Raw genomic sequence first — 113,141 nt, 5'->3', positions numbered from 1 at the left:
CCGCAGGCCAGCGCGGGCGGGAGCTCACGGTCACCTTCGCCACGTACCGCGGCCGCTTGTCCGCCTCCGGCAGGAACCCGCCGCCCTGCGCAGGCCCGACAGACCCGATGACCGGGCCAGGCGGCGGCGGATCAGCGCGAGGCAGTTCCGTCAGCGCGCCGAGCGCCAGATACAGCAGCCGCCGCAGCGCCGCCTTGCTGCCGTCCATCTCGCCGAGCGCCTCGATCTGGATGCGCACCTTGACACGGGCGGTGTCGTAGTTCTCGACCCCGCCAGGCACATCCGTCACCCTGAGCCGCGGATACGGCGGGATCGAGTACCCGCCCACCCTGTCCGGGCCCAGCTCCGCCAGCAGGGCCGGATGCGCCGCCAGCCAGTCGAGCACCACCGGCAGCGGATCAGCGTCGGCCAGGTCCTCGACGGCCACCGCTACGACGCCGGCGTGCTCGGCGTGCTCGACTTCGCGGGCTTGGCCTTGACGGGCCGCATGGCCGCCTGCACGGACGCGAAATTGGCAGGGTCGGCGTCCTTGACGTATCCCGCCGAGACCAGGCGGTGCGCCTGCTCGCGGTGCATCTCCAGCTCTGCGCCGACCGGGTGCTCCGCCTCGTCGAGACCGAGCTGCCGGCACGTGTGGACACCGATCGGATGGGCAAGCGTGATCTTCACCATGTCACTCATGGCGGGGAGGATGACGGCCGAACACGCCTAGCGTCTCCGCCCGATCGCCTCGCGGAGGAAAACGCAAAGAGCCCCCGCTCCGGCGGGGGCTCTCGTCGTTGCCGGTGCGGGTCAGCGCATCCGCAGGCGCAGCCTGTACCGGTCCGCTGGGTACAGCGCTTCACGCACCGCCTGCACTCCGCCCTCCGCATCCAGGAGCACCACCAGGACCTCCATCACCGGCGTCCCCGGCGGCAGTCCGAGCAGGCGGGCCTCGCGCGGCACCGGCATCCGGGACACCACCTCGGCCTCGCGGTCGGCGATAACGATCCCGGCCTGGGCGAGCAGCTCCTCATCAGGCTCACCCAAGGGCACCGGCTCGCCGAGCGCTGGGATGCGCTTGATCAAGGGGCGCGGGTAGTAGGTGGAGAGTCCGGGATGGTTGCTGCTGCGGCGCCGGACGAACGAGGTGATGCCGGGCAGGAGTTCGGCCAAGGCCGATGTCGGCTGGACGACGGACACGTCCACGGTCTGGGCACCGGCCTCGGCAACGCCGCCGGCCCGGTCCACCTCGACCGCGGCCCGCTCGTAGGCGCGGACGAAAACGCCACGGCCGCTCTCCCCTCGGGTGAGCCCGGCGACCTCCAGCTCACGAAGCGCGCGCCGAACCGTGGTCGGTGTAACGCCCCATTGCGCGCGGAGCGCGGCCTCGGACGGGAGCGGATCACCAGGGCGCAGGCGGCCCTGCTCTATCTCCTGGAAGAGAGCAGCCGCGATGGCTTCGTACGTGCTCTGTTCCGCCATGCCGCCCACTCTCCGTCTGATGTGCCTCGCGTCGGTGCACAGATCATCCCAGGTCGCTAATGATGCACCGACCGCAACGCTCATCGTCAACAACTCCTTATTGCGTAACCTCTACGTAGAGGTTAACCTCAACGTAGAAGTTAGCCAAGAGGAGAGAAGATGATCCGGCTCAGGCGGCAGCGCAGCGACGAAACCAGTGCTCCCCCGCAGCGCAAGACCTGGTGCTACAACGGGCAGCCCGCCACGGAGATCGACCGCACGGACGACTTCGTGACCGTCCAACTCGGTGACGGCACCACCCCGAGCGTCCTCCCCGACCGGATCACCGCATGTACCTGCGACGGGAGGGGATGTCAGTGATCTCGCTGATCATGGACCTGATCTGGTGGACCGGCCTGGTCTGCGTCCCGGCCAGCATCATTCGCCGCGCCACCCAGGACACCCAGCGCCAGCACCCCACCCCCGCCGAACGCTGGAACGACCGCAGCCATGCGCCGTGGCCGGCCACCTGGACCCGCCGCACTACCCGCGTCGCTCTCCATCTCGGCCTCGCCCTCTGGTGGGCCTTCCTCCTGCTCGTCTGGATCGTCGTCGGGCTCACGCTCGCCGCGTTCGAGCTCGGCGGCGAGACCTGCAAGGCCCTCGCCTACGCCGTCGCCTTCATCGCCACCATGCTCACGAACCTCGCCGAGCACGCCAAGGGGCTGATGGCCGACCCCGCACCCACCAACGCCCCGCCCCTCACCACCTGAAAGGACCACCCCGATGGACCCCGATCTCGGTCTCGGCTACCTCGACGTCACCTTCTTCACCTTCATCCAGTGGGACATCGGTCTCTGCGCCCCCTGGTGGGCAGTCGGCCTCGCCGCCCTCGCCCTCATCTTCTTCCTGACCAAGCTCATCCAGACCCTCAGCGGCTGACCGCACCATCCCGGAAGGACACCCCCCATGGGCATCTGGTTCGGCCCGAAGACGTACACCAGCCACTCCTACGGCCAAGAGCTCGCCGTGAAGATCACCAGGCAAGGCGGCCGCAGTTCCTCCGGCGCCGCAGCCCTGCTCAACCTCATGGACGGCAGCCTCGCCGACCCTGAGCAGCTTCGCGGCGAGGAAGCCGAGCAGGCCGCCCGCTCCCTCCGCGAGGTTGCCCGCAAGCTGCGCGGCGAAGACCGAGACGCCGCCCTGGCCATCGCCGCCCAGGCGCAGGAAGCGGCCGACTCCGGCCGTAGATGGATCATCCGCCCGTCCTAACCCCCCACCCCGCACAAGCAGGAAGGACCCCACCCGTGTTCGGCAAGCCGCTCCAGGCCACACTCCCGCCAGCCCCCGCTGACGCTGGCCAGGCTCCCACGCCCAAGCGCGGGCTGCTGGAGCGCGCCGTCCGAGCCGCCGCCCGCTGGGCTGCCTACAACCTGGTATGGCGGCCCATCCGCTGGGAGCTCCGCCGCATGCGGAACCACCGCGAGTTCCACGCCTCTTGGGCAGGCTCCATCCCCCTGTACGCGTACGCCGCCATTCACCACCTCACGGGCACTCCCTGGTGGATCACCCCCGCCGCGACCGCCGCGGCTGGCGCCGCCACCTACTGGTTCCTGAAGCGGAACGACGTCCTCCCCCTCACACCCACGACCGCGACCACCACCGTGGCGGCCGCCGGCGCCTGGACGACAGCCGCCACGTTCGCCCCGTTCGACCCCATCACCGCCACCTCCTGGGCGGTGCTCACCGTGAGCGGCACCATCGCCTGGGGCTTCTCCAAGCAGGCCCGCCGCTGGCGCTCGGCCCAGCTCCGCGTCCGCTACAGCACCCGCCGCCTCCCCGGCGTGATGGCCGCCCTCACCTTCGCCGGCGTCGTCGTCGCCGCCCGCCCCACCGTTTCCGGCACCGGCCGCACCGCCTACCCGCTGCGGCTGACCCAGCCGGGCGTCACCCGCCGCAAGCTGGAGAAGGCCATCCGCGACATCGAGCAGGGCATGGACTGGTCCGAAGGGTCAGTCCGCGAGATCATCCAGGACCCGAAGCATTCGGCCGCCTCCCGCGTCCTCCTCATCCACCACGAAGGCGGCATCAAGGCCGTCACCGTCACATTCGACCCGCCCGAGATGCCGCGCAGCGTGTATGACCGGCGCTGGGTCGGTGTCACCGACGAGGGCGAGCCGTACTACATCACCCCGATCATCCGCGGATATGGCGCGACCCACTCCATGGTGGGCGGCGCCACCGGCTCCACCAAGTCGAACCTGCTGCGCCTGCGCGCCCTGCACGCCGCCCACACGCCCACGCTCCTATGGGTGATCGACCTCAAGAGCGGTGGCAAGGCGTACGCCCACCTGCTCCCCCGGATCGACCGAATCGCCGTCACCGAGGAGCAGGCCGCCGAGCTGATGGCCGACGCCGCGGCGATGGTCCCGCTCCGCGCCGAACTGCTCCTGCCCGAGCACAACCAGGTCCTGCCCGCCATGGAGGTGGAGGGCGACGGAGGCTACTGCGCCGTCGAGATCCTCGGCGACGAGATCCGCACCATCTGGGCCAAGACCCGCCGCAGCGTGGCCCCGATCGTCGAGGACAGCAACAAGGTCACTAGCGAGGCGCGAGCCTTCCTCATCGGCGTGCACGCCGCCACCCAGTACTGGAACCAGGACTCCGCCCACCCGAAGCTGCTGGCGAACTTCACCGACGCGTTCGCCGGCCGCACCCGCTACGACAGCGACTCCCAGTTCCTGCTTCGCCGCTGGAACCGCTACAAGACCAGCGAACTCCCCCAGGGCGCCTACTACGTGCAGTCCAGCGGCAGCGAGGACCCCACCCTCATCTACACGCCGGAGGTGACCGACACGATGCTCATGCAGACCGCCGCTGAGACCGAGGCGCTCGCCCCCACGCTGGAGCAGTCCACCGCCGACCGGCTCCCCCACTACCGGAACCGGTGGGCGCACCTGCCCGACCACCTGCTCCAATACGCCAGCGAGGCGCAGAAGCGCGAGGTGCGCGAAGCGCGGGAGCGGCTCGGCATGGAGTCCGCCCCCGTTGGGCGCGGCCGCGCGGCCGCAGCCGACGACAAGCCCGTGCGGCTGGTCGTGTCGGAGCGGATCGACGACACCGCCGCCCTGGTGTCGGAGATCGCCGACCCGCACTTGCGGGCGCTCGCCACGGTGCACCTCTCCCCCGGCCTGGTCTCCACCGCCGAGTCCAACGCGGCCGCAGCGCCGCGCAGCCGCCAGTGGGCGACCGACCGCCGCGCAGTCTGGCGCGACGAGCTCCAGCTCGTCGAGCACAAGCGAGGCGAGTGGCGGCGAATCGTGGGGGAGCGGGAGTTCATCGTCGGCGTCCTGGCCGCAGAGGAGACGCTCCGAGCCCGGCGCGGCAACGGCGCCGGAGGCGGGGGAGAGGACACCACGGCGGACCCCGCCGACACCCCTGATGACCTGCACATACACCCCCTACACGGGGTGGCCGACCTGGGCGTACACCCCGATCCCCCCAGCCCCGCAGGGGCGGCCGCGGGGGGCGGCCCCGCCGGGAGAGTGGCCGACCCCGGGGGAGGGGCCCACATCTACTCCCCGTGACCCAGGCGGCCGCCCGGCCAGCCTCCCCCGCCCCCCGCCCGTACACGCACGCGTGCGCACGCGCGTAGGGGGGTGGATGTCCAAGCCGCCGGTTTTGGACATCGCCGTGGACATCCCGTGGACATTCCGTTGGACATGACGAAGGTGACTGAAAGTGACGACCGAAAGCGTTGACCCGCCCCGCAATCAGGACAGACGGCTGACCGGTTTGCAGGTGATCGGTGTCCTGATCATCGCTGTCCTGGGCCTTGCCCTGACCGGCAACGGCCTCGTCGCGTCCTATCAGGCCCTGCACAAGTTCGCTGTCCTGATGGGCGTCGCCGCACCCGAACAGGTCGCGCTCGGCTTCGAGGCTGCCCTGATCGTCATCGTGTCCTGGGACATTGTGCTGACCTGGACGCGCCGCGCTGTCCCGCTCCTGCGGTGGGTGGCCCGGATCATGACTGTCCTGTCCGTGGTCGCCAACGCCTCCGCCGGCTGGCCCGACGTCCGCTCCATGATGCTGTACGTCCCGGCGCCGCTCGGCGTGCTGGCGATCGTCGAGTCGATCCGGCACGTCCTCCTGGCCAAGCACCGCACCCGCGAGCCGATCCCCGTCGCCCGCTGGTTCGCCCACTTCGGCTCCTCCTACCGCCTGCGGAAACTCATGATCAAGTGGGAGATCACCAGCTACCGCACCGCGCTGGAGATGGAGCAGCGCATCGAGCACGCGAAGAAGCTGCTCGAAGTCATCCACGGCGCGATGTGGTGGCGGCAGAACGCGCCCGCGGACCTGGTGTGGATGCTCGACGAAGGCGTCATGCTCGACCAGGCCCTGCCCCGCGTCTACCGCATGGCCCACGAGCACGGCCTGGAGACAGGACAGCAGGACACCCCGCCTGTCCTGCCCCGCCGCCCCAAGACGCGCCCCGTCCCGCCGAAGGAGCCCGTCCAGGACAGCCAGGACAGGACACTGCCGCCCCCGCCCTCAGGACAGGACAGCAAGCAGCAGGACACCCCGGCCCCATCAGGACAGGACAACCCCGCGCCGACAGGACAGGACAAGGGCAAGCCCGATCAGGACAACGACCGCCAGGGTGACGGCGATCAGGACAAGAAGACCAACGCCCGCAGGCGGAAGGACGCTGACCTGATCGCCGAGATGAGGTCACGTTGGGCCACCAACCCCGGCCGCCCCACCGTGTGCGACGAGCTCGGCGTCGGCACCGACCGCGCCGTCCGCCTCATGCGGATGGCGTGGCCGGACGAGATCGCCATCGCCATCGCCAAGGAGATCACCCCCTCCGGAGAAGTCCGAGCGGCCGCGCTCGCCAACCGCCTCGGCATCACGCTGGTCGAGCTGAGCACCCGCCTGGAGCAGTACCGGAAGGATCACGGCTTCCCCATGAGCCCGGAGGAGTGGAACCGCCGGCCCGAGTCCATCCTCCACTGGAGCTCCAAAACGGACGCCCCCGCCGAGACGCACACCACGATCGCCGTCACCAACGGCAGCAGCCCCAACTAGCCCCAAGGAGCACAACCATGGCCACCGCAACCACCGAGAAGCCCATCAAGCCGATCACCGTCAACGGCATCACCGGCAACGAACCTGCCCCGGACGACCACGCGAAATACCTCGTGTGGAAGGTCGTCCACCGCCACAACACGGCCGTGCCGCTCGCCCTGGAGGAGGAGCAGGCGTGGAACGGCTACATCAGCGCCGAAGCCGCCACCGAACAGGCATGGCAGGCGCTGGACACCACGCACACCACCGACTGGGCCGCCGCCCACCACCGGTGGGTCAAAGCTGAGCAGGCGCTCGACACCGCCGTCCGCCGGTGGGAGTCCGCCGCCGCGGCGCTGGAGCAGGCGTTCGATGACGCCCACTGGGGCGACCGCACCTACGAGTTCTACGAGGAGGTAACGCGCCAGGCCGGCATCCGTGAACTGCTGTGCGCAAACCGCCCTACGTCCCCCTGGCAAACTCTGGACGTGGAGCGGCGGCGCCGGGAGCGCGAGCAGCTCGCCGGGAAGACGCTTCAGCACCTGCCAGCCTGACCAACGATCGCCACCAGCAGAAGGGGCGGCAGCCATGCGGCTGCCGCCCCTTCCATGTCGTCACACTGCTGGCTTACTCGGTTCGGCCCGCCCGGAGCAGAGCGCCCAGCTCGGTGCCGTCCGCGAGAGCCTGCCCGATGGCCTTGGTCAGCAGCGCCGTCAACTCTGGCGGCAGGTCGGACGCTGCATCGTTCGAGGACTCCGCGGCGGCCGGCGCCGCGGATCCGGTGTCGAGAGTCTTACCTCCGGTGATGGTCGAGTCGATGGCGGTTGCCATCCTGGAGTCCGCGTCAGGGGTGAGGTGGGAGTAGACCGCGCTGGTGACGGTCACGTTGGCATGCCCGATTCGCTTGGAGACCGGTTCGATCCCCACGACGGGGATGAGCTCGCTGGCGTGGCTGTGGCGCAGCCCGTGCGGAGTGGGCTCCTTGATCAGGCCGCGCTGCGCCGCGAGTTCCTTGACCTTCTGCCAGCGGTGTTCGTTGAAGTTGGCGTTGCGCCACAGGGTGCCACCGCGGGTGCCGGGCGCCGGGAAGAGGAGCGCCAGCTTGCCCTTGCCCTGGGCGCGTCTACGAAGCACCTGGAGCGCCTTCGGCGGCAAGGTGATGGTACGGAACGCGTTGGCGCTCTTGCCCTCTGTGGATTCGATGTAGGGTCGCCGGTTCTCGTCCTCGCGGACGACCTGGGCCACGGTGAGTGTGCTGACGTCGAAATCCACATCGCAGACCCGCAACGCGGTCAGTTCACCCCAGCGCAGGCCTGTAGCGAGCAGCACCAGCGTGATATCGCCCGTGTCTTCATCAACCTCATAGGCGCATTCGATCCACTCTGGGATCTCCACGCCTGTGATGACCTTGTTGGCCTTGACCGCCTTACCCTTCCGTTCCGGCAGTTTGACGTTCCTGCACGGCTGGCGGGAGCAGTACTCCTTGTCGATGGCGTAGTCGAAGACCGGCGAGATGACCGTCCCGTGGATGTTCAGGATCGTCTTGGCCGAGTAGGGCTTCAGGACCTTCTTACCATGCTGCTTCTCCCGCATCTGGTTGATCCACGCCTGGATGATGTCGCCCGTGAATTCGTCGATGGGTAACCTGCCCAGCGGCCCAACCCGAGTGCCGTCCGGCAGGGTGACGACGGCCTGGACGATGTGGTCGTCGAGGGTCTTGCGGTACTGGCCGATGGTTCGCCGCTCGGCGTCCACGAGGGTGGCCAGGTACTCGTTGGCGACCTGGGCGAAGGTCCGGACTTCGGTCGGCTGGGAGGCCAGGCCGAGCATCTCGGCGAAGGCTGGGTTCTTGTAGGGGTCGCGGTAGCCGTTGGCCACGAGCGCCCCACGGAAGATCTTCGCTGAGTCGAAGTCGTCGAAGGTGTAGCTGTTGCGAGGGCCCGTGCGGCGGCCCCCTTCGCGCCAGGGGACGCGATAGGAGTACGACCCATCCCTCTTCTGGCGTGGCTCGACGCCTTCCGCGCGCCGAGGTCGTGCTGACACGGAACCACCGTTCCCTTCGTCCGGGGGAGGTTCCGCAACGTAAGGGCTGGCCTGGGCTTACGTCCTGCTCCAGCAGGGCCGTGCCCCCATGGTGCCCCCACAGACACGAAACCGCCCCTTGCCTGCGATGTTTCCGCAGGTAAGAGGCGGTCTGAAGTGGTGGAGGTGGCGGGAATCGAACCCGCGTCCTTCAACCCCAAGTCAGGGCTTCTCCGGGCGCAGCCTGCTGTGCTTTTCTCAGCCCCGGCGATCACGCAGGCGAGTCGCCGACGGGCTCAGCCACTGTTTGGTTTCCCGATCGCCCCCGTGGCCGGGTTGATCGGTTGAGCCTTCTGACGATGCCAGACACCGGGCCGAAGGCACTCCCGGGCTGACAGTGGTTTCGCTACTTAGGCAGCGAGCGCCAGGTCAGACCTGGCAGCCACAGTGCTCTTGGAATTGGCACTTGTTGTTCGCGGTCACAGGATTAACGAGGTTATGTCCGCAGTCCTCGGCCCGCTTCACCTGGCTTGCAAGGTCAAAGTCGAAGCCAGTCACCCCCTGTGCAGTTTTCAACACGCGCCCCGTCAGGACGAGGCCCGCGCATTGATGAATCTACAGGGGACAACACCCTCAACGCCAACTTAATTCCTGGTGCAGCCGCACATGCCGAAACCCCCGGGAGCGCGGCACAGCGGCACGCGCTCCCGGGGGCCGACCGGCAGGGTCGAGCCGGTCCGGACGGCAGGACTTCCCCCGAGATGAAGTCCTGATCTCATCACGGCGACTGGAACCGCAACCCCCCGAGCGGGCCCAGTCATTCAGTAAGACGCAACCAGGTGCCCGGATGGTTGCTCCGCGTCACGACAATTTCACGATGGGTTGCGCAGGCCCGCGAAGAAGCTGCCCGCCACGGCCGCGGCGTCGTAGTTCTTCGTCAGCACCGCGATGGCCACATCGCCCTGCCAGCCGACGAACCAGCCCTGCTGGTTGCCCGCCGACGCCCGGACGCCGTAGACGGGGCCCTTGCCCGCCTGGGCGGGCGTGCCGGCCGCGCCGGCCCGCATCATGGTCATCAGCGCGGTGCGGACCTTGGGGTCCATCGGCACCGAGGCCGGCTGGGTGACCGGCGTCGCCTCTGCCGACGGGTCGGGCGACTTCGGGTCGGTGACCAGCACCGGCGGCCGCCACGTGCCCGAGCCCACCGCCGCGGCCACCAGGGCCATGCCGAGCGGGCTCATCTCGACGTTCTGGCCCGCGATGGCCTTGGCCTTGTCGGCGTCGCTGGACAGCTCCGGCAGCGTCCCGCTGAACGACTTGAGCGGCAGCCGCCACGGCTGCCCCACGCCGAACGCCTTCGCGCTCCGCTCCAGGTCGTCGGCCGTGACGCGGCGGGCCAGCGAGGCCAGCGCGGTCACGCAGCCCTTGGCGAAGTTCTCCTGGAAGGTGGCCGACGTCGTGACGCCCGTGGACTGCCCGGCGTGCACGAATTTGGCCCCGCCCACCGTGCGCTCCTGCGGGCAGGCCAGCTTCTGCTTGGTGCTCACGTCCTTCTTCAGCAGCGCGTCGGCGGCCACGATCGAGAACGCCGTGCCGGCGGGGAACTTGCCGGCCAGCGCGTCGCGCTCCTGGTGCAGGCCCTTGGTGCTGACGGCGAGGATCTCGCCGGTCTCGCGCTGCACCGCCACCAGCGCGCTCGTCCCGGTGTCGGCCACCGCCTGCTCGGCCGCGGCCTGCGTGGCCCGGTCGATCGTGGTCTTGACCGAGACGTTCTGCCGGCCGGGCCACCCCTCGAGCTCGGCGACCTTCCGGCCGGTCTTGAGATCGAGGGTGATCACCTTGGTCTCGGTGGAGCCGGTCAGGTAGTTCTGGTAGGCCTGCTGCAGGCCGTTCCTGCCCACCGAGTCGCCGGCCCGCTGCGGGCCGCCGAGCTTCTGCTCGGTCTCGGGCGTGAGCGCGCTGACGTCGCCCACGATCTGGCGCGGCGCGTCGGGATCGACGGGCTGGGGCTGCTCGTCGATCTTGACCCCGTCGATGGCCTCCAGCTTCGCCTGCATCGACTGGTAACGCGAGCGCCCGAACGTCACGAGCTGGACGAACTTCTCCGGAGGCGAGGACCTGACCCGGCTCAGCAGCCGGTCCTGGGCGTAGCCGGTGACCTCCGACAGCTGGGTGACCACCTCTTCCGCCCGGTCGCCGAGCTGGTTGGGGTGGACACCCGCGACGTAGAGCACCCTGTCGCTCTGCAACGGGTCGCCCGCCCTGTCGACGATCGGCTGGCGCGGCCTGGGCCGGGTGTCGACCGCGAACCGCTGCCCCTCCTTGAGCTGCGGATGCAGCACCGAGGGCGACCAGCGCACCTTCCACGAGCCGTCGACCAGGTGCAGCGGCAGCACGCCTGCGTACCCCCACAGGGGGTTGTTCTCCCCCAGGTCGACCTCGGCGCGGAAGTCGGCCTTGGACTCGTCGCCGGTCACGCTGATACTCGTGATCTTGAAGCGGAACGAGGCCGCGTCGAGCTCCAGCTTGGCGTCGGCCAGTGCCTTGCGCACCGTCGCCACGTCGCCGTCGGTGCGGCCGGCGGCCAGCTCGTAGTCCTCCGTCTGCCAGCCCACGAGGAAATCACGCACCGCGTCGTGCGGTGACGGCTCCTCGAAGCATCCGGTCAGCGTGGTGCACGCGACCGCCAGGGTGACGGTCGCGGCCAGGGTGCGGCGGGCGCGTCTCATCGGTTGCGGTGTCACACTCTCATCGGTTGCGGTGCCGCATTGCCCGGGCCATCTCCCGCTTGGCCTGCTGCTCCGCCAGCGCCTGCCGCTTGTCCCAGTCTTTCTTGCCTCGGGCCACGGCGATCTCGACCTTGGCCCTGCCGTCCTTGAAGTAGAGCGTCAGCGGCACGATCGTGAGCCCGCCCTCCTTCGTCTTGGCGGCGAGCTTCTCGATCTCCTTGCGGTGCAGCAGCAGCTTGCGCTTGCGGCGCGCCGCGTGGTTGGTCCACGTGCCCTGCGAATATTCGGGAATGTGGACGTTGAGCAGCCACGCTTCGTTGCCGTCGATGCTGGCGTAGCCGTCGACGAGCGAGGCGCGGCCCTCGCGTAGCGACTTCACCTCGGTGCCCTGCAGCACGAGACCCGCCTCGAAAGTGTCCTCGACGTGGTAGTCGTGCCGAGCACGTTTGTTCTGGGCGATGACCTTCCGCCCGGTCTCACGTGGCATGCTTCGACTTTACCGGCGACCGGGGCGGTCACGACCCAAGCGCACCCCTGCTACACCCTGAGGTAGCGGCGCAGCGTCACGAACGAGGCCAGGATACAGATCACAACACCGATGATCATAGTGAGCGTGATCGTCTGGGCCAGGTCGTTCCAGCCGAGCCCGGTGCCGAAGAAGTTGACGACCTCGTCGAACAGGAACACCTTCGCCAGGATCAGGATGACCGCGGCGAACACCCCGCCCACCAGGCCGGCGATGACGCCTTCCATGACGAACGGGAGCTGGATGTAGAGGTTGGAGGCGCCGACCAGCCGCATGATGCCCGTCTCCCTGCGCCGGTTGAACGCCGACAGCCGCACCGTGTTGCCGATCAGCAGGGCAGCCGCCAGCACCAGGACGACCGCCACCGAGAGCGCGGCGAACGCCAGCGTGTTGAGCAGGTTGAAGAACGGGGCGATGAGCTGCTTCTGGTCCATCACCTGCGCCACGCCGGGCTGGCCCTTCATGGCGTCGATGACGGGCTGGTAGTTGTCGGGATTCTCCAGGCTTATCCTGAACGACTGGGGCAGGTCCTCGACCTTGGTCGCGTCGACGAGGGCCTTGTTGGACGAGAACGACTGCTTGAAGTTCTCGTACGCGGCGGCTTCGTTCTCGAACACCACTCCCTTGACGCCGGGGGTGTTCTCGATGTGCTCCTGGAGCGCCTTGGTCTGCGCGGGCGAGATCGCCTTGCCGTTGCAGGCCGGCATGGCCGTCCCCTTCTTGCAGAGGAAGACCGAGATTTCGACCTTGTCGTCCCAGTAGCCCTTCATCAGCCCGACCTGACTGTTGATCATCAGGCCGACGCCGAGCAGCGCCATGCTGACCGCCACGGTGATGACCACCGCGATCGTCATGGTCAGGTTGCGACGGAGGCCGATCCAGACCTCGGAGAAGATGAAATTCGCCCGCATGTCTTGTCTGCAGCTCCCTGTCAGTACGCCTGGCCGTACACGCCACGCGACTGGTCACGGACGATCTTGCCGTCCTCCAGCTCCACGACACGCTTACGCATGGAGTCGACGATGGCCGCGTCGTGCGTGGCCATGACGACCGTGGTGCCAGTCCTGTTGATGCGGTCGAGCACCTTCATGATGCCGATGCTCGTCGCGGGGTCGATGTTGCCCGTGGGCTCGTCGGCCAGCAGGATCATCGGCCTGTTGACGAACGCGCGGGCCATGGCGACGCGCTGCTGCTCGCCGCCGGACAGCTCGTCGGGCATGCGGTGGGCCTTGCCCTCCAGGCCGACCAGCTCGACGACCTCGGGCACCACCTTGCGGATGAACCGGCGGGGCTTGCCGATGACCTCGAGGGCGAACGCCACGTTCTCGTAGACGTTCTTGTTGGGGAGCAGCCTGAAGTCCTGGAAGACGCAGCCGATGCGGCGGCGCAGGTGCGGCACCTTGAAGTTGGAGAGGCGGGCCAGGTCCTTGCCGGCGACGTGGATCGCGCCGGAGTTGGGCCGCTCCTCCTTCAGGATCAGACGCAGGAACGTCGACTTGCCTGATCCCGAGGGACCGACGAGGAACACGAACTCGCCCTTGTCCACGTCAACGGATACGTGGTCGAGGGCGGGCCGGTTCTGGTTCGCGTAGACCTTGGTGACATTATCGAAATGGATCACGAGAGCATCACGGCATGCCAGTCTAGGGGTCAGGACGGAAGCGAGGGTGGCACATGCCCACTTCCCGCCACCGGCCGATCGGGGGCGTTGACTTTACTGATGATCGACGTTCCGATTGGCCAGACGACAGTCTAGGGGGAAGACTGGCATGGAACGTCCATAACGGAAACAAAACGATTGTGCGGCTAGACTTGGGGCTGTCATGAGTTGTGAACACCTCGTATGCGCCCAGTGCGCTCACCCCGTGGTCGAGGGGCGCTGCCCCGTCTGCCGCGCCAACAGAGAGCGGATGCACAACCACGGCTTCGCCGGGCTGTCACCCGCCCTCATCGCCCTGCTCCTCGTCGCCCTGCTCCTGCTGAGCCTCGCGGCCCAGCACCTGCTCGGCACCTGACCCGCCCGGCTCCCGGCCTACTCGGCGCCTGACTCCTGGCGCCGCATCCAGCGGATCTCCGACTCGATGAACTCGTCGAGGTCGCCGTCGAGCACCGCTGACGGGTTGCCCGCCTCCGTGCCCGTGCGCAGGTCCTTCACGATCTGGTACGGGTGCAGCACGTAGTTGCGGATCTGCGTGCCCCACGACGTGGTCGTGGCGCCGCGCAGCTCCGACATCTTCTCCGCCTCCTCCTGCCGCTTGCGCTCCAGCAGCTTGGCCTGCAGGACGTTCATGGCCGTCGCGCGGTTCTGCAGCTGGGAGCGCTCGTTCTGGCAGGAGACCACGATGCCGCTCGGCAGGTGCGTGATGCGCACGGCCGAGTCGGTGGTGTTGACGCCCTGGCCGCCGGGGCCGCTGGAGCGGTAGACGTCGACGCGGATCTCGTCCTCGTTGATGTCGATGTGGTCGGTCTGCTCGACGACCGGCACGATGTCGACGCCGGCGAACGAGGTCTGCCGCCGCCCCTGGTTGTCGAACGGGCTGATGCGGACCAGCCGGTGGGTGCCGTGCTCGCCGCGCAGCGTGCCGTAGGCGTAGGGGGCCTTGATCGTGAACGTGGCCGACTTGATGCCGGCCTCCTCCGCGTAGGAGGTGTCGTAGACCTCGGTGGCGTAACCCTTGCGCTCGGCGTAACGCAGGTACATGCGCAGCAACATCTCGGCCCAGTCGGCCGCGTCGACGCCGCCGGCCTGAGAGTTGATGGTGACGAGCGCCTCGCGCGCGTCGTACTCGCCCGAGAGCAGCGTGCGGACCTCCAGGGCGCCGATGTCGGACTTCAGCCCCTCGAGCTCCTTGTCGGCCTCGGCGCGCGTGTCGTCGTCGGCTTCCTCGGCCGCCAGCTCGTACAGGACCGTGAGGTCCTCCAGACGGCGCGCGACGCCCTCCACGCGGTTGAGCTCGCCCTGGAGGTGGGAGAGCTTGCTGGTGACCTTCTGGGCCTGCTCGGGGTCGTCCCAGAGGTCGGGCGCGGCAACCTGCTGCTCCAGCTCCGCGATCTGCTTGCGCATCGCGTCGAGGTCGAGCACGTCCTGGATGCTGCGGAGCGTGCCCCGGAGCTCGTTGATCTCTTCTGCCGGATCGATGCCTGCCACGTCTCCCAAGGGTACGCGACCCTCGCGGGCCCGAATAACATGGCGAGGTGCGTGCATACGGTCGGCGTGGGATGCTGGCGCTCGCCGCCGGCCTGCTCGCCGCGGTGACCGCCTGCACGGGCGATGCCCGGCCTCCGGCCACCACGCCCGCGGCCGCCGTCACCACGCCCCCGTCACCCTCTGCCGACGAGCCCCTGGTGACGCTGGCGGAGGCGGCCGAGGAGTTCACCGCCTTCACCCTCACCGACAACTCGCTGCGCGGCACGACCTGGGAGAGCGTCTACGAGGGCAGGCTGACGCAGGCGATGGACATCACCACGGGCGGGCAGTGGCCGATCACCCAGGCCGCCTACGTGTCCACCGGCTCCAAGCCGCCGCGCCGCCAGTGGGGCTCGCCGACGCTGTACGTGCCCAGGTTCGCCCGGGACGAGCGGGCGCCCTGGTTCAGCGCGCTGGTGACGCGCGACGGGCGGCAGACGCTGCTGACCTTCGCCAAGTCCGACCACTGGCGTCTCAGCTCCGCGGCCGAGCTCCTGCCGGGTCAGGAGCTGCCGGAGATCAAGCTCGACGCCGACGGCTACGCGGCCGTGGTGGCCGCCGATGACAAGTCGGTCACGATCAGCCCGCAGTTCATCGGTCCCGTGCACGCCAGCGTGGCCGAGACGGGCACGGCCGGGGTCACGGCGGGCCTGCTCGGGGCCGGCCCGCTCACGACGGACGTGGCCGAGCAGATCGCCGCCAACCGGGAGCGGGCCAAGAACGAGGGCTTCAGCTACGACTCGATCTTCAGCGCCGACAACTTCCCCGTCTACGCCCTGCGCACCGAGGACGGCGGGGCGCTGATCCAGTACTCCCTGTCCCGCACCACGTCCACGACGACGAAGACGGCGGAGGACGACTACATCCCGGTGCCGGAGCAGGCCCGGTGGGCGATCAGCACGCCGGTGCTGCGGCGCACGCTCAAGCTGATCGAGACCCACCAGTACGCCACCGCCGTCCCGCCCCTCACCACCCCGTCCGCCGCGCCCGTGATCGCCCACGACGGCGTGCTGACGCGCGCCTCCGGGCAGTAGCCAGCCCGCCTCGACCGGCGGTGCGTGCCGTGACGGCCGGCCGGGGACGGCGGTCGGCCGGCCCCGGCGACACGTGAACGTGGGTCAGGCCTCCGTGTAGGGGAGGTTGCTGGCGGCGACGAGCGTGCGGATCGCGCGCAGCGCGACGGAGAGCGTGGCCAGGTCGAAGTTGTCGCTCTCCCAGATCTCCGACAGCGTCTGGCGCGCCCGGGAGACCGCCGCGGAGTTCGCCTCCGACCACCGCGCCAGCCGCTCCTCCGGAGGCAGCCCCGGCTTGCTGTGGGCCAGCACGTCGCGGGTGAGCGAGGCGTGCGCCGCGTACAGGTCGTCGCGCAGCGCGGACCGGGCGATCGAGTTCCACCGGTTGTCCCGGGGCAGCGCGATGATCCGCTCCCGCAGCCGGGCGAGCTGCAGCCGGTCGGCCAGGTCGAAGTAGACCTCGGCGACCTCGTTGACCGGCCGTCCCGTCAGCGACGAGATCTCCACCAGGTCCAGCGTCGAGTACGCCGGCACCATCCCGGCCACCCGCTCGGCCAGCTCCAGCGGCACGCCGCGGGCCACGAACGAGTCACGCCGCTCCTCGTAGGCCGCCAGGTCGGGCCCGGTCAGCAGCTTCGGGATGTGCGCGAGCAGCCCGTTGACCCCCTTGACGAAGAAGCTCACGGACCCGGCCAGGTCCAGCGGCGGCCGGCGGTTGACCAGCAGCCACCTGGCGCCGCGCTCGACCAGCTTGCGGGCCTCCAGCAGCATGGCGATCTGCGTGCCCGTGTCGGCCTTGTTGTCCAGCCCCTCCACGGCCCGGTAGAAGCTGGGCAGGTCGAAGACCTCCCGCGCGACCAGGTACGCCCGCACGATGTCGGGCGTCGAGGCCCCGGTCTCCTCGCCGAAGCGGAACATGAAGGTGGTGCCCGCCGAGTTGACCAGCTCGTTCACCACGCAGGTGGTGATGATCTCGCGCCGCAGCGGGTGCTCGTCCATGTACGTGCGGAACCGCTCCCGCAGCGCCGACGGGAAGTAGGAGACCAGCCACGAGGCGAGGTACGGGTCGTCGGGCAGGTCGGACCCGAGCAGCTCGGCGTCGGCCACCAGCTTGGTGTAGGCGAGCAGCACGGAGAACTCGGGCGCGGTCAGCCCCAGCCTGGCCTGGCGCCGCTCGGCCAGCGTCTTGTCCGAGGGCAGGAACTCCAGCTCCCGGTTGACGAGCCCGTCCCGCTCCAGCTTGCGCAGGTAGCGGGCGTGGATGTGGAGCATCTCGACGGCCTGCGTACGGGCGGCGTCGAGGACCACGTTCTGCGCGTAGTTGTCGCGCAGCACGAGGTCGGCCACCTCGTCGGTCATCGAGGTGAAGACCTGGTTGCGCTGCTTGTCGGTCAGCTCGCCGTCGCGGACGACCTGGTCGAGCAGGATCTTGATGTTCACCTCGTGGTCGGAGGTGTCCACGCCGGCCGAGTTGTCGATGAAGTCGGTGTTGACCAGCCCGCCGTTGAGCGCGAACTCGATCCTGGCGAGCTGCGTGAGGCCCAGGTTGCCGCCCTCGCCGATGACCTTGCAGCGCAGGTCGGCGGCGTTCACCCGGAGCCCGTCGTTGGCCTTGTCGCCCACGTCGGCGTGGGACTCGGAGCTCGCCTTGACGTAGGTGCCGATGCCGCCGTTCCAGAGCAGGTCCACCGGGGCCCGCAGGATGGCGCTGATGAGGTCGTTCGGCGCCATGGAGGCCACGCCGGACGGGATGCCCAGTGCCTCCCGCATCTGGGGCGTGATCTGGATGGACTTGGCCGTGCGCGGGAAGACGCCGCCGCCCGCGGAGATCAGCTTGGCGTCGTAGTCCTCCCAGGAGCTGCGCGGCAGCTCGAACAGCCGCCGCCGCTCGGCGAAGGAGCGGGCCGCGTCGGGTGAGGGATCGACGAAGACGTGCCGGTGGTCGAACGCGGCGACCAGCCGGATGTGCTGCGACAGCAGCATGCCGTTGCCGAACACGTCACCCGACATGTCGCCGATGCCGGCCACGGTGAAGTCGGTGGTCTGGACGTCCACGCCCATGGTCCGGAAGTGGTACTCGACCGACTCCCAGGCGCCGCGGGCGGTGATGCCCATGGCCTTGTGGTCGTAGCCGATGGAGCCGCCGGAGGCGAAGGCGTCGCCGAGCCAGAAGCCGTACTCCTTGGCCACACTGTTGGCGATGTCGGAGAAGGTGGCGGTGCCCTTGTCGGCGGCGACGACGAGGTAGGTGTCGTCGCCGTCGTGCCTGACCACGTCCGGCGGGGGCACGACCTTGCCGTCCACGAGGTTGTCGGTGACGTCGAGCAGGCCGGAGATGAACATCCGGTAGCAGGCCACGCCCTCGGCGAGCAGATCCTCCCGCGAACCAGACTTTGGCGGACGCTTAACGACAAATCCACCCTTAGACCCAGTCGGCACAATAACGGTATTTTTCACCATCTGCGCCTTGACCAGGCCGAGAATCTCCGTACGGAAGTCCTCCATCCGGTCCGACCACCGCAATCCGCCGCGCGCCACCTTCCCGAAGCGCAGATGCACGCCCTCGACCCGAGGCGAATACACGAATATCTCGTACTTCGGCCGCGGCAACGGCAACACGCTGACGGCCTGCGGATCGATTTTGAGAGATATGTACGGTTTGCGCTCTCCATCCACCGTCTGGAAGTAGTTGGTACGCAATGTCGCCTGAATCATCTCCAGGTACGCCCGGAGAATGCGGTCCTCGTCCAGCGAGGCCACCTCGTCCAGCGACCGCAGGATCTCCTCGTTGAGCGCCTCCACGAGGTCCACCCGCACGTCCTCGCCCCGCCGCGGATCGAGCTTGGCCTCGAACAGCCGGACGAGCAGCCGCGCCACCCGCACGTTGTCGCACAGCACCCGCTCCATGTAGGGCTGCGAGAACGTGCTCCCCGCCTGCCGCAGGTACTTGGCGTAGACCCGCAGGATCTCGACCTGCTCCCAGGTCAGCCCGGCCCGCAGGATCAGCGCGTTGAAGTCGTCGTCCTGCACCCGCCCCGTCCACAGGGCGGCCAGGCCGTCCTGGAAGAACCGCTTGAAGTCGTTCCTGTCGACCTCCTCCGACGGGGTGTACCGCAGGCCGAAGTCGTAGATCCAGGCGTTCTTGGTGCCGGGGTCGTTGTCGCGGTCGATCTCGTACGGGCGCTCGTCCACGACCTCCACGCCGAGCCGCTGGATCAACGGCAGCGCCTGGGACAGCGAGATGGGCGAGCCGACCTTGTAGATCTTCAGCCGCCGCTCCCCCTCCGCGGCGTCGTACGGCTCGTACAGGTTGATCCCGACCTGCTCGCCGTCGCCCGCCTCGACGATCTGCTCCAGCCGCCGCAGGTCGACCACGGCCACCTTGGGCGGGAAGTCGGCCTTGTACCCCTCGGGGAAGGCGGAGGCGTAGCGCCTGATGAGCGTGGGGGCCTCCTCCTCGGAGGTCATCTCGGTCAGCGCGGTGGCCAGGTCGTCCTCCCAGGAGCGGGTGAGGGCGGCCAGCCGCGCCTCCAGCTCCTCCACGTCCACGCTGGGCGGCGGGAGCTGCCTGCCCCGCTCGCCCCTGACGACCACGTGCAGGCGGGCCAGCACCGACTCGCCGATCATCGCGCTGTAGTCGAGCGACCTGCCGCCGAGCGCCTTGAGCAGCACCTCCTGCATCTTCAGCCGCACCTTGGTGGTGTAGCGGTCGCGCGGGAGGTAGATCAGGCAGGAGATGTAGCGCCCGTAGTCGTCGCGCCGCAGGAACAGCTTGACCTGCTTGCGCTCGCGCAGCCGCAGCACGCCCATCGCGATCGGCAGGAGCTGGTCGACCGAGGTCTGGAACAGCTCGTCGCGGGGGAACGTCTCCAGGATCTCGATCAGGTCCTTGCCGTCGTGGCTGTCGGGCGCCAGCCCGGCCTCGTTCAGCACGCCGGCCAGCTTGCGCCGCAGCACCGGGATGCGGGAGATCGACTCGTTGTAGGCCACGTGGGTGAACAGGCCGAGGAAGCGCCGCTCCCCGATCACCTCGCCCTCCGGCGAGAACAGCTTGACCCCGATGTAGTCGAGGTAGGTGGCCCGGTGCACGGTGGCCCTGGAGTTGGCCTTGGTGATGATCATGAGCTGCTTCTCGCGGGCCTTGGCCCGCACCTCGGCGGGCAGCGCCGCGAAGCTCCCCGAGCCCACCTTGTCGTCGCGCAGGATGCCCAGCGCGGCCCCGGGCAGCGCGCGCAGCGTCTCGCCCTCGTCGGTGTCCTCCAGGCGGTACTCGCGGTAGCCGAGGAAGGTGAAGTGCCCGTCGGCGAGCCAGCGCAACAGGTCGATGCTGTCCTCGACCTCGGCCGGCTCCAGCGGCGGCGGGTTCATGCTCAGGTCCTCGGCGGTCTGCACGGCCAGCGCGCGCATCTTCCTGAAGTCCTCGACCGAGTGGCGCACGTCGGTGAGCACGCGCTGCAGGTCGGCCTCGATCGCCTTGAGCGCCGCGTCGTCGGACTGGCGGTCGATCTCGATGTGGATCCACGACTCGACCAGCATCTGGCCGGTCACGTCCTCCTGGCCGCGGCCGAGCATCCGGCCCGTCATGTCGCGGCGCACCCGCATCTGGGGGTGGACCACCAGGTGCACGCCGAGGTCGTGCCGGTCGAGCTCCATCGTGACCGAGTCGACCAGGAACGGCATGTCGTCGGTGACCACCTCGACCACCGAGTGGCCGGGGTCCCAGCCGTTCTCGTCCAGCGTCGGGGTGTAGGCCCTGACCACGGCCCTGCCCTGGGGGCGGAGCTCGGCGAGCTGTCTCTGGGACATCGCGGGACCGTACACGTCAACGGGGTTGCGGTCGAGCAGGTCCTCCGGCGCGACATGCCGATAGTAGAACCGCAGGAAGGACAGCGCCTCCTCGGGGCTCACATGGTCACTGCCCACCGCGCAACTCTCGGCGGCTCGCTGGAGCAGCTCATCCTTGGCCTCGTCGAGCGGCATTTCGCTCTCACTCCTTTGTGAGGGTTTGCCAACGTGTTCATAGCCAGGCCCTAAGTTCCCACAGCAGTGGGAAGTAGTGCAGGCGTGTCCTACCGCGCAGGTAGGGGGCACCCGTCGAGCCGCCTGTGCCCGACTTGGTGCCGATCTGGCGTTCGACCATCTGGACATGGCGCATCCGCCACAACGCGGCGGTCTCGTCGTGCGTCAGCAGGTCTTCGGCCAGTTGCCACAGGTCGTCGTAGGACCCGCGGTTTCTCGCCACGGCCAGCAGCGAAGTCATGATCTCGTCGTCCGAGACCGGCAGGCCACGCTGGGAGAGGGCTGTCAGATAAGCATCCCACAGCGTGGGCTCGGCGAGCCTGCGGCGCAGCCTGGCCAGCTCCTCGTCGGAGGCGTGACGGAACGAGCCGAGATAGCGCTCGTCCCGCAGCCCGGACAGGAACTCCAGCTCGCGGAACTGCACCGACTGGAACCCGCTGGCGGGCGCCAGGTTGGCGCGGAACTCCATGAAGTCCTGAGGCGTCATCGTCTCCAGGACCTCGACCTGCTCGATCAGCACCCGCTCGACCGCGTGCACCCGCTTGAACAGGTGCCTGGCCTTCCACAGCTCTCCTGCGAACATGGCCTCGCGAGCGCCCTCCAGCTCGTGGAGCAGCAGCTTGAACCACAGCTCGTAGACCTGGTGGATGGTGATGAAGAGCAGCTCGTCGGGGGCCCGCGACTGCGGCTGCTGCTGGGCGAGGAGCTCGGGCAGACGAAGGTAGCCGCCGTACGACAGCCGGCCGCCTTCCTCACCGAACTGCCGGCGCGGAGGACCGGAAGCATCACCGTCGATGCCCACCGAACACCTCCCCCTGACCGCCCGGCCACGCGGGGCCGGGCGCAACGCCTTACCTACCCGATACCACCCGAAAAGGGGACAGACGTCAACGTGACATCGACATGGGTGGATCGTCACCGGAAGTCGAGGAGGGGTCGTTCTTGAGCTCATCGAGCTGCTCCGGCAGCTCGGCGAGCTCAATCAGCTCCGCCTGGCACTGCTCACACGTGTCGAGGTGGCGTTCGAAGGCCTCGTACTCCTCCTCATCGAGGACGCCGAGGACGTAGGCGGCCACCCCGTCGTGCATCAGCCGGCTACCCCCTTGTCCCGCAGCAGCTCGCGGAGAGCCCGGATCCCGTAGTAGAGCCGGGACTTCACCGTGCCCGGCGGGATCCCCAGAATCTCCGCCGCTTCACTTATCGTACGGTCTCGGAGGTAGGTCTGCTCAATGACTTCGCGGTGTTCTTCGGACAGGGACCGCAGCGCGTCCGCGACGACCATCGCCGATAAGGCGCGCTCCGATCCATCGGGCACCGACATCATGTCGACTTCAGGCGGCTCGACCTCCTGCGGCCGGACGCTCTTCCGCCGACGACCATCAATGACTATGCGACGGGCCACTGTCAGCAGCCACGCCCATATGAGGCTTGGTTCCCATTGCAGTCTTGCCGAGTTCCGCCAGGCCCTGACAATCGTCTCCTGCACGACGTCTTCAGCCCACTGAAGGTCGTTACCTGTTGATTTGCGTACGTGGCGCAGCAGAGGGCCGCCGAACTCCTGGTAAAGCACCGCGATGCGGTGCTCCGCCTCGGCATCCGCACTCTCGAACCTGCCGTCGAGGTGACCTAGCACGGGGCACATCTTTACACCTTCGTTATCCAAGCGGTAGCCACTCCGATAACTCCAGTCATTTCTAACTATTCCCGGCCATGCGTGAACCTGGACCGAGACGCCCGCGTACCTCCGACCATGCACAGGCTTTTGCGCGGCGAGATGTTCATGCTCGGCGGCTTCGTCGTAGCCGCTGCCGCGACGATCGCGCTGGTCATGCCGCCGGCGATCGATCCCGCGGCCGCCCAGTGGACGCAGACCTCATCGGGGCCGCTCACGGCCGCCGACCGCGATCTGCTGGTCAAGGTACGCCAGGCGGGCCTCTGGGAGATGCCCGTCGGCGAGTACGCCCAGACCCGCGCCGAGTCCCAGCGCGTGAAGGAAGTCGGCAAATTGATCATGGAAGAGCACATGGAGCTCGACCTGATCACGCGCCAGACCGCGAAGAAGCTCGGCGTGGCCCTGCCCGACGAGCCCAACGCCGACCAGCAGAGCTGGATGGCCCAGCTCGCGGCCGAAAGCGGACCGGCCTTCGACAAGGACTTCGCGAACCTGTTGCGTGCCGCGCACGGCAAGGTCTTCACCGTCGTGGCGGGCGTACGGTCCGGGACGCGCAACTCCGAGATCAGGAAGTTCGCCCAGGAAGGCATCAACTACGTGATGCGCCACATGGGCTACCTGGAGTCCACCGGCCTGGTCGACCACAGCCAGTTGCCCGAACCCCCGACGCCCTCACCCGCTCCACCCGTCGCACTGGCGGTTGAAAAGAGGAGACACACATCATGAGATCCAGACGCATGGCCGCGGCCGTGACCACCCTGGCGGTGGTGGCGAGCGGCCTGGTGTCCGCGGCCGTCATCGGTGTCGGCCCGGTTCTGGCCGACCACTGCGATCCGGCGGAGGCCACCCAGTCACCTCAGGCGAGCCAGACCCAGCAGCCGGATCAGGACCAGAACCAGGATCAGGGCCAGCAGCAGGACCAGGGCCAGAACCAGGACCAAGGCCAGCAGCAGGACCAAGGCCGGCAACAGGACCAGGACCAGGGCCAGCAACAGGATCAGAACCAGCAGGGACAGCAACAAGACCAGCAGGGCGACCAGCAGGGCACCGGACAGGCTGAGGACGAGCAGCAGGCCCCCCAGGGCGGCGGCATCGCGCTGCTCGACCCGGCGCAGCCGCCGGAGACCGACGCTCCGGAGGATCCGGAGGCCGGCAACCCCGAGGCCGAGCCGGAGCAGACCGCCGAGACCTTCGGGCGCCGCCGCGGCGGCGGCAACCAGCCCACCCGCACGCCCACCCCGAGCCCCAGCCAGACCCAGAACCCCGACGACGGCGGGTCCACCGCCGAGCCGTCGCCCACCGGCTCGGCCTCGCCCTCGCCCACCGGGACGGGCGGCGCCGAGGAGGAGTGCGCCGACCTGGGCCCGTTCCCCGAGGACTTCGTGGACATCCGCCAGGTCGCGCCGGTGAACAACAACGCCCGCGCCGGCAGGAACGGCTCGCGCGGCACGTTCGTCTCGCAGTGCGGCACCAACCGCAACGGCCACAACAACCCCGACAACTTCATCGTGGCCCCGGGCGTGAGCAACGGCGCGCACCACCTGCACGACTACGTGGGCAACCTGTCGACGGACGCCTTCTCCACCGACGAGAGCCTGGCGGCGGCCGGAACGACCTGCCGGCTGGGCGACAAGTCCACCTACTTCTGGCCGGTACTCAGGGACCGCAGGTCGGACGCGAACGCCACCGACCCTGACGGCAACGTCGGCCAGGTGCTGCGGCCGCGCGCCGTGACGCTCCAGTTCCGCGGGAACGCCGCCTCCCGGGTGGTCGCGATGCCGAGGTTCATCCGGATCATCACCGGTGACGCCAAGGCGGCCACGAACGGCGGGGCCAACGCCAAGGCCGGTTGGAGCTGCTCGGGATTCCAAAATCGCATAAGTCCCGACAAATACACGCTTTGCCCGCGCGGCAGCCAGGTCCTCCGTATTCTGGACTTCCCCAGCTGCTGGGACGGTCAGAACACCGACAGCGCCAATCACCGCACGCACGTGGTCTTCCCTGACCAGGGTGGTGCCTGCCCGCAGGGCACCAGGGCGATTCCGCAGCTACGCATGACGCTGGCGTACAACGTGCCGCAAGGTCCCTCGTACGCCGTGGACGCCTTCCCTGAGCAGAAGCACAACCCCGTCACCGACCACGGTGACTTCGCCAACGTGATGCCCGACCGGCTGATGCAGTTCGTCGTCTCATGCATCAACCGTGGCCGCCGTTGCTGATCTGAACGTCGCCCTCACAGGCAACGCAGCTCTCCGAGTCGCACCCTCACCCGACCTTGGAGGGAAATAGATGCTCCACAGACGACACCCCAGGCACGCCCCCACTCTGCTGGACACCAGGAACGTCCGGCTGGGGGCGAGCGCCTCCATCGCGGCCCTCGTGCTGACAGTGTTCGCACTGACCAGGACGGAACGCGGGATCGCGCTGCTCGGCCGAGGGGTCGGCTTCCTCGAGTTCTACGCGGGCGTGTTCGCCCTGGTGCTGCTGACCGCGACCGTCGCGCTCGGCCTGCTCACCACGGAACGCGTCTTCCTGTCACCGGCCAACCGGGTCAGGGCCCAGCTCGCTCACCGGGCCACCGCGCTCATCGGGCTGGCGTACCTGGTCACGCACATCACGCTCATGATCAGCCTCGGGCACGTGCCGCCGGGGGCGGCGGTCGTGCCGGTCGCAGGGATCTACGTGGGGCTGGGCACCCTGGCCTTCGACCTGATGGTCGTGGCCGTGGTGACGGGAATGCTCAGGGGTCGGTTCGCGACGCGGACCAGGCCGTGGATGTGGCGGATCATGCATTCCGCGGCGTACCTGGCCTGGCCCGTCGGGATCATGCACGGACTGACGGCCGGCCGCCCGCCGGCCGGCTGGGTGGCCTGGTCGTACGTGGCCAGCATGGCGGCGGTCGGCGGCGCGCTGATCGTCCGCGTGCTGGCGACGGTGCGCCGGCCGCCGGTCGTACCCGAGAAGGTCATCATGCCCGCGGTGACCGCTCCCGCCGCCCTGGGCGTGCCGTCGGAGCGGCCACAGCAGGCCAAGCAGAAGGCTCCGGTCGCGGCCGGAGCGGCGGCGACAGCCGTCAAGGCGCCCGTCAGCCTCGCCGAGGCCCGCCGCAGATACCGGGAGGCAGGATGACCAGGCTGATCCCGTCCGCACCCGTCAAGGAGCGACCGTGATTCCGGCCAGAGTGCCACGGGTGTTACGCATGGGTCCGGCCCGGCTGACCGCCGGGCTGGACCACTGCCGTCGCCTCGATCTGCCCGCCCACCGCACCCTCCACGGCGTCATGGAGCCCAGGGAGCTGGGCGAGCTCATCTCGTACGCCAACGAGGTGGACATGCGCGGCCGGGGCGGCGCGGCGTTCCCGTTCGCCCGCAAGCTGCGCGCCGTGGCCGACGCGGCCCGCTCGGGCGGCGAGTGCGTCGTGCTGGTCAACGGCGCCGAGGGCGAGCCGGCCAGCTCCAAGGACGCCATGCTGCTCACCCGCAACCCGCATCTCGTGCTGGACGGCGCGGTGCTGGCGGCCGAGGCGCTGGGCGCCCGCGAGGTGGTCGTCGCCACGGCCGGTGGCGAGGTCGCCGAGGCGTCCGTCACCGCCGCCGTGAACGAGCGCCGCGCGGCCAACGTGTCCGGCGGAGCCGAGAGCCGGGTCCCGATCAGGGTGGTCGGGATCAAGGAGCGGTTCATCTCCGGCGAGGGTGGCGCGCTGGTCAAGGCCGTGAACGGAGAGGAGGGCATCCCGCCGGGCAGGAAGAAGCGGGCCGCGACGAGCGGCGTGGACGGGCTGCCGACGCTGCTGTCCAACACGGAGACGTACGCGCAGTTCGCGCTGCTCGCCGAGTACGGGCCGGAGAAGTACGCCGAGGTCGGCACCGCCAAGGAGCCCGGCACGATCCTGCTCACGGTCAGCGGCGGCGCGGCCCACGGCGCCGTCATCGAGGCGCCCACGGGGACGTACCTGTCGGACGTGCTCGGCTTGTGCGAGGCGGACATCGGCGACGGCGTGCTCATCGGCGGCTACCACGGCGCGTGGCTGTCGGCGGACGTCGTCGAGACGGCCGTGATCTCGCGCGAGGGCATGAAGCAGGCCGGCGCCACGCTCGGGGCCGGGATCATCGTCCCGCTCGGCGAGTCAACCTGCGCCCTGGGCGAGGCCGCCAGGGTCGCCGCCTACCTGGCGGCGGAGTCCGCTGGCCAGTGCGGGCCGTGCCGGCTCGGCCTGCCCGACATCGCCAAGGCCATGTACGCGCTGGTCGAGGGCACCGGCTCGGTCGACGCGGTACGGCGCGGCGTGCGCGGCGTCGAGCGGCGCGGGGCGTGCTTCCACCCGGACGGCACGGCCAAGTTCGTGCTGTCGGCCCTGGACGCGTTCGAGGTCGAGATCGCCCAGCATCTGGAGCAGGGCTCCTGCGGCCGCCCCGTACTCGGGGTGCTGCCGATGCCGGAGCGCGAGGCCGAGCCCGAGTACCGGCTGGAGGTCGACTGGTCCCGCTGCCAGGGGCACGGGCTGTGCGCGCACCTGCTGCCGGAGTTCGTGGACCTGGACGACTACGGTTTCCCGTCGTTCCGCCAGATCCCGGGGTTCATGGCCAAGGAGGCGCGGCGGGCGGTCGACATGTGCCCGGCGCTGGCCCTGCGGCTGGCCCAGACCAACGGCGGGGACCTCGGCGGCGAGCCCAAGCCCGCGGGCAGGCCGCTGCGGCTCGTCAAGGACGGAGTGATGAAGAAGGCAGGAGAGAGCGTGCCGCGGCTCACCCGCGTCGGCATCGCGCGCGCCTGATCGTGAGGGGGTGTGACGAACCCGGCGGAACGCCCGCGCGTCTTCGCGAGAGGTCACCAGGATCTCCGGGGAGACGCCACGGACCGCCGGGCTTTTCCGCGCGCCGCCGCACTTCCGCCACCGGGACGCTTTCCCGCGTGCAATATGCCGCGAAGGCGACAATTGCCGATATTTCAGAAACGGTGCTGATATATGAATAATCGACGTCACATGATCTTGCCTCGCACGTAAACGGGCTCACCGATCTTCACCATCTCGAACAGCCGCTTGGACGTCGTCAGCGGCACGCGTACGCAGCCGTGGGAGGCCGGGCGCAGCGGCACCTTCGTCGAGCCGTGCATGGCGATGCCGCCCACGAAGTACAGCGAGTTGAACATCGACCCGAGCCGCCCCGTCGTCCAGCCCGGCGCCCGCCGGGAGACGCGGAAGTCGCCGACCGGCGTGATGGCGTTGCCGCAGTGGCCGTCCTCGCAGTAACGCACCTCGGCGCCGGACGAGATGTGCGTGATCAGCGCCGGTTTGCGATCGCGGTAGACGGTCAGGAGCTGGTCGCGCAGGCTGATCTCCACCCGGTCGGCGCCGCCGCCCGGCACCAGCGGGCGGTGGCGCGCCGGCCGCTCCAGCGCCGCCCACACCCGCGACCCGACCTCGCCCTGCGGCATCAACCTGCGGTGCTTCTGCAGCGCCCAGACGGCCATCTTGGTCTGGTCGTCGTAGACGCCGTTGATCTTCCCGAAGTAGTAGCGGCCGCGGTGCAGCTTCGCCTGCAGCAGCTTGACGGCCTCTCCCCGGTCTCCCGGCCGCAGCACGACCCCCGCCACCTGGCCGGCCTGGTCCGTGTGGTCGGCGGAAGCGGGGGCCGGGATCACGCAGACGGCGGCGGCGACACCAAGGGCGGCCATTCTTTGAAGCTTTATCCTCATAAATCAACGCCTACCCGCACCGCCGAGAATTCATGGCTTTTATCAAGCAAAGCCCCGGCTAATATCCGGATCCCGCCAAAACCGGTTATTTCGTATTTAGGCGTCACGTGCGCGCAGCAGCAGCCCGCCGCACGCCAGCGCCGCCACGGCCCAGGCCGCGGCCACGCCGAGCCCCGCCCACGCGCCGATGGGCATGGCGGGCAGGCTCGTGGTGGCCTGGACGGCCAGCCCGGCGTTCATCGGCGACAGCCGCCAGAGCAGGCGCTGCACGTCCTCGTTCCTGATCATCAGGACGACCATCGGGAAGAGGTAGATCAGCCCGAGCACGGCCCCCGCCGCCACCGCCGAGTCCCGTACGGCCGTCGCCACGCCCGCGCTCAGCACGGCGATCAGCACCAGGTAGAGCACGGACCCGGCCGCCGCCCGCAGCGTGGGCCCGTCGGCGAGCGACAGCGGCGGGTAGCCGTGCTCGGGCGTGAAGCCGTTGCCGGGCAGCAGCAGCCGCGCCACCAGCAGGGAGCCGAGCACGCCGAGCGCCCCCGCCACCGACGTCAGCCCGGCGAGCAGGGCGGTCCTGGCGGCCAGCGCGGTCATCCGGCGCGGCATCGCCGTCAGGCTGGTGCGGATCATCCCCGTGCTGTACTCCCCGCACACCGCCAGCACGGCCAGCAGCGCCACCAGCCCCTGGCCGAGCTGCACCCCGAACAGGCCGATCCGGGTGGCGTCCTGGCCGCAGCCCGCCGACGGGCACTCCATCGCACCGGCCGCGGCGGCGCTGCCCGCCACGGTCAGCACCACGATCCCGAGCAGCAGCCGGCCCGGCCCGGCCACCGTGCGCAGCTTGGTCCACTCGGCGTGCAGTTCCCGCCTCACGCGTCCCTCCCGTTCAGGCGGCGGACGGCCAGGCCGAGCGCGAGCGCCGCGTACCCGCACAGCACCGCGAACCCGCCCCACGGCGGCAGCGGGAAGTACCCCATCGCGGGCACGTAGTGCGAGATCACGTGCTCGTACTCCGGCACGCTCTGCTGGATCGCGAACCCGGCGGCCGGGGTGAGCCGCAGCAGCCAGCGCGACACCTCGTCGGGCAGGATGGACGCGGTGCCCAGCACGTACGGGACCACGAGCACCACGATCGCCGCGATGACCGCCGGCGCGCTGCGCCGGAACAGGGCGCCCAGCGCCAGGGCGAGCACGGCGGACACGGCGAGCACGCCCGCGGCGCCCGCGATCACCCGCACCTCCGTGAGCGTGCTCACCGGCAGCGTGAAGATCCTGTTCCCGCGCAGGACGCGCACCGCGAGCGGCACCGTGACGGCGGCCCCCACCAGCCCGGCCGCGAACGTGGCCGCGCCCACCACCACGGCCTTGGCCACCAGCGTCCGGCCGCGCCGCGGGCCTGCCAGCAGCGTCGTGCGGATCAGGCCGCGCCGGTACTCCGCGGTGACGAACAGCACCGCCACCACGATGACCACGACGAGCGCGATCAGCGCGCCGGTCAGCGTCCGCTCGATGGTGCCCTCGGTCGTGTTGGGGGCGATGTCGCCCGTCCCGGTGATGGCGAACGTGTCGCCGTTCCTGACGAGGCCGCCGGGATGGTGCGGCGTGCCGTCGATGTTGAGGTCGACCCCGATGTCGTCCCTGCTCCACGCGCCGCCGGCGGTCGCGCCGGCCACGCCGACCTGGTCCACGAGCGCGGTGACCTCGGTGAAGCGCCCGGCCGAGGCCGTGCCGCCGAGCGGGTTGCTCTCCACCCGCACGTCCGGGGGCGAGGCGGCGAACAGGCCGATGCGCACCTTGGCGGGCAGCCCGTCCAGCCGGGCCGTGCCGACCCTGGTCCACCGCTTCCCGTCCGGTGACTCCTCGCCGGTGATCGTGTCGTTGTCGCGGCTCAGGCGCAGCCAGCGCGGCGATCCGGGCGACACGCCCTGCGCGCCGCCCGCCACGTCCTCGGTGAAGTCGTGCTGCATGCGCACGCCGTGGGCGCCGGTGACCATGACCGCGGCGTACGCGGCCCCCTGCTCGGTGCTCTCCTTGACCATGAGGCCGGCCTTCGCCCACGGCACGACGCCGGCGACGACGTTCCGGACGCCGGGGGTCGCGTCGGGCAGGCGGATCTGGCCGGTCATGGAGTTCACCCGGGCGGTGATGCTGCCGTTGCCGTCCAGCGGCATGCTGACGAAGTAGAAGCGGTCGACGACCGCCGTGCCGCCGGGGCCCAGCACCGGCTCCGGGCAGGGCACCTCGACCGGGCCATTGCTGCACGAGGAGTGGCTGCCGGTGGCGAAGAGCATGCCCAGCCCGACCACGGTGAGGCAGACGGCCACCAGCCCGGCCACCCAGCCGCGTACCGTCCTGAGCTTGGTCCACTCCGCGAGCAGCACGTGGCGGAAGCTCATCGCGCCGCCCCCTTGAACTCCACGGCGTCCCTCGTCAGCTCCAGGTACGCCTCCTCCAGCGTCGCCCGGTGCGCGCTCACCTCCGAGAACGGCACCTGGCAGGCGCCGAGCAGCCGCACCACCTCCTCGGCGGGCATGCCGGAGACGACCACCGTGTCCCGCTCGCTGACGGCCACCGTCGCCCCGGCCCCGGCCAGCGCCGCCATGGCTGCCGACCGGGACGTGGTGCGGAGCGTCACCCGGTCCTGGGACGCCGAGGCGATCAGCTCGGACACCGCGACGTCCGCGACCACCCGGCCGCGCCCCGCCACCACGAGATGGCCGGCGGTGTCCTCCAGCTCGCTCATCAGATGGCTGGAGACCAGCACCGCGCGCCCCTCGGCGGCCAGCGACCGCAGGAACCCGCGGATCCACACGATGCCCTCCGGGTCCAGCCCGTTGAACGGCTCGTCCAGCATGAGCACCGGCGGGTCGCCGAGCAGGGCGGCGGCGATCCCCAGCCGCTGCCGCATGCCCAGCGAGAACCCCCCGGCCCTGCGCCGCGCCGCCGCCGCGAGCCCCACCTGCGCCAGCACCTCGTCCACGCGCCGCGCCCCCAGCCCCTGCGAGTGGGCCAGCCACAGCAGGTGGTTGCGGGCCGTGCGGCTCGGCTGCAGCGCGCCCGCGTCGAGCAGCGCGCCGACGTGGCTCAGCGGGCGGCGCAGGCTCCGGTACGGCCTGCCGCCCACCAGCGCGCGCCCCTCGTCGGGCGCGTCCAGGCCGAGCACCACGCGCATCGTCGTGGACTTGCCCGCGCCGTTCGGCCCGACGAACCCGGTCACCCGGCCCGGCAGCACCGTGAACGTCATCCCGTCCAGCGCCGTCGTCCGGCCGAACCGCTTGCGCAGCCCGGCGACTTCGATGGTTGCTTCCATGTCCAGGCACACTAGGTAGCGGCGCCCGGGGTGGTCGTCACGCCGGGGAGCGATCCTCGGGATCACTCGTGCCCGGGAGGGGCCGTCCCTCCTGGGAGGGATGTCATGCGGGGGGTGGCGGGGAAACAATGGGGTCCGTGGAGCGAGCGTACGACCGGCGGGCGGCGGGGCCGGGGCCGTACAGGCGGCTCGGGACGGGCGCGTCCCGGCCGCCAGGGGCGTGGGCGAGTGCCGCTCGGCGGATCGCCACGGCCCGGTACGCGCCGGTCGTGCTCATCGCGCTGCTGGCGCTGGCCGGCGTGGCCCAGGCCATCGCGCAGGCGGAGCACGGCCCGGGCCTGGTCTTCTCGAACACCGAAGCCGTCCCGGCCGACATGGCGCGCGGCCCGGCCGGCATCGAGCCCGGGACGCGGCTCCCGCCGGACGGGCGCCCGGAACCGGTCCCGCCGACCATTCTCTTCCCGCTGCTCGCGCTGGCCACCACGCTCCCGCCGGCTCTCCTGTGGAACCAGCCCGGCACCGCCGGGCTCCTGGTCACGGGCGCGAGCCTGCTGTCGATCACGGCCTTCCACACCTTCACCCCCGCCGGGCTGGCGGTCCAGCTCGTCGCGGCCTACCGGTTCGGCGGGCCGCCGTGGCGCGCCGTGGCGCTCACCGCGCCGTTCCCCCTGCTGGCGGTGGTGGCGGAGGCGGCCGCCCGGTCCGGGGGTTCGGTACGCCTGCTCACGCTGCTGCTCGGCTGCCTGGCCCCGGCCGCGGCGCTGGCCGGGATCGCCCGCCGCGCCCGCCACCAGGCCAGGGCCGACACGGCCGCCCGGCAGGTCATCGCCGACAGCCTGCTGGAGCACACGGCCCGCGGCGAGCGCGCCCGCATCGCCAGGGAGCTGCACGACGTGGTCGCCCACCACATCTCCATGGTCGCCGTGCAGGCCGAGACCGCCCGGCTGGCCGTCCCCGGCATGCCCGCGGCGGGCGCGGAGCGGCTGCTGGCGATCGGCGACACCGCCAGGGCGGCGCTGACGGAGATGCGCCGGCTGCTCGGTGTCCTGCGCGAGGACGCGGAGGCGGCGACGACCTGGCGCCCGCAGCCCGGCCTGCGCCTGGACGAGCTGAACGAGCTGCTCGACGAGTCCCGCGAGGCGTCGGGCACCAGCACCCGGCTGATCCTGCGCGGCGCGCCGGTGGAGCTCGATCCCGGCGTGGAGCTGGCCGCGTACCGGATCGTCCAGGAGGCACTCACCAACGCCCGCCGCCACGCGCCGGGGGCGGCGGTGGACGTGGAGCTCGACTACACCGGCGACACCCTGCGCCTCCTCGTCCGCGACAACGGCCCTGGCCCCGCGGAGGGGGCCGGCGGGCACGGGCTGTCCGGCATGCGGGAGCGGGCGGCGGCGGCCGGTGGCGAGCTGCGCACGGGGCCCGCGCCCGGCGGCGGTTTCCTGGTCGAGGCGCGGCTTCCCGGCAGGGACGCCTCGTGATCCGGGTCGTCATCGCCGACGATCACCTGGTCGTCCGTACGGGGTTCGCCGAGCTGCTCGACACCCAGCCGGACTTCGAGGTCGTCGGCACCGCCCCCGACGGGGCCGAGGCGGTGCGGATGTGCCGCGAGCTGTCCCCCGACGTCGTGCTCATGGACGTGCGCATGCCGGGCATGAGCGGCATCGAGGCCACCAGGCTGGTGGCGGGCCCCGAGGGGCCGCGGGTGCTCATCCTGACGACGTTCGACCTCGACGAGTACGTCTACGACGCCCTGCGCGCGGGCGCCAGCGGCTTCCTGCTCAAGGACGTCACGGCCGAGCGCCTCTTCGACGCGGTCCGCGTGATCGCCGCCGGTGACGCGCTGCTGGCCCCGGCCGTCACCCGCCGCCTGATCGGCGAGTTCGCCCGCCTGACCCCCGCGCGGGGCCGGTCCGGCGCGGCCCTGTCGGCGCTCACCCCGCGCGAGACGCAGGTCCTGCGGCTGGTGGCCGAGGGCCTGTCGAATCTCGAGATCGCCGACCGGCTGGTGGTCACGGAGGAGACGGTCAAGACCCACGTGAGCCGCGTGCTGAACAAGCTCGGCCTGCGCGACAGGACCCAGGCCGTCGTCACCGCGTACGAGTCGGGCCTGGTCGTCCCCGGCGAACGCGGCTGAGGCTCAGCGGGTGAGGGCGGCCTCCTCCGGCCGGGCCGGGCAGGCCGTGCGGCGGTACTTGCCGGGCGCCACGCCGTACTCCCGTTTGAAGGCGTTGGCGAAGGCGAACTCCGAGCCGTAACCCACCCTGGCGGCGATCTCGCTCAGCGGCGCGTCGGTCTCCCGCAGCAGGCGGCCGGCGCTCGACAGGCGCCACCAGGTCAGGTAGGCCAGCGGCGGCTGCCCCACGAGCTCGGCGAACCGGCGCGCGAACGCCGCCCGCGACAGCCCCGCCCGCGTGCCCAGGTCGGCCACGGTCCACGGGTGGGCCGGGTCGCGGTGCATGGCGTCGAGCGCCGCGCTGACGGCCGGGTCGGCCAGCGCCGCGGCCCAGCCGGTGACCTCGCAGTGCCCGTGCTCGGCCGCGAACCAGGCCCGCAGGATGTACAGCAGCAGCATGTCGAGCAGGGACGACACGACCGTGTCGGCGCCCAGCCCAGGGCGGTGGATCTCGGCGCCCAGCAGCTCGACGGCGGCGCGCACCTCGGAGTGCAGGCCGGGCACCGCCGGCAGGTGGATGAGGTCGGGCAGGTCGCGCAGGAGCGGGTGCGCCCGGGTGGGATCGAGCCGGTAGCCGCCGCACAGCAGCACCGTGGCCGCGCCCTGCCCCTCCATCGAGGCCGAGGCGAACAGGCCGGCCTCGTCGGTGTACGGGTCGCAGTGCGGCTCGGCCACCGGTGTGGACGGGCTGTCGGCCATGGCGTAGCCGTGCCCGCGCGGGAAGAACACGACGTCACCCGCGGACAGCGCGACCGGCGGCCCGTCGGGCGGCAGCAGCCACGTGGCCCCGCGCAGGACCACCTGGAACCCGGCCGACCCCGGCGCCGCCGGGAACCGCTGGCCCCAGGGCGCGCGCCACTCGATCCGGGCAGAACGGGGCCGGCCGGTCCGCATGACGGCGATCACGTCGCTGAGCACGTCCATACCGGGAACTCTAGCGCGGAAGACGCTGACGTATGAATGGAAGACCTGAACGCATTGGCCATCTCTCCAGCCCTCCCTACGGTGGTGTGCGACGAGAGGAGAACGAGAGTGGGACGGATTCTGGTGACCGGGGCGACCGGCACGGTGGGGCGGCACGCGGTGGCGCTGCTGCGCGAGGCCGGGGCCGAGGTGGTGACCCTGAGCGGCAGGGACGGCGACCTGCGGGACCCGGCGACCTTGCCGCCGCTGGACGGGGTGACGTCGGTGTTGCTGATCTGGCCGTTCGCCACCGCCGACGGCGCGCGGGAGGTGCTGCGGGCGCTGGCGGGACGGCGCGTGGTCTACCTGTCCTCCGCCGCGCGGCGCGGGTGGGAGCGCGAGGTCGAGCGGCTGGTCGAGGAGGCGGCCGGCGAGTGGACCTTCCTGCGCCCGCACGCCTTCGCGGCGAACGCGCTGCGGTGGGCCCGGCAGGTGCGGGCGGGCGTGGTGCGGGCGGCGTACGGGGCGGCGGGCATGCCGGTGGTGCACGAACGGGACATCGCGGCCGTGGCCGTACGGGCGCTGCTGGACGCCGGGCACCACGGCGCGGCCTACGCCCTGACCGGGCCCGAGACGCTCTCCCAGGCGGACCAGGTGCGGATCGTCTCCGAGGTCACCGGGCTTCCGGTGCGGTGGGAGGAACTGGCGCCCGAGCAGGCCCGCGCCGCCCTGCTGGCCGGGGGCTGGCCGCCCGGCGCGGTGGAGGAGGTGCTGCGGGCCCAGGCGGAGCTGGTGAGCCGGCCGGTGCCGGTCACGTCCGCGGTCGAGGAGGTCACGAAGGCTCCGGCGAGCCCGTTCCGCGAGTGGGTACGGGAACACGCCGCCGCCTTCAGCGCCGCCCCGCAGGCGGCTTCCGCGATGCGGGCGGCGCGGATCCACGAGTTCGGGGACGCTTCCGTGATCCGCGCCGACGAGGTGGCGATCCCCCGCCCCGGCCCCGGGGAGGTGCTCCTGGAGGTGGCCGCGACCTCGTTCAACCCCTCGGAGATCGGGCTGCGCTCCGGGCTGCTGCCCGAGGTGTTCCGGGCGAGCCTGCCGCACACCCTCGGCTGGGACGTCTCGGGCACGGTCGTCGAGACGGGCGCGGGTGTCGGCGGCCTGGAGCCAGGGGACCGGGTGTTCGGGATGGTGGACGGAGCGGCGGCGGAGTACGTCGTGGCCCCGGCGGACGTTCTGGCCAAGGCCCCGCGGAGCATCCCGCTCGCCGACGCCGCCGCCGTCCCCGTGGCCGGGCTCACCGCCTGGCAGGCGGTCCACGAGCACGCCCGCGTCACGCCGGGTCAGCGGGTGCTGGTCAACGGCGCGGGCGGCGGGGTGGGCATGTTCGCCGTGCAGCTCGCCAAGCTGGCCGGCGCGCACGTGACCGCCACCGCGAGCCCGCGCAGCGCCGCCGCGGTCCGGCGGCTCGGGGCCGACGACGTGATCGACTACACCACGACACCGCTGCCCGCCGACGTGGACGTGCTCCTGAACCTGATCCCGGCCGCGCACGAGCCGGCCGGGCATACCCGCACGACCGTCCCAGCCGGCGAAGCGGCCGGGCAGGCCCGTACGACCGTCTCGATCGCCGGGGGCGACGGCCACTTCGTGATGCGCTACGACCCGGGCGAGCTGGCCGCCCTCGCCGCCCTGATCGACGACGGCGCGCTCACGGTCGAGATCGCGGAGTCACACCCGCTGACGGAGCTCGCCCAGCTCCACCGGCGAGCCGAGGCAGGCGACCTCCGCGGAAAAATCACCATCCTCATGGGGTGAAGTGGCGCAACACCTCGGGGTTGGCCATGGCGTCGGGATTGGCCGCGTCCTCGACGGGCGTGCCGAGCAGGATCTTGCGTACCGGCACCTCGAGCTTCTTGCCGGACAACGTCCGCGGGATGCCGGGGACGACGCGGATCTCGTTCGGCACGTGCCGGGGCGACAGCTCCCTGCGCAGCGCCTCGCACAGCCCCCGCTCCAGGGCCTCGGTCAGCTCGGCGCCCTCGATGAGCGTCACGTAGAGCAGCAGCCGTCCCTCCTGCCCGAGCTGGCCCGTGTCGATCACCAGGCTGTCCGCGATCTCCTCGAACCGCTCGACGACCCGGTAGAACTCGCTGGTGCCCATCCGCACGCCGCCGCGGTTGAGCGTCGAGTCGGAGCGCCCGTAGATCACGCAGCTCCCGTCCTCGTTGATCTTGATCCAGTCGCCGTGCCGCCACACCCCGGGATAGACGTCGAAGTAACTCTCGGTGTACCGCTCGCCCCCGGGGTCGTTCCAGAACATGACCGGCATCGACGGCATTGGCAGGCTCAGCACCAGCTCCCCCACCTCGCCGACGACCGCCTTGCCCAGGGCGTCGTACGACTCCACCCGCGCCCCCAGCGACCGGCACGGGATGATCCCCGCCCTGATCGGGTGCAGCATGGTGGCCCCCACGAACCCCGTGCACACGTCGGTCCCCCCGGAGAACGACCCGATCGGCACCCCGGGCAGCTCGGCGGCCACCCAGGCGAACCCCTCCGGCGGCAGCGGCGACCCGGTGGAGCCGACGCCGCGCAGCCGCTCCAGCCCCTCGGGATGGATGCCGGCCTTCAGCGAGGCCATGATGTACGGCGCCCCGACCCCGAAGTACGTCACGCCCTCCGTGTCGGCGATCCGCCACAGCGCGGCGGGCGACGGGTGGGTGGCCGACCCGTCGTACAGCACGGGCGTGGCCCCCACCAGCAGGGCGCCGATGAGGTAGTTCCACATCATCCAGCCCGTGGTGGTGTACCAGAAGAACACATCGCCCTCGCCCAGGTCCTGGTGGAAGGCGAGCGACTTGAGGTGTTCGAGCACCACGCCGCCGTGCCCGTGCACGATCGGCTTGGGCAGCCCGGTCGTGCCGCTGGAGTAGAGGATCCACAGCGGGTGGTCGAACGGCACCCGCTCGAACTCCAGCGGCCCCTCCTCCGCCCGCAGCCCCTCCCAGCCGATCACCTCGCCGTGCGGCACCTGGCTGGTGCGCCCGGGGGCGGGCTCGGCCTGCTGCGGCGCGCGGCCCTCCTCGGCCGCCGCCAGGTACGGGATCCACACGGTCGCCCGCAGCGTGGGCAGCTCGGCGGCGATCTCGTTGACCGCGGCCGAGCGGTCGTAGCTCTTGCCGTTGTAGTGGTAGCCGTCCACGGCGATGAGCACCTTGGGCTCGATCTGCTTGAACCGGTCGACGATGCTCGGCACGCCGAAGTCGGGCGAGCCGGCCGACCAGATCGCGCCCAGCGAGGCGGTGGCCAGGCAGGCGATCAGGGCCTGCGGGATGTTGGGCAGGTAGGCGGCCACCCGGTCGCCGCGCCCGACGCCGAGCCGCAGCAGCCCGGTGCGCACCCTGGCGACCTCCTCGCGCAGCCCGGCCCAGGTCAGCTCCTGCCGGCCGCCGTCCTCGGAGACGAAGACGAGGGCGATGCCCTCGTCGGTGCGCCGCAGCGCGTTCTCGGCGTAGTTGAGCGAGCTGCCGGCGAACCACGTGGCGCCGGGCATCGTCCCCGAGAGCACGGGCCCGTCACCCCGATCGCCGATCACCTCGAAGTAGTCCCAGACCGACGTCCAGAACTCCGCGGGCCGATCGACGGACCACCGCCACGCGTCCTCGTAGTCGACGGGCCGGCCCAGCCATCGCAGGTAGTGGGTCAGCCTGGCGGACTCGACGATCTCTTCGCTCGGCTCCCAGAGAAGCTCGCCCTCAGCAACCATATGCCTCATCCTGTCGCCCGTACGGGGGAAAGTCATACCCGGCCTTCCCCATAACTTGCTACCTCCGTAGGTGGTCCACCGCCATACGCGCGGCCGTGCCGATCACCGCGTCGGCGCGCGGCTGGATGAGCGCGGTGCCGAAGGAGCGGGTGAAGACCGACACCGCGTACCGGCCGCCGTCGGGGTACTCGACGACGCCCGTCTCGCAGCGCAGCGTCGGCATCGTGCCCGTCTTGCCGCTGACGGCCACGTCGTCGTACGGGAAACCCGAGGCCATGCGGTGCGGCCACACCTGCATGTTGAGCACGCCCCGCATCCACGCGCACGACGGCGCGGAGGCGACCTCGTCGCGCCAGATCATCCCGAACAGCCTGGCCATCTCCCGCGCGGTGCTGCGGTTGGTCCGCGCGGGGTCCAGCACGCTGAGCCGGGCGATGTCGTCGGGATCCACGAACGGCCACGCGTGCCCGGTGTCCACGTCCATGCTGCCGAGCATCTCCCCCGAGCCCTGCGCCACCCGGGTCTCCTTCAGCCCGAACGCCTCCAGCATGGTGTTGATCGCGTCGAACCCCACCCTGCCCAGCAGCTTGTCGGCCGCGGTGTTGTCGCTCAGCGCGATCATCAGGTACGCCAGGTCGCGCAGCGAGATCGTCACGTCGTCGAGCATCGAGGAGATCCCGGTCGGCCCGGACACCCGGTCGGCCGCCGTCACGGTGACCCGCTCGGTCAGGTCGAGCAGCCCGGCGTCGGCCTGCCGGCACAGCGCCACCAGCAGCGGCACCTTGAACATCGAGGCCGTGGGCATCGGCTCGTCGGCGCCGTGCCCGAGGTCGTGCCCGGTGTCGACGTCGGCCGCGTACAGCCAGCCGGTGACCCCGGCGGCCCGGAACAGCTGGTCGAAGGCCGGCGCGCTCATGCCAGCATCCCCGGCCTGCGGCTGACCCGCCGCACGGGTGCGGCGCCTTCGTGGGTCATCCCGGCGCTCTCCTTCAACGTACGTACGGCCGCGGCCGAGAAGTCGCCGACCGCAGGCGTGGCCGCGCGCCAGGCGGTGGAGACCCGGCTCGTGATCGGCGAGCCTAGCAGCGGCCGCCAGGCCAGCCCCGGCAGCTCCGTCCTCGGCCCGAACGCCACCGCCGCCCCCGCCAGCACCAGCCCGAGCCCGGCGCCTTCGTGCACCTGCGCGGGCACGAAGCCCTGGCGGCGGCACTCGGCGAGCACCTCGGCGCGCCAGCCCGGCTCGCCCTCCTTGGGCGGCATCAGCAGCTCGCGCCCCGCCAGGTCGGCCAGGTGCACCTCGCCGACGCTCGCCAGCGGGTCGCCCTCGGCCAGCAGCACGCCCTGCGCCTGCACCAGCACCTGGCCGAACGTCAGGCCGGGCGCGGTCACGGGATGGCGGACGAGGCCGACGTCGATCGTGCCCTCGGCCAGCGCCGTCACCTGGTCGGCGGTCCAGACCTCGGCGGGCGCGAGGCGCACCTCGGGGCTGCTCTCGCGGAAGGCCGCGACCAGGGCGGCCAGCACCGTCGCGGCCAGGTCGGGCGGCACCCCCACCTTCAGCACCGTGCCCCGGCCGCCCTGCCTGGCCAGCTCGTGCAGCCGGTCCACCCGGCCGACGATCTCGCGGGCCTCGCCCAGCAGCAGCCGGCCCGGCTCGGTGAGCCGGACCTGGCGGGCGGACCGGTCGAACAGCCGCACGCCGAGCTCCTCCTCCAGCCGCTTGATGCGCTGGCTGAGGGGCGGCTGGGCCATGCCGAGCCGGATGGCGGCGTTGCCGAAGTGCAGCTCCTCCGCCACCACGATGAAGTAGCGGAGATGTCGGACTAGGTCCATGAGCAGCAACTATATCCAGATTTATATCTAGGAATCGCTCATATCAATATTGGACACCGTGGCGCGGGCTCTGGTGTCCTCTGCGTCATGGCACCACAAACGGGGCGAATCTATGGCAGACGACGCCGCAGGCGATGGCCGTGGATCGTGGCGGCACTCCTGATCCCGGCCCTCGTGGCGGGCGGCGTCATCTGGGCGCTGCGGGTCGAGGGCTCGCCCGAGAAGACGGCCGAGCAGTACCTGGCGGCCTGGTCCGCCCAGGACTACGCGGCGATGCGGGCGCTGGTCGCCGACCCGCCCGCCGACTTCGAGCGCCTGCACCGGCGCTTCCTCACCGACCTCAAGGCAACCCGGGCCGCCTTCCGCCCCGGCGAGGCGTCGGACGGCGACGCCGTCGCCTTCAAGGCCGCCCTCACCGGCGCGCGCAACTGGGAGTACGACGGCAGGCTCCGGCTCGTCGAGCAGGACCGCACCTGGAAGGTGGCCTGGACGCCCGCCACCCTGCACCCCCTGCTGAAGAAGGGCATGTCGCTGAAGGTGGTCGCGCAGAAGGGCGACCCCGTCCGCGTCCTGGCCGCCGACGGCGCCAACCTCAACACCGCGAGCGCGCCCGGCTCGGCGCAGCAGCTCGTCGAGGGTATGAAGCAGACCTTTCCCGACCGCTTCGAGGAGCTGTCCCGGACGAGGATCGACCTCTACCAGGGCGACGAACGCGTCAAGACCGTCGCCGAGCAGCAGGCCGGGAAGGAGCCGATCCAGACCACCATCGACCTGAAGGTGCACCGCGCGGGGGCCGAGGCACTGGAGGGCACGGACAAGCCGGCCTCCCTGGTCGCGCTGCGGGCCTCCACCGGGGAGATCCTGGCCGTGGTCAACGCGCCGGGCGGGTTCAACCGGGCGCTGCTCGGCAAGTACCCGCCGGGCTCGACGTTCAAGGTCGTGACGGCCTCCGCGCTGGTCGCCGGCGGGGTCGAGCCGGGGCAGCAGGTGACGTGCCCGGCCGAGAAGAACATCGGCGGCTTCCCGTTCCACAACGCGGGCTTCGAGGACTTCGGCACGCTGTCGTTCCGCGACGCGTTCGCGCACTCGTGCAACACCACGTTCGGCGAGATGAGCGTGGCCGAACTGAACGGTGGCCGGCTCGGCGAGGTCGCCAGGAGCTTCGGCTTCGGCACCGCGATCACGCCGGGGGTGCCGGCCGTGCGCGCCGAGTTCCCCGACCCCAAGGACGACACGGACCTCGCCTCCGCCTCGATCGGGCAGGGCAGGGTGCTGGCGAGCCCGCTCAACATGGCCTCGGTCGCCGCCGCCATCGCCTCCGGCTCCTACATCCCGCCCCGGCTGGTCACCGGGGAGCCCGTCCCCGGGCAACAGCAGGCCGGCCCGCGCCCGCTGGAGGGTGGCGTGGTCAAGGCCCTGCGCCGGCTCATGCCCGCCGTCGTCACGGACGGCACCGCCCACGGGGTCAGCTTCCCGGCCGGCACGGCGGGCAAGACGGGCACGGCGGAGTACGGCTCGGGCAAGGAGCCGCCCGCGCACTCGTGGTTCATCGGCTACCAGGGCGACCTGGCGTTCTCCGTCATCGTCGAGGGCGGCGGCGCCGGGTCCGCCGTCGCGGCCCCGATCGCCGCCCGCTTCCTCCGCGCCCTCCCCTGACACCCGCTGCGTCCCCGTGCGTCTCGCCGCGCGCCCTGCGCTCCCCTCACCAGGGACCCGCCGAAGTGCGGCGGGGTCGCCGGGCGACGGCGACCGGTCAGGCGACCAGCGCGCCCCGCACGGCGCCGGCCTGGCGACGAGCATGCCGGAGGCGGCATGTGCCTGGCGACAAGCGTGCCCCACGGCGCCGGCCTGGCGACGAGCGTGCGGGGCGGCGCCAGCGCGAGGCGCAGGCCGGTGAGGCCGTCAGCGCGACGCCCGGTCCAGAGGGGCCGTCAGGGCCGCGACCGCCGCCACCACCTCCGAGGCGTTGGACAGGTCGGGCAGCACGATGTCGGCCCCGGCCTCGCGCAGCTCGGAGGCCATCGACCGCCCGGAGGCGACCCCGATCATCCCGGCCCCGCCGATCTTGGCCGCCTGCACGTCCCGCGTGGAGTCGCCGATCACCACCGTGTTGGCGGCCGTGAACGGCGTCCCGAGCCGCTGCTTGGCGCGCGACTGCGCCACCTGCAGCAGGGTCGCCTTGGGGTAGACCTCCTCGCCGTACCCGCCGAGCTCGAAGTCCACGTGCTTGTCGAGCCCGAACGCCTTCAGCTTGTGCACGGCGTTGGCCCGGATCGTGCCGGTCAGCACCGTCTGCACCACCCCGTCGAGCCGCGAGACGGCCTTCAGCGCCGCCTTGGCCCCGGGCATCATCCGCCCGTCCCCCGCCAGCCGCCCGCGCCGGTCGGCGAAGGCCGTGGCGAGCGCCGACAGGAACCTGGGCAGGTGATCGTCCTCGGCCACGATGCCGTTGACGGCGAGCGTCTCGAAGACGATCTCGGAGTCGGGCCGCCCCATCGGGGGCACGAGCTTGACCAGCGGTCGCCCGGTCACGACGCGGAACGCCTCGGCGTAGGCGTCTCTGGTCACGATGGCGACGTCGACGAGCGTCAGATCGACGTTCCACAGCACAAGGCGGTTGATGGCAGCCTCCTGAGGGGTCCCTGCAAGGGTACGGCCGTCGCCGCCGTCAGGGCGCCCGCCTGAGCGATTACAGCATGGTCAGACGTAGTCGAGAGCGTCGGAGAGCCGGTCGACCACCGGCAGCCCGGTCTCCTCCAGCTCGGCCCTGGTGGTCATGCCGCCGGTGTAGAGCACCGCCCTGGCTCCCACGTGCTTGGCGGCGAGCCCGTCGTCCACGCTGTCGCCGATCACCAGGATCTCGCCGGGGTCGACGCCGATGGCCTCGATGTGGGCGGTCATGTGGGCGGCCTTCTCGCCGCCGAGGGCGCCGGTGAGGCCGTCGATCCTGGTGAAGTGCCGGGTGATGCCGAACGACTCGACCTTGGGCACCAGGTGGTCGTGCGGGGCCATCGAGCAGAGCGACTGCGTGCCCGTCCAGGTCGAGAGGATGACCTCCGCGCCGGAGGCCAGCTGGCACACGTCGCACAGCCGGAAGTAGTGCTCGTGGAACCCGGCGTCGAGCTGCTGCCACTCGCCCTCGGCGAGCGGGCGGCCGAGCAGGCGCTCGTAGGCCACCCAGATGGGGCGGGTGAAGACGGCGCGGAAGCCGTCGAGGGTCAGCTCGGGCAGTTCGTAGGGCTTGAAGATCGCGTTGGTGGCTTGGACCACGGCTTCGGAATCGTGGAAGAGCGTGCCGTTCCAATCCCAGATGATGTGCTTCGTCATGTCGAGGCTAGCCTAGATGGCCGGTGTGACCTCCGGATGAACCGGGGGCTGCGACCGCGCGGCCGCAGCCCCTCGCCGCCGCTAGCGGCAGGCCTTGCCCGTGGTGCCCTGGCCGTTCTGGCCGCCGTTGCCGCCGTTCCACTGGATGCTGACGCTGCCCCAGGCGCACATGTCCTTGGCCGAGAGCATGTCGCCCCAGTGGCGGCCGCCGTTGCCGGCCTTGAAGCTGAACCGGTTGTGCCGGCCGTCCGCGGTGTAGACGTTGATGGTGCCGCGCGCGGAGGAGGCGGTCTTGACCTCGGTCCAGTTGGTCTGGCACCGGCCGGACCACATGAGCTTGATCGTGCCGACCTCTCCGTGGATCCTGCTCTTGATCGCGGCGGTCCTCACGACCCTGGCCGAGTTGCCGCAGCCCGACCGGTAGGGGTCCTGGTGGTCGTACGGCTTGAGCGCGGCCTGGGCCTGCGCTGGCGAACCGGCCAGGAGAGTCACCGCACCTACAGCGATCGCTGCGACTCGACGCATCACGTGGAACCGACTCCTTCTGTCAGACGACTCGTGCTGGGTGGCGACCCTAGCGAGATCGGCTGCGCACGTCAGGAACCACGCCTGTCTGTGATCGCACCGTTATGGGCGCAGGAGCTCGGGGATCTCCTGGGTCGCGTACCACATGAGCTCGTGCGCCTCGGCGCCGTCCACCGTGAACCGAGCGTCGTCGTCGCCCTCGTCGGAGGCCGGCAGCGCGGCGACGGCGGCCTCGATGTCGGGCACCGCGTACTCGTCGTCGATGTGCACCGCGGCCACCTTGGCCAGGGGGATCGGCTCGGCGAGGCGTACTCTGGCACGCTCCTCCAGGTCGACGCCGACCGTGGCGGAGCGCTCCGGCACCTCGGCGGCGACGACCACGCGGCGGGGCGCGGCCGGGGTGCCGCCGGCGCGGTCGGCGGCCAGCATGCGCAGCGAGGCGCGGGCCGCCTCGGTGAGCGCGACGTACTCGAGCTCCTCGGTGTCGCCCGAGGCGTACCACTCGATCAGCGCGGGCGTCACCGCGTAACCGGTCAGCGGAGCCGGGCCCAGCTCCCCGGCCTCGACCGCAGCGGCCAGGGCCGGAAGAGTGCACGGCAGATACACGCGCATGACGAACCTTTCCAACACTCTGCTGTGGGCAGAACCTGCCTCACCAGGCCCCGCCACCTTACTCATAGTGCCTGGTCACGACCGCATCGGCAGGCTACTTGCGCAACGCGAGCCGCAGCACGGTCTCCAGCTCGGCGATGGTCGTCGCAGCGTCGCGGTGGTGGATCCCGGCGATGCCGAGGGCGCGGGCGGCGTCGATGTTGGCCTCGATGTCGTCGACGAACACGCATTCCGCGCCCGCGAGCCCTATCCGGCCGAGCGCGTGCTCGAAGATGCGCGGCTCGGGCTTGCGCATGCCGACCTCGCCGGAGATCACGACCGCGTCGAAGACCTCGTCCCAGTCGTCCCTGGGGTAGGTGTTGGACCAGGAGTTGGACAGCAGGCAGGTCCTGACGCCGTTGCTGCGGACGTCACGCAGCATGTCGTACATGGCCTCGACCCGTTCGAAGCCCGCGAACATGCGCTCCAGCAGCCCCTCGGCCACCGGCGGCACGCCGTCCACGGTCAGCAGCCGGGCGGCGAGGTCGCGCTCGAAGGCGGCCCCGTCGATCTCGCCCCTTTCGAGCGCGTGCACGACGCTCTCACCGTCGCCGCCCCGGTAGGCGTGGTCGATCATCTCGCGCATCACGGTGTAGTAGCGGTCGGCGTCGATCCTGTCGGCCGCGATCCACCGGGCGATGGAGTCGGAGAGGCTGGTCGTGAGCACGCCGCCCCAGTCGATGAGCACACCCGTAACCATCGTTCTAGGGTAGAGCGTCACGGTTGCGACTTTTACCGGAGCCCGCCCCTTAATAGGTGGATACAACCCCAGAAAAAGGGTGCCCGAAATATCCCGTTAAGGTGTCTTTCCAGCGTAAATCGCTACCCAGAAGGGACCGCCGTGCGGACGACGATCCTGATCACCTCCCCTGAAGAGTGGACCGCTCCGGGCTCCGAACTCTTCCAATTTCCCCCCATCATCCCCGGTGGACCGGAATGGTTCACCAAACCGATCCTCATCGTCCTGTTCAGCGCGGTCATCGCCATCGCGCTGTGCTGGGCGGCATTCGCCAAGCCCAAGATCGTGCCAAGGGGCTGGCAGAGCATGGGCGAGTACGCCTACTTCTTCGTACGCGAGCAGATCGCCAAGCCCAGCCTCGGCAAGGACTCCGACCGATGGATGGGCCTGCTCCTGACGATCTTCCTCACCGTGCTCATCTGGAACCTGATGGGCGTCGTCCCGTTCATCCAGTTCCCCGTCGCCGCGCACGTCAACTTCGCGGCGGTGCTGGCGATCTCCGTGTACGTCCTCAAGGTGTACCTCGGCGTGCGCCATCACGGCGTCCGCGGCTACCTGCGGGGCGTGGTGTACCTGGAGGGCCTGCCCGGCTGGGCGTACGCCATCTACGCCCCGCTGATCCTCGCCGAGGTCTTCCTCACCTCGCTGTTCACCCACTTCATCCGCCTGTTCGCGAACATGTTCGCGGGCCACCTCCTCGTGGCCTTCTTCAGCTCGGTGGGCTTCTACTTCCTGTTCCAGCAGCTCACACCGCTCGGCGCGGGCCTCGGCGTGCTCGGCGTGGCCATGACGATCGTGATCACCGCGTTCGAGATGTTCATCATGTTCCTGCAGGCGTTCCTGTTCGCCATGCTCGCCGCGATGTACATCGCCAGCGGGCTGCACGGCTCGCACTGATCCGCTAGGCGCGGGCGGCCAGCTTGCGGTGCTCAGGCGAGCGCAGCACCTCGGCCGCCCGCTCCGCCGAGGCCACGGGCGCCTCGGTCAGCAGCCCCCTGGCCTGCTTGAGCGTCAGCAGCCGGGTGACCGACTGGTCGAGGCGCTCCTTGGAGATCCGGCCCGACTTCACCGCCGCCAGCACCGCGTCGTACGCCTTGGGCAGGTCGTTCGGCATGAGCAGCAGGTCGGCCCCGGCCAGCACGGCCCGCACCGCGATCTCCCCGTCGTCGTACTTCTTGCGCACCCCGCCCATGTTCAGCGCGTCGGTCGAGATCACGCCCTTGAACCCGAGCTTCTCCCTGAGCAGCCCGGTCAGGATGGGCTTGGACAGCGTCGCCGGGTCGCCCGACGGGTCCAGCTTGGGGAAGACGATGTGGGCGCTCATCACCGCGTCCACCCCGGCGTCGATCGCGGCCTTGAACGGCGGCGCGTCGATGCGCTCCCACTCCGACCTGGTGTGCTTGATCACCGGCAGCCCCGTGTGGCTGTCGACGGACGTGTCACCGTGCCCGGGGAAGTGCTTGGCGGTGGCGGCGATCTTCGCCTCGCCGAACCCCTTGACCGCCGCGGCCACCATCCTGGCCACCTTCTGCGGGTCTTTCCCGAAGGCGCGGCGGCCGATGACGGGGTTGCGCGGGTTGACGTTCACGTCGGCGACCGGCGCGAAGTCGAGGTTGACGCCGAGCGCGCGCAGCTCCTCGCCGGTCGCCCTGGCCACCTCCCGCGACAGGTCCGTGTCCTTGGTCGCGCCGATCTCCGCCGCGCCCGGGAAGTCGGTCATGAGCGCGGACATCCGGGACACCAGGCCGTTCTCCTGGTCGGTGCCGATCAGCAGCGGGACCTTCTTCGACGCCCGCTGCATGCCGTTGGTCAGGCCGACGACCTGGCCGGCGCTCCTGACGTTCTGCGGGAACAGGATCACGCCGCCGAGGTGGTACTTCGCGATCACCTTGGCCGGGGTCCGGGCGGCGTACCTGGCCTGGTTCTCGCCGGAGACCGTGTCGGCGGCGGTGCCGTACAGGACGGGCATGAAGAGCTGGCCGACCTTCTCCTCGACGCTCATCCTGCCCAGCACCCGCTGCACGGGGCTCTGCTGCGGGGCCGTGGTCGCCGGGGCGGCCGCCGTGGTCGCGGGCGGGGCCGCCTTGCCTCCGGTCGGCCCCACCTCCGCCGCGCCGTCGCCACCGCCGCACGCGGTGAGCGCGATCACCAGGAGCCCTGTCGTACCGATCCGTCCAAGCATGACTCCAAGGTATCCAGATGACGACCCCGCCCGGGCCGCCTACAACCCCAGACTGTCGAGCCCTGGCAGGTGAGCCTGAGCCGCCGCCTTCGCCTCGGCCGCCGAGGACTGTGACCGCGCCGCGTCGGCCGCCGCCTCGCACTGCTCCATCGTGTGCGCGGCCAGCCCCGCGCGTACGGCGGCCAGCGCCGAGGGCGCCATCGACAACGACGAGGCCCCGAGCCCCACCAGCACGCAGGCCAGGGCCGGGTCGGCGGCGGCCTCGCCGCAGATCCCGCACGGCTTGCCGGCCCGCGCCGCCGCGACGGCCGTGGTGGCGACCAGGTCGAGCAGGGCGGGCTGCCAGGGGTCGTGCATCGCGCTCACGGCGCCGAGCTGGCGGTCGGCGGCGAAGGTGTACTGGCTCAGGTCGTTGGTGCCGATCGAGACGAAGTCGACCATGGCGAGCAGATCGCCGGCCCGCAGCGCGGCGGACGGGATCTCGATCATCACGCCGACCTCCTCCAGCCCCCTGCTGTAGCACTCCCTGGCGAACCAGGCGGCCTCCTCGGCCGTGGCCACCATCGGCGCCATCACGGCGGCCCCGCCGGCCGCGGCCACCGCGCCGAGCTGGACGTCCATCACCTCGGGGAACCGGGCGAACCTCCGCACCCCCCGCTCTCCCAGCGCCGGGTTCGGCTCGGCGGCCGCCTGCAGGAAGGCCAGCGGCTTGTCCGCGCCGCCGTCGAGCGTCCGCACCACCACCTTGCCGCCGGGGAACGCCTCCACCGCCGCCCGGTAGGCACGCTCCTGCTCCTCGGCGGAGGGCGGCTCGGGCCGGTCGAGGAAGAGGAACTCGGTCCGGTACAGGCCGATGCCCTCCGCGCCCGCGGCCACGGCGGCGTCGAGCTCGGCCGGGCCGCCCACGTTGGCCAGCAGCGGGACGGGATGCCCGTCTGCCGTCCCGCCCGGCCCCGTCCACGACGCGAGCGCCGCCTGCCGGGCCGTGGCGGCGCCGACCGCGTCGGCCACGTCGGACTCGGCCGGCTCCACGCGCACGTCGCCGGAGGTGCCGTCCACCATCACCTGCACGCCGGGCGGGATGCGGGTGGCGCCGGGACAGGCCACGACGGCGGGCACGCCCATCGACCTGGCCATGATCGCGGTATGGCTGGTCGGGCCGCCCTCCTCGGTGACGAACGCGACCACGTCGTCCCTGGACAGCAGCGCGGTGTCGGCGGGGGCGAGATCCCTGGCGACCAGCACGTACGGCTCCTCGGGTGCCACCGGCAGCCCCGGCATGGCCTGCCCGGTGAGCAACGCGATCACGCGGTCCCTGATGTCGCCCAGGTCGGCGGCCCGCTCGCCCAGGTATCCGCCGGACCCCTGCAGCACGGTCCGGTACTTCGTGAAGGCCTCGAAGACCGCCCTGGGGGCGGCCAGACCGCGGTCGATCAGCGATCTCACCTTCACGACCAGCCCGGGATCCTCGGCCATCAGCGCCTGGGCCTTGAGGATCTCCTCGGCCTCGCCGCCCGCCTGGTTGCCGCGGGCCTCCAGCTCGCCCGCGACCTGCGTGAGCGCGGCCATCGCGCGCTCCTTCTCCTGCTCCGCCTCACCGGTGTAGGTGGCGCCCTCGGGGGGTTCGGGCACAGAGACGGTCAGCACGTAAGAGGGTCCGTGCCCGATGCCCGGGCTGACCCCCACCCCCCGGAGGTTCATGGCGTGCCGGCTATCTTCGCCAGCTCGTCGAGCACCTCGTCGGAGCCCTCGCCCTCCGCGCTGATCACGACGGACTCGCCCTGGCGGACGTCGAGCGCCATGATCGCGAGAATGCTCTTGCCGTTGACCGGCCCACCGCCGTGGGACTTCGCCACCGTGATGTCCATCGGGGCCAGCTTGGCCCGCTGGACGAACGTCGCCGCGGGACGGGCGTGCAGCCCTACCTCCGCCGCCACGGTGACCTTGCGCTCACCCATCTTGCTGCTCCTCCTTCTCGTGCCGGTCCAGACCGGCCGGCCTTCTCCGTCATCGCGGTAAACACGGACAACCCGTTCATTGTGCCGGGTGAGGCCGACCCCGGGCGAACGGCGCTATCCCCACCTGAAGAGCTCGTCCCCGACGTGCACCGTCCCCTCCGCTACCCCCGTGAGCTCCTCGGAAAGCGCGTCCAGCGCGACGACCGGGCAGACCGGCGAGCGACCGCCCGCCTCGATGGCCGACGGGTCCCAGGCCACCACCGGCTGCCCGGCGCTCACCCTGTCGCCCTCCGCAGCCAGGAGCTGGAACCCCGCCCCCTTGAGCTGGACCGTGTCGATCCCCAGATGCACCAGCACGCCCTTGCCATCGTCCCCCACGATGACGTACGCGTGCGGGTGCAGTTTCATTATCTTTCCCGCTATGGGGGCCACGGCCTTGCCTGGCCCCCGCAGCGGGTCGATCGCCGTTCCCGGCCCGACCATGCCCGCGGAGAACACCGGATCGGGCACGGCCGCCAGCCCCACAGCCGTCCCCTCCATCGGGGCGAGAACAGTCGTCATGGTCTCGCCCTCAGCCGATGACATCCTCGATGTCGCTGGCGATCGTGTCCGCCTCCGGCCCGACGACGACCTGCACCACGTTGCCCGCGGCCATCACGCCGTGCGCGCCCGCCGCCTTGAGCGCCGGCTGGTCGACCTTCGACGCGTCGCGCACCTCCGTACGCAGGCGGGTGATGCAGGGCTCGATGTCGATGATGTTGTCGGCGCCGCCCAGCGCGGCGATGATCGCGTTCACGTCCGCCGCCATCCGGTCCTCCCTAGGATTAGCACTCTGACCAGGCTAGATCAGTCGGTCTGGGTGACCTTGTTCAGGCCCCGCGGCGCGTCGGGGTCGATGCCGAGCCTGCGGGCCAGCGCCTCGGTGAGGAGCTGGCCGGGGATGATCAGGCCCATGGGGGCCAGCCACTCCGGCAGGTCGGGGCCGTTCAGCGCGGCCGTGCCCGCCCGGGCGAGCGCGCCGCCCCCGCCGATCGTGTACGCCGCCGCGCCCGCGGCCACCACCCGCTCGGCCAGCGCGATCGTGCCCTGCAGGGTGGGGCTGTTCTCGGCGGCCACCAGCAGCGCCGGCGTGTCGGCGTCCACCACGGCGATGGGGCCGTGCAGCAGGTCGGCGTACGACAGGCCCATGGCGTGCAGGTAGCAGGCCTCCTTGAGCTTCAGCGCGGTCTCCAGCGCCGTCGAGAACGCCAGCCCGCGCCCGGACACGACCACGCCCTGCTTGTCGGCCAGCCCCTCGACCACGGCCTCGATGTCCCCGGGTTCGGCGATCAGCTTCTCCACGGCCTCGGGCACCCGCTGCAGCTCGTCCACGTCCACGTCGGCGCCCAGCCCGATCGCGAGCACGGCCAGGGCGGCGAGTTGCGTCGTGTACGTCTTGGTCGCCGGGACGGCCTTCTCCTCGCCCGCCACCGTGCACAGGGCCACGTCCGCCGCCTGCGCGAGCGGGCTGTCCTCGCCGCCGTTCGTGACGCCGACGGTGCGCGCCCCGCAGTCCTTCGCCCACGCCAGGGTCTCGACGATCTCCTCGGTCCGCCCGGACTGCGAGATGGCGACGGCCAGCACCCCGTCGAGGTCGAGCTTGCGCTTGTACGTGGTCGCGATCGACGGGGCGGCCAGCGCGGACAGGCGACCGGCGTGCGATTCGACCAGGTAACGCCCGTACACTGCTGCGTTGTCGGAGGTGCCGCGCGCGATGAACAGCAGCTGGCGGGTCTGCTCGCCCATGGCCTTGATCTCGTCGATCTTGGGGAGCAGGGAGTCGAGTGTGGCCCGCAGCGCGGTCGGCTGCTCGGCGATCTCGCTGCGCATCTTGGTGGTCATCTTCGGCTCATCCCTCGGGTCATTGCGGTTCAGACTTGACCGTCTTTCGCGACATGTGGTCTAGTCCGGACTAGACCAGTACGAACCATAGCCCATTGCCCAGGTAGAGACGAGGGGAGGATCCGTGGCGCACATCGATCCGGACAGCCCGGTGCCCAAGTACTTCCAGCTTCGCGAGATCCTGCTGGACCTCATCGACAGCGACGAGCTGAGCATCGGAGCGGCCATCCCGTCCGAGCGCGAGCTCTGCCAGCGCTTCGGCCTGTCCAGGATGACCGTGCGGCAGGCCGTGGACCACCTCGTGTCCGAGGGCCGCCTGCACCGCGTGCCCGGCAAGGGCACGTTCGTCGCCCGGCCGAAGATCGAGCTGGCGCTGCAGCTCACGTCGTTCACCGACGACATGCGGGCGCGGGGCATGATCCCCGGCTCGCGCGACCTGGACCGCCGCATCGTGCGGGCCAGCGCGCACCTGGCCAAGGAGCTGGGGATCCAGCCGGGCGAGGAGGTGCACTTCATCGAGCGCCTGCGTACGGCCGACGGCGAGCCGCTGTCCATCGAACGGGCCCACATCCCGGTCAAGCTCGCCCCGGACCTGGCCGACCACGACCTGTCGGACAGATCGCTGTACGAGCTGCTGGAACGGCGCTACGGGCTCGTCATGGACGCCGGCGAGCTCACCATCGACGGCGGCATCGCCGACCCGAGCGACGCCGACCTGCTGAAGCTCCCCCGTGGCGGGGCCGTGCTGCTGCTGCAGCGCCGGTCGTTCTCCGGCGGGGTCTGCGCGGAGCTCGGCGTGTCCACCTACCGCGCCGACCGCTACCAGCTCCGCACCATCCTCGAAATGCCCTCCAGACGCGGCTGAGCCGTGTCCCGACGCCCGCCGGGCACGGCCGAGCCTCGCCCGTGGGGCGTCCCCCATGACTCCTGGCACTTCCTGCAGGCCCCGGAGGAACGCCCGGTGAACCAGACGTGAACGACACCTCCGCCGCCGCCCGGCCCTCGCCGCTCGCCCGCGTGATGACCGTGCTCCAGCGGCTGGGCCGCTCCCTCATGCTGCCCATCGCCGCCCTGCCCGCCGCCGCCCTGCTGCAGCGCTTCGGCCAGCCCGACATGCTCGGCTCCAACGGCGTCGAGCCGGGCGGCCTGGCCGACGTCGCCGGGATGGCCTGGATGAACGAGGTCGCCCACGTGCTGGCCGCCGCCGGGGCGGCCCTGTTCGACAACCTGCCGCTGCTGTTCGCCGTGGGGGTGGCGATCGGCTTCGCCCGCAAGTCCGACGGCTCCACCGCGCTGGCCGCCGTGGTCGGCTACCTCGTCTTCGACCGGGTGACCAAGGCCATGTTCTTCGGCTCGGACATCAGGGACACCGTCGCCGTCAAGGTGGTCGAGACCCAGGGCATCAAGGAGATCGTCGACAACGGCATCCAGAACCCCACCAGCGTGCTCGGCGGCATCGTCATCGGCCTGGTCGCCGCGCTCCTGTGGCAGCGCTTCCACCGCATCAAGCTGCCGTCCTGGCTGGCCTTCTTCGGCGGCAGACGCTTCGTGCCCATCATCACCTCCATCGTGGCCCTGCTCATGGGCGTGGCCTTCGGCTGGCTGTGGCCGGTCATCGGCGAGTGGATCCGGCACGCCGGCGAGGCCCTGGCCGCCATCGGCCCGATCGGCACCGGCATCTACGGCCTGATCAACCGCCTGCTCATCCCCCTCGGCCTGCACCACTTCGTCAACTCCGTGGTCTGGTACGTGGTGCCGCAGTGCGAGGTCGGCGGCCAGGTGCTGGGCGGGGACTGGAACTGCTACTTCGGCGGCGCCCCGTACTCCGGCCAGTTCATGGCCGGGTTCTTCCCCGTCATGATGTTCGCCCTGCCCGCCGCCGCCCTGGCCATGTGGCGCGCCGCCCCCGCGCACCGGCGGGCCACCGTGGGCGGGATCATGCTCTCGGCGGCGCTGGCCTCGTTCGTCACGGGCATCACGGAGCCGATCGAGTTCGCCTTCATCTTCGTCGCGCCGCTGCTGCTGGTCGTCCACGCGATCCTGACGGGCCTGGCGATGGCGCTGACCACGCTGATCGGCGGCCAGCTCGGCTTCGGCTTCTCCGCCGGCCTGCTCGACCTGCTGCTGAACGCCAGCAAGTCGAACACCGAGAACTTACCCGGCATCCTGATCCTGGGCCTGATCTACGGCCTGGTCTACTACGCCGTGTTCACGTTCCTGATCCGCAGGCTCGACATCATGACGCCCGGCCGGGAGCCCGAGCCCGACCTCGACTCGGGCGAGACCGAGCACGGTTCGGGGAGATCCACCACGGGGTAGTAACCGACCGGACCCCCGCGTCGACGCTCACGTGGGGGTGACCACGACCATGCAGGGCCAGGCCCCGCCGCCGTCCCGGCTGTCGTCGGCCTTCTCCGTGCTGCAGCGCATCGGCCGCTCCCTCATGATGCCCATCGCGGTGCTCCCCGCCGCCGGGCTCCTCTACCGCTTCGGCCAGGACGACCTGCTCGGCGCGCGCGGCCTCGGCGGCGCGCTCCCCTGGCTCCTCCCGGTGGCCAAGGTCATGGCGGCGGCCGGCGCCGCCCTGTTCGACAACCTCCCGCTGCTGTTCGCCGTGGGGGTGGCGATTGGCTTCGCCCGCAAGTCCGACGGCTCCACCGCGCTGGCGGCCCTGGTCGGCTACCTCGTCTTCGACCACGTGACCAAGACGCTCTTCTTCGACGCCGGGCACGGCGCCGTCCACGACAAGGTCTCGGTGACCCTCCAGAACGGCACCCCCGCGCTCGACCTGGGCGCCCCGAACCCCACCGGCGTGCTCGGCGGCATCCTCATCGGCCTCACGGCCGCCCTCCTCTGGCAACGCTTCCACCGCGTCAAGCTGCCCTCCTGGCTGGCCTTCTTCGGCGGGCGCCGCTCGGTGCCCATCATCACCGCCGTGGCCGCCCTGCTCCTGGGCGTGCTGTTCGGCCTCCTGTGGCGCCCGGTCGGCGACTGGCTGGCGCAGGCGGGCGACTGGCTCTCCGCCCACGGCACGGCGGGGACCGGCATCTACGGCGTGGCCAACCGCCTGCTCATCCCGCTCGGCCTGCACCACGTGCTCAACACCATCGTCTGGTTCACGGTCCCCGAGTGCCGGGCGGGCGTGAACGGCGCCACCCGGGACGCGGCGGGCGACCTGAACTGCTACTTCGCCGGGGAGCAGGGCGCGGGCATCTTCATGACCGGCTTCTTCCCCGTGATGATGTTCGGCCTGCTGGGGGCCGCGCTGGCGATGTGGCGCGCCGCCCCGCCCGAGCGCAGGAAGCCGGTCGGCGGCATCATGCTGTCGGCCGGCCTGACGGCCTTCATCACGGGCATCACGGAGCCGCTGGAGTTCGCCTTCATCTTCGTCGCCCCCGCCCTCTTCGCCGCCCACGCCCTCCTGACCGGCCTGTCCATGGCCCTGATGGCCGAGCTCGGGGCCCGCCTGGGCTTCACGTTCTCCGGCGGCGCCATCGACCTGCTGCTGAACGCCAGCAAGTCCAACACGCACGACCTCGGCCTGATCATCGGGTTCGGCCTGGCGTACCTGCTGATCTACTACGCCCTGTTCACGCTGCTCATCCGTCGGCTCGACCTGCCCACCCCCGGCCGGGAGCCCTAAACCCGCCACTCACCCATCCCAAAAGGCCGGAGCGCTCCAGCTTCCGCAAAATTTCCGCCGCAATACCGGACGAACTTCCGCCGCGGACGCACAAGTTGGCGCTTTCTGTATTCCTCAGCCGGGCCGAAAACTCCCTTTTATCGACTCTTTCTTCCATGCAGAGAATCGGAGCAGCCCATGGCCCACGACATCGACGGCGCGCTGGCCCTGACGACCCCCATGACCTGGGGCCCGCCGGGCGCTCAACCGGACGAGCGCAAGCTGCGCCACCTGACCCAGGCCCTGGCGGAGGTGCTGGCCGGTCGCCGCCCGCCGCAGGTCCTGGCCGACCGGCTCACCGAGCGGGCCTACAAGGAGCTGGTACGGGCGGGCCAGATGATCCACGCCGACCGCCCGCCCTTCACCGGAAGCGTCCATATGAAGCAACCACGCGACGGCGCCGTGGAAATGTGCGCGCTCGTCCATTGCGGCGACCGCAACCACGTCCTCGCCCTGCGCCTGGAACGACATGGCAACCAGTGGCTGTGCACCGAATTCGAAACGGCCTAGGCGTGGGGACCCGACGAAAAGGCAGGCCCCCACCTCCGCAGGAAGTGGGGGCCCAGGAATGACGGGTCAGGCGGCGTTCTTCGGGTCTCCGTGGCAGCGCTTGTACTTCTTGCCCGACCCGCACGGGCAGGGCGCGTTACGCTCCACGTTGCCGTACGCCGCCCGCTCCTCCTGAGTCGTGCGGACGCGGACGTGCTCGACGTCGCCCTGCTCGCCGGGGGCGGAGTACTCCAGCTCGGCCGGCCGCTCGGGGCCGCGCAGCCCGCGCGCGATGATCGAGCGGGTCTCCGCGATGGCCGCGTCCTCCTCCTCGACGATCGGGTTCTCCTGCACCTCGACCTCGAGGTTGAACAGGAAGCCGACGGAGTCCTCCTTGATGCCTTCCAGCATCGCGGCGAACATCTCGAAGCCCTCGCGGGCGTACTCGATCTTGGGGTCCTTCTGTGCGTAGGCCCGCATGCCGATGCCCTCGCGCAGGTAGTCCATCTCGTAGAGGTGCTCGCGCCACTTGCGGTCGAGCACGGAGAGGATCACGCGGCGCTCCAGGTCGCGCATGGTCTCCGGGCCGAACTCCTCCTCGCGCCGGTCGTAGGCGGCCAGCGCGTCGGCCTTGACCTTCTCGCTGATGAGCTCGGCGGTCAGCTCCTCGCGGCCGCCGGCCTCCTCGATGAGGTCCTCGGCCCGGACGGAGACCGGGTAGAGCTCCCCGAACGCCTTCCACAGCTTGTCGAGGTCCCACTCCTCGGCGAAGCCCTCGGCCGTGGCGCCCTGGACGTAGCCGTCGATCACTTCGCCGATGAAGCCGCGCACCTGCTCGTGCAGGTCGGCGCCCTCCAGCACGCGGTGGCGCTCGGCATAGATGACCTTGCGCTGGCGGTCCATCACCTCGTCGTACTTCAGAACTTCCTTGCGGATCTCGAAGTTCTGCTGCTCGACCTGGTGCTGGGCGGAGGCGATGGCCTTGGAGACGATGCCGGACTCGATCGGCTGGTCGTCGGGGATCTGCAGCCTGGTCATGATCATCTCGACCCTGGCCGAGTTGAACAGGCGCATCAGGTCGTCGCCGAGCGACAGGTAGAAGCGCGACTCGCCGGGGTCGCCCTGACGGCCGGAACGGCCGCGCAGCTGGTTGTCGATGCGGCGCGACTCGTGCCGCTCGGTGCCCAGGACGTACAGGCCGCCCAGCTCGGTGACCTCGTCGTGCTCGGCCTTGACCGCCGCCCTGGCCTTCTCCAGCGCCTCGGGGTAGGCCTTCTCGTACTCCTCCGGCGTCTCGACCGGGTCGAGGCCGCGCTGGCGCAGCTCCAGGTCGGCGCGGAACTCGGAGTTGCCGCCGAGCATGATGTCGGTGCCTCGACCGGCCATGTTGGTGGCGACGGTGACGGCGCCCTTGCGGCCCGCCTCGGCGATGATCGACGCCTCACGCGCGTGGTTCTTCGCGTTGAGCACCTCGTGCGGCACGCCGCGCCGCTTGAGCGCCTTCGACAGCCGCTCGGACTTCTCCACCGACGTGGTGCCGACGAGCACCGGCTGGCCGGCCTCGTAGCGCTCCTTGATGTCCTGCACCACCGCGTCGAACTTGGCGTCCTCGGTCTTGTAGACCACGTCCGGCTGGTCCTTGCGGATCATCGGGCGGTTGGTGGGGATCGGGACGACGCCCAGCTTGTACGTCTGGTGGAACTCGTTGGCCTCCGTGGCGGCCGTACCGGTCATGCCGGCCAGCTTGTTGTAGAGGCGGAAGTAGTTCTGCAGGGTGACCGTGGCGAGAGTCTGGTTCTCGTCCTTGATCTTCACGCCCTCTTTGGCCTCGATGGCCTGGTGCATGCCCTCGTTGTAGCGGCGGCCGTGCAGGATGCGGCCGGTGAACTCGTCGACGATCAGGACCTCGCCGTCGGCGACGATGTAGTCCTTGTCCTTCTTGAACAGCTCCTTGGCCTTGAGCGCGTTGTTCAGGAAGCCGACGAGGTGGGTGTGCTCCGGCTTGTACAGGTTGTCGATGCCGAGCCAGTCCTCGACCTTCTCGACGCCGGCCTCCAGGATGCCGACCGTGCGCTTCTTCTCGTCGACGATGTAGTCGCCGGTGCTCTCCTCGCCCGGGTTCTTCGCCTCGACGCCCCTGCGCAGACGGGGGACGATCTTGGCGAACTCCTGGTACCACTTGCCCGACTGCTCGCCGGGACCGGAGATGATCAGCGGCGTACGGGCCTCGTCGATCAGGATCGAGTCGACCTCGTCGACGATCGCGAAGAAGTGACCGCGCTGCACGCACTCATCGAGCGACCACGCCATGTTGTCGCGCAGGTAGTCGAAGCCGAACTCGTTGTTCGTGCCGTACGTGATGTCGGCCTCGTACTGCTTGCGGCGCTCGTCGGGCTGCTGGCCGGAGATGATGCAGCCGACCTCCATGCCGAGGAAGCGGTGGACGCGCCCCATGGTCTCGGCGTCACGCTTGGCCAGGTAGTCGTTGACCGTGATGACGTGGACGCCCTTGCCGGCGATGGCGTTGAGATAGGACGGCAACGTACAGGTCAGCGTCTTGCCCTCACCGGTCTTCATCTCGGAGATGTTGCCCAGGTGAAGGTTGGCGCCGCCCATGATCTGCACGTCGTAGGGCCGCTGGCCGAGCACGCGGCGGGCCGCCTCGCGCACGGTCGCGAACGCCTCGGGAAGCAGATCGTCAAGGCTTTCGCCGTCGGCATAGCGCTGCTTGAACTCGTCCGTCAGCGCACGCAACTCCGCGTCGGACAGGCTCGTGAAGTCGTCCTCGATGGAGTTGACCTGGTCTGCGATCCGCTTGAGCTTGCGCAGGATCTTGCCTTCGCCGGCACGTAGGATCTTGTCGAGAATGGCTGCCACTTTATGTAAAGCTCCTCGCAGGTCTACCCCGGCGGCGCCGCCAGGAGGAGAGGCCGAGACAAACTTCCCCGTTAGCCATCGTAGGCGGTTCCGCAACCAGACACAGCCACCGTGACGACGAGGGCGCAGAACTCGTCTGGGAGAATGGGGACAAGGCAGAGGGTATGCCGGTGGAGAGCCGGCTCGCACCAATAGCGGGATATCCGGCAAAGGAAGGATTTGTCATGGTTGAGGGGAAGAAGTCGGAGCATACGGAGAATCTCGGCAGCCACGGCGGGCGCGCGTCCTCGTGGCTCGCGGTGACGGTGATGCTGGTGGGCACCGTGGTGGCCGGCTTCGGTATGACGGCCGCGAACTGGACGCTCATCTGGATCGGCGCCGGGCTGTTCGTCGTCGGCGGCATCCTCGCCCTCGTCTTCGATATCTTCACCGACGTCGTGATCGACGCTCCGCGAGTGGGCATGCGCGCTGAGGATCACCGCTGAACCTGGTTCCAACGGCGGGCGCCCGACCCCGGGCCGCCCGCCGTTCGCATGCCGGGGCACGATCCCGGGCCGCGTGACCGCCCGCCCGGGCGCGCCTGCCGCGAGTACGAGGCGCCTCCAGGTATGCGCGCGCCTTCAGACGTGTGCGCCACACCTCCAGACCGATGCGCTGCACCTCCAGACCGGCGCGCCACGCCTCCAGGCCGATGCGCTGGACTTCCAGACCGACGCATCACGCCTCCCAGACCGGTGAGCTGCACCTCCAAGCCCATGCATCGCGCCTCCAGGTCGGTGCGCTGCGCCTCCCAGGTCGGTGCGCTGCGCCTCCCAGGCGGGTGCGTGCGCCTGGGAGGCGGGTGCGTGCACCTCCCACCTCCCAGGTGGGCGTGCAACCGCCAGGCGGTGCGGTGCGCCTTGAGGGGTGCGCCCGCCGCGGATGCGAGACGGGCCCAGATGTGATCGCCTGGCAGGCGGCGGCGATTTCTGTCAGTGCCCGTGGCTAGATTGCTCGCATGCATCGCCATATGGAGGCGCGGGCATGACCGGTGTGACCGATCTGACCGCCGAAGAGGCTCGCCGGCTCGTCCTGCGCGCGCAGGGTTTCATGGGCGCCGACGCGCGCAAGGGCGGCGTGCACGCCATGCTGCGCAGGCTGGGCGCCGTCCAGCTCGACACGATCTCGGTCCTGGCCCGTTCGCACGAGCTGGTCGCCTACGCCCGCCTCGGCGCGGTGGGCCGCTCCAAGGTCGAGCGCGCCTACTGGCACAATCCGGCCCAGAGCTTCGAGTACTGGTGCCACGCGGCCTGCATCCTGCCCATCGAGCACTGGCCGCTCTACTCCTTCCGCCGCCGGGCCTACCGTGAGCGGCGTTACCGCTGGCACGAGGTGCCCGACAACGTGGAGAAGCTGCTCGACCAGGTCAGGGAGTCGGGCCCGCTGACGACCTCCGACGTGGGCGGCGCCAAGAACGGCGGCCCGTGGTGGGACTGGTCCGACTCCAAGATCGGCCTGGAGTGGCTGCTCGACATCGGGGAGCTGGTGTGCAGCCGCCGCGTCGGCTGGCGCCGCGTCTACGACCTGGCCGAGCGCGTGGTCCCCGCCGACCTGCTGGCCGACGACCTGTCCGACGAGGAGTGCATCGTACGCCTGGCGGGCGTGGCCGGGCGCTCCCTCGGCGTGGCCAACCGCACCGACCTCATCGACTTCCTCCGCCTCAAGGGCCGCTACGCGGCGATTCTCGACGAGGTCCTGCTCAGCGGCGCGGCGGGCCTGGTGCCCGTGACCGTCGCCGGCTGGCCGGGCAAGAAGGGCCAGGCCAACGCCTGGGCAGCCCCCGAGGCCCTGGAGTCCGAGCCGCGCGGCCGCCACCGGACCACCCTGGTGTCGCCGTTCGACTCCCTCATCTGGCACCGCGAACGCACCAAGCGGGTGTTCGGCTTCACCTACACGCTGGAGCTCTATGTCCCCAAGCACAAGCGCGTGCACGGCTACTTCACGATGCCGGTGCTGGCCGGGGGGCGGCTGATCGGGCGCGTCGACCCGGCCCGCGAGGGCTCCACGCTGGTGGCCAGGCAGCTCCACCTGGAGCCGGGCCTCTCGCCCGCCAAGTGGGCCGACTCCCTGAGCGAGGCTCTGTGGTCGGCCGCCGAGTGGGTGGGCTGCGACGCCGTACGCGTCGAACGCGCCGACCCGCCGGAGCTGCTCCCCCTGCTGAACGCGACCCCGGCAGACCCGGCGGCCTCGCCGAACGGGAGCTGAGCGGCGTCACGCACCCACGCGCGCCCGGGCCCCGCATCGCGACCGGCCCGGGCGGGCGGCGTGAGCACGACGCGCGTCAGACCCTTCGCATGAGCGCGACGCGCAGCTCAGGTGATCTCGAGCATCCGCTCCCGCACCGCGTACACCACGGCCTCCATCCTCGAATGCAGCTGCAGCTTGTCGAGGATGTTGCGCACGTGGTTCTTCACGGTGTTCTCGGAGATGAACAGCTGCTTGGCGATCTCCCGGTTGTTCATGCCCTTGGCGACCAGCCGCAGCACCTCCATCTCCCGGTCGGTCAGCCGGGGGACGGGAAGCTGAGGCGGGCGCTCGGCCTCCTTGCGGCTCATGTTGGCGAACTCGCTGATGAGCTTGGCCGCCATGGCCGGGTTGATTAACGACTGGCCCTCGTGCACGCCACGCACCGCGGCGGGGACATCGTTGATCTGGACGTCCTTGAGCAGGTAGCCGGTGGCTCCCGCCTTGATGGCCTCGAAGAGATCCTCTTCCTCGTCGCTCACCGTCAGCATGATGATGCGGGTGCTCGGGACGGAGGCCTTGATGCCCTTCGTCGCCTCGATCCCGTCCTGCCGCGGCATGCGCACGTCCATGAGCGCGACGTCAGGCATGAGGCGATCGGCCAGTTCGACCGCCTCCTGCCCGTCGCTCGCCTCACCGACCACCTCGATGTCAGGCTCGGCGGCCAGCGCCAACGCCAGGCTCCGCCGGATCAGCTCGTGATCGTCGACGATCAGCACGCGGATCGGCTCGCTCGCCTGCGCGCGGGCCTCGCCAGACTCGGTCACGAAGCCTCCTTGGTGAGCCTCGTGCCGACCAGCCTCGTGACGATCAGCCTCGCGCCTGCCATTGCCTCGCTTCGCTCGCTCATCCCTACCTGACTGAGCTCGCTCACGTCTCCTCCTCGTCGGGGGGCCAGAGCCGTTGAACCGCCATGATGGCATGTACCCGCGGTTCTCGGGTGGTCGAGAAGATCTTTTAGCGCGCGATCAGGGCTCTACGAGCCGCAACACGCCGTAGTTGTAGCCGCGCCTGTTGTAGACGACGCACGGCTGGCCGCTCTCCTTGTCACGGAACAGGTAGAAATCGTGTCCGACCAGCTCCATCTCGAGCAGGGCCTGATCGATGGTCATGGGTTCGGCTCGGTGGAACTTCTCCCGGACGATGAGCGGCCCGTCGCCGTCCATCTCGATCGGGACGATGTCGTCGTAGAGCTGGTCGCTCTTCTGCTGCAGCTCGTCCTCGTCAGGTTCGGCCTGCTCGGGGACGGCGGGCTGTGTACGGGGCTTCAGATCGGCGGCGTCAGGGAGCGTCGCGGTGATCTCCGCCACCGAGGGCGGGCAGTGGTTGCCGTGGTGGACCTTGCGCCGGTCGGCCAGCCGCCTGAGACGGCCTTCCAGCTTGTCGAGGGCTAGATCGAAGGCTGCGAGTCGGTCGTCGGCCGAGGCCTCGGCGCGGATGGCCGGCCCTCGGGAGTGAATGGTGAGCTCGACGCGCTCCCGCTGATCGGCGAGGCGCGGATTACGCTCCTTGGACACCTCCACATCGACTCGGATGAGTTTGTTGTCCAGACGTTCGATCCTGGCCAGCTTGGTCGTCACGTGGTCTCGGAACCGATCACTCACTCCTGTGTGCCGGCCCTTGACGATGATGTCCATGCAACAGCCCCCCTTCGGTCTAACGACTGAGCAAGAGCGCCCGACGGCGTGCATTCCGGACGGGGTCTTCTGGCCGCCTTCCTGTCACGGTTACCCTCCTCCGACGCTGCGTCACCGGGAACTCGGAAGGCACCCGCCCGGCCGACCTGGTCTTCGACCCCACATCCGCCTGCTGAGGGTCTCGCAGCGCTGTCGCCACTACTGCCCTTCTCTTCTGACGGGGGACATCTGGACCCCCGGGAAGGCAGGACTTACCCCTAAGCCGCACCGTGATCGGTCGACAAAGAGTCGCCTTACGTGGACCGTTTTGCCTGCGGCTGGCATCGGCTAGCAGAGCCGGGGACACCGACCCTGCGCAACCACGGACCCGAACGGGTGCCATGTAGGAACGCTATCCGCATCCAGCACGAATGTCAGCCTGAGCCTCAACCGGATGATCACCGTCCGTGATATCGACCAGGCCGGTAAGCGCCTTCCGATGCCCCATTTAACCGATCGGCAACCCTTATGCGCAGGGGCCTCCCGTCCACTGAACAGCCCGAGCGCCCGTCTAGGGGAAGTGACATGTAGCCTCCAGGCCAGGAAACCGATTTGGATCTTTCTTTACCGAACGTGACCATGACGATTTTCAAGATCTTCGGCGTGTCGCGGCCACGGTGACGGCCAGCGGCACCGCGATCCCCGCAGCGTGCAGCGCCCTGGCGGCCTCCGCGAGGGTGGCGCCGGTCGTCACGATGTCGTCCAGGAGCAGCGCACGGGCCGCTGGAGGCCCGTTCGCGGCGGGGACGACCTGAAGTGACCCTGCGAGGTTGGCGGCTCTCTGAGAGCGACTCAGGCCCGCCTGATCGGCCACCCGCCTGGCCTGCGCCAGCCCCGCCCACACCTCCGCCCCCACCCCGAGCACCCGCAACCGGGCGGCGACCAGCACCGCCAGCCTCCCCACGGGATCGTGGCCCCGGCCCCGCACGCTCCTGCGCGCGCTCGGCACCGGCACGACGGCGAACCGCCCGCCTGCCCACTCGCCCGCCTGCCCCATGGCGACCAGCACCGTCCGCGTCACCGCCTCGGCCAGCACCCCGGCCAGCGCCACGGCGCCCCGCTCCTTGTAGGCCACGATCATCCTGCGCACCGCCCCCTCGTACGGCGCCGCGGACCAGCAGTCGGGCAGGCCGCGCGGCCACGGGACGGAGCCGCGCCTGGCGGGCTCGGCGGTCAGCGCCTCGAAGCATCGCGGACAGCACGACGCCCCCTTGGCGCCGCAGCCCGCGCAGGCGGGAGGAAGGACCAGATCCAGTAGGGCGTTCAGCACGGGCCCAGCATGCCGGGCGCCACCGACAGTTCCGGCTCGCTGACGCAGCGCATCGGGAGGAGCGCCGCGGGATCACGGCCGGACGGCCGGACCGGTCCAGACCACGGCACACGGCGGCCACGCGGGGATGGCACCTGCACAAGCGTGAGGCTGTGGCCACGCGACGGCACAGGAGACATGCGCGGCGCGGACCGGCGGGGACACGACCCGGCGCGGTCCCGCGCCGGGCCGGCGGAGCGGGCCAGCCGTCGTCGGTGCGAGCCATCCACCGGCGAAAGCGCCAGCCGCCGGCGAGACCAAGCCGCCGTCGCGAGCCAACCGCCGGCGAAAGCGCCAGCCGCCGTCGCGAGCCAACCGCCATCGCGAGCCAACCGCCATCGCGAGCCAACCGCCGGCGCGAGCCAACCGCCGGGGCGAGCCAACCGTCGGCGAGGACAAGCCGTCGGCGAGGGCCGTCCGCCGGCGAGGTGGGTCAGCCCAGGGGGAACAAGGGGGCGCCGCCGTTGGCGTCGATCTTGGGGGTCCAGGTCTGCTGGTCCTGGCTGAGCGCCATCAGCTTGGTCACCCCCTTCGCCGTGACATCCGCCAGCACCTGGTCCTGGAACGCCGCCACCGACTGCAGCCGGTCCTTCAACGGCACCCCCGTGGTCTCCCCGTCCCCCACGTTGATCTCGTTGAGCGTCTGACCGGCCGTCCCCTGCACCAGCACGAGCAGGCGCTCGTCGTCTCGCCAGGCGATGTCCTTGATCTCGTTCCCGGTCTCGGTCGTGGTCAGGAGCTGGAGGTTCCCCAGCTTCGTCCCGGCGCCCTCACCGGTCAGCGCGCCGATCTGGACGGTTTCGTCCCCGGTGGTCACCGCCACCCGCACCCCGTCCCTGGCGATCCTGAACTGGTTGATCTCCAGCCGGTCCAGCTCCTCCGGCACCTGCACGGGATCCACCCGCCCCCTGACCGGGTCGTACTTCAGCAAGGCGCCGTTCTTGCCGTCGTACGTCCACAGGGACCCGTCCCTGTTCCACGTGGGCGGCGTCAGGTCGTCCCCTTGGATGACCTCCTGCCAGACCCCTTCGGGCGCCAGCCCGGCCACCGAGATGCCGGTCGAGGTCCTGGCCGCGATGAGCGGGTTGGGGCCGGCGGAGACGGCGAAGTGGCTGTACCCCTCGCGCTGCTCACCCGCCGCGCCCGCCACGGCGCCTCCCGGGCCGTCCTTCGTCAGGTAGTGGACCGCTCCCTTGTCGACGTAGTACGCGCTGTCGCGGACGTCGTCGTCCAGCCACTGGTCGACGGAGTCGGGCCGGTCGACGGTGTACGACTCGCCGTCCACCAGGATCTCGATGACGCGGCCCTTGGCGATCTCGTTCTTGTTGAGACTGTTCCTGATCTGGCCTCTCAGGGTCTCTTCCGTACTGAGGTCGAGGGTGTCGAGCGGCCCCGAGAGGTTGATGATCACGCGGTCCTCGCCCGACCTGATCGACTCGATCTTCGTGCCGGCCGGGAAGCTGGAGGTGACCGCGCCGCGCAGGGCCTCGGTCGGCGGTTCGAGCAGGCGTTCGAGCACGGTCTGCGCGAACGTCTCCATCGTGTCGAGCCGCAGGCGCACGCGATCGACGACCAGCCGGTCCTGCGTGCTGCGGTTGACGTAGTAGAGGTTCGTCGGCCGGTACGCGCGCGCCACGTCGGACTCGGTCAGCAGCAGCCCGGCGGGCAGGCTGCTGACGCGGTACCCCTCCGGCAGCTTGACCAGCTCGAAGGGACGCTCCCACGACCCGCCCGTCGGCTTGTACGAGTCGTCCTCGTTGATGACGGCCGCCACGTGCGCCTTGAGCGTGACCTCCGTCGACGCCTCGGACTCGCGCGGCGGCGGGACCACGACCTCGTACTGGTCCTGGATCACCGTCACGGGCCCGGCCGCCGTCCACTTGGCCCGCGCCTCGGGCGTCAGGTAGCCGGCCAGGACCGACGGGTCGTCCGCGTAGGCGGCCATGGCGGCCTGCAGGCCCCTGATCGTGTCCTCGGCGCCCCAGCCGGGCTGCGGCGGGATGGCGATCATGCGCTGGAACGGCTTGCTGAGCGGGTCGCCGGCCCCTTCGTCGTTGTTGACGGTGTACGGGCCGTTCGGGGGGATCACGGTGCACCCCGAGCCGCCCAGGACCATCGCGGCCACGATGGCGAGCGCCGTGCCGAGCCGGCTAGTCCTCGTCATGCTCGGCCCCGTCCCCGGACGCCGGCAGCAGCACGGGCGTCATCGACGTCCGCCAGGTGCGGCGCATCTCGATCTCGGGCGGCACCAGCGACAGCGGCGAGCCCTTCAGGTCCACGCCGGCGTTCCTCGGCAGCGTGAGCCTGAACTGGGAGCCCTCGCCCGGCTGCCCCCACGCCTGCAGCCAGCCGCCGTGCAGGCCGGCGTCCTCGCGGGAGATGGCCAGGCCGAGCCCGGTGCCGCCGATCGTCCTGGCCCGCGACGGGTCGGCCCGCCAGAAGCGGTCGAAGACCATGGTGTCCTCGCCGGGCTTGAGCCCGATCCCGTGGTCGCGTACGGCGACGGCCACGGCGTCGCGGTCGGCGCCGACGGTGACCACGATGTCCCTGCCCTCCCCGTGCTCGATGGCGTTGAACAGCAGGTTGCGCAGGATCCGCTCGACCCGCCTGTTGTCGATCTCGGCCACGCAGGGCTCGTTGGGCAGCCTGAGCTCGAAGCGGGTGCCGTGCCGCTCGGCCAGCGCCTCGGAGTCGCCGATCGCGCGCAGCACCACGTCGCGGATGTCCACGGGCTCCAGGTCGAGCGTGGCGGCGCCGGCGTCGTAGCGGCTGATCTCCAGCAGGTCGGCCAGCATCGACTCGAACCGTTCGAGCTGGGCCTGCATGAGCTCGGCCGAGCGGGCGGCCATCGGCTCGAAGTCCTCGCGGGCGTCGTACAGCAGGTCGGCGGCCATGCGGACGGTCGTCAGCGGGGTGCGCAGCTCGTGGGAGACGTCCGAGACGAACTGCCGCTGCACCTGGGAGAGCTCCTCGAGCTGGTGGATCTTGAGCGCCAGGTTGGCCGCCATCTCGTTGAACGAGTTCGCCAGCCGGGCCAGGTCGTCCTCACCGCGCACCTTGAGCCGCTCGTCCAGCCTGCCGGAGGCCAGGCGCTCGGCGGCCTGGCGCGCCAGGCGCACGGGGGTGACGACCTGGCGGGCGACGAGGTAGGCGATGGCGGCCAGCAGCAGCACGAGCCCGAGCCCCACCACGACGATGGCCAGCCGGACGTTGGACAGCAGCTCCTCCTCCTCGTCGAAGGGGAAGAAGTGGTAGACCTCGTAGGTGCGCCCGTTGGTGGGCAGGTGCACGATGCCGCCGACCACGTACGTCAGCCTGGGCTGGCTCTCACCGCCGAACCTGATGGTCTGGATGGAGCCGGTCGCGGCCTCCCACTTGTAGACGCGGATGTTGCGCTGCAGGGCCAGCCTGAGCGTGAGCGGCACGTCGGCGGGCACGACGCTGCCCGACGCCCGCGACTGGCCCGGGGTCGTCAGGTTGAGTATCAGCACCTCGTACCGCTTCTCCGAGCCGTTCTCCCCGGAGCCGGTGATGGTGTCCATGACCTCGTCGAGCAGGTTGCCCGCGCCCTGCTCGGCGCCGTCGGCCTGCTTGGCGGGATCGTCGGTCTCGGGCGTCAGCGCGTCGGCGATCTGCAGCCGGTCGGCGAAGGCCTCGCTGGCGGCGGTGCGCTGGCTGCTGTCCACGACCGACTTGTTGATCTGGCCGAACAGGAACGTGCCGAGCACCACCACCACGATCACGGAGATCACCAGCGTGCTGGTGACCACCTGGAGCTGCAGTGAGCGCCGCCAGACGCTGCGTGTCCTGCCCGCCGCACGGCGGACCCGCCGGCGGACGCCGCCGAGAATCTGGCGGAGCGTCCGTCTGCGGGATCTCTTCTTCGTCGGGGGCACGGCGGGGCGGGGCGAGGGTTAGGCGGGACCGGCTTTGTAGCCCACGCCGCGGACGGTCACGACGATCTCGGGGTGCTCGGGGTCCTTCTCGATCTTGGCCCTGAGCCGCTGCACGTGCACGTTGACCAGCCGCGTGTCGGCCGCGTGCCGGTAACCCCACACCTGCTCCAGCAGGACCTCACGGGTGAACACCTGGCGCGGCTTGCGGGCCAGCGCCACGAGCAGGTCGAACTCCAGCGGCGTGAGGTTGATCGTCTCCTCGCCGCGCTTGACCGAGTGGCCGGCCACGTCGATGGTGATGTCGCCGATCTGGAGGATCTCGGGGGTGGGCTCGTCGGTACGGCGCAGCCGCGCCCGCACCCTGGCCACCAGCTCCTTCGGCTTGAACGGCTTGACGATGTAGTCGTCGGCGCCCGACTCCAGACCGAGCACGACGTCGATCGTGTCGCTCTTGGCGGTGAGCATGACGATGGGAACCCCCGACTCCGCCCTGATCCTGCGCGCGACGTCGATGCCGTCGGCCCCCGGCAGCATCAGGTCCAGCAGCACCAGGTCCGGGCGTGTATCCCGGAACGCGTCGAGGGCCTTGTCGCCATCGGAGACAAAGGACGGCTCGAAGCCTTCCCCTCGCAGCACGATCCCCAGCATCTCGGCGAGAGCGGCGTCGTCGTCGACGACCAGCACGCGACCTTTCATGGCCCCTCATTCGTTCTACGCATTGTGGGACATACCCGCACGATCGCTGAAGGTTACCCTTGGTTGACCCATGAGTGTGACCTGAGCCCTGCAAAAGGCGAATTTTAGGTCCGCCCCCGCGACCGCAATCTCAGTCTGCGGTAACAGAGCAACTTTCGGCCATCCCTGGACGCGAACCTTGCCCGGATTCCTCCGTGAATGCGGGCAAGATGAGGCCGCGAATCCTCTCCGTGACACCAATGCCCCGTACAGCGTGCCAGGATTGGGATATGTCAGACGGTCACGGTCCCACGCCCGAGACGCCATCAGGCTGGTCGGCCGAACAGCCCCCGCCCTACAGCGCCCCGCCGGCCTCCCCGTGGACCGCCCCCGGCGCGCAACAGCCGGCGCCCACCGGGCAGCCGTACGGGCCGCCCCCGCAACAACCCCCGCATTCGCCGCAACAGGGGCCTTACGGGCAAGCGCCTCAAACACCATATCCGCCTTATCCGCAACAGCAGCCCGGATACGGCTATATGCCGCCGCCCGCGCTCCGCCCGGGCATCATCCCGCTGCGCCCGCTCGGTCTGGGCGACATCCTGGACGGCACGATCAAGCTGATCCGGTCGAACCCGAAGGCCGTGCTCGGCCTGTCGGCCGTGGCCGCCCTGCTCGCCGCCGTACCGCTGGCCATCGGCCAGGCGTTCCTGCTCGACGCCCTGCCCAGCCCGCTCGACGACCCCGAGGGGTTCGCCACCGCGGAGAGCGACCTCAACAGCATCTCCGGCATCGTCGGCCAGTACGGCGGCACGCTGATCTCGTCGGCGATCTCGTTCGTCGTCGTCACGCTGCTGACCGGCGTGCTGACCCGCATCCTGGGCCGGGCCGTCTTCGGCGGCGGCATCACCGCGGGCGAGGCCTGGCGCCTCGTCAAGGGCCGGATCCCCGCGCTGTTCGGCGTGGTGGGCATGATGGCCGCCATCATGGTGGTGCCGCTGATCGTCTTCGTGCTGCTCCTGGTGGCGATCGTGATGAACGCCGACGCCTCCGCCCTCGGCTGGATCCTCGGGCTGACGGTCCTGTTCGTCGTCGCCTACCTCGCCTACTACCTGTTCTTCAGGACCCGCTTCGCGTTCGCCTCACCAGCCGTGGTCCTGGAGGGCCGCGGCCCGGTCGACGCGATGCGCCGCTCGTGGCACCTGGTGACCGGCGACTTCTGGCGGGTGTTCGGCATCCTGCTGCTCACGTCCCTGCTGGTCGGCCTCGTCGGCAGCATGCTGACGTTCCCGTTCACGCTGATCGGCACGATGCTCGGGATGCTGGGCGCGAGCTCGGTGACCAACACCATCGTGTCGGCCGTGCTGATCGCCATCGGCGGCACGCTCGGCGCGATGCTCACCTACCCGTTCGAGGCCGGCGTCTCCGGCCTGCTGTACGCCGACCGGCGCATGCGCAGCGAGGCGTTCGACCTCGTGCTGCAGACGGCGGCCATCGAGCAGCAGCGCCAGGGTTGGGTGCACGCCTCGGCCGACGAGCTGTGGCACCCGTCCAACTCCGCCAGGTCGTGAGCCCGATCGACCGGGAGGAGGCCGCGCGCAAGGCCGCGGAGGAGCTCCTCAAGCCGGAGTACGAGAAGGAAGCGCTGTTCGACCGGATCTACCGGTACGTCACGCAGTTCCTCGGCGACCTTCTCGACGCGGCCACCGGCGGCGGGTCGGCGGGCGGGATCATCGCCGCCGTGCTGATCACGCTGATCCTCCTCGGGCTGATCGCGCTGATCGCGTGGCGGCTGCGCAAGACGGCCCGCCGGAACGCGCTCGCGCCCGGCGCGCTGTTCGGCGCGCGGGCGCTCACCGCGGCCGAGCACCGGCAGGCCGCCGAGCGCCTGGCCCAGGAGGGCCGCTGGACACAGGCCATCCAGGAGCGGCTCCGGGCCATCGCCCGCGACCTGGAGGAACGCGCGCTGGTCGACGGCATGCCGGGGCGGACGGCCGACGAGCTGGCCGCCGAGGCGGCGGTGTCGCTGCCCGCGTTCGCGCAGGAACTCGCGGCGGCCGCCCGATCGTTCGACGACGTGACGTACGGCGGGGTGATGGGGACGCGGGAGGCGTACGAGACGATGACCGGCCTCGACGAGCGCCTGCGCCAGGCGCGCCCGGTGCCCCTCGCGACCGCGGCCGGTGAGGGCGGGGCATGAGCGTCGTCACCCCCCAGGCCCCTTCCGGGCAGTCCTACCCGACCTCCCCCACCGCCCGCTCCACCTGGCGGGCCGGCCGGATGATCGTGCTGCTGGGCGGCCTCGTCGTGCTCATCGCCGTCCTGGGCGTGCTGCTCGGCCCCGACCGTGCCCCGGCGCGCTACCTCGACCCCGACGACACCTCGCTGTCCGGCTCCAAGGCGCTGGCCGAGCTGCTGCGCGACCGGGGCGTCACCGTCGACCGGGTCGACTCCGTCGAGGCCGCCGCCGCCAAGGCCGCCACGGGCGACCGGCTGCTGCTGATCACCGACACCAGTTACGTCGACGAGTTCAGCCTGGCCAGGATCCCCGGCGACCGCCTGGTCGTCGGTAACGTCTTCGGCCTGTCCGCCCTGGCCCCCGGCGTGCGCGTCGAGGCGGCCGGGGCCAGGCCCCGCTCCCGCGAGCCCGGATGCGGTCTGCCCGCCGCCACCGCCGCGGGCAGCGCCTACCTGGGCGGCGTCGTGCTGCGCGGCCCGTCGGGCGCCACCGCCTGTTACCCGGCGGACGACGGGCACACCCTGGTCAGCTTCCCGTACGCGAGCGGCGTCATCACGGTCGTCGGCGACGGCGGCTTCATGACCAACCAGCGCCTGGCCGAGGACGGCAACGCGGCACTGGCGCTCAACCTCATCGGCACCGGCAGGCCCGTCACCTGGCTGGTGCCGCCCGAGACGCCGCCCGCGCTCGACCTGCCCGGCGAGCGCGGCCAGTCGATGTACGACCTGATGCCGGCCGGCATCCGCTGGGCCGTCTACATGTCGATCATCGCCGTGGCCGTGGCCGCGTTCTGGCGCGGCCGGCGGCTGGGGCCCGTGGTGACGGAGAAGCTGCCGGTCATCGTCAGGGCCGCCGAGACCGTCGAGGGACGCGGCCGGCTCTACCGGGCCAGGCGCGCCAGGGAACGCGCGGCCGACGCGCTGCGCGCGGGCACGATCGACCGGCTCACCCCGAGGCTGGGGCTGGCGTCCGGAGCGGGCCGGCCGGAGGTCGTCTCGGCGATCGCCGCCCGTACGGGGCAGGACGCGCAGCAGGTCGGCGCCGCGCTCTACGGCCCGCCCCCGGCGGACGACGCGGGGCTCGTCGGGCTGGCCGGATATCTGGACTTCATGGAGAGGCAGATCAGTGAACTCTGATGAGACATACCGCGTGCCGGCCAGCGGGCCGACCGTCGGACCGGTCGGCGGGCCGGCCGGCAACGGCGACTCGGCCAGGGAAGCGCTCGCCGCGCTGCGCACCGAGGTGGCCAAGGCCGTGGTCGGGCAGGACGCGGTCGTGACGGGGCTGGTCATCGCGTTGCTGTGCAGGGGGCACGTGCTGCTCGAAGGCGTGCCGGGCGTGGCCAAGACGCTGATGGTGCGCACGCTGTCCTCGGCGCTGTCGCTGGACTTCAAGCGGGTGCAGTTCACGCCCGACCTGATGCCCGGCGACGTGACCGGGTCGTTGATCTATGACACGAAGACCGCGGAGTTCGAGTTCCGCGAGGGGCCCGTCTTCACCAACCTGCTGCTCGCCGACGAGATCAACCGCACGCCGCCCAAGACGCAGGCGGCGCTGTTGGAGGCGATGGAGGAGCGGCAGGTCAGCGTGGAGGGCTCGGCTCGCGAGCTGCCCGACCCGTTCGTGGTGTGCGCGACGCAGAACCCCGTCGAGTACGAGGGCACCTACCAGCTCCCCGAGGCCCAGCTCGACCGGTTCCTGCTCAAGCTGACCGTGCCGCTGCCGCCGCGCGAGCAGGAGATCTCCGTGCTCGACCGGCACGCCCGCGGCTTCGACCCGCGCGACCTGTCGGACATCAAGGCCGTCGCCTCGGCCGAGGACCTGGCGGCGGGGCGGGAGGCGGCCTCGAAGGTGCACGTGGCGCCCGAGGTGCTCGGCTACATCGTGGACGTGGCCCGCGCCACCAGGAACTCCCCGTCGCTGCAACTCGGCGTCTCCCCGCGCGGCGCCACGGCGCTGCTGGCCGCCTCCCGGGCGTGGGCGTGGCTGTCCGGGCGGCCGTACGTCACTCCCGACGACGTCAAGGCGCTGGCCAGGCCCGCGCTGCGGCACCGCGTGCAGCTCCGGCCCGAGGCCGAGCTGGAGGGGGCGACCGCCGACGGCCTGCTCGACGGGATCCTGGCCTCGGTCCCGGTCCCGCGTTGACGGCCGCTACGGGAAGCGTGGTGCGGGGATGGCTCTGACGGGACGTGCCGGGCTGGTCGCGGCGGTCGGGATCGTGGTGGTGCTGCTCGCGCCGCAGCCAGGGCCCGCGCTGGCCGGGGTCTGCCTGCTGCTGGCCGCCGGGATCGCCGTGGACCTGGCGTTCGCGGGTGCCGTGCGGCCGCTGCGCTTCCACCGGTCCGGCGACACGCTGGTCCGGCTCGGCCAGCAGGCCACGGTGGAGCTGGTGGTCGAGAACCCGGGCGGCAGGCGCGTACGCGGCCTGCTCAGGGACGCCTGGCCGCCCTCCGCGGGGGTGCATCCGCGGGTGGCCGCGCTGGACGTGCCGGCGGGGGAACGCCGCAAGCTCGTCATCTCGCTCAGCCCTACCAGGCGCGGCGACCGCTCCTCCGTGGCGATCACCGTGCGTTCGATCGGCCCGCTGGGCCTGGCCGCCCGCCAGGGCAACCACCAGGCGCCCTGGACGGTGCGGGTGCTGCCGCCGTTCCTGTCGCGCAAGCACCTGCCCTCCCGGCTGGCCCGGCTGCGCGAGCTCGACGGCCAGCACCCGGCGCTGGTGCGCGGGCAGGGCACCGAGTTCGACTCGCTGCGCGAGTACGTGGTGGGCGACGACGTGCGCTCCATCGACTGGCGGGCCACCGCGCGCCGCCACGACGTCGTCGTACGCACCTGGCGGCCCGAGCGCGACCGCCGCGTGCTGATCGTGCTCGACACCGGCCGCACCTCGGCCGGGCGGGTCGGCGCCGCGCCGATCCACCTCGCGGGGGCCGACGCGAGCGGCGGCGGGCTGTTCCTGCGGCCCGATCCCAGGCCCGCGCCCGGCTGGCCGCGCCTGGACTGGTCGATGGACGCCGCCCTGCTGCTGGCCGCGCTGGCCGCCAGGGCCGGCGACCAGGTGGACTTCCTGGCCCACGACCGTGCCGTACGCGCCTGGGTGAGCGGGACGTCGCGCACCGAGCTGCTGTCGTCGCTGGTCAACGTGATGGCGCCGATCGAGGCGGAGCTGGTCGAGGCCGACTCGCAGGCCATGGTGGCCGCCATCCTGTCGCGGGCCAAGCGGCGCTGCCTGGTCGTGCTGCTCACGGACCTGAACCCGGCCGCCATGGACGAGGGCCTGATGCCGGTCCTGCCGCAGCTCTCCGCGCGGCACCTGGTGCTGGTGGCCGGGGTGTCCGACCCGTCCGTCGCGGCCATGGCGGGCCGGCGCGGGTCGGTCGAGGAGGTGTACGACGCGGCGGCGGCCGAGCAGGCCCAGCTCGGCCGCAGGCGCATCACGGCCAGGCTGCGGCGGCACGGTGTCGAGGTCGTCGACGCGCCTCCGGATGACATCGCGCCCGCCCTCGCCGACGCGTACCTGGCCCTCAAGGCGGCGGGGCGGCTCTGACGCGCTGAGACCCGCGCGCCCCGGCGGACCCCGGTCCGGTGACGTGCGGTCAGGCGGTCGGGGCGACGTCGGGCGCCCGTTCGATGTCGCCGGTCTCGTTCGCGCGCAACGCCCTGCGGCCGAAAATGATCACGTACGCCAGGAAGACCGCCTCGGCGAGCACCCCGATGCCGATGCGCGCCCACGTGGGCAGCCCCGACGGGGTCACGAACGCCTCGATCAGCCCCGACACGAACAGCACCACGACCAGCCCCATGGCCACGCTCATCACCGCCCGGCCCTGCTCGGCCAGCGCCTCGATCCGCCTGCGCGGCCCCGGGTCGATGACCGTCCAGCCCAGGCGCATGCCCACGGCCGCCGCCAGGAAGATGGCGGTCAGCTCCAGCAGGCCGTGGGGCAGGATCAGGCCGAAGAAGATGTCCAGCTTGTCCCGGGAGGCCATCAGGCCGCCGGAGACGGCGACGTTCTCGGCGTTGGCGTAGAGCGCGTACGGGATCGGCAGGCCCAGCACCACCGCGTACATGATCATCTGTGCCGCCACCCACGCGTTGTTCGTCCACACGCGGCTGGCGAAGGAGGCGGCCGGGTGCTCGGAGTAGTAGTCGGCGAAGTCCTCCTCGACGAGCCGGGTGATCTCGTCGGGGCTGGCGATCGACGCCTGCACGTCGGGGTTGGCCGCCACCCACGCGCCCATCACCCACCCCACCACCAGGAACGCGACCGTGACCGCCAGCCACCACCAGCGCGCCCGGTAGGCGACCACGGGGAACGACACGGTGAAGAAGCGCGTCACCTCGCGCCAGGCCGGGGTGTGCGCGCCGGTGACGGCGGACCTGGCCCTGGCCACCAGCGCGGACAGCCGCCCGACCAGCATCGGGTCCTTGGACGACGAGCGGACCATGGACAGGTGCGTGGCCACCCGCTGGTACAGCTCCACCAGCTCGTCCACCTCGGCACCGGTCAGCGAGGAGCGGTGCTTGACCAGGTGATCGAGCCGGTCCCACACGGGGCGGTGTGCTGTGACGAACGCATCGATGTCCACCCGAACATTCTGGCCGCTCAATCACCCGGACATTGCCGTTAGGCTCCACATATGTCGGAGGTTGTGACCGGCGACGCCGTCGTCGTCGAAGTGCGGGTGGCCCAGATGCCCTCCCGGGCCCTGGCGATCGTCATCGACATGGCCGTGCAGTTCACCGTCCTGGTCGCCGCCTACGCGTTGTTGGGAGCGTTCGCGGCCATCACGGACGCCGCCATGTTCGGGGCCGTCATGGTCGTCCTGGTCGTGCTGGTGCTGGTCGGCTACCCCGTGATCTTCGAGACCCTCAGCAGGGGCCGCAGCCTCGGCAAGCTGGCGCTCGGGCTCCGGGTGGTCGGCGACGACGGCAGCCCCGAGCGCTTCAGGCAGGCGCTGTTCCGCGGGCTGGCCGGGGTCGTGGAGTTCTGGATGTTCTCGGGGGCGCCGGCGCTCATCGCGTCGATGGTCTCGCAGCGGGGCAAGCGGCTCGGCGACGTGTTCGCGGGCACCATCGTGATCTCCGAGCGGGCGCCGCGCGACTCGGGGCAGGTCATCGTCATGCCGCCGCAGCTCGTGAGCTGGGCGGCCACGCTGGAGCTGTCCCAGCTGCCCGACGAGGTGGCGCAGGCCGCCCGGCAGTACCTGACGCGCTGGCACGACCTCACGCCGCAGGTGCAGTACGAGATGGGGGTGCGCATCGCGACCCAGGTGGCGGCCTTCGTCTCGCCGGCGGCTCCTGGCGGGGTGCCGGCGCACGCGTACCTGAGCGCCGTCCTGGCGGAGCGCCGGCGTCGGGAGCAGGCGCGGTTCGCGCAGCGCCTGGGGAACGGGCAGCCGCAGCAGGGCCCGTACGCGCCGCAGGGGCCTTACTCGCAACCAGGGCCTCACGGCCCGGCAGGGCCGCACATGCCGCCGGCACCGGCACCGTACGCGCCGCCTGGCCCGTCCCCGTACCAGCAGCAACAGCCTCCGCCTCCGCCCGCACCCGCGCCGGAGCCGCCGAAGGCGACCCCGGGCGGGTTCGCGCCGCCTCAGTGAGCGCGGTCACGGGGCGCGCGAGCCGTCACCTCAGCCGTGCCTCCGGCCGTGGTACGACTCCTGCGTCTGGGTGTTCAGCCGCTCGGTACGCACGTACCTGGCGCTGTCGGTGAGCGGATCGTTGATCTTGATGACGTCGAGGCCCTCGTGGAAGTCGGCCCCGTAGATGTAGCCGTTGTAGTAGTAGGCGGACCAGATGCCACCGCCGCCGCCCGCCGCGCGGGGACCACGCTCGAAGTAGCCGATCTCCCTCGGGTTGGCGGCGTCGGTGAAGTCCCAGATCGACACCCCGCCCATGTACCAGGCCTGCACCATGATGTCGCGGCCCTTGACCGGGATCAGCGAGCCGTTGTGCGCCACGCAGTTCTCGCTGTCGGCCTGGTGGCGCGAGATCTTGAAGTAGCTCTTGAACACGAGCTGCCCCTTCACGATCTCGTAGATGGCGTCCGCCCCGCGGTTCGGGCCGGTGGCCTCGTTGCAGGTCGCTCCGCCGCCGCCGCCGAGCTCGTCGGTGAAGACGACCTTCCTGGCGTCGTTGCTGAAGGTGGCGGAGTGCCAGAACGCGAAGTTCGGGTCGGTCGTCCTGGCGGTGACCTGGGGGTTCAGCCGGTCGCGGATGTCGAACAGCACGCCGTCACCCATGCACGCGCCCGCGGCGATGTCCTTCTCGGCGTAGACGGTGATGTCGTGGCAGCCGCTGGTCGGCAGGAGCAGGCCGGGCTGGGTCTCGTTGCCGCCGTCGGGGAAGACGACCGGGGTGGCGGCGACCGCGGCGCTGGCCGGGTCGCGGAGCGGCACCTTGATGATCGAGATCTTGTCGTGCGGCGGCATGCAGTCGGGGAAGTTGTCGGCCGGCTGGTACGACGACACGTAGATGTAGACGTTCCGGTGCCGGTCGCGGCCCTTGCCCGGCACCAGGGTCAGGGTGTGGGAGCCGCAGTTGGTCTCGACCGACTTGATGTAGCGCGGGTTGGCCTTGTCGGAGACGTCGAAGATGCGCACACCCTCCCACGACTCCTTGATCGAGGCGCTCTGCCCGGTGCTGCTGCACGAGTCGTTGTTGCGGGAGGAGTCCACGGCCGCGAACAGCAGGTCGCCGTAGACGCTGACGTCCATCTGGGAGCCGGGGCAGACCACGGAGCTGACCGGCCTGACCTTCCTGGGGTTCCTGATGTCGTAGATGGAGAAGCCGCCGTAGTTGCCGACGTAGGCGTAGTCGCCCTGGAAGGCGAGGTCGGTGTTGATGGTGCCGGCGATCGGGGCGGGCTTGGGGACGTTCAGGACGTGCGTCACGTTGGGGCTGGTGACCACGGTGTCGGGCGGCGGGATGTCGGCGGCCTGCGCGGGCATTCCGGCCAGCGCTAAGACGGCTGCTGCCGCGACCATGACGAGGGAACGGCGCTTCAGGGACACTCGGGAGCCTCCTTGATCACGTTCGACGAGTGTGAACGTGCACGTGGGATGCGGAACACAGAAGGGTGCGGGCCCCGGTGGGAGCTCCGCCGCACGATCTACCCGTGGCCGTGCCCGCGCTCGGGGTACGACGCCTGCGTCTGCGCGTTCAGCGAGCGCATCTTCACGCCGTTGGCCTGGTTCGTCCGCCAGTCGTTGATCTTCAGCACGTCCAGGCCCTGGTGGAAGTCGGAGCCGTAGATGTAGCCGTTGTAGTAGTAGGCCGACCAGAAGCCGCCGTACAGCGGCCCGGCGGTGTTGTCGGGGCCGCGCTCGAAGTAGGCGATCTCCTTCGGGTGCGCGGAGTCGGTGAAGTCCACCACCGAGATCCCGCCCTGGTACCACGCCTGCACCATGATGTCGCGGCCCTTGACCGGGATCAGCGAGCCGTTGTGCGCCACGCAGTTCTCCGTGTCGGCCTGGTGCCGTGCGATCTTGAAGTAGCTCCTGAACTGGAGCTGCCCACCGACGATGTCGTAGTAGGCGTTGGCGCCCCGGTTCGGCCCGATGGCCTCGTTGCAGGTCGCCCGGGTGCCGCCGCCGAGTTCGTCGGTGAAGATGACCTTGGTGCCCTCGTTGTTGAAGGTGGCCGAGTGCCAGAAGGCGAAGTTCGTCTCGTCGCGGACGGTCGCGGTGACCTTGGGCCGCTCGGGGTCGCGGATGTCGAGCAGGATGCCCTCACCCATGCACGCCCCCGCGGCGATGCCCTTCTCCGGGTAGGCGGTGATGTCGTGGCAGCCGGCCGTGGCCGTCTTGCCGTCCGGGTAGGGCAGCGGGACGCCCGGGTACCCGCCGTCGGGGAACAGGTTCGGCGTGGCGATGACCGAGGCCGCGGCCGGGTTCCGCAGCGGCACCTTGATGATGGAGATCAGGTCGTGCGGCGTCTTGCAGTCCGGGTAGGTGTCGCTCGGGCCGTAGGAGGAGATGTAGAGGTAGACGTTCTGCCGCCTGCGGTCGGGCACCAGCGTGTGCGTGTGCGAGCCGCAGTTCGTCTCGACCGACTTGATGTACGTCGGAGCGGCCTTGTTCGAGACGTCGAAGATCCGGATGCCCTCCCACGACTCCTTGATCGTGGCGCTCTGCCCGGTGCTGCTGCACGAGTCGTTGTTGCGCGAGGAGTCGACGGAGCCGAACAGCAGATCGCCGTACACGCTGACGTCCATCTGCCCGCCGGGGCAGACGACGGAGCTGACCAGCGAGGTCCTCTTCGGGTTCCTGATGTCGTAGATCGAGAAGCCGAAGTAGTTGCCGACGTAGGCATAGTCGCCCTGGAAGGCCATGTCCGTGTTGATGTCGGACAGGGCTTGGGGCTTGGGCACGTTCGTGACGTGCTTCATGTTGGGGCTCATGACGATCTCGCCGGGAGCCGGGATGTCCGCAGCCTGGACGGGGGCCGTCACGCCCACGCACGCGGCGAACGCCGCCACCAGGATGAGGGCTTTGCGGGGGGTTAACACCTAACCTCCAATAAAGGGGGCATAAATCTACGCAATCCTCACCCCTCCCGGCCTCGCCGACCAGCGTCCAACATGTCAAATTTTGTTGCGATTCGACCTCTTTCAATTAGTACGGTTTTCACCTAGAGTGCGCATGCTGTACCCCGTTCAGTCAGGAGGCTGAGTGCGCGCTGCGCTCGTCGTCGTGGCCCTTGCCGTCGCCGTGTCGGGTTGCAGCTCCGGCACGACCCCGCAGGCCCCCAGGGCCGACTCCTCAGCACCGGTGATCGCCCCCGGCCGCCCGGGTGAGCAGGCGAAGACCCTCTCCCCTGAGGAGGCCGCCACCGCCGTCCCCTCGGCCACCGCCAACGCCGCGGACGTGACGTACGTCCAGAACATGATCGTCCACCACCGGCAGGCCGTGGACATGGCGCTGCTCGCCCCGAACCGCGCCGCATCCGCCAAGCTCAAGAACCTGGCGGACCGGATCCAGGACGTGCAGGGCCCCGAGATCCAGTACATGTCCACCTGGCTGCGGGAGCAGGAGCAGGCGGTGCCCGACCACCACGGCCGCCACGACGGCATGCCGGGGATGGCCACGCCCGAGCAGCTGGAGGCGCTGAAGGCGGCCCAGGGCAAGGAGTTCGACCGGATGTTCCTGCAGCTCATGATCGAGCACCATCTGGGCGCCATCGAGATGTCGAAGCAGGTGCTGACCGGCGGGGCGCACATCAAGATCGAGGAGCTGGCGTCCGACGTCAGCGTGGAGCAGGCGGCCGAGATCCGCCGCATGCAGGAGATGCAGACCGCCCCCTGAACCTCTGAACCCCCGGAACCGGCCCTCGCCGGACCGCCCGCCGGCCGGCCGGTCCTCGCAGTACCGGCCCCCGATCCCCGCTCCTCGCCGGACGTCCGATTCCTGCAAGCCGCGCCCGGAGCGCCCCGCATACCGTCGCCTGCATGAGGACGAGCAGTGGCACGATCTTCCGTCCAGGACAGCCCGGCTACGAGAAGAACCGGCTGGGGCTGAACCGGGCGGCCGGCGAGTCCCGCCCGGCCTGCGTGTTCGCCGCCGCCGGCGAGCACGACGTGGTCGCCCCGGTGCGGCCGGGTGGCCAACTGCGTCGGCGGCCGCGCCTCACCACGCTCAAGGCCCGCTACGACCCGCGCAACCTGTTCCGGATCAACTTCAACATCCCGCCATCGGACGAAGGAGAGACCCGGTGACCTCGAACCTCACCGACCTGCTCAACGTCGGCCGTGCCGTGGCCGCCCGCTTCGAACGCATCGGCATCACCCGCGTCGACCAGCTCGACGGCCAGGACCCGCTCGACCTGTACGAGCGGATGTCGGCCGCCGGCGGCAAGCGCGAGGACCCGTGCCTGCTCGACACCATCATGTCCGCCGTACGCCAGGCCGAGGGCGAGCCGGCCCTCCCGTGGTGGCACTACACCGCCGAGCGCAAGCGCCTGCTGGCGCAGAACCAGGCGCCCTGAGGCCGGCGAGAGCACAAGCCACGCACCGGCCTGGCCGCTCGCCCCGCGCCCGGGCCGCGCCCTCAGGGGTCATCGCAGGGGGCGGAAGAAGGCCCGGATGTCGTCGACGAGCAGGTCGGGTGCCTCCATCGCGGCGAAGTGGCCGCCCCGGTCGAACTCCGACCAGTGCACGACGTTGTGCTCGCGCTCGGCGATCCGGCGGACCCCCGCGTCGCCGGGGAAGACGGCGACCCCGTGCGGCAGCGCCGAGTACTCGGCCACCGCACCCCATCCCTGCTGACCCTCCTTGTAGAGGCGGGCGGCCGAGGCAGCCGTCCCGGTGAACCAGTAGATGCTCACGTCGGTGAGCAACTGGTCGAGGTCCACCGCGTCCTCGGGCAGGTCGCGGGCCGGGTCGGTCCACTCCTTGAACTTCTCCACGATCCACGCGAGCTGGCCCGCGGGCGAGTCGTGCAGCCCGAACGCGAGAGTCTGCGGCCGGGTGGCCTGGATGATCGCGTAGCCCGCCCCGTCCTGGTCCTGGTACTGGTCGAGGCGCGCCAGCTCGGCGGGGGTGAGCCCGGCGAGCTCCGACGGGTCGCCGGTGGGGAACCCGAGCGCGCCGTTGACGTGCACGCCGATCACGTTCTCCGGGACGGTGCGGCCGAGCATCGGCGAGATGACCGAGCCGCTGTCGCCGCCCTGGGCGCCGTAGCGCCGGTAGCCGAGCCGGTCCATGAGCTGGGCCCAGGCCCGCGCGACCCGCTGCAGGTCCCAGCCGGTCTCGGTGGTGGGCCCCGAGAAGCCGAAGCCGGGGATCGACGGGGCGACGACGTGGAAGGCGTCGGCGCGGTCGCCGCCGTGCGCCGCCGGATCGGTGAGCGGGCCGATGACCTTCAGGAACTCGGCGACGGAGCCGGGCCAGCCGTGCGTGATGATCAGCGGCAGCGCGTCGGGCTCTGGCGAGCGGACGTGCACGAAGTGGATGTTCTGGCCGTCGATCGGGGTCGTGAACTGCGGGAAGGCGTTCAACCTGGCCTCGGCGGCACGCCAGTCGAAGCCGGTGCGCCAGTGATCGGCCAGCTTCTTCGCGTAGCCGGTGGGGACCCCGTAGGACCAGCCCACCCCGGGCAGCTCGTCCGGCCAGCGGGTCGCGGCCAGCCGGGCGTGCAGGTCGTCCAGCTCCGCCTGCGGGATGTCGATACGGAAGGGGCGGATTCGCGGGTCTTCGGTCATGTCCCTCATGCTAGGAACGGGTTAGGACAGATCCGGTCCTAGGATGGACGTCATGCTGGAGACTTCGGCGCGCCTGCTGCGGCTGCTCTCGCTGTTGCAGACCCCCCGCGACTGGCCGGGCGCGGAGCTGGCCGAGCGGCTCGGCGTCTCGCCCCGCACGATCCGGCGCGACATCGACCGGCTGCGCGAGCTCGGTTACACCGTGCACGCCACCGCGGGCGCGCCCGGTTACCGGCTGGGCGCGGGCGCCGGGCTCCCGCCGCTGCTGCTCGACGACGACGAGGCCGTCGCGGTCGCCATCGGGCTCGGCACCGCCGCCGTCTCCGGCGTGGCGGGCATCGAGGAGACCTCGCTGCGTGCCCTCACCAAGCTCGAACAGGTCCTGCCGTCCCGGCTCCGGCACCGCGTCGGCAACCTGCGGTCGGTCACGGTCCCGCTGGCCGGGTCCACGGCCTCGGCCGTCGACCCGGCCGTGCTCACCGCGATCGCCGCGGCCGTGCGCGACCGGGAGAGCCTGCGCTTCGGCTACCGCTCCCACGACGGCGCCGAGGACGTCCGCACCGCCGAGCCGTACCGGCTGGTCAACTCGGGTCGCCGCTGGTACCTGGTGGCGTGGGACACCGGCCGGGCCGGCTGGCGCACGTTCCGCGTCGACCGGCTGCGCCTGCACACGCCCAACGGGCCCCGCTTCACGCCCCGCCGGCCACCCGGTGACGACCTCGTCCGCTACGTCTCGGGACGGATCTCCGTCGACCCCTACCGCTACCGCGGCCGCTTCACGGTGCACGCCTCCGCCGACGTGGTCGCCGCCCGGATGCCGCCGACGATGGCGGTGGTCGAGCCCGCCGGCGACGACGCCTGCGTCCTCAGCACCGGATCGAACTCCCTCGACGAGCTGGCCATGTGGGTCGCGCAGCTCGGCGTTCCGTTCGAGGTGCACGAGCCGCCCGAGCTCGTCCGGCACATCCGCGACCTCGGCGCCCGCCTCACCGGCGCGGCCCGGGATCACCTGTCCGCCTGACGGCTCCTCGCCGGTCCAGGGCGGCGCGGGCGCAGCCGCACGGCTCCCCGTAGGAGCCGGGCGCACCCGCCGCACGGCTCCCTAGGAGCCCATCCGCCAGGAGTGCAGGTACTCCTCCTGCTCGGCCGTCAGCAGGTCGATGCCGATGCCGGTGGCGGCGAGCTTGAGCCTGGCCACCTCGTGATCGATCTCCTCCGGCACGTCGTAGACGCCGGGCGCGAGATTCGCCCGCTCCCCGACGAGCCACGCCACTGCGAGCGCCTGCGCGGAGAACGACATGTCCATGACGGCCGCCGGATGCCCCTCGGCGGCGGTGAGGTTGACCAGCCGCCCCTCGGCCAGCAGCAGCAGCCGCCGCCCGTCGGGCATCACGTACTCGTCGGTGTTGGGCCGCACGCCCCGGTGCACCTCGTGGGCCATCTCGTCCAGGGCCCGCACGTCGATCTCCACGTCGAAGTGCCCCGCGTTGGCCAGGATGGCCCCGTCCTTCATCACCGACAGGTGCTCGGCCCTGATCACGTCGCGGTTGCCCGTCACGGTGACGAACAGGTCGCCGAGCAGCGCGGCCTGCGCCATCGGCCGCACCTCGTACCCCTGCAGGGTCGCGTCCAGCGCCTTCACCGCGTCGATCTCGGTCACGATCACCCGCGCCCCGAACCCCTTGGCCCGCTCGGCCACCCCGCGCCCGCAGTACCCGAACCCGGCCACGACCACGGTCCGCCCGGCGAGCATGGTGTTGGTGGCCCGCATGATCCCGTCCAGCGTGGACTGGCCGGTCCCGTACCGGTTGTCGAACATGCGCTTGGTCCGGGTGTCGTTCACGGCCACGACGGGGAACCGCAGCGCCTCCTCGGCCGCCATCTGCCGCAGCCGGATGATCCCGGTCGTGGTCTCCTCGCACCCGCCGGTGACCCCGTCGAGCAGATCCGTGCGCTCGGTGTGCAGGATGTTCACCAGGTCGCACCCGTCGTCCAGCACGAGCTCGGGGCCCAGGTCGAGCGCCTGGTGGATGTGCCGGTAGTAGGTCGCCCGATCGACCCCGGCGCGGGCGTGCACCGCGATCCCGTAACTTCTGAGCGCGTCAGCGACGTCGTCCTGCGTGGAGAGGGGGTTGGAGGCGGCCAGCGCGATCTCGGCCCCGCCCGCCTTCAGGGCGCCCAGCAGCACGGCGGTCTCGGCGGTGACGTGCAGGCAGGCCGCGATCCTCAGCCCGTCGAGCGGCCGTTCGAGCGCGAACCGCTCACCGATCGCCGTGAGCACCGGCATCGAGCGGGCGGCCCAGGAGATCTGCCGCTCACCGCTTTCACTGAGGTCCATGGCCAACCTTAAACCGAAGAAGACGGCCGAGGTCACGCTCGTCACGGCGCCCGGCCCGTGAGCCTTCACGACCGGCCATGACGGACGGAGGTGACATCGGCGCGTGCGGGTGACCCCGGCTTGCCGTAAGTAGAGGGAAATGGGAAAGCTCCGAGAGGCGAGCAGCAACCTCTCGGAGCTTGATCTTTTTCAGTAACGGTAGTGGTCGGACTTGTAGGGGCCCTCGACGTGGACGCCGATGTAGGCGGCCTGCTCCTTCGTCAGCTCGGTGAGCTTCACGCCCAGGGCGTCGAGGTGCAGGCGGGCGACCTTCTCGTCCAGGTGCTTGGGCAGCGTGTACACGCCGATCGGGTACTCGGAGGTCTTGGTGAACAGCTCGATCTGCGCGATCACCTGGTTGGTGAACGAGTTGGACATGACGAAGCTGGGGTGGCCGGTCGCGCAGCCCAGGTTCATCAGGCGGCCCTCGGCGAGGACGATGATCGAGTGCCCGTCGGGGAAGACCCACTCGTCGACCTGGGGCTTGATGTTGTTCTTGACGATGCCCTCGGTGCGGCCCAGGCCGGCCATGTCGATCTCGTTGTCGAAGTGGCCGATGTTGGAGACGATCGCCTGGTGCTTCATCTTCGCCATGTGCTCGGCGGTGATGATGTTGAAGTTGCCGGTGCAGGTGACGAAGATGTCGGCGATGCCGACGACCTCGTCCAGCGTGGTGACCTGGAAGCCGTCCATGGCCGCCTGGAGCGCGCAGATCGGGTCGATCTCGGTGACGATGACGCGGGCGCCCTGGCCGCGCAGCGCGTCGGCGCAGCCCTTGCCGACGTCGCCGTAGCCGCAGACCACGGCCACCTTGCCGCCGATCAGCACGTCGGTGGCGCGGTTGAGGCCGTCGATGACGGAGTGGCGGCAGCCGTACTTGTTGTCGAACTTCGACTTGGTGACCGAGTCGTTGACGTTGATCGCCGGGAAGAGGAGCTGGCCGTTCTTGTGCATCTCGTAGAGGCGGTGCACGCCGGTCGTGGTCTCCTCGGTGACGCCCTTGATGCTCTCGGCGATCCGGGTCCACTTCTTGTCGGCGCCGACCGTGCGGGTGAGCAGGTCGATGATGACGTGCCACTCCTCCGGGTCCTCGGCCGTGGCCGGGGGCACGGCGCCGGCCTTCTCGTACTCGGCGCCCTTGTGCACGAGGAGGGTCGCGTCGCCGCCGTCGTCGAGGATCATGTTGGGGGCGTCGCCGTCAGGCCAGGTGAGCGCCTGCTCGGTGCACCACCAGTACTCCTCCAGCGTCTCGCCCTTCCAGGCGAACACCGGGACGCCCTGCGGGTCGTCCACCGTGCCGTTGGGGCCGACGACGACCGCGGCGGCGGCGTGGTCCTGGGTGGAGAAGATGTTGCAGCTCACCCAGCGCACCTCGGCGCCGAGGGCGACCAGCGTCTCGATGAGGACGGCCGTCTGGATCGTCATGTGCAGGGAGCCCATGATCTTCGCGCCGCGAAGGGGCTGGGAGGCCGCGTATTCCTTGCGGACCGCCATGAGGCCGGGCATCTCGTGCTCGGCGAGCCGGATTTCCTTACGGCCGAAGTCGGCAAGTGAAAGGTCTGCGACCTTGAAGTCCATCGGGTTTCCCCTCGCGTCACTGATGGTTGTCGCCGACGAGTCTAGGCGGCGCTCGTACGGGGACGCATCTCATGAGGGGCTAACCTGACGTAAGAATGTAAGAATGCGCATCACGGAAGCGGCCAAGCGGCTCGGTATGTCCCCACGAATGCTCCGGTACCGGGAGGCGCTCGGCCTGCTCCCGCCGGTGCGCGAGCAGGGGGCGCACCGGCGTTTCGGGCCCGAGGAGCTGGCCGCCGTGGCTCAGGGGGTGGAGCTGGAGAAGCAGTTCGACGTGTCGCCCGCGGAGCTGGCGTTCGCGCTGCGGGTGCTGAGCGAGCCGGCCGTGGCGGCCGCCGTACGCGACCTCGGGGTTCGCATCGGGCGTATCCAGGTGCCCCGCCGCGCCCTGGACTTCGAGAAGGAGAAGGCGCTGCGCCTGCTCCGCCCCTCCAGCGGCGCCCGCTGAACGGGCGGCGGCACGCCGAGCGCACCGCCGCCCATCCGGCCGGTCAGCCGGAGGGGGAGGTGCTCTTGAGGCGGTCCAGGTCGGGCTCCAGGTAGATCACGCGCGCGATCGGCACGGCCTCGCGGATGCGCCGCTCGGCCTCGTCGATGCCGTACGCCACCTCGGCCGCCGTGTCGTTGTGCTCGACCGCGATCTTCGCGGCCACCAGCAGTTCCTCCGGGCCCAGGTGCAGCGTGCGCATGTGGATGACGCGCGACACCTCGGGCGCCCCTTCGAGCGCGGTCCTGATCTGGTCCTCCACGTCGGGCGAGGCGCCCTCACCGACGAGCAGCGACTTGGTCTCGATGGCGAGCACGACCGCGATCACGGCCAGCAGCACGCCGATCATCAGGGTGCCGATGCCGTCCCAGACACCGTCGCCGGTGACGACCGCCATCGTCACACCGAACAGCGCGAAGATCAGGCCGAACAGCGCGCCCAGGTCCTCCAGCAGGATGACGGGCAGCTCGGGCGACTTGGAGCGGCGGATGAACGCCACCCACGACTGCTTTCCGCGGACCGCGTTGGATTCGATGATCGCCGTACGGAACGAGAACGCCTCGGCGATGATCGCGAAGATCAGCACCGCGAACGCCCAGATGGGCGCCTCCACCTTGTGCGGGTCGGAGATCTTGTGCACACCCTCGTACAGCGAGAACGCCGCGCCGATCGTGAACAGCACCACGGCCACCACGAACGCGTAGAAGTACCGCTCGCGCCCGTAGCCGAACGGGTGCTCCTTCGTTCTGGCCCTGGCCGCCCGCTTGCCGCCGACCAGCAGCAGCACCTGGTTGCCCGAGTCGGCGACCGAGTGAATGCCCTCCGCCAGCATCGAGGAGGACCCGGTGAAGAACGCTGCCACGAATTTGGCCACGGCAATGGACAGGTTCGCGACCAAGGCCGCAACGATTGCTTTTGTTCCGCCGCTCGCGCTCACCGGTCTACTCCAGTCATAAAGATCACCTACAAAGGCCTGATAGAGGATCCTATTGGGAAATCCTCGCCTTTACCTCAGTGATCGCTGACACAGAGGTCGGATCGATGTCATAACCCAGGGCCAGATAGGTGCTCGCATAGTCGCCGAGCCCGATGAGGCTCGCCATCCGCTCCAGCGGATGCTCCCCCTCGGCCGTCAGCTCGGTGACCGGCACGTCGCGCTCGCGTGCCAGCCGCAGCGACGCCTCGCGCCGCCGCGTCACCTGAGGGTGCTCCTCGACATCGCGCAGGACGACGAGCCTGAGCGTGCGGCCCGCCGCGTCGGCGAAGATGTCGCGCTCGGCCATCGGCCCGTCGAGGACCTCCACCTGATGGTGGTCGGCCTCGGGCAGCTCGCCGTGGATGGCGGGATACTTCGCGTTCGCACCGAGCTGGCAGACCAGCCGGTACGCCGCCACGGACGCCGCCGGAGACGACCCCCAGACCATCGGCACGCTCTCGGCCAGATCCATCGCCAGCGACTTGCCCGGATTGATGAACGACTCGCTCGACGGACGGCACCGGTGCGCCATGTCCTCCAGCAGCCTGGCCACCCGTTCGAACAGGTCGGCCTCCACCGACACCAGCCGCAGCGCCGCCGCCGCCACGATCGGGGGGATGCTCAGCAGCCACAGGTTCGCCCTGGACTGGCCGGTGACCGGCACCGGCACGTAGACGGCTGACGCCTGGGTGGCGATGGCCTCCAGCGGGGAGCCGGGAGCGCCGACGCCGAGCAGCGTGCAGCCGCGCCGCACCGCCTGGGTGGCGACCGCCAGCGTCTCCTCGGTGGTGCCCGAGCCGGAGACGGCGATGACCAGGTCCGTGGCCCCCACCCAGCCGGGGAGCTGGTAGGAGCGCAGGGTCACGATCGGCAGCGGCGCGCCGTTGCCGACGACCGCCGCCAGGATGTCGCCGGCGATGGCGGAGCCGCCCATGCCCGCGACCACGATGGCGCGCGGGCGCCCGTGATCGGCCAGGCGGTCGAGGCGGGCCTCGACGGCGGTGCGGTAGCCGGTGCGTACGTGCGCCGCGGAGGCCGCGACGGCCGGAAGCATGCCCCCAGGATCGCCCTCGCCGAGGTGACGCTGGTCGTCAAGCCGCTCCGGCTCCCAGGTCACGGTTTCCTGGCCTCGTCGACGAGCAGGACGGGAATGTCATCCCGGACCGGGTAGATCAGGCCGCAGCCGGTGCAGACGAGCTCCTCCGCCTCGTTCTCCGCCCGCAGCGGGGCCTTGCACGCCGGGCAGGCGAGGATCTCCAGCAGCCAGTCGTCGATCTTCAATCTGACACCTTTCCCACAATGGCGAGGACCTCGTCCCTGATCGCCGTCATCTTGCTCTCGTCGGCCGCCTCGGCGTTCAGCCTGAGCAGCGGCTCGGTGTTGGAGGGCCGCAGGTTGAACCACCAGCCGGACCCGCTCACGGTCAGCCCGTCGAGCTCGTCGAACTCGCCGCGCCCCGCGAACGCCTCCCGCACCCGCCGCAGCGCCTCCGCCTGATCGGACACCGTGCTGTTGACCTCGCCGGAGGCGTGGTAACGCGCGTAGGACTCCACGACCTGCGACAGCGGCCGCTCCTGCTCCCCCAGCGCGGCCAGCACGTGCATGGCGGCCAGCATCCCCGAGTCGGCGAACCAGAAGTCCCTGAAGTAGTAGTGGGCCGAGTGCTCACCGCCGAACACGGCCCCCGACCTGGCCATCTCGGCCTTGATGAACGAGTGGCCCACCCGCGTGCGCACCGGCACGCCGCCGTGCTCGCGCACGATCTCCGGCACGCCCAGCGAGGTGATCAGATTGTGGATGATCGTCGCACCGGGGTACTTGGCCAGCTCGCGCACCGCGACCAGGGCGGTGATCGCCGACGGCGGGACCGACTCGCCCCGCTCGTCGATCACCCAGCACCGGTCGGCGTCGCCGTCGAAGGCGAGCCCCAGGTCGGCGCCGCTGTCGATGACCGCCCGCTGCAGGTCGAGGAGGTTCTGCGGCTCCAGCGGATTCGCCTCGTGGTTGGGGAAGGCGCCGTCGAGCTCGAAGTAGAGCGGGGTCAGCTCGATCGGCAGCCCCTCGAACACGGCGGGAACGGTGTGACCGCCCATCCCGTTGCCCGCGTCGACGACCGCCTTCAGCGGCCTGATGCCGCTCAGGTCGACCAGCCCGCGCAGGTGGTCGGCATAGCCCTGGAGCAGGTCCTTCTCGATCACGGAGCCGGTGGGCGTGGCCGTCACTCCGACCAGCTCCGCCGCCCTGTCGCGGATCTCCGCCAGCCCCGTGTCACCGCCGATCGGCACCGCGCCCGACCGGCACATCTTCATGCCGTTGTAGCGGGCGGGGTTGTGGCTGGCGGTGAACATCACCCCGGGCAGCCCCAGGCTGCCGCTGGCGTAGTAGAGCAGGTCGGTCGAGCCCAGCCCGGCGTGCACCACGTCGGCACGGCGCGAGCGGGCGCCCCTGATGAAGGCCTCCGCCAGCAGCGGGGACGACTCGCGCATGTCATGCGCGACCACCACCGACCGGGCCCCTGTCACCTCGACGAACGCCGCCCCCACGGCCTCGGCGGTCGGCTCGTCCAGCTCGTCGGGCACAACCCCGCGAACGTCGTACGCTTTGAAGATCTTGGCGAGGTCGCCCACTCTCCAGCTCCGCCCCTCGGTCGTTTCCGCCGTACAGGACGAGCCTACCGGTCGCGGTGCTGCTGGGCCGATCTCAGGACGCGCAGGTGCCCGCGGCGGCTCACCTCGACGCCCTGCCCGACCGGCTCACCTCCACCGGACGACGTGGGCCGCGCGGCCTCCCTGACCGCGTTGGCCAGCGCTTCGAGATCGTCGGAGCTGGGCGAGGCGCCGTCCGTCGGCAGCCGCACCACCTCCCAGCCGCGGGGGGCGGTCAGCCGCTCGGCGTGTTCGGCGCACAGGTCATAACAGTGTGGCTCCGCGTACGTCGCCAGAGGGCCGAGAACAGCGGTCGAGTCGGCGTATACGTACGTGAGCGTGAAGACGGCAGGCTGGCTGCAGGCGGTGCGGGAACAGCGGCGGACGGGGCTCACGGAGGGACCGTATCTGGTAAGAGTGCGAGGCGCCACTACCTGAGCGCTCTTAACGAGCGTGTCGCCACAATTCGGACACCTGTCGCAGCGTTTCCACCCACATGCCCCGAACCCTCCTCCCCTTGCTCCGGTACCACCTTCCCCGGCTTCCCCACCTGTTGACCTGCCCAATCCTCCGCACCACCCCGATCTTGCCCGCGACGCTCCCGATGAGCGGGGAGGCGACCCCGTGCCACCACCTCGATCTGCCCCGGCGGCGCTCCTGAGGATCGGCGAAGCGGCCCCGTACACTTGCACACGTGATACCCAAGCGCGGTCCCAGACGGCGCGATCGCCACGGTCGCGGCCTCCGCGGCCCGCTCGCCCCTTCCCACGTCCCCATGGCCAAGTCCCGCAGCGAACGCTTCGACGACCTGGTGCTCGACGCGGTCGACCGCCTCAGGCCCCGCTGGGAGAGGCAGCTGTCGGCGGTGGAGTTCGCGGTGGAGGACGTCCCGCCGCTGAGCGAGCTGGGTGACGGCCCCCGCCTCAACTCCGACCCGATCCCCTTCGGCCGCGCCGACGCCGCCACCGGCCAGTCCCCCGCCTCCATCGTGGTGTACCGCCGGCCGCTGGAGGCCCGCGCCCGGGACAGGGACACGCTGGGTGCGATGGTCCACGACACGGTGGTGGAGCAGGTGGCCACGCTGCTGGGCCTGGCCCCGGAAACCGTGGACCCGGGCTACGACGACCGCCGCTAGCCGGGTTCCCCCGGTGTCTCCGGTCCGCCGCGATGAGTTCAGGACGATCCACGAGTCCAACTCAGCGAGCAGACGACAGGAGACTCAAGATGAGCGAGCGAGTGGACACAGCGATCACCGGCATCAGGACCGTCGGTGTCCCCGTCACCGATCAGGACCGTGCCGTCGCCTTCTACGTGGACGTTCTGGGCCTGGAGAAGCGCCTGGACGCCCCGGTGGAGCAACTCGGCGGGCGGTGGATCGAGGTGGCGCCGGCGGGGGCCGCGACCTCGATCGCGCTGGTCCCCGCAGGCCCGGAGGCGAAGGCCGGCGTCGAAACGGGCATCCGGCTCTCGGTGCCGGACGCGGCGGCGCTGCACAAGGAGCTGGTGGAGCGCGGGGCGGAGGTGGGCGAGCTGCTGCGCTGGCCGGGCGTGCCGCCGATGTTCAGCCTGCGGGACCCGGACGGGAACGGGCTGGAGGTCGTGGAGTAGCCACGCGCGGTGCGGTCCCGGGGGGCGCATCGGGTTGGGACCCGCGTCGCGCCCCTCGTACGCGCTCCGATCAGCTCACGTGAAGAGGCGGCCCTCCGCGGGCGCTGGTCGCACTCGCAGAGGCCGCCCACGAATCGGCGTTGCCCCTGTCAGAGCGTGAGACAGCCCACGAGCGGGACTTCCGGCGGAACGACCACGGCACCGGCCGGGTCGGCGACCGTGCCGGTGGTGCAGTTGGTCATCAGGATCGGATCCACCTTCTGGGCCGACTCCAGGACCGCGAGCTTGGTGGGATCTATCACGGCGTGTGCGGCTGGGGCAGGCAGGATCAGCCCGGCTGCAGCGGCGATCACCCCGGCGACGGCGATCCTACGGGGGGATGTCTGCACGAGAACCTCCTCGATGTGGCTACGGACTATCACCCTCCGCCACCACCTCGCCGTGACGCAAGGTAGCCATTAGTTACGTTGAGTTATCCCGGGCGTGGTGCATCTCTGACCCCACCGGTCACCCCATCCTCATCACACTGCCGGCGTGCGGCGACGGCGCCGCCGGTTGACGGGGGCCTCTCGGCGACCCATTATGAACATAGGTTCATGAACAGTCGTTCACGTAGGGAGTGCCGATGGAAGCGATCGTCAACACCGAGCAGGCGAAGGCGTGGAACGGGTACGAGGGCCGGCACTGGGCCGACAACCATGACCGCTACGACGCCACGAACAGCGGTTTCAACGAAGCCCTGCTGGAGGCGGCGGGGATCGGCGACCGCGACCGGGTACTCGACATCGGCTGCGGGAACGGGCAGGTCACCAGGCTCGCCGCCCGCAGCGCCCGGCACGCCGTCGGAGTGGACCTGTCGGAACCGATGCTGGCGCGGGCACGATCGGTGGCCGCCGCCGAGGGCGTCCGGAACATCACGTTCGAGCGGGGCGATGTCCAGGTCCACCCGTTCGAGGCGGGCTCGTTCGACGTGGCGGTCAGCCGGTTCGCCGTGATGTTCTTCGGCGATCCGGTCGCCGCGTTCGGCAACGTCGCAAGGGCGCTCCGGCCCGGCGGCCGCCTCGCCTTCGTGACGATGAAGGACCCGCACGGCACGGACCTGGGCACGATCCTGGCGGCCATCAGCGGACTCCTGCCCGGCTGGCGTCCTGCCTCAGCACCGGATCGTTCGGGCCCGCTCTCCCTCGCCGACCCCGACCGGATCCGCGAGGTGCTCACGCGAGCGGGCTTCGGGAACATCACGGTGACACACGCGGAAGCCATGGCCGAGCTCGGCAGGAACGCCTCGGACGCGGCCGGGTTCTTCAGCGGCTGGGGCCCCGTCCAGCACCACCTCGGCGGCGCCGATCCGGCGCCGGTTCGCACGGCCCTGGAGTCGGCGTTCCGGAACTTCGAGGACGGGGACGCCGTCCGCCTCCGCAACGCCGCCTGGCTCGTGCGGGCCGACCGCTGAGCAGAAGATCGGGCCGGCCGAGCGCGCCGGCGGCGGCGCACGGCATCGCGCTCCCCCTCGATACGGTGTCCTGGTGTCACCGAGAAAAGCGCCGGCACTCCACGGGACCGACCTCACCCTGCGGGACCACCTCGTCGCCACGGCCGCACGCCTGATCGCCGAACGCGGCACCACCGGCCTGACCGTCCGCGCCATCGCCCGCGAGGCCGGCGTGGCCGACGGGGTGCTCTACAACCACTTCGCCGACAAGGAGGAACTGCTGGCGCTCGCCGTGCGCGCGCACATCCGCGCGGTGGGGCAGGGCATGGGCGAGCTGCCCAGGCCCGGCCACGGTCCCGTCCGGGAGAACCTGCGGGCCCACATCGCGTACGGCCTCGCGTTCCACAAGGCGGTGCTGCCCGCGTTCGCCGGGCTGATCGGCCGGCCGAAGGTCCTCGACGCGTTCACCGCGAGCGGCGTGCCAGGAGAGGACTGGCGCGATCAGCTCCACGGATATCTGCGGGCCGAGGTCGAGCTGGGGCGGCTCGCCCCGGACGCGAGGGTGGACGCGGCCGTGGCGATGATCGTCGGGGTCTGTCACGAGACGGTCCTCACGGGGCTGCTGTACGACGCCTCCGCCCCTCAGGACCTGACCGTCGAGTTCGTCGATGACCTGGTCAGCGCCGTACTGGACGGCATCGGGCAGGCGCGGGCGTGAGCTGGGGCGGCGTCGTGCGCAGCGGCCCGAGCGCCCCTGCGGGGTGCGGTTCCCTCCCGGACCTCCCCGGGCCCACCCGGTTCAGGGCACGACCACGTCGTAGGTGTGGGTCAGGGGCGGGAGCATCGTGAACATCCGGGCCGGGGCCAGGGGCTGGGTGGTGAGGAGGACGCCTGTTCGCCGGCGTTCCTCCACCAGCCTGCTGCCGTACACCTCGCCCGCCACCGGCGTGACGACCACCGCGTAGTCGCCCTTCGCCGTCAGCTTCACCGCCCGCGTCCGGCCCGCCGGGATCTCCACCTCGAACGGGGCTTGCGCCGTCCCCTTCCCCGGCACCACCTGGACCCGCACCTTGCCGGGCTGCGTGCCGAGCGCCGTCAGCAGCAGTTGTGAGCCCGTGGCGTTGCGGGCGACGGCGCTGCCGAGGGCCAGGGACGGGGTGCCGGCGGTGAAGGCGACGTCCGGGCGTTCGCCTGTGCCGGTGGCGATCAGGCCGGCGACGATCGGGGTCGGCGAGGTGAGGACCAGGGCGGCGGCGGAGCCGGCCACGCCTGTGGTGACGTCCAGGGCGGTCACGCTGCCCGCCGGTACGTCCAGCGTCTCCCGGCCCTTCATCGCGTACTCGGCGTCCTCGGTCACCGCCTTGATCTCCACGACGGCGTCGGCGTCGCCGGGGGCCGCCACGAGGAGCCGGCGCAGGCCGCCGCCCCCGGGAATTCCCGGTACGACCACGCGGGTGGCCGGCGGGGCGGCCGAGGGGAGCCAGTCCACGCCGCCCGTCTCCGGCGTCGCCCTGGCCGCGACCGCGACGCGGCCGAACGTGGTGGTGACGCTCACGGCCATCACGTCGGCCGACGGCGCCAGCGTCCTCAGGTCGATCTCCCTGTGCTCGCCCGGCGCGATCTCCAGGCCGAGGCCGGCTTCGCTGGAGATCCTGCCCTCCGCCGCGTACACCTGCACGTCCGCCAGGGCGGGCGCCTTGTCGGCGTTCGTGAGGTGGAGGCGCACGCCGGCGTTCGCCGGGCCGGGGCCCACCAGCCACGTCTCGGGGGCGGGCTCCGTGCAGCGGACCCCGGCCAGGCCGCGCGCGGCGCCCGCGGTCGCGCGGGTCAGGTAGCCGGCCTCCAGGCCGCCGGGACCCTTGGTCACGTACGGCTTGCCGTTCTCCATGGTCTCGCCGTTGAGCGTGCCCGGCAGGAACACGTTGACCTGCTCCCCCTTCGCCCCCGGGCACACCGCGGTGACCGACTCCACGGCGACCTTTCGCGGCTGCGCGGGAGCGGGCGGGGGGACGGCGGGCCTGGTGAGGTAGGCGATGCCGTACATGGCCGCCAGGGACACGATGACCAGCGCCAGCAGGCCGAACCTGTTCTCCACGAACCTCTGCATCACGCACCCGCCAGCGCCACGGCGGGCGTGTCGGCGGGTTCGGGCTGGCGGCGGCCCGGGGAGGCCAGGAGGGCGGCCACCAGCAGCAGCGCGCCCTGCGCCCACAGCCACACCGTGTGCAGGACGCTCACCGGCTGGGCGGGGACGCGGGTGACCGGCTCGGCCAGACGCCACAGGCCGCCGCCCGTGTCCGACAGGCTCATGCGTTCCAGGGAAGGCTGGGAGTCGAGGGTCCTGGCCAGTTCGGGCGAGACCGGGGGCGCCACGGCGACCATCGCGATGCCCTGCGCGGCCAGCGTGGCGGCGTCGCCGCCGCGCCCGCCGACGAGGCCCTGCACGGCCGCGCCCAGCCGGTCTCGGACCTGGGCCGCGACGGGCAGCTCCGCCTCGCCGATCAGCGGCGTACGCCCGTGCAGCACCGCGAACCCCGATCCCTTGATCACCAGGGTGCGCTCCCCCTGCGTCGTACGGGCGGCGGCGAGCGCGGGCAGCACGTCCCTGGCGTCGCCCACGAGCGGCCCGCGCACCCCGCCGGCCACCCAGTAGCCGGCCGCCAGCAGCGGCGTGCTGAACGCCACCACCACCATCGCCGTCGCGCCCACCCGCCGCAGCCCGCCCCCGGCGCGCAGTTCGGCGAGCCGGTGGGCGGTCAGGCCCACGAGGACCACCAGCCCGGTCCCCGCGATCGCCAGCGGCACCCCCGGCCACGCCTTCGCCCCCTCGACCGTGATGCGGCTGACCAGGACGCCCGCCAGCACCCCGTACAGCGCGACGCCCCAGCCGATGGCGACGATCAGGCGCTGGCGGCGCATGAGCAGCGCGGCCAGCGCCGCCGCCATCAGGCCCGCCGTCACCCAGAACGGCGGCAGCCCCGGTCCGCCGGGGCTGAGCGCCAGCAGGGATTCCGGGGCGAGGGACGGGTCCACCAGGGCGGGGTCGTGCAGGCCGGCCTCCAGGAGGATCCTGCCCGGGTCCGTCACCAGACCGGCCGTCCAGGGCAGCAGCAGCACCGGCGGCACGGCGAGCGCGATCGCCATGGACACCAGCACCTCACGGCTCACCCGGCCGCCCGCTCCCCTGCCGCTGCCGCCCTTGCCTGCCCTGCTCAGGACGCCGCCGCGGGCTCGGCCTCGCCGGCCGCCGGCCCGTTCACGCCGGTCGCCACCACCGCTGCCGCCACCATTGGCGGGGCTGGTGACGGGGCTGGTTGCGATGCCGGACCCGAAGCCGGTTGCGGTGGCGGTGGCGAGACCGATGGCTGGGGCGGGCGTGAAACCGGAGCCAGGGCCGGTGGCGGGCGTGAAACCGGGGGCGGTGGCGAAGGTTCCAGACGGTGTGGCGGTGCCCGAGTTCGTGGCGGCGTCCGAGGCGGTGCCGGCGCTCGTGGCGTCGGCGACGGCCCCGCCCTGGCGGCGGGCGCCGGCGACCAGCCCGCCGAGCCCGACCGCCCCCAGCACCCCCAGCACCGCGAACAGCGGATACACCAGCGGCACGAACGCCATCCCGACCGCCAGCCACAACCCCAGCGCCCAAGCGGCCCGCCGGGCCCGCCGCCGGTCAGGAGCCAGCAGGATGATCCCGAGCAGCCAGGCGTACACGGGAAGCAGCACGAACACCACGGCCGTCCCCAGCCGCCCGCCCGAGACGGCCCCCGTGGCGACCGGCAGCAGCGCGTACGTCCCCGCGGCCCAGGCCCGGGCGGGCACGGACGGGATGAGGTGCCGGGTGGCCAGGTACGCGGTGGCGCCGGCCAGCGGCACGGAGCCGAGCAGCAGCACGGAGACGGCCAGCCAGGTCTTGCCGAGGGCGAGCGTGGAGAGGGCGGCGAGCACGGCCACGTACGGCGGCGCGGGCGCGGTCGAGCCGAGCCCCACGTCGTGGAAGCCCTCCAGGTAGAACGCCCACAGGTCGGCGGCGCCGCCCGTCACCGGCACCAGTGCGCCCCCGCCGAGCCGTTCACCGCCCAGCAATGACCGCTCGGCCAGGAGCGAGACGACGGTCAGCGCGAACATGAGGATGACGCCGGGCCGGCCGACGAAGCGCTGGAAGGCGCCGGTGTCGGACGGCGGGACGGCGTCCTGCTCCTCGCCGTGGGCCGCGTGGTGGTGCTGGCCGGCGGCGTCGACCGGCGCCTCGCCGGCGAGGAAGCTCTGCACCATGTCGGTGAGGCGCCGGTAGGCCGCACCCCGAGGAGTCATAAGCCGCTTTATGCGGATATATCCCTTCTTGCGGCCGTGGCTGCGGGCCCGCCGCGCCCGCAGCAGCCTGAACGGGTGCACCAGGACCGAGGCCATGGCCACGACCTCGTCCAGCGCGTTCGCGGGCTGCTTGCTGACGATGAACAGCAGCGTGCGGAAGAAGGAGCCGAGCACGTTCCGCAGCAGCGCCCACATCATCGCCATGAACGGCAGGTTCGCCATCACCACGAAGATCGCGTTGCGCCGGTCGAGGCGGCGCGGGTGGTCGCCGCTGACCGTGATGCGCCGCCGCCTGCGGGCCGCCGCCTCGGCGTGCCAGGCCACGGCGGAGGTCACGTTCAGCACCTTGTGGCCGGCGTTGCGCACCCGCCAGCACAGGTCGAGGTCGTCCCTGAACAGCGGCAGGAACGGATCGAGCCCGCCCGCCCTCTCCCACACGTCCCGCCGGATTAGCATCCCGGCCGTGGACACCGACAGGACCTCCCGCGTCCCGTCGTGCTGTCCCTGGTCGAACTCGCGCGGCTCCAGCCCCGTGTCCCTGCGCCCGGTACGGCCGACGGTGACGCCGATCTCCAGCAGCCGCCTGCGGTCGATCCAGTCGAGCAGCTTGGGGCCGAGCACGGCGGCCTTGGGATCCTGCTCGGCCGCGCTCAGCAGCATCTCCAGCGCGCGCCTGTCGGGGGCGCAGTCGTCGTGGAGCAACCAGATCCACTCCTCGTGCCCGGTGGGCGGCAGCCGGTCGAGCGCCTTGGCGACCGACTCGCCGAAACCGGTGGAGCGGGGCAGGGAGATCAGGTTGCCGGGGCCGAGCGTCTGGCCCAGCAGGTCGGCCGAGCCGTCCCTGCTGCCGTTGTCGACGCCCGCCACGCGGTCCGGCCTGCGGCTCTGGTTGATCAGCGCACGCAGGGTCTCCCCGAGCCAGCGCGCGCCGTCATGGGCGACGACGATCGCGGTGACGTAGGGACGGGACATGGGTGGGTGACTCCTGGGGGGAAGATCAGGCGGGCCCACCATACATGTGCAAGCCGTTCAGGAGATGCGAAAAGGGTCACACGGCTCCCCGCGTGACCCCTTCCCCCCTTATCACTACACCGCCTGGCGCTTGATCCGTCTGCGCTCCCGCTCGGACAGCCCACCCCAGATGCCGAACCGCTCATCGTGCTCGAGTGCGTATTCCAGGCACTCGGCACGAACCTCGCACGATCGGCAGACCTTCTTGGCCTCTCGGGTGGAGCCGCCCTTCTCCGGGAAGAACGCCTCCGGATCAGTCTGCGCGCACAACGCACGCTCCTGCCAGCCGAGTTCTTCAGCGTCAAGCTGATCCTGTGCGATGACCGGATCGGTCACTGCACACCTCCCTGCCGCCCGCCCGCAATGGAGCCCCCCATGGACGCCTTCCTTATTACCCACCCACGGGAAGGCGTAACAACATGGTTGTAATTACACGCGTGTGCTGCACGTGGCGTCAAGCGGCATGCAGCTATCCGGGGAAAGACCAGATCTCGCCCCGGTGTGCTCGGCATGTGATGTTCGCACCCGGGCCGACGCCTTACGGGCATGGCATCGGCCTGGCTCGTTCAACGCTGTCAGCGGTCGGAACCGTACCAGGGCGGGAAGACACCCGCCCGTGGCCCACCTTCTCTCTAGCCGTTCATTGCCGGTCCGTTACCTGCGTGGCTCGTTGGGGGTGTATATGGCTGTCGGGTCGATCGGGTCGTCCCCGGGACGGCGGTGGTCGCCGCCGAAGCCGCCCCCCAACGACGTGGGGTCGATCCGCATCGTCGACTCGCCGCCCTGCGCGTCCGCCGGCCAGCCGCCCTGCTGCGGTTGCTGCGGGGCCTGGTGGGTGGGCTGGTACTGGCCCTGCTGCGGCTCGTACCCGCCGTGCTGGGGCTGGGCGGGGGGCTGCTGCTGGGGGTGGCCGAACGGGTCGTCGTACGGCCTGTTCTGCTGACCGCCGTACTCGGGAACGCGCAGCTCGGGCTGGGTGCCGACGTTCGACTGGTACGTCTCCGCCTGCTGGTAGGCGTCCATGAGCTGCTGCGAGCGGGGGTCGACCGGCGGGTCGGGCTCCTGGTAGGCGGGCGGGGCGGCGAACTCGTGGCCGGAGTATCCCGTGAACGGCTGGCCGCCCTGCGGCTGCTGTTGCTGCTGGTCGAAGGCGCTCTGCCCGAAGTACGGCTGCTGCTGGCCGAACTGCTGGGGCTGCTCGGCCTGCGATGGGTACTGCACGTTCGGCGTCGTGTCGCCGGACGGGTAGGCCTGCTCGGCGGAGGGCGCGTACGGGTTGGGCTGCTCGGCAGGCGCGTAGGGGTTGGGCTCGGCGGGAGCGTAGGGGTTGGGCTGCTCGGCCGGGGGCGCGTACGAGCCGGGCTGCTGCTCGGCGGGAGCGTAGGAGCCGGCCTGCTGCTCCGCGGGGACGTACGGGCTGGGCTGCTGCTCCGCGGGCGTGGGGAAGGGGTCGTTCCCGGCGGGCGCGTACGGGTTCTGGCTGGCCTGGCCGTACAGGTTCGGCTGGCTGTCGGCGGGGACGTAGGGGGCGGGGGTGTACTCGCCGGCGGGCGGGGTGGCGTACTCCGGCGCGGGAGCCGGGGCCGAGGGGGCCGTGTCGGCCGGGGTGTACTGGCCGAAGCCCTCGGGGGCGTAGGGCTCGGGCTGCGACTGGTCGGAGGGGGCGGCGGGCAGCGCGCCTCTGATCTGCGGCGCCGGCTGCGGGCTGTAGGCCGCGGCCTGGGGCTCGGGCTGCTCCGGCTGGCCGCCGAAGCTGGGCGGCTGGTGGCCGTAGCCGGGGGTGGAGGGCGGCTGGTGGCCGTAGCCCGGGGTGGAAGGGGGCTGCTGACCGTAACCGGGCGTGGAAGGGGGCTGCTGACCGTAGCCGGGGGTGGCGGGCGGCTGCTGGCCGTAGGCGGGCGCCGAGGGGGGCTGGTGGCCGTAGCCGGGGGTGGAGGGGGGCTGCTGGCCGTAGCCGGGCTGCTGGCCCGACATCGGCTGCTGGCCGTAGCCAGGAGCGGAGGGGGGCTGCTGGGCGTACGCGGGCGCGGCCTGCGGGTCCTGCTGGCCGGACGGGGGCTGCTGGCCGTACGCGGCGGGGGCCTGGGGGTCCTGCTGGCCGCCGAAGCCGGGCTGCTGCGCCGAGGGGGCCTGCTGGCCGTACGCGGGGGCGGGCTGCTGGTCCTGGGGACCGCCGAACCCGGGCTGCCCCGGCGCGGGCTGCTGGCCGAAACCGGGCTGGCCGTAGCCGGGGCCCGCCTGGGGCTGGCCCTGGGGGTACTGCTGCTGGTCGAAGAAGCCGGGCTGCGGGCCGAACTGGCCGTGGTACACCTGAGCGGCCGGCCGCTCCGGCAGCACCTGCGGCAGCAGGTAGACCAGCGCGATGGCGGTCAGCGCGAGGGTGGGCACGCCGAGGAGCACGTACTCGATCGTGGCGCGGGCCCCGCCACCGGCGAACAGCCCGGCCAGCAGCGCGAGCATGCCGAACACGGCGGCGAGCAGCAGACCGGCCGCGGCGCCGTACGTGATCGGCTTCGCCTTGGCCGACGGCTCGCCCACCTTGGTGACCAGCAACACGGCACCGAGCAGCAACGCCGTCACGACTGGACTCGTCACGCCCGAGAAGTTCGAGACCGCGCGCTCGGTGAAGGACGACGAGCCGGACGAGCCGATCAGGATGTGCCCGATCGCCAGCACCACGTTCAGCAACCCGGCGACGAGCATGACCCAGGCCGCCGGCTCCTTGAGCCGGGCAACGTCAAATTTGCTCACAAGTACCCCCATCGGACCCTTTAGCCCGAAGGGAGTTTGCCACATCACTGACTCACCTGCCGGGAGTCCCAACAACCTCTTCCATATCAAATCGCCCAATACCTGGCAGTACACCGATGACAAACGGCGGAAAACCGGTCCCAAGACGGCGCTGTCAGAGCCCGATGGAAGACTGGGCCGCATGCACATCGTGTCACTAGCCGGCGGCATCGGCGGCGCCCGCTTCCTCAGGGGGCTGCGCGCCACCGCGCCCGACGCCTCGATCACCGTCATCGGCAACACGGGTGACGACATCACCCTGTACGGCCTGCGGGTCTGCCCCGACCTCGACACCGTGATGTACACCCTGGGCAACGGCATCGACGAGGAGCAGGGCTGGGGCCGGGCCAAGGAGAGCCACGTCGTCAAGGAGGAGCTGGCCGCGTACGGCGTCGAGCCGCAGTGGTTCGGGCTGGGCGACCGCGACTTCGCCACCCACATCGTGCGCTCGCAGATGCTGGAGGCCGGCTACCCGCTCTCGCAGATCACGCAGGCGCTCTGCGCCCGCTGGCAGCCCGGCGTGCGGCTGCTGCCGATGAGCGACGACCGCTGCGAGACGCACGTCGTGATCGAGGACGAGCGCGGCAAGCGCGCGATCCACTTCCAGGAGTGGTGGGTACGCCTGCGCGCCTCCGTGCCCGCCCAGTCGTTCCCGCTGGTCGGGGTCGACTCCGCCAAGCCGGCCCCCGGCGTGCTGGAGGCCATCGAGCAGGCCGACGTGGTGATCCTGCCGCCGTCCAACCCGGTCGTGAGCATCGGCACGATCCTGCAGGTCCCGGGCATCCGCGAGGCCCTGCTGCCCAAGACCGTGGTGGGCGTCTCCCCGATCATCGGGGGCGCGCCGGTGCGGGGCATGGCCGACGCCTGCCTGACGGCGATCGGGGTGGAGACGACCGCGCAGGCCGTGCTGGAACTGTACGGCGCGGAGCTGATCGACGGCTGGCTGGTGGCCGAGGAGGACGCCGGGGTGGCGCTCGACGGCGTGCGCGTGCTCGCCCGCCCGATCCTCATGCACGACGCCGAGGCGGCGGCCGGCATCGCCCGCACGGCCCTCGACCTGGCCCAGGAGCTGGCCCAGGAGCTGTCCAGGTGACCCAGGCGACCCGCATCGAAGTGATCCCCGTTACCGGCCTCGGCGAGGTGCGGCCGGGCGACGACGTCGCGGCCCTGCTCGCCGGCGCCGACCTGCGCGACGGCGACATCGTCGTGGTCACCTCCAAGATCGTGAGCAAGGCGGAGGGCCGGCTGCGGCAGGCGCCGGATCGCACCCAGGCCATCCTGGAGGAGACCGAGCGCGTGGTCGCCAGGCGCGGCGACACCGTGATCTCCCAGACCAGGCACGGCTTCGTCATGGCCGCCGCCGGGGTCGACGCCTCCAACACCGAGCCGGGCACCGTGCTGCTCCTTCCGGAGGACTCCGACGCCTCGGCCAGGCGCATCAGGGCGGGCCTGGGCGGGCGCGTCGGGGTGATCGTGTCCGACACGTTCGGGCGGCCGTGGCGCAACGGGCTCACCGACGTGGCCATCGGCGCGGCCGGCGTGCTGCCGCTCGACGACTACCGCGGCGCCTCCGACTCCTACGGCAACCAGCTCAGCGCCACGGTCACGGCCCTGGCCGACGAGATCGCGAGCGCGGCGGAGCTGGTCAAGGGCAAGCTCGCCGGGGTTCCGGTGGCGATCGTGCGCGGGCTGGGCCACCTGGTGACCGAGGACGACGGGCCCGGGGTCCGGCCGCTGGTGCGGGGGGCCGACGAGGACCTGTTCCGTTACGGGTCGCGGGACGTCGTGTTCGCCCGCCGTACGATCAGGGAGTTCTCCGACCAGCCCGTCGATGCGGAGGCGGTGCGCAGGGCGGTCGCGGCCGGCATCGCGGCGCCCGCGCCGCACCACACGACGCCGTGGCGGTTCGTGCTGCTGGAGTCGCCGCAGACCAGGACGAAGCTGCTCGACGCGATGCGCGAGGCGTGGATCGCCGACCTGCGCGGCGACGGGTTCTCCGAGCAGTCGATCGCCAAGCGGATCAAGCGGGGCGACGTGCTGCGCAACGCGCCTTACCTGGTGGTGCCGTGCCTGGTGATGGAGGGTTCGCACACCTACAGGGACGATCGGCGCAACGCCTCGGAGCGGGAGATGTTCATCGTGGCGACGGGCGCCGGGGTGGAGAACTTCCTGATCCAGCTCGCCGTGGAGGGGCTCGGCTCGGCGTGGGTGTCGTCCACGATGTTCTGCCGCCCGGTCGTCCGCGAGGTGCTCGACCTGCCCGAGTCGTGGGATCCGATGGGCTGCGTGGCCGTCGGCCATGCCGCCGCGCCGCCGCGCGACCGGGCGCCGCGCGACCCCGCCGACTTCATCGTCACGCGCTGACAGGCGGTCAGCCAGGCGTTTACCGTTAGGAAACTTTCCTTTACATTGGGGACATCCCCCCATGTGAAGGAGCACTTCATGAGAAGAACCCTCACGTTAGTCGCCGTGGTGGTGATCGCGGTCGCCACCACGGTGTTCAACACCACCCCGGCGTTCGCGCACGGCTACGTGCTCACGCCGCCCTCCCGCCAGGCGAACTGCGCCCAGGGCAAGGTTTCCGGCTGCGGCAACATCATCTACGAGCCGCAGAGCGTGGAAGGCCCGAAGGGGCTGCGGAGCTGCCACGCCAACCTCGGGCAGTTCGCGCAGCTCAGCGACGAGAGCAAGGCCTGGCCCGTCGCCTCGGTGGGCAGCTCGGTGACCTTCACCTGGACGTTCACCGCCAGGCACGCGACGCTGAACTACGAGTACTACATCGGCAACACCCGGGTGGCCGTGTTCAACGGCAACGGCCAGCAGCCGCCGCAGACGATCTCGCACACGGTCAACTTCTCCGGCTACTCGGGCCGGCAGAAGGTCCTGGCCATCTGGAACATCTCCGACACGGCCAACGCCTTCTACTCCTGCATCGACCTGAACATCGGCGGCGGTGGCGGCAACCCGACCCCGACACCCACCCCGACCGTCACGCCGACCCCCACCCCGACACCGACGCCGACGACGACCACGCCTTCCGGCACCTGGAAGGCCGGCACGGCCTACGCCGCCGGCAACACCGTCACCTACAACGGCGCCACCTACCGGTGCCTCCAGGCGCACACCGCCCTCGCGGGCTGGGAACCGCCGAACGTGCCCGCCCTCTGGGCCCGCGCGTAACCCTCTTCCCCGGCCGGCCGTCGCGATCACCTCGCGGCGGCCGGCCTAGGCCGTCGGCTTGCAGGTGGGGTGGCACAGGCGGCGGGCCAGGGCCGCCAGGAAGACGTCGATGATCTCCCCCGGCTCCTCGGCCTCGTGCAGGGACCCGTTCGTGGCGGCCGCGATCTGCGACAGGCCGGCCCGATCGACCCCCTTGCCGAACGCGATCACGATGATCTGCACGGGCCGGTCCGGGTTCCACTCCCGCCGCAGCCGATCGAGAAGGCGCGTCAGCTCCGTGCCCCTGCCGTCGTCCCGCCCGGCCGTGATCACCAGGAGGACGTTGTTCATCTCCTCCCGGTAGTCGCCGCTCACCCTGCGGAACCCGCTGAGTATCGAGTCGTACAGGGAGCTGTCCCGGTTCGGATGAGCGCTGATCGTGCTGGTCAGCTGGTCCAGCCGGCTGCGCCGGATGACCTGCCCCGTCTCGGGCTCGTTGATCGGCCCGAGGCCGACGTGCTGCCGGTGGTTCCTGATCCCGCCCACCTCGTCGGCGAACTCCCACAACCCCATGTGGGTGGAGTCGGGGAAGAGCTGGAGCCCGATCTTGGCCGCGTCGAGCGCCACGCTCACCCGGGTCCGGCCGTTCAGCGGCTCGGCCATGTGCTTGGAGGTGTCGGCCAGCACGAGGATGTTGGTCGGCGGGGCGAGCCGGCTCCAGGCGCGCAGGGCCTCGTCGATGTCCTGCGGCGACACCGACGACCTGGTCTTCGGGGCGGCTGAGGGGATCTGCGGGCCGGGCGAGATCGGCGCCTGCGTGCCGTCGCCCGACCGGAAACCGGCCCGCCGCACGATCTCCTGTGCCTGCGCCCCCTTCAGCCAGCCGGCGAAGACGGTGGAGGCCTCGGCGACGTCGGGGTCGGCGGCGGTGACGACGTACGGGTAGTCGAGGTTGATCGTGCCCTCGCGCGGGTGCAGCGCCACGACCGGGTCGGCTGAGGGCCGCAGGTTGTGGTTCCACACGGACTGCTCGGGCACGATGACGACAGGCCGCTGCCAGAACGTGTGGTCGTCCACGGCCGCCAGCATGCTGCGGTAGTCGGGCGCGGATCCGGCCTGCGCCCAGCGGACGAACGCGGTCAGCGCCTTGTCGGCGTCAGGCCCGGTGCCGACGACGTCCCTGGCGGCGGCCACGGTGGCGATGCCCGCCCCGGCCAGGGAAGGGTCGGGCACCCGTACGACGTCCGGCTCGTCCGCGTTGGGCGTCACCCGCCCTCGTACGGTCGAGGGGAAGACCATCCGCCAGTTCATCTCCGTCTGCCCCACCGAGAAGCGCTGGGCCAGCGACGCGCGGGTGGCGAAGACGAGCGGCGAGGTCGCCACCACGCTCTCCCCCGCGGGCAGCGAGCTCGCGCCCTGCTGGCGGGCCAGCCTGATCCAGGCCGAGGAGTCGGCGATCCAGCCGTCGGGCCGCTCGGCCAGCACGCCCGCCCGGTCGCCGATCAGCGTGCGCAGGACGGTGGCCGGCGGCTGCTCGGTCACCTGGACCAGCACGCACCGGCCGCCCACGGCCGTCTTCGTCCCGTTGAACCGGTCCGCCGCCTGCATGACCGCCGGGGCGACGTCCACCGCGGCGGCCACGTTGACCAGAACAGGCTCTCGTGTGCTGCACAGCACCCCGCCGCCGCCGAAGATCACGACGAGGCCGGCCGCGACGATGGCCACGGCCGTCAGCCCTGCCAGCATGCCACGCTGGAACGCCTTCCTCCGTCGCTGTTCGGGGGACAGCGCGGCGCGGTGCCGACCCAACCGCACGGTGAAAACCTCTCTCCCAGGGGAGTGATGATTCTCCCAGCGCCTCGCAGGGCGAGCGCAAGCCCTTGTTAGAACACGTTACAACTAGGCTAGCGGCAGCACCCTCCTGACGCTCTGGCAGACGCCGTCACTGGCCGCCGAGGCCACCAGCCGCTCCTCGTCCGGCACGCCGTACTCGGTGGTGCGCTGCCTGACCGGCCGGCCGGTGACCTCCACCATCGCGCGCAGCTCGCTGATCGTCTTGTACGAGCCGTTCTCCGACCCGGCCATCCTGCTGATGGTCTCCTCCATCAGCGTGCCGCCGAGGTCGTTCACCCCGCCCTGGAGCACCTGGCGGCACAGGTCGTCCTGGAGCTTGACCCAGGAGCACTGGATGTTCCTGATCGCGCCGTGCAGGAGGATCCTGGCCAGCGCGTGCACGGCCCTGTTCTCCTGCGCGGTCGGCCCCGGCCTGGCCACGCCCGCCAGGTAGATCGGGGCGCTGGTGTGCACGAACGGCAGCAGCACGAACTCCGAGAAACCGCCCGTCTCCTCCTGCAGCTTCCTGATCAGCTTGATGTGCCTGACCCAGTGCAGGTGGTTGTCCACGTGCCCGTACATCATGGTCGAGGTGGTGGGGATGCCCACCTTGTGTGCCGTGGTGATGACCTCGATCCACTCCTTGGCCGGCAGCTTGCCCTTGGTCAGCACCCAGCGCACGTCGTCGTCGAGGATCTCGGCCGCCGTGCCCGGCAGCGAGTCCACGCCCGCCTCCTTGGCGGCCTCCAGCCAGTCACGGATCGACAGGTTCATCCGCGAAGCGCCGTTGATGACCTCCATCGGGGAGAACGCGTGCACGTGCATGCCCGGCGTCCTGGCCTTCACGGCCCTGGCGATGTCGAAGTACGCGCTGCCGGGCAGGTCGGGGTGGATGCCGCCCTGCATGCACACCTCGGTCGCGCCGGCCGCCCACGCCTCCTCGGCCCGGTCGGCGACCTGCTCGACGCTGAGCGTGTACGCGTCGGCGTCGGTCCTGCGCTGGGCGAAGGCGCAGAAGCGGCAGCCGGTGTAGCAGACGTTGGTGAAGTTGATGTTCCGGTTGACGACGTAGGTGACCTCGTCGCCCACCGCCTCCTTGCGCAGCGCGTCGGCGATGGCGGCCAGCTCGTCCAGCGCCTCGCCCTCGGCGCCGAGCAGCGCCACGGCCTCGGCGTCCGTCAGGCCCGCCGGGTCGGCCTCGGCCCGCTTCAGCGCCTGCCGCACGTCGCTGGAGGTGGCGGCGGTCGCGGTGCCCAGGCGCTCGCGCAGGGCGTCCCAGTCGCCGTAGACGTGGTCGAAGTCGTCGCGGCGGTCGTTCGTGCGGCCCGTGGTGTCCACCTCGACGTGCAGGTCCACCCGGCCGGACGCGGCGAAGCCGCCGTCGGGCTCCTGCCAGGGGCGGCCCTCCGGCACGGCGTCCTCGCGGGCCAGGCCGGTGGCCGGGTCGGCCAGGGCGGAGACGTGGGCGATCAGCCGGGGGTCGAGCCACGGCTCCCCCGCCAGCACGTACTCCGGGTAGATGGTCAGGCGTTCCCTGAGCCGGAACCCGGACTCGCCGGTGCGCGCGGCGAGGTCCTCGATCTGCGGCCACGGCCGCTCCGGGTTGACGTGGTCGGGCGTGAGCGGCGACACGCCGCCCCAGTCGTCGATGCCGGCCCTGATCATCAGCTCGTACTCGGAGTCCACCAGGTTGGGCGGCGCCTGGAGGCGTACCCGGGGGCCGAGCACCAGGCGGGCCACCGCGATCGTGGCGGCCAGCTCCTGCAGGTCGGCGTCCGGCAGGCCGCGCATGGCGGTGTCGGGCTTGGCGCGGAAGTTCTGCACGATCACTTCCTGGACGCCGCCGTACTCCCTGGCCACCCTGCGGATCGCGAAGATCGACTCGGCCCGGTCCTCGACGGTCTCGCCGATGCCGATCAGGATGCCCGTCGTGAACGGCACGTTCGTGCGGCCGGCGTCCTCCAGCACGCGCAGCCGTACGGCGGGGTCCTTGTCGGGCGAGCCGTAGTGCGGCTGCCCCTTCTCCTCGAACAGCCGCCGCGACGTCGTCTCCAGCATCATCCCCATCGACGGCGCGACCGGCTTGAGCCGCTGGAAGTCCCGCCAGCTCAGCACCCCCGGGTTGAGGTGCGGCAACAACCCGGTCTCCTCCAGCACCCTGATCGCCATCGCCCGCACGTAGGACAACGTGTCGTCATAACCGTGCGCGTCCAGCCACTCCCTGGCCTGGTGCCAGCGGTCCTCCGGCCGGTCCCCCAGCGTGAACAGCGCCTCCTTGCACCCCATCGCCGCCCCCTGCCGGGCGATCTCCAGGACCTCGTCAGGGCTCAGGAACGGCGCGGGCAGCTTGTGCGGCGCCGTCGCGAACGTGCAATAACCACAGCGGTCCCGGCACAGCCGGGTCAACGGGATGAACACTTTCCTGCTGTACGTGATGATCCCCTCGCGGCCGGCGGCCCGCAGACCGGCGTCGCGCACGCGGGAGGCGTGTTCGAGAAGCGTGTCGAGGTGCCCGTCCCTGGCGTGCAGGAGCACGGTCGCCTCGGTCACGTCGAGCGTCTTGCCGTCCCTGGCACGGGCGAGGGCGCGGCGGAGCGCGGAGTCAGAACTCATAGAGGCACAGTACGACGGGCTGAGTTCACCGTACGCACCCAGGGCGCGCTCAGAACGACCGGTAGTCGCGCACGGCCATCCTGGGCCCCCTGGCCGGCGGGCGCAGGCCGCTGAGCCAGACCAGCACCGTGGCGCGGTGCCGATGCCCGGTGTACGGCTCCAGCAGCCGCATCATGCCGGGATCGTCGGTCTTCTCCCCCGTCAGGGCGTAGCCGACGAGCTTGGCCAGGTGGAAGTCGCCGACGCTGACCGCGTCGGGATCGCCGAACGCCCGCTGGCGGATCTCCGCCGACGTCCACGCCCCGATCCCGGGCAGCGCGCGCAGCAGCCGGTCGAGCTCCTGCGTGGTGGCGGCGGCCTCCAGCTTGCCGGCGTGCCAGGCGGCGGTGGCGATCGTACGGGCGCGCACGGCCTCGGCGCCCGCCCGGTGCCAGTGCCAGGACGGGATCTGCCGCCACACCCCGGGCTCGGGCACCACCCGCATGCCCTCCGGGGCAGGGCCGGGGGCCGGCTCGCCGTACCGGCCGAGCAACCACCGCCAGGCCCGCCACGCCTCCTGCCCGACCACCTTCTGCTCCAGCACGGCGGGCACGAGCGCCTCCATCACCCGCCCCGTACGCCCGATGCGCAGGCCCGGATGCCTCCTGGCGGCCTCCGCCAGCACCTCGTGCCTGACGCTGAACCCGGACGGGTCGTCCTCGGCCCCCAGCAGCGTCGGCATCGTCTCCAGCGCCCAGCCGGCCCCCGGCCCCCACGCCTGGCCGTGCACGCTGCCCGCCTTGACGCTGACCCTGAGCGTGCAGGGGCCGTCGGGGGTCCTGGACGTGCGCCACACGGCGCCGTCGGAGGTCCGGCGCCAGGTGGGATCGCCGCCGCCGCGCTTGTGCGGCTGCAACGCCAGCCCCACGTCGAGCGGCCCTTCGGGCTCCCACCTGCGCTCCATCACCTGTCCAGTCTGCCCCGCCCCCTGGGGTGGGTCAGACGTCGCTGGAGTAGCGCAGCGCGCGCTCGGGCAGCTCGATGCCCGGCCAGATGCGCACGCCGTTCTGCAGCTCGTTGCCCGGCCCCACGATGGCGCCGTCGCCGATCACCGCGTCGCGCACCACCGTGCCGGCGCAGACCCGGGCGCCCTGGCCCACCACGGAGTCGGTCACCGAGGCCCCGGCCTCGACGACGCAGTCGTCGCTCAGCACCGAGCCCACCACCGTGGCGCCCGCCTCGACCACGGCGCGCGCGCCGACGGCCGTGCCGCCCTGGACCTTCGCCTCGGGCGAGATCCGGGCCCCTTCGAGCTGGAGGTACTCGCCCGTGGGCCCGGGCAGCGCGGGCGAGGCCAGCTTGCCGAGCACCAGGTCGCGGGAGCCCTGCACGTACGCGGTGGGGGTGCCGACGTCGAGCCAGTAGGTGCGGTCGGCGTAGCCCAGCACGAGCTCTCCGGACTCGATCAGCCCGGGGAACGTCTCGCGCTCGACCGACACGACCTCGTCGCGCGGGATGGCGTCGATCACGGACCGGGTGAAGACGTAGCAGCCGGCGTTGATCCGGTTCGTCACCGGGTTGGGGGTCTTCTCCAGGAACGCCGTCACGCGCCCCGCCTCGTCGGTCGGCACGCAGCCGAATCGGGAGGGATCATCCACTTCTGTCAGATGGAGCGTTACAGCGGCCTGCTTCGCGCGGTGCACGCGCACCTGCTCGCCGATGTCGTGACCGGAGAGGATGTCGCCGTTGAGGATCAGCACCGGGTCGTCGGGGCCGGCCGTGAGCGCCTCGGCGGCGTTGCGGATGGCGCCGCCGGTACCCAGCGGAGTCTCCTCCGTCATGTAGACGAGCGAGAGCCCGAACGCCGCCCCGTCACCGAAGGCAGGCTCGAACATGGACGCCTTGTAGGAGGTGGCGAACACGATCCGGCGCACGCCGAAGGAACGGGCGCGCGCCAGTTGGTGGGCCAGGAACGGCACCCCGGCGGTCTGCAGCAGCGGCTTGGGCGTGCCCAGTGTCAGCGGACGCAGGCGCGTGCCCTGCCCCCCGACCAGGAGGATCGCCTCGAGGTCTGGCAAAGAGCTCTCCATCACTCCGTGAGGTTACCGAACTATTCGATCGCGCGTTGATAAGAGCTGAGATGCGCCTCCGCCGAGGCGTCCCAGGTGAATTCGCGAGCTCTCGCCGGCCCCGCCTCCTGCAACTGCTTCCTGCGCTCGGGAGAGGCCAGCAGCTCACCCAGCGCCGCGGCGATGCTGGCGGAGTCCGGCTCAGTGTAGGCCACCGCGTCCCCGCCCACCTCGGGCAGCGAGGTGCGGTAGGTGGTCAGGACCGGGGCGCCGCAGGCCATGGCCTCCAGCACCGGCAGCCCGAACCCCTCGCCGCGCGAGGGGAAGGCCACCACCAGCGCCCCGCCCAGGAACCCGGGCAGGTCGGGCGCGCGCAGGTAGCCGGGCCTGATGACCCTCACCGTGGCCTCGACCTCGCGGCAGGCGGCGTCCACGTCGTCCTCGTGCACGCCGCCGCCGAGCACCAGCGCCGGCGGCTTCTCCAGCCGCTTCACGGCGGCGGCGAAGCCACGGATGAGGTTCGGCACGTTCTTGCGGGGGTCGAGGGCACCCAGGAAGGCCACGTACGGCTGGCCGTGCAGCCCGCACCTCACGGCGGCCCTGCGGATCTCCTCCTCGCTCGGCGGGTGGAACTGCGCCAGGTCCACGCCGTGGTAGGCCACGTCGATGCGGGTGGGGTCGGCGGCCAGCACGCGCACCAGCTCGTCGCGCGTCGCCTTGGACGGCACGATGACACGCTGGGCATGGCGTACGGCGGTGCGCGTGGCCGAGCGGAAGAACGCGGCACGCGGGCTGTGGTCGTCGGGCTCGGTGAACCAGGTGGCGTCGTGCACCGTCACGACGGTCGGCAGGCCCGACCTGAGCGGGATGGAGTAGTAGGGCGCGTGGATGACGTCGGCGCCGGCCTGGCGGGCCAGTAGCGGGAGCCCTGTCTGCTCCCATGCCAGCCTGGCGGCCCTGTTCGTGATCGCGACGGGCCCGGGAAGCACCTGGGCCGTGGGCGCGAGGCGGCGGTAGCGCTCCGCTTCGGCACGTTGGCAGACCACTGACAGGTCCGCGCCGGCCCGATCGAGCGCGGCCACGAGCCCGTCCACATATCTGATCAACGCGCCGCGGTCCGCGGGGACCGCCGCCGCATCGACGAGCACTCGAGGCATACGAAGATCTTCTCCCCTCAAGATCAACGTGGGACCGGGCGTCCCCCTCATAAATTCACCTTATGACCAGCCTCCCCTAAATCGTGGGCCAAATCACACCGAGTCGCGACGCGCCGCAATTCCCGCCAGGCCCGCGCAGATCAGATCCCCCACGATGATGACAATGCGGGAGGAAAGGGCCACCGCAATTGCGTCACCCGAGTCGAGATGGGGCGCGAGCACCGCAACCATGGCAACCTCCCTGACCCCCGCGCCCGCCGGGATCACGAAGGTCAGGATGCCCAGGCACCACGACATCGCGAAGGCCCCGACGGCGAAGAGCAGACCGCCCTGGGGGGCGACGAAGTACAGGTGCACGCCGTAGGCGAGCCAGCCGGCCAGCGCCCAGCCGAGCGCGGTCAGCATGCCGCGCCTGGTGAGGGGGCGTTCGAGGGGCTCCCGCCCGAGGCGGCGCAGGGCGTACCCGATGACGGCGTTGACCACCCTGGGTTCGAGCAGGACGAGCAGCAGGGGGACGAACAGCAGCAGCCAGCCGTACTGGTTCCAGCCCAGCGTGACGAGCGTGACCAGCAGGCCGGTGGCGAGCTGGATGGGCATCATCAGGAAGAACGCCGCCGCGCTGCGCGGGCGCGGCACGCCGAGGTCGCGGCCCATCTCCATCTGGGCGAGCACGGGCCAGACGGCGCCGGGGATGTACTTGCCGAGCTGGCCCACGAAGAACACCTTGGCCGCCGGGCGCGCGGGCAGCGGCGAGCCCAGGTCGGCCAAGAGGGTGCGCCAGGTCAGCATGGCTCCGAGCAGCGCCGCGACCACCGCGACCAGCGAGCCGGCCAGCGCGGCCCACGACAGCCGGGCGAACCCGGCCACCACCGCGTCCCACTCCCTGGCCACCGCATAACCGCCGAAGCCGAGCGCGACGGCCAGAAAGCCGTACCTGACCAGCCGGCGACCCAGCGAGCGCCGCCGCGGCACCCCCTCGGCCGCGCTCCCGGGACCACCGTTCCCGGCGGCCGGTGAGGCGGCCGAGCCGGCCGCGGGATGGGCGTCAGTGGAGTCGGCTGTGGGGTCGGCGGCGGGGTCGGCGGCGGGGTCGGCGGCGGGGTCGGCGGCGGGGTCGGCGGCGGGGTCGGCGGCGGGGTCGGCGGCGGGGTCGGCGGCGGGGTCGGCGGCG

102 protein-coding genes and 1 other RNA gene (1 of these 103 cut by a window edge) are annotated in these 113,141 nt (G+C 71.1%); 41 read left to right on the top strand and 62 right to left on the bottom strand.

What is annotated here, in order from left to right; all coding sequences use genetic code 11:
* The 3 genes from AB0I79_RS17345 to AB0I79_RS17335 form a co-directional block, all read right to left on the bottom strand.
* Positions 1 to 427, bottom strand: the 5' portion of a protein-coding gene (locus AB0I79_RS17345; RefSeq protein WP_357873473.1) for a hypothetical protein. It extends 11 nt beyond the left edge of the window; 427 of the gene's 438 nt are visible here — the first part of the coding sequence; it begins with the start codon at positions 425 to 427; its stop codon lies off the left edge, out of view.
* Positions 428 to 429: 2 nt separating this feature from the next.
* Positions 430 to 681 carry a hypothetical protein gene (locus AB0I79_RS17340; RefSeq protein ID WP_357873471.1) on the bottom strand — a complete coding sequence of 84 codons (252 nt, stop codon included), beginning with the start codon at positions 679 to 681 and terminating at the stop codon, positions 430 to 432.
* Positions 682 to 792: 111 nt separating this feature from the next.
* Complete coding sequence (locus tag AB0I79_RS17335; RefSeq protein WP_357873468.1) at positions 793 to 1,464, bottom strand: GntR family transcriptional regulator; 672 nt, start codon at positions 1,462 to 1,464, stop codon at positions 793 to 795.
* Between the two features lie 159 nt (positions 1,465 to 1,623).
* Between AB0I79_RS17335 and AB0I79_RS17330 the strand changes: the two genes are divergently transcribed.
* The 7 genes from AB0I79_RS17330 to AB0I79_RS17300 all read left to right on the top strand — a co-directional run bounded on the left by AB0I79_RS17330 (position 1,624) and on the right by AB0I79_RS17300 (position 7,067).
* Entirely contained in the window at positions 1,624 to 1,824 is a 201-nt protein-coding gene (locus AB0I79_RS17330) for a hypothetical protein (protein ID WP_357873465.1), read from the top strand.
* Positions 1,821 to 2,216, top strand: a complete 396-nt coding sequence (locus AB0I79_RS17325; protein ID WP_357873462.1) for a hypothetical protein — start codon at positions 1,821 to 1,823, stop codon at positions 2,214 to 2,216. Before AB0I79_RS17330 ends, AB0I79_RS17325 begins: the two co-directional genes overlap by 4 nt.
* Positions 2,217 to 2,229: 13 nt before the next feature.
* Entirely contained in the window at positions 2,230 to 2,385 is a 156-nt protein-coding gene (locus tag AB0I79_RS17320) for a hypothetical protein (RefSeq protein WP_357873459.1), read from the top strand.
* 27 nt (positions 2,386 to 2,412) lie between these two features.
* On the top strand, positions 2,413 to 2,715 hold the full coding sequence (locus AB0I79_RS17315) for a hypothetical protein (RefSeq protein ID WP_357873456.1): 303 nt from the start codon (positions 2,413 to 2,415) through the stop codon (positions 2,713 to 2,715).
* A 35-nt stretch (positions 2,716 to 2,750) separates the two neighbouring features.
* The gene (locus AB0I79_RS17310) at positions 2,751 to 5,030 is read left to right on the top strand and encodes a hypothetical protein (protein ID WP_357873453.1); all 2,280 of its coding nucleotides are present in this window, start codon (positions 2,751 to 2,753) and stop codon (positions 5,028 to 5,030) included.
* A gap of 154 nt (positions 5,031 to 5,184) precedes the next feature.
* Positions 5,185 to 6,534, top strand: a complete 1,350-nt coding sequence (locus tag AB0I79_RS17305; protein ID WP_357873450.1) for a DUF2637 domain-containing protein — start codon at positions 5,185 to 5,187, stop codon at positions 6,532 to 6,534.
* Between the two features lie 17 nt (positions 6,535 to 6,551).
* A complete protein-coding gene (locus tag AB0I79_RS17300) occupies positions 6,552 to 7,067 on the top strand; it encodes a hypothetical protein (RefSeq protein WP_357873447.1) in 516 nt (171 codons plus the stop codon).
* 73 nt (positions 7,068 to 7,140) lie between these two features.
* On the opposite strand, the gene AB0I79_RS17295 is transcribed toward AB0I79_RS17300, so the two are convergent.
* The 7 genes from AB0I79_RS17295 to prfB form a co-directional block, all read right to left on the bottom strand.
* Positions 7,141 to 8,391: a site-specific integrase gene (locus tag AB0I79_RS17295; protein WP_357873444.1), complete on the bottom strand. Its 1,251-nt coding sequence runs from the start codon at positions 8,389 to 8,391 to the stop codon at positions 7,141 to 7,143.
* 322 nt (positions 8,392 to 8,713) lie between these two features.
* Positions 8,714 to 9,097: a transfer-messenger RNA gene (ssrA, locus tag AB0I79_RS17290) on the bottom strand.
* 310 nt (positions 9,098 to 9,407) lie between these two features.
* Entirely contained in the window at positions 9,408 to 11,264 is a 1,857-nt protein-coding gene (locus AB0I79_RS17285) for a penicillin-binding transpeptidase domain-containing protein (RefSeq protein WP_357873441.1), read from the bottom strand.
* 19 nt (positions 11,265 to 11,283) lie between these two features.
* Positions 11,284 to 11,751: an SsrA-binding protein SmpB gene (gene smpB, locus AB0I79_RS17280; RefSeq protein ID WP_357873437.1), complete on the bottom strand. Its 468-nt coding sequence runs from the start codon at positions 11,749 to 11,751 to the stop codon at positions 11,284 to 11,286.
* 50 nt (positions 11,752 to 11,801) lie between these two features.
* Positions 11,802 to 12,701: a permease-like cell division protein FtsX gene (gene ftsX / locus AB0I79_RS17275; RefSeq protein ID WP_357873434.1), complete on the bottom strand. Its 900-nt coding sequence runs from the start codon at positions 12,699 to 12,701 to the stop codon at positions 11,802 to 11,804.
* A 20-nt stretch (positions 12,702 to 12,721) separates the two neighbouring features.
* Complete coding sequence (gene ftsE, locus AB0I79_RS17270) at positions 12,722 to 13,411, bottom strand: cell division ATP-binding protein FtsE (RefSeq protein WP_043620538.1); 690 nt, start codon at positions 13,409 to 13,411, stop codon at positions 12,722 to 12,724.
* Positions 13,412 to 13,822: 411 nt separating this feature from the next.
* Complete coding sequence (gene prfB, locus AB0I79_RS17265) at positions 13,823 to 14,938, bottom strand: peptide chain release factor 2 (RefSeq protein WP_357873431.1); 1,116 nt, start codon at positions 14,936 to 14,938, stop codon at positions 13,823 to 13,825.
* A gap of 47 nt (positions 14,939 to 14,985) precedes the next feature.
* Here prfB and AB0I79_RS17260 point away from each other — a divergent pair, with 47 nt between their 5' ends.
* Entirely contained in the window at positions 14,986 to 16,011 is a 1,026-nt protein-coding gene (locus AB0I79_RS17260; RefSeq protein WP_357873428.1) for a hypothetical protein, read from the top strand.
* Between the two features lie 84 nt (positions 16,012 to 16,095).
* Here the strand turns inward: AB0I79_RS17260 and AB0I79_RS17255 are convergent, their stop codons facing one another.
* The 4 genes from AB0I79_RS17255 to AB0I79_RS17240 form a co-directional block, all read right to left on the bottom strand.
* Positions 16,096 to 20,970: an NAD-glutamate dehydrogenase gene (locus AB0I79_RS17255; RefSeq protein ID WP_357873425.1), complete on the bottom strand. Its 4,875-nt coding sequence runs from the start codon at positions 20,968 to 20,970 to the stop codon at positions 16,096 to 16,098.
* 37 nt (positions 20,971 to 21,007) lie between these two features.
* Positions 21,008 to 21,811, bottom strand: coding sequence for a tryptophan 2,3-dioxygenase family protein (locus AB0I79_RS17250; protein WP_357873422.1), 804 nt, complete (start codon positions 21,809 to 21,811; stop codon positions 21,008 to 21,010).
* 85 nt (positions 21,812 to 21,896) lie between these two features.
* Positions 21,897 to 22,097 carry a zf-HC2 domain-containing protein gene (locus tag AB0I79_RS17245; protein WP_357873419.1) on the bottom strand — a complete coding sequence of 67 codons (201 nt, stop codon included), beginning with the start codon at positions 22,095 to 22,097 and terminating at the stop codon, positions 21,897 to 21,899.
* On the bottom strand, positions 22,097 to 22,651 hold the full coding sequence (locus AB0I79_RS17240) for a sigma-70 family RNA polymerase sigma factor (RefSeq protein WP_206067967.1): 555 nt from the start codon (positions 22,649 to 22,651) through the stop codon (positions 22,097 to 22,099). The genes AB0I79_RS17245 and AB0I79_RS17240 overlap by 1 nt, the downstream gene beginning before the upstream one ends.
* A gap of 132 nt (positions 22,652 to 22,783) precedes the next feature.
* Between AB0I79_RS17240 and AB0I79_RS17235 the strand changes: the two genes are divergently transcribed.
* The 4 genes from AB0I79_RS17235 to AB0I79_RS17220 all read left to right on the top strand — a co-directional run bounded on the left by AB0I79_RS17235 (position 22,784) and on the right by AB0I79_RS17220 (position 27,455).
* The gene (locus tag AB0I79_RS17235; RefSeq protein WP_357873416.1) at positions 22,784 to 23,407 is read left to right on the top strand and encodes a DUF4142 domain-containing protein; all 624 of its coding nucleotides are present in this window, start codon (positions 22,784 to 22,786) and stop codon (positions 23,405 to 23,407) included.
* Positions 23,404 to 24,900, top strand: coding sequence for a DUF1996 domain-containing protein (locus AB0I79_RS17230; protein ID WP_357873413.1), 1,497 nt, complete (start codon positions 23,404 to 23,406; stop codon positions 24,898 to 24,900). The genes AB0I79_RS17235 and AB0I79_RS17230 overlap by 4 nt, the downstream gene beginning before the upstream one ends.
* Positions 24,901 to 24,970: 70 nt before the next feature.
* The gene (locus AB0I79_RS17225; protein WP_357873410.1) at positions 24,971 to 25,810 is read left to right on the top strand and encodes a hypothetical protein; all 840 of its coding nucleotides are present in this window, start codon (positions 24,971 to 24,973) and stop codon (positions 25,808 to 25,810) included.
* Positions 25,811 to 25,880: 70 nt separating this feature from the next.
* Complete coding sequence (locus tag AB0I79_RS17220) at positions 25,881 to 27,455, top strand: NADH-ubiquinone oxidoreductase-F iron-sulfur binding region domain-containing protein (protein ID WP_357874269.1); 1,575 nt, start codon at positions 25,881 to 25,883, stop codon at positions 27,453 to 27,455.
* A 206-nt stretch (positions 27,456 to 27,661) separates the two neighbouring features.
* On the opposite strand, the gene AB0I79_RS17215 is transcribed toward AB0I79_RS17220, so the two are convergent.
* The 4 genes from AB0I79_RS17215 to AB0I79_RS17200 all read right to left on the bottom strand — a co-directional run bounded on the left by AB0I79_RS17215 (position 27,662) and on the right by AB0I79_RS17200 (position 31,688).
* On the bottom strand, positions 27,662 to 28,357 hold the full coding sequence (locus AB0I79_RS17215) for a L,D-transpeptidase family protein (protein WP_357873407.1): 696 nt from the start codon (positions 28,355 to 28,357) through the stop codon (positions 27,662 to 27,664).
* 117 nt (positions 28,358 to 28,474) lie between these two features.
* Positions 28,475 to 29,251: an ABC transporter permease gene (locus AB0I79_RS17210; RefSeq protein ID WP_357873404.1), complete on the bottom strand. Its 777-nt coding sequence runs from the start codon at positions 29,249 to 29,251 to the stop codon at positions 28,475 to 28,477.
* A complete protein-coding gene (locus tag AB0I79_RS17205; protein ID WP_357873402.1) occupies positions 29,248 to 30,774 on the bottom strand; it encodes an ABC transporter permease subunit in 1,527 nt (508 codons plus the stop codon). Before AB0I79_RS17205 ends, AB0I79_RS17210 begins: the two co-directional genes overlap by 4 nt.
* Complete coding sequence (locus AB0I79_RS17200; RefSeq protein ID WP_357873399.1) at positions 30,771 to 31,688, bottom strand: ATP-binding cassette domain-containing protein; 918 nt, start codon at positions 31,686 to 31,688, stop codon at positions 30,771 to 30,773. The genes AB0I79_RS17205 and AB0I79_RS17200 overlap by 4 nt, the downstream gene beginning before the upstream one ends.
* Positions 31,689 to 31,825: 137 nt before the next feature.
* Here AB0I79_RS17200 and AB0I79_RS17195 point away from each other — a divergent pair, with 137 nt between their 5' ends.
* Together AB0I79_RS17195 and AB0I79_RS17190 are read left to right on the top strand one after the other, a co-directional pair.
* Positions 31,826 to 33,166 carry a sensor histidine kinase gene (locus AB0I79_RS17195; protein ID WP_357873396.1) on the top strand — a complete coding sequence of 447 codons (1,341 nt, stop codon included), beginning with the start codon at positions 31,826 to 31,828 and terminating at the stop codon, positions 33,164 to 33,166.
* Positions 33,163 to 33,822: a response regulator transcription factor gene (locus tag AB0I79_RS17190; protein WP_357873393.1), complete on the top strand. Its 660-nt coding sequence runs from the start codon at positions 33,163 to 33,165 to the stop codon at positions 33,820 to 33,822. The genes AB0I79_RS17195 and AB0I79_RS17190 overlap by 4 nt, the downstream gene beginning before the upstream one ends.
* A 3-nt stretch (positions 33,823 to 33,825) precedes the next feature.
* Here AB0I79_RS17190 and AB0I79_RS17185 read toward each other — a convergent pair whose 3' ends face one another.
* Positions 33,826 to 34,785 (bottom strand): AraC family transcriptional regulator, encoded by a 960-nt coding sequence (locus tag AB0I79_RS17185; RefSeq protein WP_357873390.1) that lies wholly within the window; start codon positions 34,783 to 34,785, stop codon positions 33,826 to 33,828.
* Between the two features lie 108 nt (positions 34,786 to 34,893).
* Here AB0I79_RS17185 and AB0I79_RS17180 point away from each other — a divergent pair, with 108 nt between their 5' ends.
* On the top strand, positions 34,894 to 36,579 hold the full coding sequence (locus AB0I79_RS17180; RefSeq protein WP_357873387.1) for a zinc-binding dehydrogenase: 1,686 nt from the start codon (positions 34,894 to 34,896) through the stop codon (positions 36,577 to 36,579).
* Here the strand turns inward: AB0I79_RS17180 and AB0I79_RS17175 are convergent.
* Genes AB0I79_RS17175 through AB0I79_RS17165 form a run of 3 tightly spaced genes read right to left on the bottom strand, consistent with a single transcriptional unit; the run spans position 36,569 to position 40,363 of the window.
* The gene (locus tag AB0I79_RS17175) at positions 36,569 to 38,530 is read right to left on the bottom strand and encodes an acetoacetate--CoA ligase (RefSeq protein ID WP_357873384.1); all 1,962 of its coding nucleotides are present in this window, start codon (positions 38,528 to 38,530) and stop codon (positions 36,569 to 36,571) included. The genes AB0I79_RS17180 and AB0I79_RS17175 overlap by 11 nt on opposite strands.
* A 58-nt stretch (positions 38,531 to 38,588) precedes the next feature.
* Complete coding sequence (locus AB0I79_RS17170; protein ID WP_357873381.1) at positions 38,589 to 39,446, bottom strand: serine hydrolase; 858 nt, start codon at positions 39,444 to 39,446, stop codon at positions 38,589 to 38,591.
* Positions 39,443 to 40,363, bottom strand: coding sequence for a LysR substrate-binding domain-containing protein (locus AB0I79_RS17165; RefSeq protein WP_357873378.1), 921 nt, complete (start codon positions 40,361 to 40,363; stop codon positions 39,443 to 39,445). Before AB0I79_RS17165 ends, AB0I79_RS17170 begins: the two co-directional genes overlap by 4 nt.
* Positions 40,364 to 40,510: 147 nt before the next feature.
* On the opposite strand from AB0I79_RS17165, the gene AB0I79_RS17160 reads away from it, so the two are divergent.
* Positions 40,511 to 42,019, top strand: coding sequence for a penicillin-binding transpeptidase domain-containing protein (locus AB0I79_RS17160; RefSeq protein WP_357873377.1), 1,509 nt, complete (start codon positions 40,511 to 40,513; stop codon positions 42,017 to 42,019).
* Positions 42,020 to 42,265: 246 nt separating this feature from the next.
* On the opposite strand, the gene AB0I79_RS17155 is transcribed toward AB0I79_RS17160, so the two are convergent.
* From AB0I79_RS17155 to AB0I79_RS17135, 5 genes are all read right to left on the bottom strand, one after another.
* The gene (locus AB0I79_RS17155; RefSeq protein ID WP_357873374.1) at positions 42,266 to 42,973 is read right to left on the bottom strand and encodes a haloacid dehalogenase-like hydrolase; all 708 of its coding nucleotides are present in this window, start codon (positions 42,971 to 42,973) and stop codon (positions 42,266 to 42,268) included.
* A gap of 90 nt (positions 42,974 to 43,063) precedes the next feature.
* A complete protein-coding gene (locus tag AB0I79_RS17150) occupies positions 43,064 to 43,690 on the bottom strand; it encodes an HAD family hydrolase (protein ID WP_357873371.1) in 627 nt (208 codons plus the stop codon).
* Positions 43,691 to 43,771: 81 nt separating this feature from the next.
* The gene (locus AB0I79_RS17145) at positions 43,772 to 44,182 is read right to left on the bottom strand and encodes a DUF2690 domain-containing protein (protein ID WP_357873368.1); all 411 of its coding nucleotides are present in this window, start codon (positions 44,180 to 44,182) and stop codon (positions 43,772 to 43,774) included.
* A gap of 135 nt (positions 44,183 to 44,317) precedes the next feature.
* Positions 44,318 to 44,827 carry a hypothetical protein gene (locus AB0I79_RS17140; RefSeq protein WP_357873365.1) on the bottom strand — a complete coding sequence of 170 codons (510 nt, stop codon included), beginning with the start codon at positions 44,825 to 44,827 and terminating at the stop codon, positions 44,318 to 44,320.
* Positions 44,828 to 44,921: 94 nt separating this feature from the next.
* Positions 44,922 to 45,566 carry an HAD family phosphatase gene (locus AB0I79_RS17135; protein WP_357873363.1) on the bottom strand — a complete coding sequence of 215 codons (645 nt, stop codon included), beginning with the start codon at positions 45,564 to 45,566 and terminating at the stop codon, positions 44,922 to 44,924.
* 141 nt (positions 45,567 to 45,707) lie between these two features.
* On the opposite strand from AB0I79_RS17135, the gene atpB reads away from it, so the two are divergent.
* Positions 45,708 to 46,502 (top strand): F0F1 ATP synthase subunit A, encoded by a 795-nt coding sequence (gene atpB, locus AB0I79_RS17130; protein WP_357873361.1) that lies wholly within the window; start codon positions 45,708 to 45,710, stop codon positions 46,500 to 46,502.
* A gap of 4 nt (positions 46,503 to 46,506) precedes the next feature.
* Here the strand turns inward: atpB and nagZ are convergent, their stop codons facing one another.
* The 6 genes from nagZ to AB0I79_RS17100 all read right to left on the bottom strand — a co-directional run bounded on the left by nagZ (position 46,507) and on the right by AB0I79_RS17100 (position 51,626).
* On the bottom strand, positions 46,507 to 47,787 hold the full coding sequence (gene nagZ / locus AB0I79_RS17125) for a beta-N-acetylhexosaminidase (RefSeq protein ID WP_357873358.1): 1,281 nt from the start codon (positions 47,785 to 47,787) through the stop codon (positions 46,507 to 46,509).
* Between the two features lie 39 nt (positions 47,788 to 47,826).
* A complete protein-coding gene (gene ptsP / locus AB0I79_RS17120) occupies positions 47,827 to 49,488 on the bottom strand; it encodes a phosphoenolpyruvate--protein phosphotransferase (RefSeq protein WP_357873355.1) in 1,662 nt (553 codons plus the stop codon).
* A complete protein-coding gene (locus tag AB0I79_RS17115; protein ID WP_357873352.1) occupies positions 49,485 to 49,745 on the bottom strand; it encodes an HPr family phosphocarrier protein in 261 nt (86 codons plus the stop codon). Before AB0I79_RS17115 ends, ptsP begins: the two co-directional genes overlap by 4 nt.
* A gap of 114 nt (positions 49,746 to 49,859) precedes the next feature.
* Positions 49,860 to 50,306, bottom strand: a complete 447-nt coding sequence (locus tag AB0I79_RS17110; RefSeq protein WP_357873349.1) for a PTS glucose transporter subunit IIA — start codon at positions 50,304 to 50,306, stop codon at positions 49,860 to 49,862.
* Between the two features lie 10 nt (positions 50,307 to 50,316).
* Complete coding sequence (locus AB0I79_RS17105) at positions 50,317 to 50,553, bottom strand: PTS glucose/sucrose transporter subunit IIB (RefSeq protein ID WP_344491617.1); 237 nt, start codon at positions 50,551 to 50,553, stop codon at positions 50,317 to 50,319.
* A gap of 38 nt (positions 50,554 to 50,591) precedes the next feature.
* Positions 50,592 to 51,626: an SIS domain-containing protein gene (locus tag AB0I79_RS17100; protein ID WP_357873345.1), complete on the bottom strand. Its 1,035-nt coding sequence runs from the start codon at positions 51,624 to 51,626 to the stop codon at positions 50,592 to 50,594.
* 124 nt (positions 51,627 to 51,750) lie between these two features.
* Between AB0I79_RS17100 and AB0I79_RS17095 the strand changes: the two genes are divergently transcribed.
* The 4 genes from AB0I79_RS17095 to AB0I79_RS17080 all read left to right on the top strand — a co-directional run bounded on the left by AB0I79_RS17095 (position 51,751) and on the right by AB0I79_RS17080 (position 55,818).
* Complete coding sequence (locus tag AB0I79_RS17095) at positions 51,751 to 52,491, top strand: GntR family transcriptional regulator (protein ID WP_357873342.1); 741 nt, start codon at positions 51,751 to 51,753, stop codon at positions 52,489 to 52,491.
* A 107-nt stretch (positions 52,492 to 52,598) separates the two neighbouring features.
* Positions 52,599 to 53,945, top strand: coding sequence for a PTS transporter subunit EIIC (locus AB0I79_RS17090; protein WP_357873339.1), 1,347 nt, complete (start codon positions 52,599 to 52,601; stop codon positions 53,943 to 53,945).
* Positions 53,946 to 53,994: 49 nt separating this feature from the next.
* Positions 53,995 to 55,269, top strand: coding sequence for a PTS transporter subunit EIIC (locus AB0I79_RS17085; protein WP_357874266.1), 1,275 nt, complete (start codon positions 53,995 to 53,997; stop codon positions 55,267 to 55,269).
* 177 nt (positions 55,270 to 55,446) lie between these two features.
* Positions 55,447 to 55,818 (top strand): Rv3235 family protein, encoded by a 372-nt coding sequence (locus AB0I79_RS17080; protein WP_357873335.1) that lies wholly within the window; start codon positions 55,447 to 55,449, stop codon positions 55,816 to 55,818.
* A 66-nt stretch (positions 55,819 to 55,884) separates the two neighbouring features.
* On the opposite strand, the gene secA is transcribed toward AB0I79_RS17080, so the two are convergent.
* Positions 55,885 to 58,674: a preprotein translocase subunit SecA gene (gene secA, locus AB0I79_RS17075; RefSeq protein ID WP_357873332.1), complete on the bottom strand. Its 2,790-nt coding sequence runs from the start codon at positions 58,672 to 58,674 to the stop codon at positions 55,885 to 55,887.
* A 224-nt stretch (positions 58,675 to 58,898) separates the two neighbouring features.
* Here secA and AB0I79_RS17070 point away from each other — a divergent pair, with 224 nt between their 5' ends.
* Positions 58,899 to 59,159, top strand: coding sequence for an HGxxPAAW family protein (locus AB0I79_RS17070; RefSeq protein WP_225271727.1), 261 nt, complete (start codon positions 58,899 to 58,901; stop codon positions 59,157 to 59,159).
* 538 nt (positions 59,160 to 59,697) lie between these two features.
* Positions 59,698 to 60,918, top strand: a complete 1,221-nt coding sequence (locus tag AB0I79_RS17065) for a crosslink repair DNA glycosylase YcaQ family protein (RefSeq protein WP_357873328.1) — start codon at positions 59,698 to 59,700, stop codon at positions 60,916 to 60,918.
* A gap of 107 nt (positions 60,919 to 61,025) precedes the next feature.
* On the opposite strand, the gene AB0I79_RS17060 is transcribed toward AB0I79_RS17065, so the two are convergent.
* The 6 genes from AB0I79_RS17060 to mtrA form a co-directional block, all read right to left on the bottom strand.
* Positions 61,026 to 61,724 carry a response regulator transcription factor gene (locus AB0I79_RS17060; protein WP_043620599.1) on the bottom strand — a complete coding sequence of 233 codons (699 nt, stop codon included), beginning with the start codon at positions 61,722 to 61,724 and terminating at the stop codon, positions 61,026 to 61,028.
* A 201-nt stretch (positions 61,725 to 61,925) separates the two neighbouring features.
* Entirely contained in the window at positions 61,926 to 62,594 is a 669-nt protein-coding gene (gene raiA / locus AB0I79_RS17055) for a ribosome-associated translation inhibitor RaiA (RefSeq protein ID WP_357873325.1), read from the bottom strand.
* 628 nt (positions 62,595 to 63,222) lie between these two features.
* Entirely contained in the window at positions 63,223 to 63,903 is a 681-nt protein-coding gene (locus AB0I79_RS17050) for a ComF family protein (RefSeq protein WP_357873322.1), read from the bottom strand.
* Between the two features lie 472 nt (positions 63,904 to 64,375).
* Positions 64,376 to 66,106 carry an LpqB family beta-propeller domain-containing protein gene (locus AB0I79_RS17045; protein ID WP_357873319.1) on the bottom strand — a complete coding sequence of 577 codons (1,731 nt, stop codon included), beginning with the start codon at positions 66,104 to 66,106 and terminating at the stop codon, positions 64,376 to 64,378.
* A complete protein-coding gene (gene mtrB / locus AB0I79_RS17040; protein ID WP_357873316.1) occupies positions 66,093 to 67,838 on the bottom strand; it encodes an MtrAB system histidine kinase MtrB in 1,746 nt (581 codons plus the stop codon). Before mtrB ends, AB0I79_RS17045 begins: the two co-directional genes overlap by 14 nt.
* 18 nt (positions 67,839 to 67,856) lie before the next feature.
* Positions 67,857 to 68,534 (bottom strand): MtrAB system response regulator MtrA, encoded by a 678-nt coding sequence (gene mtrA / locus AB0I79_RS17035; protein ID WP_043620615.1) that lies wholly within the window; start codon positions 68,532 to 68,534, stop codon positions 67,857 to 67,859.
* A gap of 515 nt (positions 68,535 to 69,049) precedes the next feature.
* Here mtrA and AB0I79_RS17030 point away from each other — a divergent pair.
* Genes AB0I79_RS17030 through AB0I79_RS17010 form a run of 5 tightly spaced genes read left to right on the top strand, consistent with a single transcriptional unit; the run spans position 69,050 to position 74,296 of the window.
* Positions 69,050 to 70,081, top strand: coding sequence for a glycerophosphoryl diester phosphodiesterase membrane domain-containing protein (locus tag AB0I79_RS17030; RefSeq protein ID WP_357873313.1), 1,032 nt, complete (start codon positions 69,050 to 69,052; stop codon positions 70,079 to 70,081).
* Positions 70,078 to 70,710, top strand: coding sequence for a DUF4129 domain-containing protein (locus AB0I79_RS17025; RefSeq protein WP_357873310.1), 633 nt, complete (start codon positions 70,078 to 70,080; stop codon positions 70,708 to 70,710). Before AB0I79_RS17030 ends, AB0I79_RS17025 begins: the two co-directional genes overlap by 4 nt.
* Positions 70,707 to 71,885, top strand: coding sequence for a DUF4350 domain-containing protein (locus AB0I79_RS17020; protein WP_357873307.1), 1,179 nt, complete (start codon positions 70,707 to 70,709; stop codon positions 71,883 to 71,885). The genes AB0I79_RS17025 and AB0I79_RS17020 overlap by 4 nt, the downstream gene beginning before the upstream one ends.
* 13 nt (positions 71,886 to 71,898) lie before the next feature.
* Complete coding sequence (locus AB0I79_RS17015; RefSeq protein ID WP_357874264.1) at positions 71,899 to 72,894, top strand: MoxR family ATPase; 996 nt, start codon at positions 71,899 to 71,901, stop codon at positions 72,892 to 72,894.
* 28 nt (positions 72,895 to 72,922) lie between these two features.
* Positions 72,923 to 74,296, top strand: coding sequence for a DUF58 domain-containing protein (locus AB0I79_RS17010; protein ID WP_357873305.1), 1,374 nt, complete (start codon positions 72,923 to 72,925; stop codon positions 74,294 to 74,296).
* A gap of 49 nt (positions 74,297 to 74,345) precedes the next feature.
* Here the strand turns inward: AB0I79_RS17010 and AB0I79_RS17005 are convergent, their stop codons facing one another.
* A complete protein-coding gene (locus AB0I79_RS17005; protein WP_357873302.1) occupies positions 74,346 to 75,338 on the bottom strand; it encodes a stage II sporulation protein M in 993 nt (330 codons plus the stop codon).
* 51 nt (positions 75,339 to 75,389) lie between these two features.
* Between AB0I79_RS17005 and AB0I79_RS17000 the strand changes: the two genes are divergently transcribed.
* Complete coding sequence (locus tag AB0I79_RS17000) at positions 75,390 to 76,352, top strand: RDD family protein (RefSeq protein WP_357873299.1); 963 nt, start codon at positions 75,390 to 75,392, stop codon at positions 76,350 to 76,352.
* A gap of 30 nt (positions 76,353 to 76,382) precedes the next feature.
* Here the strand turns inward: AB0I79_RS17000 and AB0I79_RS16995 are convergent, their stop codons facing one another.
* Together AB0I79_RS16995 and AB0I79_RS16990 are read right to left on the bottom strand one after the other, a co-directional pair.
* Positions 76,383 to 77,765 (bottom strand): hypothetical protein, encoded by a 1,383-nt coding sequence (locus AB0I79_RS16995; RefSeq protein WP_357873297.1) that lies wholly within the window; start codon positions 77,763 to 77,765, stop codon positions 76,383 to 76,385.
* Between the two features lie 98 nt (positions 77,766 to 77,863).
* Complete coding sequence (locus tag AB0I79_RS16990; RefSeq protein ID WP_357873294.1) at positions 77,864 to 79,261, bottom strand: hypothetical protein; 1,398 nt, start codon at positions 79,259 to 79,261, stop codon at positions 77,864 to 77,866.
* A 163-nt stretch (positions 79,262 to 79,424) separates the two neighbouring features.
* Between AB0I79_RS16990 and AB0I79_RS16985 the strand changes: the two genes are divergently transcribed.
* From AB0I79_RS16985 to AB0I79_RS16975, 3 genes are all read left to right on the top strand, one after another.
* Positions 79,425 to 80,057, top strand: coding sequence for a DUF305 domain-containing protein (locus AB0I79_RS16985; RefSeq protein ID WP_357873291.1), 633 nt, complete (start codon positions 79,425 to 79,427; stop codon positions 80,055 to 80,057).
* 143 nt (positions 80,058 to 80,200) lie between these two features.
* Positions 80,201 to 80,467 carry a BBE domain-containing protein gene (locus AB0I79_RS16980; RefSeq protein WP_357873288.1) on the top strand — a complete coding sequence of 89 codons (267 nt, stop codon included), beginning with the start codon at positions 80,201 to 80,203 and terminating at the stop codon, positions 80,465 to 80,467.
* Positions 80,464 to 80,736, top strand: coding sequence for a helix-hairpin-helix domain-containing protein (locus tag AB0I79_RS16975; RefSeq protein ID WP_357873285.1), 273 nt, complete (start codon positions 80,464 to 80,466; stop codon positions 80,734 to 80,736). The genes AB0I79_RS16980 and AB0I79_RS16975 overlap by 4 nt, the downstream gene beginning before the upstream one ends.
* Before the next feature lie 69 nt (positions 80,737 to 80,805).
* Here AB0I79_RS16975 and AB0I79_RS16970 read toward each other — a convergent pair whose 3' ends face one another.
* The gene (locus tag AB0I79_RS16970) at positions 80,806 to 81,951 is read right to left on the bottom strand and encodes an epoxide hydrolase family protein (RefSeq protein WP_357873282.1); all 1,146 of its coding nucleotides are present in this window, start codon (positions 81,949 to 81,951) and stop codon (positions 80,806 to 80,808) included.
* A 52-nt stretch (positions 81,952 to 82,003) separates the two neighbouring features.
* Between AB0I79_RS16970 and AB0I79_RS16965 the strand changes: the two genes are divergently transcribed.
* The gene (locus tag AB0I79_RS16965) at positions 82,004 to 82,972 is read left to right on the top strand and encodes a WYL domain-containing protein (protein WP_357873280.1); all 969 of its coding nucleotides are present in this window, start codon (positions 82,004 to 82,006) and stop codon (positions 82,970 to 82,972) included.
* Between the two features lie 81 nt (positions 82,973 to 83,053).
* Here the strand turns inward: AB0I79_RS16965 and AB0I79_RS16960 are convergent, their stop codons facing one another.
* Together AB0I79_RS16960 and ahcY are read right to left on the bottom strand one after the other, a co-directional pair.
* Entirely contained in the window at positions 83,054 to 84,289 is a 1,236-nt protein-coding gene (locus AB0I79_RS16960) for an adenosylhomocysteinase (protein WP_357873277.1), read from the bottom strand.
* A gap of 189 nt (positions 84,290 to 84,478) precedes the next feature.
* On the bottom strand, positions 84,479 to 85,906 hold the full coding sequence (gene ahcY / locus AB0I79_RS16955) for an adenosylhomocysteinase (protein WP_357873275.1): 1,428 nt from the start codon (positions 85,904 to 85,906) through the stop codon (positions 84,479 to 84,481).
* A gap of 103 nt (positions 85,907 to 86,009) precedes the next feature.
* Between ahcY and AB0I79_RS16950 the strand changes: the two genes are divergently transcribed.
* Complete coding sequence (locus AB0I79_RS16950; RefSeq protein ID WP_357873272.1) at positions 86,010 to 86,354, top strand: MerR family DNA-binding transcriptional regulator; 345 nt, start codon at positions 86,010 to 86,012, stop codon at positions 86,352 to 86,354.
* A 43-nt stretch (positions 86,355 to 86,397) separates the two neighbouring features.
* Here the strand turns inward: AB0I79_RS16950 and AB0I79_RS16945 are convergent, their stop codons facing one another.
* The 5 genes from AB0I79_RS16945 to AB0I79_RS16925 are packed head-to-tail and all read right to left on the bottom strand — an operon-like array spanning position 86,398 to position 90,409.
* Entirely contained in the window at positions 86,398 to 87,330 is a 933-nt protein-coding gene (locus tag AB0I79_RS16945; protein WP_357873269.1) for a cation diffusion facilitator family transporter, read from the bottom strand.
* Between the two features lie 49 nt (positions 87,331 to 87,379).
* Positions 87,380 to 88,486, bottom strand: coding sequence for an SIS domain-containing protein (locus AB0I79_RS16940; protein WP_357873266.1), 1,107 nt, complete (start codon positions 88,484 to 88,486; stop codon positions 87,380 to 87,382).
* The gene (locus tag AB0I79_RS16935; RefSeq protein WP_080042874.1) at positions 88,483 to 88,650 is read right to left on the bottom strand and encodes a Trm112 family protein; all 168 of its coding nucleotides are present in this window, start codon (positions 88,648 to 88,650) and stop codon (positions 88,483 to 88,485) included. Before AB0I79_RS16935 ends, AB0I79_RS16940 begins: the two co-directional genes overlap by 4 nt.
* Positions 88,647 to 89,996 carry a phosphomannomutase/phosphoglucomutase gene (locus AB0I79_RS16930; RefSeq protein ID WP_357873264.1) on the bottom strand — a complete coding sequence of 450 codons (1,350 nt, stop codon included), beginning with the start codon at positions 89,994 to 89,996 and terminating at the stop codon, positions 88,647 to 88,649. The genes AB0I79_RS16935 and AB0I79_RS16930 overlap by 4 nt, the downstream gene beginning before the upstream one ends.
* Before the next feature lie 44 nt (positions 89,997 to 90,040).
* Positions 90,041 to 90,409: a DUF3499 domain-containing protein gene (locus AB0I79_RS16925; RefSeq protein WP_080042876.1), complete on the bottom strand. Its 369-nt coding sequence runs from the start codon at positions 90,407 to 90,409 to the stop codon at positions 90,041 to 90,043.
* Between the two features lie 380 nt (positions 90,410 to 90,789).
* On the opposite strand from AB0I79_RS16925, the gene AB0I79_RS16920 reads away from it, so the two are divergent.
* Together AB0I79_RS16920 and AB0I79_RS16915 are read left to right on the top strand one after the other, a co-directional pair.
* Positions 90,790 to 91,149: a metallopeptidase family protein gene (locus tag AB0I79_RS16920; protein WP_357873261.1), complete on the top strand. Its 360-nt coding sequence runs from the start codon at positions 90,790 to 90,792 to the stop codon at positions 91,147 to 91,149.
* A gap of 89 nt (positions 91,150 to 91,238) precedes the next feature.
* Positions 91,239 to 91,622 (top strand): VOC family protein, encoded by a 384-nt coding sequence (locus AB0I79_RS16915; RefSeq protein ID WP_357873258.1) that lies wholly within the window; start codon positions 91,239 to 91,241, stop codon positions 91,620 to 91,622.
* Positions 91,623 to 91,771: 149 nt separating this feature from the next.
* Here AB0I79_RS16915 and AB0I79_RS16910 read toward each other — a convergent pair whose 3' ends face one another.
* Entirely contained in the window at positions 91,772 to 92,011 is a 240-nt protein-coding gene (locus AB0I79_RS16910; RefSeq protein WP_357873255.1) for a hypothetical protein, read from the bottom strand.
* Positions 92,012 to 92,247: 236 nt separating this feature from the next.
* Between AB0I79_RS16910 and AB0I79_RS16905 the strand changes: the two genes are divergently transcribed.
* Entirely contained in the window at positions 92,248 to 93,075 is an 828-nt protein-coding gene (locus tag AB0I79_RS16905; protein ID WP_357873253.1) for a methyltransferase domain-containing protein, read from the top strand.
* Positions 93,076 to 93,148: 73 nt separating this feature from the next.
* Positions 93,149 to 93,772, top strand: a complete 624-nt coding sequence (locus AB0I79_RS16900; RefSeq protein WP_357873250.1) for a TetR/AcrR family transcriptional regulator — start codon at positions 93,149 to 93,151, stop codon at positions 93,770 to 93,772.
* A gap of 81 nt (positions 93,773 to 93,853) precedes the next feature.
* On the opposite strand, the gene AB0I79_RS16895 is transcribed toward AB0I79_RS16900, so the two are convergent.
* From AB0I79_RS16895 to AB0I79_RS16880, 4 genes are all read right to left on the bottom strand, one after another.
* On the bottom strand, positions 93,854 to 95,161 hold the full coding sequence (locus tag AB0I79_RS16895; RefSeq protein WP_357873247.1) for a DUF5719 family protein: 1,308 nt from the start codon (positions 95,159 to 95,161) through the stop codon (positions 93,854 to 93,856).
* A complete protein-coding gene (locus tag AB0I79_RS16890; RefSeq protein WP_357873244.1) occupies positions 95,161 to 98,331 on the bottom strand; it encodes a glycosyltransferase family 2 protein in 3,171 nt (1,056 codons plus the stop codon). The genes AB0I79_RS16895 and AB0I79_RS16890 overlap by 1 nt, the downstream gene beginning before the upstream one ends.
* 114 nt (positions 98,332 to 98,445) lie before the next feature.
* Positions 98,446 to 98,706 (bottom strand): WhiB family transcriptional regulator, encoded by a 261-nt coding sequence (locus tag AB0I79_RS16885; protein WP_020546325.1) that lies wholly within the window; start codon positions 98,704 to 98,706, stop codon positions 98,446 to 98,448.
* Positions 98,707 to 99,024: 318 nt separating this feature from the next.
* The gene (locus tag AB0I79_RS16880; protein WP_357873240.1) at positions 99,025 to 101,121 is read right to left on the bottom strand and encodes a hypothetical protein; all 2,097 of its coding nucleotides are present in this window, start codon (positions 101,119 to 101,121) and stop codon (positions 99,025 to 99,027) included.
* A 181-nt stretch (positions 101,122 to 101,302) separates the two neighbouring features.
* Between AB0I79_RS16880 and cofD the strand changes: the two genes are divergently transcribed.
* From cofD to AB0I79_RS16865, 3 genes are all read left to right on the top strand, one after another.
* Positions 101,303 to 102,253 carry a 2-phospho-L-lactate transferase gene (gene cofD / locus AB0I79_RS16875; protein WP_357873237.1) on the top strand — a complete coding sequence of 317 codons (951 nt, stop codon included), beginning with the start codon at positions 101,303 to 101,305 and terminating at the stop codon, positions 102,251 to 102,253.
* Entirely contained in the window at positions 102,250 to 103,524 is a 1,275-nt protein-coding gene (locus AB0I79_RS16870; protein WP_357873235.1) for a coenzyme F420-0:L-glutamate ligase, read from the top strand. Before cofD ends, AB0I79_RS16870 begins: the two co-directional genes overlap by 4 nt.
* Before the next feature lie 78 nt (positions 103,525 to 103,602).
* Complete coding sequence (locus tag AB0I79_RS16865; protein WP_357873232.1) at positions 103,603 to 104,340, top strand: lytic polysaccharide monooxygenase; 738 nt, start codon at positions 103,603 to 103,605, stop codon at positions 104,338 to 104,340.
* A gap of 45 nt (positions 104,341 to 104,385) precedes the next feature.
* On the opposite strand, the gene AB0I79_RS16860 is transcribed toward AB0I79_RS16865, so the two are convergent.
* The 6 genes from AB0I79_RS16860 to AB0I79_RS16835 form a co-directional block, all read right to left on the bottom strand.
* A complete protein-coding gene (locus AB0I79_RS16860) occupies positions 104,386 to 106,134 on the bottom strand; it encodes a substrate-binding and VWA domain-containing protein (RefSeq protein ID WP_357873230.1) in 1,749 nt (582 codons plus the stop codon).
* Between the two features lie 84 nt (positions 106,135 to 106,218).
* On the bottom strand, positions 106,219 to 108,765 hold the full coding sequence (locus AB0I79_RS16855; protein ID WP_357873227.1) for a bifunctional FO biosynthesis protein CofGH: 2,547 nt from the start codon (positions 108,763 to 108,765) through the stop codon (positions 106,219 to 106,221).
* A gap of 49 nt (positions 108,766 to 108,814) precedes the next feature.
* Positions 108,815 to 109,708, bottom strand: a complete 894-nt coding sequence (locus AB0I79_RS16850) for a DNA-3-methyladenine glycosylase 2 family protein (RefSeq protein WP_357874261.1) — start codon at positions 109,706 to 109,708, stop codon at positions 108,815 to 108,817.
* 34 nt (positions 109,709 to 109,742) lie between these two features.
* A complete protein-coding gene (locus tag AB0I79_RS16845; protein ID WP_357873225.1) occupies positions 109,743 to 110,834 on the bottom strand; it encodes an NDP-sugar synthase in 1,092 nt (363 codons plus the stop codon).
* Between the two features lie 20 nt (positions 110,835 to 110,854).
* Complete coding sequence (locus AB0I79_RS16840) at positions 110,855 to 111,970, bottom strand: glycosyltransferase family 1 protein (RefSeq protein ID WP_357873222.1); 1,116 nt, start codon at positions 111,968 to 111,970, stop codon at positions 110,855 to 110,857.
* Positions 111,971 to 112,063: 93 nt separating this feature from the next.
* On the bottom strand, positions 112,064 to 113,141 hold a 1,078-nt coding region (locus tag AB0I79_RS16835; RefSeq protein WP_357873220.1), incomplete at its 5' end, for a lysylphosphatidylglycerol synthase transmembrane domain-containing protein.

It is taken from the genome of Nonomuraea sp. NPDC050202 (genome assembly GCF_040656115.1).
Lineage (GTDB): Bacteria > Actinomycetota > Actinomycetes > Streptosporangiales > Streptosporangiaceae > Nonomuraea.
Note: the sequence above shows the minus strand (reverse complement) of the source record. Positions and strands in the feature narration are given on the sequence as shown.

Excerpts from the sequence above, each read along its gene's own strand:
- AB0I79_RS17320 (WP_357873459.1), top strand. The coding sequence starts at position 2,230 with ATGGACCCCGATCTCGGTCTCGGCTACCTCGACGTCACCTTCTTCACC.
- AB0I79_RS17045 (WP_357873319.1), bottom strand. The coding sequence starts at position 66,106 with ATGACGAGGACTAGCCGGCTCGGCACGGCGCTCGCCATCGTGGCCGCG.
- AB0I79_RS17150 (WP_357873371.1), bottom strand. The coding sequence starts at position 43,690 with ATGACGAAGCACATCATCTGGGATTGGAACGGCACGCTCTTCCACGAT.
- AB0I79_RS16965 (WP_357873280.1), top strand. The coding sequence starts at position 82,004 with ATGCTGGAGACTTCGGCGCGCCTGCTGCGGCTGCTCTCGCTGTTGCAG.
- AB0I79_RS16915 (WP_357873258.1), top strand. The coding sequence starts at position 91,239 with ATGAGCGAGCGAGTGGACACAGCGATCACCGGCATCAGGACCGTCGGT.
- AB0I79_RS17115 (WP_357873352.1), bottom strand. The coding sequence starts at position 49,745 with ATGGGTGAGCGCAAGGTCACCGTGGCGGCGGAGGTAGGGCTGCACGCC.
- ptsP (WP_357873355.1), bottom strand. The coding sequence starts at position 49,488 with ATGAACCTCCGGGGGGTGGGGGTCAGCCCGGGCATCGGGCACGGACCC.
- AB0I79_RS17205 (WP_357873402.1), bottom strand. The coding sequence starts at position 30,774 with ATGAGCTTCCGCCACGTGCTGCTCGCGGAGTGGACCAAGCTCAGGACG.
- AB0I79_RS17170 (WP_357873381.1), bottom strand. The coding sequence starts at position 39,446 with ATGAGCGCGCCGGCCTTCGACCAGCTGTTCCGGGCCGCCGGGGTCACC.
- AB0I79_RS17185 (WP_357873390.1), bottom strand. The coding sequence starts at position 34,785 with ATGGACGTGCTCAGCGACGTGATCGCCGTCATGCGGACCGGCCGGCCC.
- AB0I79_RS16905 (WP_357873253.1), top strand. The coding sequence starts at position 92,248 with ATGGAAGCGATCGTCAACACCGAGCAGGCGAAGGCGTGGAACGGGTAC.
- AB0I79_RS17085 (WP_357874266.1), top strand. The coding sequence starts at position 53,995 with ATGCAGGGCCAGGCCCCGCCGCCGTCCCGGCTGTCGTCGGCCTTCTCC.
- AB0I79_RS16865 (WP_357873232.1), top strand. The coding sequence starts at position 103,603 with ATGAGAAGAACCCTCACGTTAGTCGCCGTGGTGGTGATCGCGGTCGCC.
- AB0I79_RS17020 (WP_357873307.1), top strand. The coding sequence starts at position 70,707 with ATGAGCGTCGTCACCCCCCAGGCCCCTTCCGGGCAGTCCTACCCGACC.
- AB0I79_RS17080 (WP_357873335.1), top strand. The coding sequence starts at position 55,447 with ATGGCCCACGACATCGACGGCGCGCTGGCCCTGACGACCCCCATGACC.
- AB0I79_RS17070 (WP_225271727.1), top strand. The coding sequence starts at position 58,899 with ATGGTTGAGGGGAAGAAGTCGGAGCATACGGAGAATCTCGGCAGCCAC.
- AB0I79_RS17215 (WP_357873407.1), bottom strand. The coding sequence starts at position 28,357 with ATGGCCGCCCTTGGTGTCGCCGCCGCCGTCTGCGTGATCCCGGCCCCC.
- AB0I79_RS17340 (WP_357873471.1), bottom strand. The coding sequence starts at position 681 with ATGAGTGACATGGTGAAGATCACGCTTGCCCATCCGATCGGTGTCCAC.
- AB0I79_RS17225 (WP_357873410.1), top strand. The coding sequence starts at position 24,971 with ATGCTCCACAGACGACACCCCAGGCACGCCCCCACTCTGCTGGACACC.
- AB0I79_RS16980 (WP_357873288.1), top strand. The coding sequence starts at position 80,201 with ATGAGGACGAGCAGTGGCACGATCTTCCGTCCAGGACAGCCCGGCTAC.
- AB0I79_RS16845 (WP_357873225.1), bottom strand. The coding sequence starts at position 110,834 with ATGGAGAGCTCTTTGCCAGACCTCGAGGCGATCCTCCTGGTCGGGGGG.
- AB0I79_RS17245 (WP_357873419.1), bottom strand. The coding sequence starts at position 22,097 with ATGCACGACGGGGTGGCCGCCTACGTCCTCGGCGTCCTCGATGAGGAG.
- raiA (WP_357873325.1), bottom strand. The coding sequence starts at position 62,594 with ATGGACATCATCGTCAAGGGCCGGCACACAGGAGTGAGTGATCGGTTC.
- AB0I79_RS17110 (WP_357873349.1), bottom strand. The coding sequence starts at position 50,306 with ATGACGACTGTTCTCGCCCCGATGGAGGGGACGGCTGTGGGGCTGGCG.
- AB0I79_RS17330 (WP_357873465.1), top strand. The coding sequence starts at position 1,624 with ATGATCCGGCTCAGGCGGCAGCGCAGCGACGAAACCAGTGCTCCCCCG.
- AB0I79_RS17285 (WP_357873441.1), bottom strand. The coding sequence starts at position 11,264 with ATGAGACGCGCCCGCCGCACCCTGGCCGCGACCGTCACCCTGGCGGTC.
- AB0I79_RS16850 (WP_357874261.1), bottom strand. The coding sequence starts at position 109,708 with ATGGAGCGCAGGTGGGAGCCCGAAGGGCCGCTCGACGTGGGGCTGGCG.
- ftsX (WP_357873434.1), bottom strand. The coding sequence starts at position 12,701 with ATGCGGGCGAATTTCATCTTCTCCGAGGTCTGGATCGGCCTCCGTCGC.
- AB0I79_RS17105 (WP_344491617.1), bottom strand. The coding sequence starts at position 50,553 with ATGGCGGCGGACGTGAACGCGATCATCGCCGCGCTGGGCGGCGCCGAC.
- AB0I79_RS17315 (WP_357873456.1), top strand. The coding sequence starts at position 2,413 with ATGGGCATCTGGTTCGGCCCGAAGACGTACACCAGCCACTCCTACGGC.
- ahcY (WP_357873275.1), bottom strand. The coding sequence starts at position 85,906 with ATGGACTTCAAGGTCGCAGACCTTTCACTTGCCGACTTCGGCCGTAAG.
- AB0I79_RS17255 (WP_357873425.1), bottom strand. The coding sequence starts at position 20,970 with ATGCCGCTCGACGAGGCCAAGGATGAGCTGCTCCAGCGAGCCGCCGAG.
- AB0I79_RS16950 (WP_357873272.1), top strand. The coding sequence starts at position 86,010 with ATGCGCATCACGGAAGCGGCCAAGCGGCTCGGTATGTCCCCACGAATG.
- AB0I79_RS17000 (WP_357873299.1), top strand. The coding sequence starts at position 75,390 with ATGTCGGAGGTTGTGACCGGCGACGCCGTCGTCGTCGAAGTGCGGGTG.
- mtrA (WP_043620615.1), bottom strand. The coding sequence starts at position 68,534 with ATGAAAGGTCGCGTGCTGGTCGTCGACGACGACGCCGCTCTCGCCGAG.
- AB0I79_RS17220 (WP_357874269.1), top strand. The coding sequence starts at position 25,881 with ATGGGTCCGGCCCGGCTGACCGCCGGGCTGGACCACTGCCGTCGCCTC.
- AB0I79_RS16890 (WP_357873244.1), bottom strand. The coding sequence starts at position 98,331 with ATGTCCCGTCCCTACGTCACCGCGATCGTCGTCGCCCATGACGGCGCG.
- AB0I79_RS17010 (WP_357873305.1), top strand. The coding sequence starts at position 72,923 with ATGGCTCTGACGGGACGTGCCGGGCTGGTCGCGGCGGTCGGGATCGTG.
- AB0I79_RS16960 (WP_357873277.1), bottom strand. The coding sequence starts at position 84,289 with ATGGACCTCAGTGAAAGCGGTGAGCGGCAGATCTCCTGGGCCGCCCGC.
- nagZ (WP_357873358.1), bottom strand. The coding sequence starts at position 47,787 with ATGCTTGGACGGATCGGTACGACAGGGCTCCTGGTGATCGCGCTCACC.
- AB0I79_RS16895 (WP_357873247.1), bottom strand. The coding sequence starts at position 95,161 with ATGCAGAGGTTCGTGGAGAACAGGTTCGGCCTGCTGGCGCTGGTCATC.
- AB0I79_RS17235 (WP_357873416.1), top strand. The coding sequence starts at position 22,784 with ATGTTCATGCTCGGCGGCTTCGTCGTAGCCGCTGCCGCGACGATCGCG.
- AB0I79_RS17230 (WP_357873413.1), top strand. The coding sequence starts at position 23,404 with ATGAGATCCAGACGCATGGCCGCGGCCGTGACCACCCTGGCGGTGGTG.
- cofD (WP_357873237.1), top strand. The coding sequence starts at position 101,303 with ATGCACATCGTGTCACTAGCCGGCGGCATCGGCGGCGCCCGCTTCCTC.
- AB0I79_RS17065 (WP_357873328.1), top strand. The coding sequence starts at position 59,698 with ATGACCGGTGTGACCGATCTGACCGCCGAAGAGGCTCGCCGGCTCGTC.
- AB0I79_RS17140 (WP_357873365.1), bottom strand. The coding sequence starts at position 44,827 with ATGCGCGTGTATCTGCCGTGCACTCTTCCGGCCCTGGCCGCTGCGGTC.
- AB0I79_RS17200 (WP_357873399.1), bottom strand. The coding sequence starts at position 31,688 with ATGGAAGCAACCATCGAAGTCGCCGGGCTGCGCAAGCGGTTCGGCCGG.
- AB0I79_RS17240 (WP_206067967.1), bottom strand. The coding sequence starts at position 22,651 with ATGTGCCCCGTGCTAGGTCACCTCGACGGCAGGTTCGAGAGTGCGGAT.
- AB0I79_RS17300 (WP_357873447.1), top strand. The coding sequence starts at position 6,552 with ATGGCCACCGCAACCACCGAGAAGCCCATCAAGCCGATCACCGTCAAC.
- AB0I79_RS17175 (WP_357873384.1), bottom strand. The coding sequence starts at position 38,530 with ATGGTTGCTGAGGGCGAGCTTCTCTGGGAGCCGAGCGAAGAGATCGTC.
- AB0I79_RS17100 (WP_357873345.1), bottom strand. The coding sequence starts at position 51,626 with ATGACCACCAAGATGCGCAGCGAGATCGCCGAGCAGCCGACCGCGCTG.
- AB0I79_RS16840 (WP_357873222.1), bottom strand. The coding sequence starts at position 111,970 with ATGCCTCGAGTGCTCGTCGATGCGGCGGCGGTCCCCGCGGACCGCGGC.
- AB0I79_RS16855 (WP_357873227.1), bottom strand. The coding sequence starts at position 108,765 with ATGAGTTCTGACTCCGCGCTCCGCCGCGCCCTCGCCCGTGCCAGGGAC.
- AB0I79_RS16970 (WP_357873282.1), bottom strand. The coding sequence starts at position 81,951 with ATGACCGAAGACCCGCGAATCCGCCCCTTCCGTATCGACATCCCGCAG.
- AB0I79_RS17165 (WP_357873378.1), bottom strand. The coding sequence starts at position 40,363 with ATGGACCTAGTCCGACATCTCCGCTACTTCATCGTGGTGGCGGAGGAG.
- AB0I79_RS17335 (WP_357873468.1), bottom strand. The coding sequence starts at position 1,464 with ATGGCGGAACAGAGCACGTACGAAGCCATCGCGGCTGCTCTCTTCCAG.
- AB0I79_RS17030 (WP_357873313.1), top strand. The coding sequence starts at position 69,050 with ATGCCGCCGCCCGCGCTCCGCCCGGGCATCATCCCGCTGCGCCCGCTC.
- smpB (WP_357873437.1), bottom strand. The coding sequence starts at position 11,751 with ATGCCACGTGAGACCGGGCGGAAGGTCATCGCCCAGAACAAACGTGCT.
- AB0I79_RS16920 (WP_357873261.1), top strand. The coding sequence starts at position 90,790 with ATGGCCAAGTCCCGCAGCGAACGCTTCGACGACCTGGTGCTCGACGCG.
- AB0I79_RS17135 (WP_357873363.1), bottom strand. The coding sequence starts at position 45,566 with ATGGTTACGGGTGTGCTCATCGACTGGGGCGGCGTGCTCACGACCAGC.